Source organism: Stenotrophomonas sp. YJH_SMC_119 (assembly GCF_059368315.1).
In genome coordinates, this window is record NZ_JCAFRP010000003.1 from 223,666 (window position 1) to 338,758 (window position 115,093).

At 64.9% G+C, this 115,093-nt stretch carries 103 protein-coding genes (1 of these 103 cut by a window edge); 66 read left to right on the top strand and 37 right to left on the bottom strand.

The window, feature by feature from the left end; all coding sequences use genetic code 11:
* Positions 1-13, top strand: the 3' end of a protein-coding gene (locus AC5P6S_RS07040; protein ID WP_065183591.1) for a nucleotidyltransferase family protein. 614 nt of this gene lie to the left of the window's left edge; the window shows 13 of its 627 coding nt (coding positions 615-627); its start codon lies beyond the left edge, outside the window; its stop codon occupies positions 11-13.
* Positions 14-117: 104 nt separating this feature from the next.
* On the opposite strand, the gene AC5P6S_RS07045 is transcribed toward AC5P6S_RS07040, so the two are convergent.
* From AC5P6S_RS07045 to AC5P6S_RS07055, 3 genes are all read right to left on the bottom strand, one after another.
* Positions 118-588 carry a hypothetical protein gene (locus tag AC5P6S_RS07045; RefSeq protein WP_065183592.1) on the bottom strand — a complete coding sequence of 157 codons (471 nt, stop codon included), beginning with the start codon at positions 586-588 and terminating at the stop codon, positions 118-120.
* Positions 589-945 (bottom strand): hypothetical protein, encoded by a 357-nt coding sequence (locus AC5P6S_RS07050; RefSeq protein ID WP_065183593.1) that lies wholly within the window; start codon positions 943-945, stop codon positions 589-591.
* 455 nt (positions 946-1,400) lie between these two features.
* Positions 1,401-2,156: a tetratricopeptide repeat protein gene (locus tag AC5P6S_RS07055; RefSeq protein ID WP_060380238.1), complete on the bottom strand. Its 756-nt coding sequence runs from the start codon at positions 2,154-2,156 to the stop codon at positions 1,401-1,403.
* 168 nt (positions 2,157-2,324) lie between these two features.
* Between AC5P6S_RS07055 and AC5P6S_RS07060 the strand changes: the two genes are divergently transcribed.
* From AC5P6S_RS07060 to AC5P6S_RS07085, 6 genes are all read left to right on the top strand, one after another.
* The gene (locus AC5P6S_RS07060; protein ID WP_060380239.1) at positions 2,325-3,038 is read left to right on the top strand and encodes a hypothetical protein; all 714 of its coding nucleotides are present in this window, start codon (positions 2,325-2,327) and stop codon (positions 3,036-3,038) included.
* Positions 3,039-3,694: 656 nt separating this feature from the next.
* A complete protein-coding gene (locus AC5P6S_RS07065) occupies positions 3,695-9,988 on the top strand; it encodes a calcium-binding protein (RefSeq protein ID WP_065183803.1) in 6,294 nt (2,097 codons plus the stop codon).
* A 212-nt stretch (positions 9,989-10,200) separates the two neighbouring features.
* Positions 10,201-12,363, top strand: coding sequence for a type I secretion system permease/ATPase (locus AC5P6S_RS07070; protein WP_060380243.1), 2,163 nt, complete (start codon positions 10,201-10,203; stop codon positions 12,361-12,363).
* Entirely contained in the window at positions 12,360-13,781 is a 1,422-nt protein-coding gene (locus tag AC5P6S_RS07075) for an HlyD family type I secretion periplasmic adaptor subunit (RefSeq protein ID WP_065183802.1), read from the top strand. Before AC5P6S_RS07070 ends, AC5P6S_RS07075 begins: the two co-directional genes overlap by 4 nt.
* A gap of 64 nt (positions 13,782-13,845) precedes the next feature.
* Positions 13,846-14,397, top strand: coding sequence for a transporter (locus tag AC5P6S_RS07080; RefSeq protein ID WP_231110316.1), 552 nt, complete (start codon positions 13,846-13,848; stop codon positions 14,395-14,397).
* A 152-nt stretch (positions 14,398-14,549) separates the two neighbouring features.
* Positions 14,550-21,815 carry an SPM autocatalytic domain-containing protein gene (locus tag AC5P6S_RS07085; protein ID WP_495204541.1) on the top strand — a complete coding sequence of 2,422 codons (7,266 nt, stop codon included), beginning with the start codon at positions 14,550-14,552 and terminating at the stop codon, positions 21,813-21,815.
* A gap of 287 nt (positions 21,816-22,102) precedes the next feature.
* On the opposite strand, the gene AC5P6S_RS07090 is transcribed toward AC5P6S_RS07085, so the two are convergent.
* The 4 genes from AC5P6S_RS07090 to AC5P6S_RS07105 all read right to left on the bottom strand — a co-directional run bounded on the left by AC5P6S_RS07090 (position 22,103) and on the right by AC5P6S_RS07105 (position 27,257).
* The gene (locus tag AC5P6S_RS07090) at positions 22,103-23,002 is read right to left on the bottom strand and encodes a hypothetical protein (RefSeq protein WP_065183800.1); all 900 of its coding nucleotides are present in this window, start codon (positions 23,000-23,002) and stop codon (positions 22,103-22,105) included.
* Positions 23,003-23,004: 2 nt separating this feature from the next.
* Positions 23,005-24,255, bottom strand: coding sequence for a zinc ribbon domain-containing protein (locus AC5P6S_RS07095; RefSeq protein ID WP_155761086.1), 1,251 nt, complete (start codon positions 24,253-24,255; stop codon positions 23,005-23,007).
* Between the two features lie 480 nt (positions 24,256-24,735).
* On the bottom strand, positions 24,736-25,863 hold the full coding sequence (locus tag AC5P6S_RS07100) for an N-6 DNA methylase (RefSeq protein WP_157806734.1): 1,128 nt from the start codon (positions 25,861-25,863) through the stop codon (positions 24,736-24,738).
* A 314-nt stretch (positions 25,864-26,177) separates the two neighbouring features.
* Positions 26,178-27,257 (bottom strand): site-specific integrase, encoded by a 1,080-nt coding sequence (locus AC5P6S_RS07105; protein WP_065183798.1) that lies wholly within the window; start codon positions 27,255-27,257, stop codon positions 26,178-26,180.
* Positions 27,258-27,360: 103 nt separating this feature from the next.
* Here AC5P6S_RS07105 and AC5P6S_RS07110 point away from each other — a divergent pair, with 103 nt between their 5' ends.
* Complete coding sequence (locus tag AC5P6S_RS07110; RefSeq protein WP_060381149.1) at positions 27,361-28,293, top strand: DNA-binding protein; 933 nt, start codon at positions 27,361-27,363, stop codon at positions 28,291-28,293.
* 476 nt (positions 28,294-28,769) lie between these two features.
* On the opposite strand, the gene AC5P6S_RS07115 is transcribed toward AC5P6S_RS07110, so the two are convergent.
* On the bottom strand, positions 28,770-29,141 hold the full coding sequence (locus AC5P6S_RS07115) for a DUF3693 domain-containing protein (RefSeq protein ID WP_088470527.1): 372 nt from the start codon (positions 29,139-29,141) through the stop codon (positions 28,770-28,772).
* Between the two features lie 133 nt (positions 29,142-29,274).
* Here AC5P6S_RS07115 and AC5P6S_RS07120 point away from each other — a divergent pair, with 133 nt between their 5' ends.
* From AC5P6S_RS07120 to AC5P6S_RS07175, 12 genes are all read left to right on the top strand, one after another.
* Positions 29,275-29,502: a hypothetical protein gene (locus AC5P6S_RS07120; RefSeq protein WP_088470526.1), complete on the top strand. Its 228-nt coding sequence runs from the start codon at positions 29,275-29,277 to the stop codon at positions 29,500-29,502.
* Positions 29,499-29,675: a hypothetical protein gene (locus AC5P6S_RS07125; RefSeq protein ID WP_158230267.1), complete on the top strand. Its 177-nt coding sequence runs from the start codon at positions 29,499-29,501 to the stop codon at positions 29,673-29,675. Before AC5P6S_RS07120 ends, AC5P6S_RS07125 begins: the two co-directional genes overlap by 4 nt.
* Positions 29,665-29,796 carry a hypothetical protein gene (locus tag AC5P6S_RS07130; RefSeq protein ID WP_265329154.1) on the top strand — a complete coding sequence of 44 codons (132 nt, stop codon included), beginning with the start codon at positions 29,665-29,667 and terminating at the stop codon, positions 29,794-29,796. The genes AC5P6S_RS07125 and AC5P6S_RS07130 overlap by 11 nt, the downstream gene beginning before the upstream one ends.
* Positions 29,786-30,892, top strand: a complete 1,107-nt coding sequence (locus tag AC5P6S_RS07135) for a replication initiation factor domain-containing protein (RefSeq protein ID WP_180874482.1) — start codon at positions 29,786-29,788, stop codon at positions 30,890-30,892. The genes AC5P6S_RS07130 and AC5P6S_RS07135 overlap by 11 nt, the downstream gene beginning before the upstream one ends.
* Before the next feature lie 6 nt (positions 30,893-30,898).
* Positions 30,899-31,201, top strand: coding sequence for a single-stranded DNA-binding protein (locus AC5P6S_RS07140; protein WP_180874481.1), 303 nt, complete (start codon positions 30,899-30,901; stop codon positions 31,199-31,201).
* 307 nt (positions 31,202-31,508) lie between these two features.
* Positions 31,509-31,643, top strand: a complete 135-nt coding sequence (locus AC5P6S_RS07145) for a hypothetical protein (protein ID WP_049396927.1) — start codon at positions 31,509-31,511, stop codon at positions 31,641-31,643.
* 50 nt (positions 31,644-31,693) lie between these two features.
* Positions 31,694-31,831, top strand: coding sequence for a hypothetical protein (locus AC5P6S_RS07150; RefSeq protein WP_161802001.1), 138 nt, complete (start codon positions 31,694-31,696; stop codon positions 31,829-31,831).
* A 9-nt stretch (positions 31,832-31,840) separates the two neighbouring features.
* Positions 31,841-32,110 (top strand): hypothetical protein, encoded by a 270-nt coding sequence (locus AC5P6S_RS07155; RefSeq protein WP_180874480.1) that lies wholly within the window; start codon positions 31,841-31,843, stop codon positions 32,108-32,110.
* 85 nt (positions 32,111-32,195) lie between these two features.
* A complete protein-coding gene (locus AC5P6S_RS07160) occupies positions 32,196-33,164 on the top strand; it encodes an attachment protein (protein ID WP_495204542.1) in 969 nt (322 codons plus the stop codon).
* The gene (locus AC5P6S_RS07165) at positions 33,161-33,559 is read left to right on the top strand and encodes a hypothetical protein (RefSeq protein WP_180874478.1); all 399 of its coding nucleotides are present in this window, start codon (positions 33,161-33,163) and stop codon (positions 33,557-33,559) included. The genes AC5P6S_RS07160 and AC5P6S_RS07165 overlap by 4 nt, the downstream gene beginning before the upstream one ends.
* Positions 33,560-33,563: 4 nt before the next feature.
* Positions 33,564-34,856: a zonular occludens toxin domain-containing protein gene (locus AC5P6S_RS07170; protein WP_235643837.1), complete on the top strand. Its 1,293-nt coding sequence runs from the start codon at positions 33,564-33,566 to the stop codon at positions 34,854-34,856.
* A 135-nt stretch (positions 34,857-34,991) separates the two neighbouring features.
* On the top strand, positions 34,992-35,306 hold the full coding sequence (locus AC5P6S_RS07175; protein WP_235643839.1) for a hypothetical protein: 315 nt from the start codon (positions 34,992-34,994) through the stop codon (positions 35,304-35,306).
* A 36-nt stretch (positions 35,307-35,342) separates the two neighbouring features.
* Here the strand turns inward: AC5P6S_RS07175 and AC5P6S_RS07180 are convergent, their stop codons facing one another.
* The 3 genes from AC5P6S_RS07180 to nudI all read right to left on the bottom strand — a co-directional run bounded on the left by AC5P6S_RS07180 (position 35,343) and on the right by nudI (position 36,688).
* On the bottom strand, positions 35,343-35,723 hold the full coding sequence (locus tag AC5P6S_RS07180) for a DUF3653 domain-containing protein (RefSeq protein ID WP_235643841.1): 381 nt from the start codon (positions 35,721-35,723) through the stop codon (positions 35,343-35,345).
* Positions 35,724-35,946: 223 nt separating this feature from the next.
* Complete coding sequence (locus tag AC5P6S_RS07185) at positions 35,947-36,114, bottom strand: hypothetical protein (RefSeq protein WP_157803269.1); 168 nt, start codon at positions 36,112-36,114, stop codon at positions 35,947-35,949.
* Positions 36,115-36,256: 142 nt separating this feature from the next.
* Positions 36,257-36,688 (bottom strand): nucleoside triphosphatase NudI, encoded by a 432-nt coding sequence (gene nudI, locus AC5P6S_RS07190; protein WP_043033528.1) that lies wholly within the window; start codon positions 36,686-36,688, stop codon positions 36,257-36,259.
* A 180-nt stretch (positions 36,689-36,868) separates the two neighbouring features.
* On the opposite strand from nudI, the gene AC5P6S_RS07195 reads away from it, so the two are divergent.
* Together AC5P6S_RS07195 and AC5P6S_RS07200 are read left to right on the top strand one after the other, a co-directional pair.
* Positions 36,869-39,064 (top strand): AsmA family protein, encoded by a 2,196-nt coding sequence (locus AC5P6S_RS07195; RefSeq protein WP_043033620.1) that lies wholly within the window; start codon positions 36,869-36,871, stop codon positions 39,062-39,064.
* Between the two features lie 87 nt (positions 39,065-39,151).
* Positions 39,152-39,637, top strand: coding sequence for a TspO/MBR family protein (locus AC5P6S_RS07200; RefSeq protein WP_043033530.1), 486 nt, complete (start codon positions 39,152-39,154; stop codon positions 39,635-39,637).
* A gap of 10 nt (positions 39,638-39,647) precedes the next feature.
* Here AC5P6S_RS07200 and AC5P6S_RS07205 read toward each other — a convergent pair whose 3' ends face one another.
* Positions 39,648-39,941, bottom strand: coding sequence for a hypothetical protein (locus AC5P6S_RS07205; protein ID WP_033835164.1), 294 nt, complete (start codon positions 39,939-39,941; stop codon positions 39,648-39,650).
* 250 nt (positions 39,942-40,191) lie between these two features.
* On the opposite strand from AC5P6S_RS07205, the gene AC5P6S_RS07210 reads away from it, so the two are divergent.
* Genes AC5P6S_RS07210 through AC5P6S_RS07220 form a run of 3 tightly spaced genes read left to right on the top strand, consistent with a single transcriptional unit; the run spans position 40,192 to position 45,288 of the window.
* Positions 40,192-42,429 (top strand): ATP-binding protein, encoded by a 2,238-nt coding sequence (locus AC5P6S_RS07210; RefSeq protein ID WP_495204543.1) that lies wholly within the window; start codon positions 40,192-40,194, stop codon positions 42,427-42,429.
* A complete protein-coding gene (locus AC5P6S_RS07215; RefSeq protein WP_005409633.1) occupies positions 42,426-42,896 on the top strand; it encodes a response regulator in 471 nt (156 codons plus the stop codon). The genes AC5P6S_RS07210 and AC5P6S_RS07215 overlap by 4 nt, the downstream gene beginning before the upstream one ends.
* A complete protein-coding gene (locus tag AC5P6S_RS07220; RefSeq protein WP_049397284.1) occupies positions 42,889-45,288 on the top strand; it encodes a hybrid sensor histidine kinase/response regulator in 2,400 nt (799 codons plus the stop codon). The genes AC5P6S_RS07215 and AC5P6S_RS07220 overlap by 8 nt, the downstream gene beginning before the upstream one ends.
* Before the next feature lie 2 nt (positions 45,289-45,290).
* Here AC5P6S_RS07220 and AC5P6S_RS07225 read toward each other — a convergent pair whose 3' ends face one another.
* Genes AC5P6S_RS07225 through AC5P6S_RS07235 form a run of 3 tightly spaced genes read right to left on the bottom strand, consistent with a single transcriptional unit; the run spans position 45,291 to position 47,289 of the window.
* Complete coding sequence (locus tag AC5P6S_RS07225) at positions 45,291-45,983, bottom strand: Rossmann-fold NAD(P)-binding domain-containing protein (RefSeq protein WP_032963797.1); 693 nt, start codon at positions 45,981-45,983, stop codon at positions 45,291-45,293.
* A gap of 11 nt (positions 45,984-45,994) precedes the next feature.
* Entirely contained in the window at positions 45,995-46,669 is a 675-nt protein-coding gene (locus AC5P6S_RS07230) for a ChrR family anti-sigma-E factor (protein WP_049397282.1), read from the bottom strand.
* A complete protein-coding gene (locus AC5P6S_RS07235) occupies positions 46,666-47,289 on the bottom strand; it encodes a sigma-70 family RNA polymerase sigma factor (RefSeq protein ID WP_005409629.1) in 624 nt (207 codons plus the stop codon). Before AC5P6S_RS07235 ends, AC5P6S_RS07230 begins: the two co-directional genes overlap by 4 nt.
* A gap of 134 nt (positions 47,290-47,423) precedes the next feature.
* Here AC5P6S_RS07235 and AC5P6S_RS07240 point away from each other — a divergent pair, with 134 nt between their 5' ends.
* The 11 genes from AC5P6S_RS07240 to AC5P6S_RS07290 all read left to right on the top strand — a co-directional run bounded on the left by AC5P6S_RS07240 (position 47,424) and on the right by AC5P6S_RS07290 (position 58,551).
* Entirely contained in the window at positions 47,424-48,191 is a 768-nt protein-coding gene (locus tag AC5P6S_RS07240; protein ID WP_099527369.1) for a hypothetical protein, read from the top strand.
* 80 nt (positions 48,192-48,271) lie between these two features.
* On the top strand, positions 48,272-49,222 hold the full coding sequence (locus tag AC5P6S_RS07245) for an acyl-CoA desaturase (RefSeq protein ID WP_005409627.1): 951 nt from the start codon (positions 48,272-48,274) through the stop codon (positions 49,220-49,222).
* Between the two features lies 1 nt (position 49,223).
* A complete protein-coding gene (locus AC5P6S_RS07250) occupies positions 49,224-50,501 on the top strand; it encodes an NAD(P)/FAD-dependent oxidoreductase (protein ID WP_062607023.1) in 1,278 nt (425 codons plus the stop codon).
* Positions 50,498-51,265 (top strand): DUF1365 domain-containing protein, encoded by a 768-nt coding sequence (locus AC5P6S_RS07255; RefSeq protein WP_495204544.1) that lies wholly within the window; start codon positions 50,498-50,500, stop codon positions 51,263-51,265. Before AC5P6S_RS07250 ends, AC5P6S_RS07255 begins: the two co-directional genes overlap by 4 nt.
* Positions 51,262-52,521 (top strand): SAM-dependent methyltransferase, encoded by a 1,260-nt coding sequence (locus AC5P6S_RS07260; RefSeq protein WP_012480156.1) that lies wholly within the window; start codon positions 51,262-51,264, stop codon positions 52,519-52,521. The genes AC5P6S_RS07255 and AC5P6S_RS07260 overlap by 4 nt, the downstream gene beginning before the upstream one ends.
* Before the next feature lies 1 nt (position 52,522).
* A complete protein-coding gene (locus tag AC5P6S_RS07265; protein WP_012480155.1) occupies positions 52,523-53,068 on the top strand; it encodes a DUF2878 domain-containing protein in 546 nt (181 codons plus the stop codon).
* Complete coding sequence (locus AC5P6S_RS07270) at positions 53,065-53,850, top strand: DUF1295 domain-containing protein (protein ID WP_012480154.1); 786 nt, start codon at positions 53,065-53,067, stop codon at positions 53,848-53,850. The genes AC5P6S_RS07265 and AC5P6S_RS07270 overlap by 4 nt, the downstream gene beginning before the upstream one ends.
* Positions 53,847-54,920: an SAM-dependent methyltransferase gene (locus AC5P6S_RS07275; RefSeq protein WP_099473145.1), complete on the top strand. Its 1,074-nt coding sequence runs from the start codon at positions 53,847-53,849 to the stop codon at positions 54,918-54,920. The genes AC5P6S_RS07270 and AC5P6S_RS07275 overlap by 4 nt, the downstream gene beginning before the upstream one ends.
* Positions 54,921-54,928: 8 nt before the next feature.
* A complete protein-coding gene (locus AC5P6S_RS07280) occupies positions 54,929-55,462 on the top strand; it encodes a lipocalin family protein (protein ID WP_005413302.1) in 534 nt (177 codons plus the stop codon).
* A 33-nt stretch (positions 55,463-55,495) separates the two neighbouring features.
* Positions 55,496-56,242 carry a LuxR C-terminal-related transcriptional regulator gene (locus AC5P6S_RS07285; protein ID WP_241895586.1) on the top strand — a complete coding sequence of 249 codons (747 nt, stop codon included), beginning with the start codon at positions 55,496-55,498 and terminating at the stop codon, positions 56,240-56,242.
* Between the two features lie 2 nt (positions 56,243-56,244).
* Positions 56,245-58,551, top strand: a complete 2,307-nt coding sequence (locus tag AC5P6S_RS07290) for an ATP-binding protein (RefSeq protein WP_171956705.1) — start codon at positions 56,245-56,247, stop codon at positions 58,549-58,551.
* On the opposite strand, the gene AC5P6S_RS07295 is transcribed toward AC5P6S_RS07290, so the two are convergent.
* The 9 genes from AC5P6S_RS07295 to AC5P6S_RS07335 form a co-directional block, all read right to left on the bottom strand.
* Positions 58,552-59,307, bottom strand: coding sequence for a SapC family protein (locus AC5P6S_RS07295; protein WP_005409617.1), 756 nt, complete (start codon positions 59,305-59,307; stop codon positions 58,552-58,554). It lies immediately after the preceding gene.
* Between the two features lie 110 nt (positions 59,308-59,417).
* Complete coding sequence (locus AC5P6S_RS07300; RefSeq protein ID WP_005409616.1) at positions 59,418-59,690, bottom strand: hypothetical protein; 273 nt, start codon at positions 59,688-59,690, stop codon at positions 59,418-59,420.
* A gap of 252 nt (positions 59,691-59,942) precedes the next feature.
* Complete coding sequence (fusA, locus tag AC5P6S_RS07305) at positions 59,943-61,979, bottom strand: elongation factor G (RefSeq protein WP_065183791.1); 2,037 nt, start codon at positions 61,977-61,979, stop codon at positions 59,943-59,945.
* A gap of 469 nt (positions 61,980-62,448) precedes the next feature.
* The gene (locus AC5P6S_RS07310; protein ID WP_043033550.1) at positions 62,449-63,198 is read right to left on the bottom strand and encodes a hypothetical protein; all 750 of its coding nucleotides are present in this window, start codon (positions 63,196-63,198) and stop codon (positions 62,449-62,451) included.
* A gap of 64 nt (positions 63,199-63,262) precedes the next feature.
* Positions 63,263-64,024 (bottom strand): heme ABC transporter ATP-binding protein, encoded by a 762-nt coding sequence (locus AC5P6S_RS07315; protein WP_024957366.1) that lies wholly within the window; start codon positions 64,022-64,024, stop codon positions 63,263-63,265.
* Positions 64,021-65,064, bottom strand: a complete 1,044-nt coding sequence (locus AC5P6S_RS07320; RefSeq protein WP_012480148.1) for a FecCD family ABC transporter permease — start codon at positions 65,062-65,064, stop codon at positions 64,021-64,023. Before AC5P6S_RS07320 ends, AC5P6S_RS07315 begins: the two co-directional genes overlap by 4 nt.
* Positions 65,061-66,110 (bottom strand): heme/hemin ABC transporter substrate-binding protein, encoded by a 1,050-nt coding sequence (locus tag AC5P6S_RS07325; RefSeq protein ID WP_065183790.1) that lies wholly within the window; start codon positions 66,108-66,110, stop codon positions 65,061-65,063. The genes AC5P6S_RS07320 and AC5P6S_RS07325 overlap by 4 nt, the downstream gene beginning before the upstream one ends.
* A 51-nt stretch (positions 66,111-66,161) precedes the next feature.
* Positions 66,162-67,538 carry a YncE family protein gene (locus tag AC5P6S_RS07330; protein WP_065183789.1) on the bottom strand — a complete coding sequence of 459 codons (1,377 nt, stop codon included), beginning with the start codon at positions 67,536-67,538 and terminating at the stop codon, positions 66,162-66,164.
* A 122-nt stretch (positions 67,539-67,660) separates the two neighbouring features.
* Positions 67,661-68,689, bottom strand: coding sequence for an alpha/beta hydrolase (locus AC5P6S_RS07335; protein ID WP_065183788.1), 1,029 nt, complete (start codon positions 68,687-68,689; stop codon positions 67,661-67,663).
* 321 nt (positions 68,690-69,010) lie between these two features.
* Here AC5P6S_RS07335 and AC5P6S_RS07340 point away from each other — a divergent pair, with 321 nt between their 5' ends.
* Entirely contained in the window at positions 69,011-69,385 is a 375-nt protein-coding gene (locus AC5P6S_RS07340; RefSeq protein WP_005413292.1) for a hypothetical protein, read from the top strand.
* A 73-nt stretch (positions 69,386-69,458) separates the two neighbouring features.
* On the opposite strand, the gene AC5P6S_RS07345 is transcribed toward AC5P6S_RS07340, so the two are convergent.
* The 5 genes from AC5P6S_RS07345 to AC5P6S_RS07365 form a co-directional block, all read right to left on the bottom strand.
* Entirely contained in the window at positions 69,459-69,848 is a 390-nt protein-coding gene (locus AC5P6S_RS07345; protein ID WP_005413291.1) for a DUF805 domain-containing protein, read from the bottom strand.
* 161 nt (positions 69,849-70,009) lie between these two features.
* A complete protein-coding gene (locus tag AC5P6S_RS07350) occupies positions 70,010-71,308 on the bottom strand; it encodes a replication-associated recombination protein A (protein ID WP_231110314.1) in 1,299 nt (432 codons plus the stop codon).
* Between the two features lie 251 nt (positions 71,309-71,559).
* Positions 71,560-72,198, bottom strand: coding sequence for an outer membrane lipoprotein periplasmic chaperone LolA (gene lolA, locus AC5P6S_RS07355; RefSeq protein ID WP_024958744.1), 639 nt, complete (start codon positions 72,196-72,198; stop codon positions 71,560-71,562).
* 111 nt (positions 72,199-72,309) lie between these two features.
* Positions 72,310-74,253, bottom strand: a complete 1,944-nt coding sequence (locus tag AC5P6S_RS07360) for a DUF3857 domain-containing protein (protein WP_005409602.1) — start codon at positions 74,251-74,253, stop codon at positions 72,310-72,312.
* 39 nt (positions 74,254-74,292) lie between these two features.
* The gene (locus AC5P6S_RS07365) at positions 74,293-76,653 is read right to left on the bottom strand and encodes a DNA translocase FtsK (RefSeq protein WP_495204545.1); all 2,361 of its coding nucleotides are present in this window, start codon (positions 76,651-76,653) and stop codon (positions 74,293-74,295) included.
* 233 nt (positions 76,654-76,886) lie between these two features.
* On the opposite strand from AC5P6S_RS07365, the gene trxB reads away from it, so the two are divergent.
* Positions 76,887-77,858 carry a thioredoxin-disulfide reductase gene (trxB, locus tag AC5P6S_RS07370; RefSeq protein WP_005409600.1) on the top strand — a complete coding sequence of 324 codons (972 nt, stop codon included), beginning with the start codon at positions 76,887-76,889 and terminating at the stop codon, positions 77,856-77,858.
* Positions 77,859-77,960: 102 nt separating this feature from the next.
* Positions 77,961-79,085: a GNAT family N-acetyltransferase gene (locus AC5P6S_RS07375; protein ID WP_235643763.1), complete on the top strand. Its 1,125-nt coding sequence runs from the start codon at positions 77,961-77,963 to the stop codon at positions 79,083-79,085.
* Positions 79,086-79,208: 123 nt separating this feature from the next.
* On the opposite strand, the gene AC5P6S_RS07380 is transcribed toward AC5P6S_RS07375, so the two are convergent.
* Positions 79,209-80,477, bottom strand: coding sequence for a hypothetical protein (locus AC5P6S_RS07380; RefSeq protein WP_235643765.1), 1,269 nt, complete (start codon positions 80,475-80,477; stop codon positions 79,209-79,211).
* A 72-nt stretch (positions 80,478-80,549) separates the two neighbouring features.
* On the opposite strand from AC5P6S_RS07380, the gene aat reads away from it, so the two are divergent.
* From aat to AC5P6S_RS07395, 3 genes are all read left to right on the top strand, one after another.
* Positions 80,550-81,290 (top strand): leucyl/phenylalanyl-tRNA--protein transferase, encoded by a 741-nt coding sequence (gene aat, locus AC5P6S_RS07385; RefSeq protein ID WP_099527800.1) that lies wholly within the window; start codon positions 80,550-80,552, stop codon positions 81,288-81,290.
* An 86-nt stretch (positions 81,291-81,376) separates the two neighbouring features.
* Positions 81,377-81,595: a translation initiation factor IF-1 gene (gene infA / locus AC5P6S_RS07390; protein WP_005409596.1), complete on the top strand. Its 219-nt coding sequence runs from the start codon at positions 81,377-81,379 to the stop codon at positions 81,593-81,595.
* 200 nt (positions 81,596-81,795) lie between these two features.
* Positions 81,796-82,179, top strand: a complete 384-nt coding sequence (locus AC5P6S_RS07395) for a hypothetical protein (protein WP_032966709.1) — start codon at positions 81,796-81,798, stop codon at positions 82,177-82,179.
* 78 nt (positions 82,180-82,257) lie between these two features.
* On the opposite strand, the gene clpA is transcribed toward AC5P6S_RS07395, so the two are convergent.
* Positions 82,258-84,543 (bottom strand): ATP-dependent Clp protease ATP-binding subunit ClpA, encoded by a 2,286-nt coding sequence (clpA, locus tag AC5P6S_RS07400; protein ID WP_235650208.1) that lies wholly within the window; start codon positions 84,541-84,543, stop codon positions 82,258-82,260.
* A 138-nt stretch (positions 84,544-84,681) separates the two neighbouring features.
* Between clpA and AC5P6S_RS07405 the strand changes: the two genes are divergently transcribed.
* Entirely contained in the window at positions 84,682-85,494 is an 813-nt protein-coding gene (locus tag AC5P6S_RS07405) for an APH(6) family putative aminoglycoside O-phosphotransferase (RefSeq protein ID WP_012480135.1), read from the top strand.
* A gap of 192 nt (positions 85,495-85,686) precedes the next feature.
* On the opposite strand, the gene clpS is transcribed toward AC5P6S_RS07405, so the two are convergent.
* Positions 85,687-86,013: an ATP-dependent Clp protease adapter ClpS gene (gene clpS / locus AC5P6S_RS07410; protein WP_005409592.1), complete on the bottom strand. Its 327-nt coding sequence runs from the start codon at positions 86,011-86,013 to the stop codon at positions 85,687-85,689.
* A gap of 112 nt (positions 86,014-86,125) precedes the next feature.
* Between clpS and AC5P6S_RS07415 the strand changes: the two genes are divergently transcribed.
* The 7 genes from AC5P6S_RS07415 to AC5P6S_RS07445 all read left to right on the top strand — a co-directional run bounded on the left by AC5P6S_RS07415 (position 86,126) and on the right by AC5P6S_RS07445 (position 91,121).
* A complete protein-coding gene (locus tag AC5P6S_RS07415; RefSeq protein WP_005409591.1) occupies positions 86,126-86,596 on the top strand; it encodes a hypothetical protein in 471 nt (156 codons plus the stop codon).
* Between the two features lies 1 nt (position 86,597).
* Complete coding sequence (locus tag AC5P6S_RS07420; RefSeq protein WP_111197462.1) at positions 86,598-87,059, top strand: NUDIX hydrolase; 462 nt, start codon at positions 86,598-86,600, stop codon at positions 87,057-87,059.
* Entirely contained in the window at positions 87,056-88,198 is a 1,143-nt protein-coding gene (mnmA, locus tag AC5P6S_RS07425) for a tRNA 2-thiouridine(34) synthase MnmA (RefSeq protein ID WP_005413280.1), read from the top strand. The genes AC5P6S_RS07420 and mnmA overlap by 4 nt, the downstream gene beginning before the upstream one ends.
* Complete coding sequence (hflD, locus tag AC5P6S_RS07430) at positions 88,195-88,809, top strand: high frequency lysogenization protein HflD (RefSeq protein ID WP_495204546.1); 615 nt, start codon at positions 88,195-88,197, stop codon at positions 88,807-88,809. Before mnmA ends, hflD begins: the two co-directional genes overlap by 4 nt.
* A 163-nt stretch (positions 88,810-88,972) precedes the next feature.
* The gene (locus AC5P6S_RS07435) at positions 88,973-90,163 is read left to right on the top strand and encodes a methyl-accepting chemotaxis protein (protein WP_010485867.1); all 1,191 of its coding nucleotides are present in this window, start codon (positions 88,973-88,975) and stop codon (positions 90,161-90,163) included.
* 98 nt (positions 90,164-90,261) lie between these two features.
* Positions 90,262-90,477 carry a hypothetical protein gene (locus tag AC5P6S_RS07440; protein WP_005409586.1) on the top strand — a complete coding sequence of 72 codons (216 nt, stop codon included), beginning with the start codon at positions 90,262-90,264 and terminating at the stop codon, positions 90,475-90,477.
* A gap of 137 nt (positions 90,478-90,614) precedes the next feature.
* Entirely contained in the window at positions 90,615-91,121 is a 507-nt protein-coding gene (locus AC5P6S_RS07445) for a hypothetical protein (protein ID WP_111118453.1), read from the top strand.
* A 142-nt stretch (positions 91,122-91,263) separates the two neighbouring features.
* On the opposite strand, the gene AC5P6S_RS07450 is transcribed toward AC5P6S_RS07445, so the two are convergent.
* Positions 91,264-94,023, bottom strand: a complete 2,760-nt coding sequence (locus tag AC5P6S_RS07450; RefSeq protein WP_099479177.1) for a bifunctional diguanylate cyclase/phosphodiesterase — start codon at positions 94,021-94,023, stop codon at positions 91,264-91,266.
* A gap of 131 nt (positions 94,024-94,154) precedes the next feature.
* Here AC5P6S_RS07450 and AC5P6S_RS07455 point away from each other — a divergent pair, with 131 nt between their 5' ends.
* Together AC5P6S_RS07455 and AC5P6S_RS07460 are read left to right on the top strand one after the other, a co-directional pair.
* Positions 94,155-96,257 carry a sensor histidine kinase gene (locus AC5P6S_RS07455; RefSeq protein ID WP_062606983.1) on the top strand — a complete coding sequence of 701 codons (2,103 nt, stop codon included), beginning with the start codon at positions 94,155-94,157 and terminating at the stop codon, positions 96,255-96,257.
* Between the two features lie 4 nt (positions 96,258-96,261).
* Positions 96,262-98,034 (top strand): EAL domain-containing protein, encoded by a 1,773-nt coding sequence (locus AC5P6S_RS07460; protein ID WP_005409582.1) that lies wholly within the window; start codon positions 96,262-96,264, stop codon positions 98,032-98,034.
* Positions 98,035-98,442: 408 nt separating this feature from the next.
* On the opposite strand, the gene AC5P6S_RS07465 is transcribed toward AC5P6S_RS07460, so the two are convergent.
* The 4 genes from AC5P6S_RS07465 to flgA all read right to left on the bottom strand — a co-directional run bounded on the left by AC5P6S_RS07465 (position 98,443) and on the right by flgA (position 101,124).
* The gene (locus AC5P6S_RS07465; RefSeq protein ID WP_005409581.1) at positions 98,443-99,660 is read right to left on the bottom strand and encodes an ATP-binding protein; all 1,218 of its coding nucleotides are present in this window, start codon (positions 99,658-99,660) and stop codon (positions 98,443-98,445) included.
* A 91-nt stretch (positions 99,661-99,751) separates the two neighbouring features.
* A complete protein-coding gene (locus AC5P6S_RS07470; RefSeq protein WP_005409580.1) occupies positions 99,752-100,090 on the bottom strand; it encodes a flagellar protein FlgN in 339 nt (112 codons plus the stop codon).
* Complete coding sequence (flgM, locus tag AC5P6S_RS07475) at positions 100,087-100,392, bottom strand: flagellar biosynthesis anti-sigma factor FlgM (RefSeq protein WP_005409579.1); 306 nt, start codon at positions 100,390-100,392, stop codon at positions 100,087-100,089. Before flgM ends, AC5P6S_RS07470 begins: the two co-directional genes overlap by 4 nt.
* Before the next feature lie 75 nt (positions 100,393-100,467).
* Positions 100,468-101,124, bottom strand: a complete 657-nt coding sequence (flgA, locus tag AC5P6S_RS07480) for a flagellar basal body P-ring formation chaperone FlgA (protein ID WP_099473118.1) — start codon at positions 101,122-101,124, stop codon at positions 100,468-100,470.
* A 267-nt stretch (positions 101,125-101,391) separates the two neighbouring features.
* Between flgA and AC5P6S_RS07485 the strand changes: the two genes are divergently transcribed.
* The 14 genes from AC5P6S_RS07485 to AC5P6S_RS07550 form a co-directional block, all read left to right on the top strand.
* Positions 101,392-102,336, top strand: a complete 945-nt coding sequence (locus tag AC5P6S_RS07485) for a chemotaxis protein (RefSeq protein WP_005409577.1) — start codon at positions 101,392-101,394, stop codon at positions 102,334-102,336.
* A 137-nt stretch (positions 102,337-102,473) separates the two neighbouring features.
* Positions 102,474-102,869 carry a flagellar basal body rod protein FlgB gene (gene flgB / locus AC5P6S_RS07490; protein ID WP_005409576.1) on the top strand — a complete coding sequence of 132 codons (396 nt, stop codon included), beginning with the start codon at positions 102,474-102,476 and terminating at the stop codon, positions 102,867-102,869.
* A 3-nt stretch (positions 102,870-102,872) separates the two neighbouring features.
* Positions 102,873-103,280, top strand: coding sequence for a flagellar basal body rod protein FlgC (gene flgC / locus AC5P6S_RS07495; protein ID WP_005409575.1), 408 nt, complete (start codon positions 102,873-102,875; stop codon positions 103,278-103,280).
* A gap of 23 nt (positions 103,281-103,303) precedes the next feature.
* Entirely contained in the window at positions 103,304-103,987 is a 684-nt protein-coding gene (locus AC5P6S_RS07500) for a flagellar hook assembly protein FlgD (protein ID WP_495204547.1), read from the top strand.
* Positions 103,988-104,019: 32 nt separating this feature from the next.
* A complete protein-coding gene (gene flgE / locus AC5P6S_RS07505) occupies positions 104,020-105,243 on the top strand; it encodes a flagellar hook protein FlgE (RefSeq protein ID WP_005409573.1) in 1,224 nt (407 codons plus the stop codon).
* Positions 105,244-105,275: 32 nt separating this feature from the next.
* The gene (locus AC5P6S_RS07510; protein ID WP_005409572.1) at positions 105,276-106,025 is read left to right on the top strand and encodes a flagellar basal body rod protein FlgF; all 750 of its coding nucleotides are present in this window, start codon (positions 105,276-105,278) and stop codon (positions 106,023-106,025) included.
* 102 nt (positions 106,026-106,127) lie between these two features.
* Complete coding sequence (gene flgG / locus AC5P6S_RS07515) at positions 106,128-106,913, top strand: flagellar basal-body rod protein FlgG (RefSeq protein ID WP_495204548.1); 786 nt, start codon at positions 106,128-106,130, stop codon at positions 106,911-106,913.
* A gap of 22 nt (positions 106,914-106,935) precedes the next feature.
* On the top strand, positions 106,936-107,628 hold the full coding sequence (flgH, locus tag AC5P6S_RS07520) for a flagellar basal body L-ring protein FlgH (protein WP_043033568.1): 693 nt from the start codon (positions 106,936-106,938) through the stop codon (positions 107,626-107,628).
* 2 nt (positions 107,629-107,630) lie between these two features.
* Positions 107,631-108,773, top strand: a complete 1,143-nt coding sequence (locus AC5P6S_RS07525; protein ID WP_099561887.1) for a flagellar basal body P-ring protein FlgI — start codon at positions 107,631-107,633, stop codon at positions 108,771-108,773.
* A 1-nt stretch (position 108,774) separates the two neighbouring features.
* Complete coding sequence (flgJ, locus tag AC5P6S_RS07530) at positions 108,775-109,974, top strand: flagellar assembly peptidoglycan hydrolase FlgJ (RefSeq protein ID WP_111197466.1); 1,200 nt, start codon at positions 108,775-108,777, stop codon at positions 109,972-109,974.
* An 8-nt stretch (positions 109,975-109,982) separates the two neighbouring features.
* Positions 109,983-111,863 (top strand): flagellar hook-associated protein FlgK, encoded by a 1,881-nt coding sequence (gene flgK, locus AC5P6S_RS07535; RefSeq protein ID WP_005413269.1) that lies wholly within the window; start codon positions 109,983-109,985, stop codon positions 111,861-111,863.
* The gene (gene flgL, locus AC5P6S_RS07540; RefSeq protein ID WP_012480120.1) at positions 111,860-113,062 is read left to right on the top strand and encodes a flagellar hook-associated protein FlgL; all 1,203 of its coding nucleotides are present in this window, start codon (positions 111,860-111,862) and stop codon (positions 113,060-113,062) included. The genes flgK and flgL overlap by 4 nt, the downstream gene beginning before the upstream one ends.
* Before the next feature lie 417 nt (positions 113,063-113,479).
* Positions 113,480-114,700 carry a flagellin gene (locus AC5P6S_RS07545; RefSeq protein ID WP_012480119.1) on the top strand — a complete coding sequence of 407 codons (1,221 nt, stop codon included), beginning with the start codon at positions 113,480-113,482 and terminating at the stop codon, positions 114,698-114,700.
* Positions 114,701-114,772: 72 nt separating this feature from the next.
* Positions 114,773-115,093: flagellin N-terminal helical domain-containing protein (locus AC5P6S_RS07550; protein WP_495204549.1), on the top strand; the 321-nt coding region annotated here is incomplete at its 3' end.

The following is a 115,093-nucleotide window of genomic DNA, read 5'->3' on the forward strand; positions in this document are numbered from 1 at the left end:
TGCAGGGAGGTGACCCGCATGATCACTGGGCCAATGCCTGTCGCGCAGGTGACGAGCGGCAGGGCTGGAGCCCGAACCCTCGCTGCCCGCAGCCCTGTAGAGTCGGGCCATGCTCGACTACGGCATGCCACATCGCGCCCCATCAGGCACATCACTGGCAAGACTCTGCAGCACCCGATCCAACAGAACAGGTTCCGGCACGCCAGCCAGTACCTGCTCCAGGTAATCCAACGGCTCCACCTGCCATTGGAGGAGCGCCCGCAACCGCACAACGGCGGGCGCCCGCTGCCTCGCGTCCAGCGAGGTCCACAACAGCAGATGTTGCGGGCGCCTCTCCAGCAAGAGCACCGGAACGCCGTTGCAGCGAATCTGGAAAGCGACATCCCGTTGCCGTTCAACGAACTGGAAGCCCTGTCGTGGCCGAGCCTCCACGAACTGCACGGCTTGGCGGCGCAGTTGTGAGAATCGATCATCGTTGATGCTTTGGAACGCGACAGGCGAGGGCACCGGCGGCGCCGGCCACAGCGCCTGTGCCGCAACCACCACCACAAGACAGAGCGCGTTGGCCGCCCAGCGGCACCACCCCACTCAGCCCTCCGGATGCAGTCGGGTACTGGCGTGTGCGGTAAGGCCGATTCCGGCCATGATCAGCCCCTCCATCACGCGCGGGCCGACATACTGCTCCAGCTCGCCATTTTCGCGGGCGCGCTGCGCGGCGAGCAGAATCTCCAGGACCACGCGAAGCCCGGCCAGCGAGCAATCGGTATCCGCCAAGGCGATGCGCCGGCCCGGCATCTGATGGCGCTCTGGCCACGGTTGACCATCGGAGGCGGCGCCGGAGCCGATGCTGTGCAGCAGGGCGATGAGGGTGTTCGGGTCCAGCGCAGGGCTATTGGCAGGCGCGTCGTGGATGGGGTGCGGGGCAGGGGAGTGGGGCTGGGTCATGGCTGGGCTCCTTGCGTGCATGCAGAAGCCGCCACCGATAAAGGTGGCGGACGATGCGTGGTTCGAAACCCGGTGTTCGCTGAACCGGCAGGCACAAGGCCTCCACGCACCGCCCGCCATAGCCGGCCGACGGATTGCCAGCCGGCACCACACAGGGTGATGCCGGCTGGCAAGCGTTTACTTCAGCGAACTACCGGGGTTTCGAATCCCGGCCACCTGTTTTCGGTGGCATGCAAAGGAATACGCCCGGCTGTGCGCGATGCCAATGCAGTAAGGCCGATGCCGTCACCACATTCAACATTTTCAGAATCGTTGTATACGGCTCAATGGGGCCGGAGCCTTGCACTGCAAGGCTATCGGCGATGTCGGTGGTGCAAGCCTAGCGAGTGTCGGCATGCGCCCGGCGAGGCCGCGAGCGAGGCGAATGCGACAGGATTGCCAAAGGCTGCCAGGCGTCAGTAGGCCTTCAACGCAACCTTGGTCCGCTCCAGCCAGGTCGCATTGTGGCTCCGTGCGTGGCGCGACCAATGCTGGGCATCGTCGATGATGCTGGCGAACAGGCTGCGGGCTTGCTCGCGATCGTCGGGTTGCGGCTGCGCCATCAGCCATTCGGCGTAGAGGCAGCGAGCGGCCGCATCGTTCCCGCATTCCACGGCGCGCTCGAATGCGGCGCGGGCGCCGGGTGCTTGGGCGGCCGCCAGTGCCTGCGCGTAAAGCAGCGTCTGTTCCGGCTTGCGGCGCACGTCCGGGTGGCGTGCGAACAGGCCGTCCAGCGTCTCCACCGCAAGCGCAGCGTGCCCGGACTCGAGGCGGGCACGGGCAAGGCCGGTCAGGATGTAGGGATCGTCGCCCAGCGGCGAGCTGGCTGCCTGCTCAAGCAGGGTTCTGGCCTCCTCGGCCTGGCCGGCATCCAGCAGCGTCATGCCCAGGCGAACCCGATTCTGCACGGTCGGCGTGCGCGCCAGTTCGGTACGGGCGTTGCGAAGGTCCTGGCCCGGGTCCATGAGCTGCTTGGCGGAACGGACGACCTGCCGGGCGCCGCGCGAGTGGCGGACTTCCGGAAAATAGATCGCCAGGAAGTAGACGACGCTGCCGAGCAGCGGGAACGAGAAGAGCAGGATGAGCCAGTAGAGGCTCTGGCCCGAGCGGATGGCGTGCACCGCGAAGTAGATGGCCGCCAGTACGTGGAGTCCGATTCCGATATAGGGCATGTGTGCCGCCTCGTCCTTGTGAGGGGTGGAACTATAGTGGGGGAGGGGTGGGGCGCCAATGGGGCGGGGCGGCCGGGGCGTGACGCGTCACGTTAATGGGATTGGATTCTGCGAGATGGAGCGCAGCATGCCACTATGTGGCGGGGCTGCATTGATGGAAGGGGATACATGGAAAGTACGCAGAAGCTAACGATGGCTGATGTTGCTGGATGGGGTTCGGCGCTCGTCACGTTCGGATTGATTCAAGGGGCCTTCTATCTGAAGGCGTATTGGGGGCACTTCGGCCTGGATCCCTTTCAGTTTGTTGCGGTGAGTGAGCTTGCGCTGGCAGGGCTTGCTGGGATCGGCATGGTGTTGTTCTTCATACTGATTGCGCTGCTGCTTGGAGGGTGGGTCGAGGGGAAGGTGACAGCGACGCCGTCCCAAGCCAATCTGCTGATGTGGCTGATCCTGGCTCTTTGTCTTGTTGGAATGGGTGCGTTGCTTTGGTGGTCCAATGCCTGGCCCGTTTTGATAGGTGTAGCGCTGACGGGCATATGTGCAATGGCAGTACGCCTGTCCCCAGTGTTGCCGGCCGCCGTGAAGGACTCGCGGTGGCTGCTCTATGCGCTCGTGGTGATTGTCTATGTCCCGATCTCGTCAAACTGGCTTGGCTTCGAACGCGCCAAGGCGATTACTTCTGGCAGCAGCAAGTACACGGTCAATGTGACCATTGATGAGAAGGTGCAAGGCCGCCTGGGCCTAGTGGGTCGTTTGGGTGATAGCTATGTGCTTTGGGACCCGGTACAGAAAGCTGCAGTTCTTGTGCCAGTGGACAATGTGAGTAGGCTGGAGATTGCGCAAAAACCCGTTTTGCCTGCCAAGTCAGTCCAATCGCGATAAGGGATGTTTATCGGGGGTAGAGGGGCGCTCATCTTCTGGCCCGTATTGGACAGCTGCTGTGAGGCCGATGCCGCGCTCTACATTGCCCGGCAAATCACACATCCACCTCCGAAGACGCGACCAGCTTGGTGACTGGGGCTACGGCGGCTTGTGCGGTCGAGGCGATGCTGGATCTGCATGCAGCGGTGTCAGAGAGTGTCAGCGGGCTTCCTGGGCTCGGGATGCGTGTGGAGGTGGTCACGCAGGGTGCGGTGTTTACCTCGTCGAACTTGTGCAGTCGAGGCCCTGCAACATTAGCTCAGTAGCTGGCGGACTGATCACGACCAACGCCTGCAAAATCTCCCCATTGCCGAGTACGCAGCCCGCATGCAAATATGCGCCGGGGAGACAGGGGCTGCCACGATGAAAAAAAGGGGAAGGCATTGATTCTGTTCAATATAACCGGCATGCAATGTGCTGGTTTTGCCCCCGCTACGGCTCTGGTTCGAGTCACATGCCAGGCCTGAAAGTCCGTCGCGCCGCCGCGCGCACACGCACCGGCCTCGCGCCATTCTCACAAGAGCCCGTATCTATGATCATCACTTCATAGCCGGCAATGGCTGCATTCCGTTTCAATCGGTCCGATCGCATTTCCATCTCGACTCCAAGGAAAGAAAATGACGTACACGGCAGTGCAGATGCAGTCACTCTTGGTTGGCCTGTCCCGTCAGTTGGCGGCATTGTACGGACGGGAGTTGAAACAGGCCGGGATAGAGATTTCGGCTCTCGGCAACAGTTCGCCCGATGAAGAGGTCGCTCTGCGCATCAATGAAGCCTATGCACGGGCAAGTGCACAGGCGATCGAGCTGGTCCGCATGTTCGGGCAGATCCCCGATCTCGCCGGCGATCCGGCATGGCAATCGCTGCAAGCGACCTATCTTGATAGCTTCGAGAACATCGTGGAGCGCATCCACGATGATGGACGCCTGCACGTCGACAAGCTTAGTGATGTGCTTGGCATTCTTGAGCAGGCGACGGCAATCAAACTCCCTGGAACAGCCGGCACCATTGGCGAGATGGTCGGTATTACAGGAGGGGCAATCCAGACGGCGCTGGACGTCGGGGACCTCATCATTGCTGCGCGCGATGGCGACTACAGCACGATGGCGACCGTGCTCACTATGGGAGTCGTCGGTACCTTAATCGACGCGACCCTAGGCCGCTTCCCGTATCTCGGCCCACTTTTGACAGCGACAGGGATAGTCGGGCTGGTAGAAGACGCATTCGAGGATTCTGCATCGGCCGGCTTCCAACGGATATTCGGTGACAGTGAGATGCGCTATATGGTCGAGCGCTGCTATCAGCTCTATGGGCAGGGCTTCCAGCAATTCGATGGTACCGAGCTTGCGGCACTGTTCGGCACTCCTGGAAACGACCAAGTGTTTGGAATTACCGGGAAATCAAACGTCATCGGTGGCGGCGGTGGCAACGACGGCCTGTACGGCGATGCGCTCGCAGACGTTCTGGGTGGCGGCTCCGGCAATGACATACTGGATGGCCACGGCGGCGACGATGTACTGGAGGGCGGGGAGGACAACGATCAACTGTGGGGGGGCACCGGCAGTGACCGACTGTATGGCGGCAACGGGGTGGACACCTATGAGTTCAAGGACGAGGATTTCGCCGAAGGCGCGACCCGCGACATTATCGTGGATAGCGATGGGCAGGGCGTCATCCTGTTCAATGGCGCGGCGTTCGGTACCGATCTCGGCAGTGGCGCGGTGCACAGATATGGTGTCCAGGGCTTCTACTGGAGAACCGCAGATGACAAGTTCAACGTGCTGCTCGGTGCGCTCAATCAAGATGGAACGCGATCGCTGATTATCGTGCACCGTGCAACCAACAGCCGCATCGTGGTGGAAAGGTGGGCCGACGGACATTTAGGAATCACTCTGCCCACCTACAACCAGCCTGGAACTCCGGAAAACCCGATCGCGGAAACCAGTGGCGATGATCTTGTGGGCCGCGACGGAGATCCGTATGGCGTTCCCAGCGGCAACGACAACATCCGCGGGATGGAGGGAAACGACGGCATCGATGGTGGCTACGGGGATGACTACATCGACGGGGGCGATGGCGACGATTTGCTGCTAGGCGGGCCGGGCGAGAATCACATTGTCGCAGGCAGCGGAAACGATATCATCCTGAACGGTTCGTTCGTAATGAACTGGCGCAGTGCCGAAGAGATGGGGATGTCATTGGAGTATTTCCAAAGCCGGTATGCTGGGAAACTCCTCCACGCCTACGGCGATGGATGGTTTGCTCGATACAAGGATAACCAAGCCTTCGACCCAAGCGACAGGCTTGGCCGGCTTGGGGGGCTGGAGGTCTATGCATGGGGGTACCGCGGCGAGGAAATCTGGCGCCAGCTTGACGCGAACCAATATCGCAATGGCAGCGATGTCATTGATGCTGGCGCGGGTGCTGACACCGTCGCTTCAGGCGAAGGAGACGACGTAATCAATGGCGGATCGGGGAACGATGTGCTGATCGGCGGGCATGATGCGGATCTCATCAATGGTGGCAATGATGACGACCTCATCCTTGGCGACTCGCTAGCCGCATTGAACCCCGAGTTGATGCAGGTGATGAGTGATGTCTCGGGCCTCGCCAACATTGCGGGGGCCGACATCATCGATGGTGGCGAGGGCAACGACCTCATCTATGGACAGGGTGGTGCCGACATCTTGAGCGGCGGCAATGGCAATGACCAGTTGTGGGGAGATCGGCTCAATGACAGTCTTGATGCAGTATATTCGCCTGGAGCTACCGGAAACGACGAGTTGGATGGCGGCGCGGGCCAGGACCTCCTGATAGGCAACGAGGGGAACGACACACTGTCTGGTGGGGCCGGAAACGACGATCTATTCGGAGATGATTGGTTCACGCCTGAAGCCCTCCATGGAAACGACTTTCTGGATGGCGGGGAGGGTGATGATCGCCTCCAGGGCAACGGCGGCAATGACCAGCTCTACGGCGGCGAGGGTAACGACGCCCTGTTCGGTGGAAGCGGCAATGACAGCCTCAACGGCGGAGGGGGCATCGACCAACTGCGTGGCGATGCCGGTGACGACCGCCTATCTGGCGGCGACGATGATGACCGGCTGTTCGGCGATGACGGAAACGACACCTTGTCGGGCGACGCGGGCTACGACGAACTGTCTGGCGGCACGGGCAATGATGTGCTCAACGGTGGCGACGGCGGCGACGCGTTAAACGGTGACGTAGGTGATGACGTGCTCAACGGCGGACGTGGAGATGATCGCCTCGAGGGCGGCGAAGGCAATGATCGACTCTACGGAGACGAAGGCTGGGACTACCTTGGCGGGGGCAGTGGCAATGACGTTCTGGATGGGGGCGCTGGCGGGGATACGCTGCAGGGAGGCGAGGGCAATGACGCGCTGATGGGCGGAGACGGTGACGATGGCTTGATCGGCGATGATGGCGCGGACATCCTGCTGGGCGGCTACGGATGGGACTATCTGGACGGCGGCACGGGCGATGATGTTCTTCGCGGTGGTGCGGGGAGCGACCAGCTGATGGGCGGAGACGGGAACGACACTCTCGAGGGTGGTGCAGGCAACGATACTCTTCAGGGTGGCGCGGGACTGGACGCCTACCGTTTCGAAGTTGACGCGGGACATGATGTCATCGACGACCGTGATTCGGACAGCATCATCCGCCTCGCTTCGGATATCGACTTCGATCATGTGGCTGTGAAGCGCAGTGGTGATGACCTGATCATCAGCATGCCTGGCAATAGCGAGTGGTCCCTGACGTTGCGTAGTTACATGCAGGCGGAAGAGGGCAGTGCGCCCTCCATCTACTTCCATGACGGCCGCGTGTTGACTCAGCAATGGATCCGCGAAGCCCTGATCCAACCCACTTCTGGTGATGACGTCCTGGTTGGGTACGAAACCCCGGATTCCCTAGCGGGGGGGGAAGGTGATGATTCCCTGTCAGGCCAGGCGGGCGCTGACGTTCTCGATGGTGGGGCCGGTAACGACTGGCTCAGTGGGGGGAGGGATGACGACATCCTACGCGGCGGAGACGGCGATGACTTCCTCTTCGGTGATGAAGGTAGCAACACGCTGTACGGTGGCGACGGTAATGACACGCTAGACGCACGTAACGGCGCTGCGCTGATGGATGGCGGTGCCGGCGAAGACAACTTGAGTGGTAGCGATGGGGACGACACCTACCTGTTCCAACGTGGCAACCAGGTGGATTGGGTGCGCTACGGGACCCATGATGGTACCGACACCCTGCGGCTTGGCCCCGGTATAGCGCTGTCTGATCTGGAGTTTGTCCTTGGTACCAACATGTTTACCGGGCTATCCCTCAGCATCCGCATAAAGGGCACGGACGATGTCTTCAATATCTATACCGCGCTCGGCAATACCGAGGCGTCTGTCACCAGCTCGGGCGAGATAGATCGCGTCGAATTTGCCGATGGTAGCGTCATGGTTGCCGACGACTTCTACGCCCACGTGGTTGCAAACGCCATCCAGACCGGCGAACCCGAACAGTCGCGCGTGGGAACTGCTGCCTCCGAGGTGATGATCGGTGGCGACAACGGTGAGTTCATCTATGGAATGGGTGGGGATGACACCATCACTGGCGGTTCGGCCGGAGATAACATTCGTGCGGGCCTGGGGGACGACGTCGTACATGGCGGGGCAGGTGACGACATGCTCCGCGGTGGGGAAGGCGCTGACCAACTGCATGGCGGAATTGGTGACGACACGCTCATAGGTGGCTTCGGTGACGATAGCTTCCACTTCAATGCAGGCGATGGTCACGATACGATCATGGATGCATGGCCCTATGGCTCGCCCTATGACGATCTGGACGGAAGCGGATTCGATCGCCTGTATCTGGGCGAAGGCCTGACACCGGCTGATGTAGTCGTCACCCGCAATGGCGAAATTGGACTGACCTTGCATTTCGCAGGCCGCTCTGATGACCTCGTCACCTTGGATAATCAGCTCTCTTTCGGAGAGCTCAGTGGCGGCGCAGTCGAAGAAATTGTTTTCGCCGATGGGACCACTTGGACGACGCAGGATCTGCTTGCAAGATTGGACACAGCACCTACCGTCAATCGCACGCTTGCGCCGGCCCCGGCAGTGGCGGGCCGCATCTTCAGCTACACACTCCCCGCCGATCTGTTCAGTGATAATGGGTCGCTAACCTGGGAGGCCCGTAATCAGCCGGAATGGATGCAGTTCGACGCGACGACGCGCACGTTGAGCGGCCAAGCGCCAAGCGACTGGAGTTCTACTTACGGGGTCCACATCGTCGCCACGGACGCATTCGGGCAGCAGGCCGTCGCGAGCATCACGATTGTGGGGGCTGCATCGCTGATCAATGGCACATCCTCCAGCGAAGATCTCACCGGAACCTGGAAATCCGATGTGATCTACGGCTACGAAGGAAATGATCGGATCGATGCCGGTGGCGGGGCCGATTTTATGTATGGCGGCAAGGGGAACGACAGCTACAGTGTGGACCACGCCAGCGATCAGGTCATCGAGCTTGCCGGGGAGGGCGTCGACAGCGTGTTCTCTACTGTGACCTTCACGCTGAGTGAGAATGTTGAAAATCTGACACTGAGCGGCACCAATGCGATCGACGCGACCGGCAATTCGACCGCAAACACTATTCGCGGCAACGAGAAGGCCAATCGTATTTGGGGGCTGGCCGGTGCGGATGTGCTTGAGGGTGGCTCGGGGGACGATTACCTATATGGTGGCGAAGGCAACGATGAGCTCACTGGAGGTGCTGGTCGCGATCACCTCGAAGGCGGCTCAGGCAATGATGTGTACAACCTCGGCGCAGACGATGATGTCATCGTTGAGCTGGCCGGAGAGGGTATTGACCTGGTGCGAACCTCTGTCTCCGGGTACACCTTGGGCGCACACCTGGAGAATCTGCAGGTGAGCGGCTGGGGCGACGGAAGCGGTAATGCGCTGGACAACGTGATAACCGGAGATTACGGCAACAACCGTCTGTGGGGCATGGATGGTGATGACGTGCTGGATGGCCAGGGAGGCCGGGACGGCCTAACAGGGGGGCGAGGCAACGACACGTACGTGGTGGACGATCCCGGCGATTGGATCGTTGAGCTGGCCGGCGAGGGTATCGACACGGTAAAGGCTTCTACGGACTATACGTTGAGCGAGGACCTGGAGAACCTCAGCTTCCTCTACTCCCATGGATTCACCGGCAACGGCAATGCGGCAGACAACGTAATGACCGGTAACTCTGGCGGGAATACGCTCAATGGCCTCGGGGGCAACGACACCCTGGACGGTGGCGAGGGCTGGGACCGGCTGGTCGGTGGCGATGGCAGCGACACCTATCTCATGGGATCGGGCTATGGCACCGACACCATCGTGGAAACTCAAAGTCAGGCTGGCGACCATGACGTCGCGCGCTTCAGCGGGGTATCGCACGACCGCTTGTGGCTGATGCGTGCGACCGGATCCAACGATCTGTCGATCAAGGTGTTGGGCGGACAGGAGACCCTCATCATCGAGAACTGGTTCCTTGGCGACCAGCACCGAGTCGAAACGATCGAAGCTGATGGCATGCTCCTACAGGCCAGCGAAGTGCAGGCGCTGTTCTCGGCCATGCAGCAGCTGGGCAAGTCCAACGGAGATATGCTCACCACCGCCGAGCGTCAGGCACTGCAGCCAGCGCTCGAGGCGGCCTGGCGGCCCAGCACCGGCAAGACAACGGTACCTGGGACGGAACATGGGGAGCTGAACAGCCTGGTCGCCGCAATGAGCAGCTTCGGCATGGAGGCCTCTCCCCTTCCTCTCCTCGATGGAGTCTCCAATGTGCCCTTGCTGATACAGGGCGGCGCTATCGGTCGGTCATCCGCATATGCCATGGAGGCGGCGGTGTAGTCGCACAACGCACAGCTCCATCGCACCTGCCTGAGGGGGGCGCACGCAGAAACATGAGCTCGGGCGCTGCGCCCGTGCTGAGTGCGCCCCCCAACGCAGCAGCTTCCAGCTACGCCTCAGGCCTCAAGGGTTGCCGCCACTTGACAGGGAACTTTGGTGACCCCAATCTCCGCGTCGGGGTTGCGCACAATGGAAGCTGCGCAGGGGATTTTATGTCAGAGGGAGACGCGGCACTTTCGGTGCCGGGGGTAGCGCGTGCGCAGGATCAACAGGATCTGGCGTTGCGTGGTCTGGTACTGCTTGCTCAATTTCATGGCATTGCGGCCGACGCCAGTCAGCTGGCACACGACGCTGGACTGGGCAATGCCCCCATGGACGAAACGACCCTGGTCCTGGCGGCCCGCAAGCTGGGCTTCAAGGCGCGGATGGTGTCGACGCCCTGCGCGCGCCTGGCGTTGGCCAACCTGCCTGCGCTTGCACTTGGTGAGGACGGTGATGCGTTCATCATCGCCCGCATCAATGGCGATCAGGTGCTGATCCACGATCTGGCCCAGAAGCGCCCGTTGAGCATTGACATGGCCGCGCTTCGGCAGCGCTACCGGGGGCGCCTGCTGCAGGTCGCATCGCGGGCGTCGGTTCTCGGCGAGCTGGCCCGGTTCGATTTCAGCTGGTTCATTCCAGCGGTGATCAAGTATCGGAAGATGCTGCTGGAGGTCTTCATCGTCTCGTTCTTCATCCAGTTGTTTGCACTGGTCACGCCTCTGTTCTACCAAGTGGTGATGGACAAGGTCCTGGTGCATCGCGGCCTGACAACACTGGATGTGATCGCGATTGGGCTGGTGTCCATCGCCATTTTCGACGTCGTGCTGAGCGGGCTGCGTACCTATGTGTTCGCCCATACGACCAGCAAGATTGACGTCGAGCTCGGTGCCCGCCTGTTCCGGCATGTACTGGCGTTGCCGCTGGCGTACTTCGAATCCCGACGTGTGGGCGACACCATTGCCCGCGTGCGCGAACTGGAGAACATCCGTAACTTCCTGACCGGGCAGGCGTTGACCTCGGTCCTCGACCTGCTGTTCACCGTGGTGTTCCTGGCCGTGATGTTCTACTACAGCGGCTGGCTGACTCTTATCGTCGTGATCTCGCTTCCGCTCTATGCGCTTGTTTCGGCAGGCATCACTCCCGTGCTGCGCAAGCGCTTGGATGAGAAGTTCGCACGCGGCGCGGACAACCAGTCCTTCCTGGTCGAAACCATCAGTGGTATCGGTACGGTCAAGGCCAGTGCGGTCGATCCACGGGTGACACGCACCTGGGACAGCCAGCTGGCAGGATATGTGAATGCCGGATTTGGCGTCACCAAGATCGCGACCGTCGGCCAGCAGAGCGTGCAGCTCGTGCAGAAGCTGGTCAGTGTTGCCATCCTGTTCTGGGGGGCAAAGCTGGTCATTGATGGCAAGCTGTCACTGGGCCAGCTGATCGCCTTCAACATGTTGTCTGGACAGGTCGCCGCGCCGATCATCCGCCTGGCCCAGCTGTGGCAGGACTTCCAGCAAGTGGGCATTTCTGTCCAGCGTCTCGGCGATATCCTCAACACCCGCACGGAACTGCCTGGCAGCCGGATGGCACTACCGTCCATCCGTGGCGACATCACCTTCGAGCAGGTCGGATTCCGCTATCGCCCGGATACCCCGGAGATTCTTGCCGGTATCGATTTGCACGTGCCGGCCGGGCAGGTCATTGGCATCGTCGGGCGTTCGGGCTCCGGGAAGAGCACGCTGACCAAGCTGGTGCAGCGCCTGTACACGCCCGAGCGCGGACGAGTGCTGGTGGATGGGCATGATTTGGCCCTGGCCGATCCTGCCTGGCTGCGGAGGCAGCTGGGCGTGGTACTGCAGGAGAACTTCCTGTTCAACCGCAGCGTGCGTGAGAACATCGCACTCAGTGATCCGGGCATGCCGCTTGAACAGGTGATCAAGGCGGCGACCCTTGCCGGCGCCCACGAGTTCATCTCGGCGCTGCCTGAGGGTTATGACACCAAAGTGGGGGAGCATGGCGCGGGCCTTTCGGGTGGCCAGCGGCAGCGCGTGGCGATCGCCCGTGCGCTGATCACCGATCCCCGCATCCTGATCCTGGATGAGGCTACCAGTGCCCTGGACTACGAGTCCGAGCATGCGGTGATGTCCAACATGCGCGAGATCTGCAGGGGCCGCACCGTCATCATCATTGCGCACCGCCTCTCCACCGTGCGCAGGGCCAACCGCATCGTCGTCGTAGACCGAGGTCGCATCGTCGAGAGTGGAACACATGATGAGTTGCTGGCTCAGCCACTCGGGCACTACGCGCAGTTGCATCGCCTTCAGCAGGGGGCGGCATGAAGCACATCCATGATGCGGTGCGCATCTTCACCGCGCGCTACCTTGCCGTGTTCCGTAGCGCTTGGCAGGCCCGCCACGAGATGGACCCGCCTGCGCGCGAGGCCGACGAGCGCGCCTTCCTGCCCGCCCACCTGGAACTGATTGAAACCCCTGCGTCGCCCACCGCACGGTGGACGCTGCGCATCATCACCGCGTTGTTCTGTGTGGCGGTGCTGTGGGCCAGTCTCGGCAAGCTCGATATCGTTGCTGTGGCTCCCGGGAAAACCGTCGTGGACTCAAGGACCAAGGTGGTGCAACCGGCGGAAACCAGCGTGGTGCGCCGGATTCTGGTGCGTGACGGGCAGGCGGTCAAAGCAGGGCAGGTGCTGATCGAACTTGATGCCACCTCCACGTCCGCCGACGTGGCCAAGGCGGACGATGCATTGTTGAACGCGCGCATGGCCGCCCTGCGCCTGCGTGCCCTCGCCGAGGCCCTGGAAGATGGTACAGCGCCGGTATTCCATGTTGATCCAGACCTGCCGGCAGACCGGGTACAGGCCGAGCAGGCGCTGGCCCGAAGCCAGTTCGAGGCGCTGCAGGCCAAGCGCCACAATCTGCAGGCCTTGATCGCACAGCGCCGTGCGGAACTGGAAACCACCCAGGCCTCGGTGAAGCCGCTGGAGGAGTCGGCGCGCATCTCCCGCCTTCGCGCCGATGACTACCGCAGCCTGCTGGAGGGCAACTACGTGGGGCGTCACGACTATCTGCTGCGAGAGCAGGAGCGTATCGCGGGTGAGCGCGATCTTGCCGCGCAGCGCAATCGCGTGCAGGAGATCCGGTCGGCCCAGCGGGCTGCCGAAGAAGAACTGAGGGTGCTGGTGGCCGACTTCCGCCAACAGACCCTGGACGGATTGCGTGAGGCGCAGGAGCAGATCGGACAGATGACGCCTGAAGTATCGCGAACAGGGCAGCGCGACCACCAGATGACCCTGCGGGCGCCTGTCGATGGAACTGTGCAGCAGCTGGTCGTACATACAGTGGGTGGTGTGGTTACTCCGGCGCAGCCCCTCTTGGCCGTCGTCCCCAGCGAGGAATCACTGGAGGTCGAAGCTACCATCCTCAACAAAGACATCGGCTTTGTGCGCACCGGCCAGGCGGTAACCGTGAAGGTGGAGAGCTTTCCGTATACCCGCTACGGCTACCTGACAGGGAGAGTAGTGAGCGTCTCCCATGACGCCATGCAGGACGAGAATCTCGGCCTGGTCTTCCCGGTACGGGTCAAGCTCGACAAGGCCACCCTGCAGATCGACGGGGTGCGCGTGCGCATGACCGCGGGCATGAGCCTGAGCGCCGAGATCAAGACCGGGAAGCGGCGGGTCATCGACTACCTGCTGAGTCCATTGCGCCAACATGCAGGCGAGGCGCTGCGAGAGCGCTAGCAACAGCCGCTCCTGCCATTCCCTGGCCCAATCTGCGACAGCCCGGGAATGCTCCCGGATATCCATGACACAACCTCTCAAGAAGGCTTTCATGTCTGGCATGAATGATGGGCAGCAGCGACGCAACACACAATGGGGCAGCGTCTCGCGGCTGTTCTGGCCCGCAATGGCAATGAGCGCATTGTTGGCGGCAGGTGCTCACGTGCTGCACCGCACAGGGGCCTACCCCCACGCGTTGCTTGATAGTGCTGGCACCGATGTCCGGAGTTGGCTGTACGTGGCACTAATGTATCTGGTCACCATTCCAGTGCTGTTTTTCCAGATGAGACGACGGCTCGCGGGCTATCCCGTGCCCTGGAACCCTGTGCTCAAGCGTTGGCTGCTGGGCGCCTTTTCGCTGGTCCTCTGCAGCGGGCTGATGCTGCTGCCGGTGATCGTGCTCATCGTTGGCAGCAGCGCTGCTGGACGCGGCAAGGGGCTGTATCACTTATTCACTGGCAGCCTGTTCGGCACGTTCCTGGTAGGAACTGTTCTTGCCTACGGGGCGGCAATGGCTGCCTGGTTATTGCTGGTCGGAACTCCCAGGCTGCTCTTTCCCAAATCTACCGCGCGCTAGGCGCGGCGCAGTGGCCGTTCCGACGCGTAGCCGAGTCCGGACGTGCCACCTGCTCTGAGCAGTTCTGCAGGATCGCCCCACTTGGAGCGCTCTCCCTGCACGCATGTGTGTCATCCCTTCTCTCTGGCCTGATTCAACAAGGAGTGTGAACCGTGGCAACTTCCGTCATTACGCTTGAAGAAATTCAACAGAATGCGGGTGATCTCGCAGGACATCTGAATAATTTCATCGGTGGATTCTACGACGCATACAACAATGGCTATGACCTAGCCGTTGCGCAGGGCCGGTCGTCGTTCGACGCCCAGATCGCAGGGTTGGAGAGCGGAATCCGGGCCAACGCGCACTATGCAGATCTCAACGCGCAGCGCTACGCCAACAATCCAGACCTCAGCTTCTCCCAGACCTACCAGAATCTGGCCAATCACTACAACGCAATGGCTGACAGCCTGGTAACCCAGAGCATCCACACCCAGGATCAGCTCAACGGCTTCCTGGGGAACATGAAGACCCAGGCATTGAGTGACCTTGGCACCTTCGGCAACAGTGCTGCCGGCAGAGCCCTCGGAGAGTATCTGGGGCCGGCGTTCGACGCGTACCAGATCGGCCAAGCAGCGCTGAACCAGGACTGGAACGGCCTGGGCAAGGCCGGTACCAGCCTGTTGCTGGCAGAGGCCTTCGGCTATGGCGCGATGGCGTTGCTGGGCGCCTTCGGCCTCACCGTCGGCCTTCCGGTGACCATTGCCATCGGCCTGGCCGCCGTCCTTGGCGGCTATCTGGGTGGCATGCTGTGGGACGAAGTAAACGGACCGCTGCAGGACAAGCTCGGTGAACTGGGCGATTCGATCCGGGGCGACGACTACCGTATTGAGCGCTACGATCCCATCGCCCTGGACCTGGACGGAGACGGTGTTGTATCGACCATCGTTGATGGCGATCTGTCCGGCCCACTTTTCGACTATGACGGCGACGGCATTCGCACGGCAACCGGTTGGGTCGGAGCGCGCGACGGGCTGCTGGTGCGCGATATCGACGGCTCTGGTGCGATTGAGAATGGTAGCGAACTTTTCGGCGACCGTACCCGCCTGCGCAATGGTCGCCTCGCTCTCAACGGAATGGAGGCGCTAGCCGATCTCGATTCCAATGGCGATGGGTCCATCGACGCAGCCGACGCGGCTTTCAGCTCGCTGAAGATCTGGCAGGACGGCAATGGCAATGGCATCAGTGAATCAAGTGAACTGAAGACGTTGGCGGAACTGGGGATCACCCGCCTTTCCACGAACTTTGTCGGCAATGGACCCGCCAGTGACGACGTGCCGGGCGGCAACCTGATGGGCACCAGCAGCTACACCCGCGTGGATGCAAACGGGGTGGAATCTACCCGGTTGATGCAGGATTTCAACTTTGACGCCGACACCATCCACAGCCGCTATGTGGACCGTATCGTGATTCCGGAGGCGCTGGCGGGACTCGCGAATCTTCAGGGTATGGGCATGCTGCGGGACCTGCGTGAGGCGGCCTCGCTGTCGCCCGCGCTGCTCCAGGCAATCCAGGCATTCTCCGCAGCGACCACGCGCAGCGCCCAGCGTGAACTGCTGGGGGAGGTGCTCTACCAGTGGGCACGGACGAACCCCAGATTCAGCGATGAGAGCATCGCCCTCTACATGAGCGGCGGACGCTATGACGAAAACTCGGAGAATGTGATCCGCCTGCGTCCCGGCGAGCAGGTATTTGTCGGTGAACCCGGCAGCATGGATGAGGCGTATACGCGCAAGGTGCGTGTCGTCGAAGCCATCCTTGGCATGGAACCCATCAGCGCCGTCTTCTGGGGTACCGAGAACCTCAACAACTATGGCCGGGTCTACGATGCCTTCTTTGAAGGCAGCTACGCGCAGCTTGCACTTCAGACGCGCCTGCAGGCTTACATCAACAAGGTGACGTTGACTATCGATACCGTCACCGGAAAGACGGACGTGGACTTTGCGACCGTCGACACGGTGCTGCTGTCCCGCTATGCCGCCGATCGCACCAACGCTGCAATCGATCTGGTGGAGCTGGCCAGGGCATTGCCGCGACAGGTATCAGGTGCGGTTACCTGGACTCAGGGCGAAACGCTGCTGCGTGCGTGGATGGCCGAGAATGCTCAGGACGCAACCTTCATCCAGTCGCTGGAACAGGTCGGACTGCGTCGTGGCATTGGTGGGACCGGAGATGACACGATTCTCGGCGAGGACACGCCGGATGTATCCGAATTCATCTCTGCAGGCGCTGGCGACGACGTGGTGTTCGGGGGCCAGGGCCGCAACATCGTGCGCGGCGAGGCCGGTGATGACGTCCTGTATGGCGGCGCGCAGCAGGATCAGCTCGACGGTGGCGCGGGCGCCGATACCCTGCACGGCGGCGCTGGCGACGACTCGCTTGACGGCGGTGACGGCCGCGACAGGCTCTTCGGTGGCGCGGGCGCTGACTCACTGAACGGTGGTGCCGGTGACGACCGCATCGATGGCGGCGCAGGCGATGATTATCTGGATGGCGGCACGGGCAATGATCTCTACGTGTTCGGCCGCGGGTCCGGCCATGACCGCATCTACAACCATGATGCGTCGCAGGGGCGCATCGACGTGCTCGAAATGGGCAGCGGTGTTCTCGCTTCAGACCTGAAGGTCTGGCGCAGCGGCGACTACCTGTGCATCCAGATCAGCGGCACGGATGACCGGATCGACATCCAGAACTACTTCCGTGACGACGGCAACAGCGCCTATCGCGTGGACCTCATCCGCTTTGCCGATGGCACGCAGTGGACGATTGCCGATGTAAAGCAGATCGTGCTGGTTCCTACCCCCGGGGTGGATGACCGGTACGGGTACGAAAGTGACGATGTGATCCAGGGCGGCGATGGCAACGAGTGGCTCAGTGGCCGAGGCGGCAATGACAGCCTGGCCGGCAGAGGCGGCGCCGATCGACTCAATGGGGATGATGGCGACGACGCGCTCGACGGCGGCACGGGCAATGACCATCTGTCCGGCGGGGACGGCGCCGATCTGCTCCTGGGCGGCGAGGGCGACGACTATCTCGACGGTGGTAATGGCAACGATCGGCTGGAGGGCGGTGCCGGCAATGACACTCTCCAGGGGGGGAGCGGCAACGACAGGTACATCTTCGCCAATGGTTTCGGGCGGGATGTAATCAACAACTATGATGCAGCGGCCGATCGCCTGGATACCGTCGAGTTCCTGCCTGGCATCGATCCTGCTGACGTGCGTGCCACTCGGGTGGGCAATGACCTGCTCCTTCAGCTTGCCAACGGCACGGACATGCTGACGGTGCAAAACTATTTCGGAGAAGACGCTGCGGGTCCCTCCCGGATCGATGAGATCCGCTTCGCCAACGGTGCCTCGTGGTCGGTGGCCATGATCAAGTCGATGGTCCAGGCTGCCACGGTCGGCGATGACGTTCTGCGCGGCTACGAGGGCGACGATGTTCTGCTTGGCTTGCAGGGAAATGACGATATCTCCGGCGGCGCGGGCGCTGATCAGCTCTCCGGTGGCGAAGGGGATGACCTGTTGCAAGGTGAGGCAGGCGACGATCTGATCCGAGGCGAAGACGGAAACGATACGATTACTGGTGGTGAAGGAGCCGACCAGATCTTCGGCGGTAATGGTATGGACGCGTTGTACGGCGGAAGCGGCGCGGACATTCTGGAAGGCGGTGACGACCGTGATTGGATGGCAGGGGATCAGGGAGACGATCTGCTGCTCGGCGGCGGTGGCGACGATGAATTGCTGGGTGGTTCTGGCAACGATGTACTGGCCGGTGGTATCGGAAACGACGTGCTGGAAGGCGGTGAGGGCGACGACGAGTACCGGTTCTCAACCGGCGATGGTCGCGACCGGATCGTAGACGACGCCGGCGCATCGACACTGCGACTCCTGGGTGTCGTCGAGAGCAGTGTGTTCATGCGCCGGGAGGGTTCGACCCTGGTTCTCCGGATCGATCAGAACGGCGTGGATGAGATTCGTGTCGACGGCATCTTCGATGCGGTCAGTGGACTCGCAACGCGTGGCCTGCGCTTGATCATCGGCAACGCAGCTCCCCGCTGGATGGATGCCTCCGCTCTTGATCAGCAGGTACTGGTGGCTACCAGCCATAGCGACGTAATCGTCGGCAGTGCATTGGGGAACGTCATTCACGGCGCCGATGGCGATGACCAGCTCCTCGGCGAGGGCGGGGACGATCTGCTGGAGGGCGACAATGGTGACGACCGGCTGTTCGGCGGAGAAGGTAATGACACATTGCGGGGCGGCGCTGGTGCCGACGTCCTCGACGGCGGGGCGGGTGCCGACCGATCGGAGGGTGGACAGGGCGATGACGTCTACATCGTGGATGATGCCGGTGACGTGGTGATCGAAGCCGCCGCGGAAGGAAGGGACACCGTGCACAGCTCGGTGAACCACGGGTTGGCAGCCAATGTGGAAGATCTCCTGCTTACCGGAAACGGGAGCATCGATGGAGCCGGCAACGAACTCGCCAACGTCCTGAACGGCAACGAGGGTGCCAACCGGCTGGACGGTGGTGCCGGTGATGACCAATTGTTCGGCGGCCAAGGTAATGACCGCCTGCTGGGGGGCAGTGGCAACGATGTGCTGGATGGCCAGTCCGGGGACGACCACATGGAGGGTGGTGCCGGTGATGACGTCTACCATGTGGACAGCCAGCTGGACAGCATCGTCGAGCTCGCGGGCGAGGGAGTCGATGTCGTGCATGCCACCAGCGACTACGCTCTGTCGAGCAACATCGAGCGGTTGGTGCTGGTGGAGGCGAGCGGTGCCATCACCGGCACCGGCAGCGCTGACAACAACGAACTGACAGGCAACAGCAACAGCAATCGCCTGGACGGCGGGGCAGGGGCCGACCGCATGCTGGGTGGCCTGGGCGATGACACCTACGTGGTCGACCAGACGGGCGATGCCGTGGTTGAACTCGCCGGTGAAGGCCACGACACGGTCGAATCCAGCATCGATTATGTACTCGGCGATACTCTGGAAGACCTGGTGCTGACCGGCGCCGGCAACATCAATGGTACCGGCAACGGCGGCAACAACCAGCTGACCGGCAATGCAGGCAACAACCGCCTCGACGGTGGCGCCGGCGGCGACCGCATGCAGGGCGGCGAGGGCGACGACTACTACATCAACGACAGCAGCGGTGACTGGATCGTCGAGCATGCCGGGGAGGGCGTCGATACCATCGAGCGACGCTATGAAACGAACCTGGTGCTTGCCGATGAGGTCGAGAATCTGATCCTGGCCGCCGGCGTCCAGACCGGCAACGGCAATGGGCTGGACAACGTGATCACTGGCAATGCCGGCGCCAACACCCTGGGGGGCTGGGATGGCGAAGATCTGCTGTACGGTCTGGATGGCAATGATTCGCTGTTTGGTGGCAGTGGCAGCGACACGCTGTACGGTGGCAACGGCAACGACTATCACGATGGCGGCGAAGGTATCGACCGCATGGAGGGCGGTGCCGGCGACGATATCTATATTGTCGATGACAGTGGCGACGTGGTGGTCGAGGCCGTCGGCGCTGGCAAGGACCAGGTCCAGTCGGGCGCCTCGTACGTGCTGTCGGACAACATCGAGAACCTGTTCCTGACCGGTGCCGATGCCATCAATGGCGGTGGCAACGCACTGGACAACTACCTTGCCGGCAATGCGGAAGCCAACATCATCCACGGGATGGGTGGCAACGATACGATTGTCGGAGGAGGTGGCAACGACACGCTGGTCGGCGGCAGCGGCGATGACAAGTACGTCTTCGATACCAGCAGCGGCACCGATACGGTGGACAACACCGGCGGAGGCTTCGACGGCGTGTTCTTCACCGGTGGCATCAGCCGTGAGCGGATCTCGTTCAGCCGCGACGGCAACGATCTGCTGATCACGCTGGACAACGCCGCCACGCCGGCCGTACGTGTCACCAACCACTTCCTAGGTGGTGACGCCGCGATCGACTATGTGCAGCCGGATGGCGGTTCGTACCTCACCACCGTGCAGATCAATCAGATCGTCGCCGGTGGCAGTACCGGCGGGCAGTTCGACCAGGTCATCCAGGGAACCGCGGCCGGCGAACAGCTGGCAGGCAGCGCTGGCAAGGATCTCATTGAAGGCCTGGGCGGCGCCGACACACTGTTTGGTATGGGCGGCAATGACACCCTGCGCGGTGGAGACGGGAATGACTACCTGTCCGGCGGCAATGGAAGCGGCAGCGGCTCGGGCGATGATCGCCTCGAGGGTGGGCTGGGCAATGACACCTTGCGTGGCGAAGATGGGAGCAACGTGCTCATTGGCGGCACAGGTGATGATCAGTACGTCTACGGCGGCGGCATCGATGTCATCGACAATACGGGTGGCGGTACGGACTGGCTGATCTTCCAGAACGACATCACCCTGTCCAAGCTTGCCTTCGCCCGTGATGGCGACAACCTGGTGATCACCATCAACGGCAATGCCAATCAGAAGGTCACCGTCACCAATCACTTCATGGGCGGGGACATGGCACTGGACTACCTGCAACCCGCAGGAGGCTCGGCGCTGAACACGGCGGCCATCAATGCCTTGGTGCCGGGTACCGGTAGCGGGAATCCGGGAGGTGGCAACGACGGCGACTATCCCTCACAGATCTCCGGCACGGGGGCCGGCGAGCAGCTGGTGGGTACCAGTGGCCGTGATCGCATCCAGGGTCTCGGCGGCGACGACACACTGTTCGGCATGGGCGGGGATGACAAGCTCGACGGCGGCGACGGCAACGACTATCTGTCCGGTGGCAATGGCAGCTTCAGCGGTTCGGGCAACGACATCCTGATTGGCGGCGCAGGCGACGATCAACTGGTGGGCGAAGACGGTAACGATATGCTGTTCGGTGGCGTCGGCAACGACACCTACTTCTACCGCGCTGGCGGTGGCGTGGATACCGTGGACAACACCGGCGGTGGTACCGACTGGCTGTACTTCGACGGAATCGCTCGCAGCCGCCTGAGCTACTACCGTGATGGTGATGATCTGCTCGTACGGGTTGACGGTGACGCTGCTCAGCAGATGCGGGTGCTCAAGCACTTCCAAGGAGGGCAGTACGCTATCGCGTTCGTACAGCCAGGAGACGGAGGCAATGCCATCTCGGCGTCTGCGATCGCCGGCCAACTCAAGCCACTGCCGGCCGCAGCCTCGATTGCTTCTGTCCGCACGATGGACACGTCGGCCAGTGCTGAAGTGCGGCAGCTGATCGACGCCATCAGTGGCTTCACCGGGGACGGCAGCACAGGCTGGAGTGAAACGCAGGGTCTCGTGCCCGAGCCGCTAATGGGCCATGCCGGCTACGAACAGGGACGTGCCTTTAGTGCCTCCATGCACTACAGCCCGTGACGAATCGGATGCCGAGGCGCGTTGAGGGCGCCTCGGCATCTGGCTAACGGCGGATAGCTTTAGGTCCCTGGCTAGGCGACGATAGATGTCTGCCTCTGGCAGCAAAGCAGACATTGCTGGGGTGGGCGATTAGGGAGATTTATCGGGGGTAGGGAAGGTCTGTTTCAAGCCCATATCTCCATCCACGCGGGCCACCTAGCGACAGGAGTTGGACGTGGGCTTGATGACCTTCGGAAATCACGGCGTGGCGCGCCGCCAGGCTGTAGGGCTCCCTTAGCAATCACATTCTATCTGTCGCCTTTTTGCCGTCCAACGTTCTTGAACGTTGCCCTGTAACGCTCATACATCTCCTCCATAGGCGGAGAGGGCGTGGCGTCCCGCTGACTCGCAAATATTGCGTAATAGGCTGAATAAAGCTTCTTATCCCTTGCCTTGTTCCAAGTCCAACCTAACCCCACTGCCTCCGCGCCTTTGAGCTTGGAAGTTGCTGCACGGTTTAGAACAAAACGAAACGCCTCATTGTTAAGAGACTTAACTAGAACGAAGAGCAAGTCGACGATGGATTCCATGTTCGCACGGGTAAGCAACAATGGCTTCTCAAGGTACTTCTTATGGCTCTCAAGCCCAAGCTCAACCGCATTCTTCGTGCCAAGTTTACCAAAGCGATGCACACAACAGTGCCGCAGTTCACATACCGCGTTGTAGCGTGTGAGAAGTTCCTCGAACGGCTTGTTCCCAGCCAAGCCCCAGTTCAAGAACTTTTGGATATTTGTAATTACCTGTTTTTTTCCAGAGAACACTACTTCCTCGAGCAGAGCCTCTGGAAGAAGGCTCTGCCGCTGATGACGCGCTGCTGCGTATGTCAGCGTGTAGGTTTCGCAGTGCAACTGTGAGTAGGGGTCGACCATAAGGATGCGCCTTATCAACGCTCGAAAGAAACCTTCGACGGCTGAAACATAGCCCAGGATTAGCAGCATCCCCAGTTCCCGCGGCAAAAAAGCGTCGCCGCCCGTGCCTACCCACATCTTGTTAAGGCTTACCGCGTTGTCAATGAACTGATCGATCGGCGATACATCGGAATCATCGTGGTCAGCGTGAAACCACTGTCTTGTATCAATCTCGCCCGTGAGCTGGCGAACCGTCAGAATCGCAGAAAAATCGGCGGCAGTGGTAGCTTTCGGAGGCATAATTAAGACAAATACTCGTCGACGAAACCGTTAAGCACATCCACAATTCTCGCGGTTCTGCGGCGCCCAAACCCTCGTACTGTGAGCAGGTCGGCCGCCGGATCTTGCTTAGCCAAAAAGTCTCGCAACGTCTTCAAGTTTGGCAAATGCTCGTCGATCTGGGTGCGCTGCCAAACTGTGAGTCCCGGAACCTGGGCTATCGGTGTTTCTAGGCACTGCGAAAACGTCGACGCATCAACGAGCTGCTGTCCACAGTTGTGACAGAAGCGTTGACTATCTGTCATTCGAGGGGCGTGGCATGAAGCACATTTCGGAAGCGATAAGCTCAAGCTCCCAAAATCCACCTCAGGAACAATTCGCTGAAGGCTTTTTCTCACCGGATGCTTTGCGGACTTGAACCCTATCGCCTCAACAGTTTGGCGAATGCTGCCGCCGCTTTCACCACCGCCGATTGCTCTAATGGAGAGCAGGTTCGCTGCATGGGGTATGTATCGTCGGTATATTCGTGAAGGAGTGCCATGCTTAACTGTAGAATTGTCGTAAGTGAGCCCCGCTTCAACCAACAAATTAAACATCCGCTCTACAACCGGCGTCAGTTCACTTTCTACAACTCCGACTGTGAGCTGGCGATGCCCTTTCCCCCCGACTCCTTCATTGAACGACTTAATTTCGCGGGCGATTCCATCGAGCACTTTCTCTCCGGCCTCAACCAGGGACGCAAGCTTGGGAACCTTCTTTCCTAGGGAGCGGAACTCCGCCAATCTTGCATCAAGATGCTCCTGAATCGTTCGCGTCACGCCTTGCTGGGTCGTGCGGTGATCGCCGCGGAGAAACTCGTCCAACATAGTTAAGTAAGCCCGCGGAATGCCAAATGCAGCGAATCGCAACATAACTCGGACGTCCACAGGAGTGGACTGAAAACCCTTGACGCGAGTATGGGCAATGCCATCCATCACGCCGTCATATCCAGGATCTTCAATACAAACCCATGCGGGTATTGCCACCGAGTCTTGGCCTTGGTGAAACTTCGGGCTTACCTCGGTTGTGCCAGGATACACCGACGCCTTTGGCGCCAAGTCTATTGACTTCAGCGACCGCACAATGTCAAGAAACTCAATAAGATAATCAGGGGTAAGCGTCAGCGCTGCATCGTCCATTAGCAATACACTGAACTTCCGCCCGGCCTGCGCACGAGCGGACGCAATTAAGGCCTGCACGCGCTCAATTGAAAGCCCGTCAGCAATAACCTTCATGTCGTCGTCAAGTGGCAGGTTGCGCTCTGTCCTGGACACGAAACTCTGAAGCCCCACCTCCGTCAACGGCGGAGGAAGTTCGACCGACACTTCGGGCTGCCAGGATTGGGCGCTATCGACTACAGCCAAAATGATCCTCGCTAGGACCCAAGAGTGAAACTGCCCAAGCGCACTCGCGTGGCTAGAAAGTAAGGGCTCAAGTCGGAAGTAGCGATTGAAACTAACGTACACAGCGAAAGGCATAGAGCTGTCATCACGACACTTCAGCCAAGCGAAACGCATCATGTGCGTCTTTCCGCACCCGCGCGGTCCCACGATGGTCCGCAATCCGCGGTTTGTCAGCTCCTGAGCGACTCTACTGAACAGATCACCTTGCTGCGAGGTTTCGTTTAACAGATCCTCGATTGGAATGTAGTCTGCCCGCTGCTGGAGGGCAGATTCGAGCTCAACACCGTCAATTCTATCTGCCATATCGAGGACTCAGAAGCATATTGTCATTAAAGCATTTGCTGTGATGAACCTGGCCCCGACACCGTGCGCAATCGCATCGATGGCCACACGGCCGCGAGGACTATTCAGAACCTTAAACAGATTGTCTTCCTCGCCCACATTCGGTCGAAGCACGAGAAAGCAGTCCGATACAACAATCACACCACGGTCAACCCGACAGATTTTATCGGACAGGTTTCTGCCGACTCGAGCCACCAGAACGTCACCCGCGCGCGCCGTCACACCAGCCACCACTTTCTGGAATTCCTCACTGAGTGCGAATTCACTAGGCACTTCAGTCATTCCGGCTGTAAGGTCAGTTGTGTGGAAGACCGGATATCCGACATTCTTGCGAGTTCGCGATGAGAGCGTGCCGCGCGAGATAGATGCTATTAATTTTGACAGCCGGACGACCCGAGAAGTGCGCGAGGGCCTCACTGATGAATGGTATCCGTAATCCAGGCGAAGAAGTCCCCGCTCTGGCGATATCGTCAGAGCATCTGATAACTCACCGGCCGACGAAAGCTGCCGAACGGGAATGTGCGAGACCTGTGTTGCGGCTTTCGTTAGAATGACTATGTGAGCCTTGGCTTCGGTTCGGCGGAAGATATTGCGAGGCAACTCGATGACTTGGTCAATCGAATGGCTTTCGATCAATGACTGGCGAAAACGCATAAAACGCTCGCCGGAAATAAGCCCGTCTGGAATGATCATTCCAAGCCGCCCGCCATCCTTCAGAAAACGAAGGTTCTGAGCGATGAAAAGGATATCCGCAGGAATGTCCTCCGCATGTGGCAGGACGTGGCTAAGGCCTACTTCCTCCATGATTTCGCCGAAGTGGCGACGCCAGCGAGGCTTGATATAGGGTGGATTGCACAAGCCAACACAGGCTTTTCCCCAATGAAGGCCGAGCCGATGATCTAGGCCAACATCCAAGGCATCGCCCGTGAAGTGGCGGAATGCACCTCCCCTCGTTACAGGAAGGCGACTGCTCTCTGCCTTGTCGTCGATATCCACGGTAACAAACCGAGCCCTGCTCCAGAGCTTCGCACCTGCATCGACAAGCGTCCCGTCGCCGGCACCGAGGTCAATGACAGTCTTGGGAGCGGCTACATTCATTGATGCGACCAACAACGCCGCGACCTTCCCATGGGTGTAGTACCGCCCCAGGTGGTCCGATTGCCTACTCCCAAGCACCATTTCTGAACGCACTCCTCTCGATTCGCGCTAATTTACAACAATTGACAGGGGCGGTGACCTACCGCCACTCCGCACGCCGGTACCGTGTGCAAAAAAGCATCATCGGGTCCCAAACGAGGGGATCCGCTGGGCTCCTGACCGGTAAGCTGCCGGACCACCTGCCACCAGTGTCAGCGTTCGGACCCGGCCTCCCTAGGCGGGAACAGGCGCGCCGAGTCAGCCTTGAGTACTTCTCATTTCAGTAAGCGACCTGCCGGATTGTCTTCTGCAGCTCCAGCCTGGAAGTACCCCATCACACTCGCCACCGAGCGATGTTCCGTCATGGCCATCACCGCCGGCAGCGGCACACCTTGCTTACCGGCCTCGGTCACGAACCCAGATCGCAGACTGTGTGCCCCGAAGTCCCCCTCAAGTCCAGCCCGTGCGGCCCGCCGTTTCACGATGGCTGCCACGGATCCCGGGAGCAGGGGAGGGCCGATCCGCCCCTTCCAGATCCGCCGAAATATCGCCCCCTCAAAGATCCCGGCCGCCTCGAGCCAAGTCCTCAACGCCTCGGCGCTGCGGCCTAGGATTGGCTTGTCCGGGGTCGAATCGGCCTTCACACCGGCCTGCTGGGTTTTCGAGTACTCCAGTCGGTAGATATAGCCATCGTCAGCAATCTTGCGCAGGTCGCGCATGTCGGCTGCGGCGATCTCGCTGCGCCGGCGTCCGCCGCTAGCGAAGCCAAAGCAGAGCAGGGCGCGGTCGCGCAGCCCTTCAAGGCTGTCGTCACAGGTCGCGAGCATGACCTCGAGCTCGGCCCGGGTGATGGCTGTCTTCTTGGTCGGCCGCTCCCCGCGCTTGACCGCGGCGCGCCGCGCGCGGCTCAGTAGGGTGCGCACGCTGGGCAGTTCGCAAGGATTGACGAGGCGCTTGAGCTTGTGGGCTGTCGAGAGCACGGCCACGCGCTGGACCACTGTCGAGAGCTTGAGCGGCCCGACATTGGCCTTGAGCCCGGCAGTCACCAAGGCTCGGTCCAGCGCCGGCGGCAGTTCGCTGACCAAGCCGGTCTTGCCTTTGCGCTGAACATGGTCGACCAGGAACTGAATGACCACCGCCTCGCTGACCGGTAGCGCCAGCTCGAATCCGTAACGGCCCTGATGCCAACCGGCCCAGTAGCGCAGGGCGGTGGCGTAGCTGCGGGTGGTGTTGGCCGCGGCCGCTTCGGCGAGCAGTTCGCGGACCGCATCGGCGGCCCGTTGGGCCAGCTGTTCGGGCAGGACCAAGGCGGTGGCCGCCGCCGCAGTAGAAAGCAATGTGTTATTTCGATTCATACTATGTAATGTATGTTACGAAGTAGGGCATCAACTAGTGATAATCATCACTTATCGCGAGTACGTTATCAGCAGAGTAGGGTGCCAGTACAGGAGACTTCGCATGGCCCGCGGCATCACCGAAACTGACGTCCATACCGCCGCTGACGAGTTGGTCGCCAAGTGCGAACGCCCAACCGTAGAGCGGATCCGGGCTCACCTGGGGACAGGCTCGCCGAACACGGTGACCCGCTGGCTGGAAACATGGTGGAACCGACTTGGCACGCGCCTGCAGCCAGCGCGTCCGAACCTGGAAGATGCGCCAGCGGTGTTGGTAGAACTCGCCGGGCAATGGTGGGGGTTGGCGCTGAAGCATGCCCAGGAGGCCGCCCGTCGAGAGCTTGCATCGTCCGAGCGGGCCCTAGCTTCCGAGCGTGATGCGCTGGAGGCCAGCTCCCGACTTGTGGCTGAAGAGCTGGCGCAAATGCGTGCAGAGCGCGACGTTGCAATCACCGGGGAGAGAATTGCAACGACCCAAGCTTCAGAGCTACAGCACCTGGTCGACCAGCTTCAGCTACAGATCTCTGAACTTGCAGAGCAGCGCGACCTCGAGCGTCGAAGAGCCGACCGAACCGAAACAGCGAGACAGCAACTCGACGTCCGGCTTCACGAGGCCCTACAGACGGCGAAATCTGAGCGCGAGGACTGGACCGAGTACGTCAGATCTGTCGAGAATCGAGCGCTGAGCGATGTCGATCGAGCGCGCCAGGAGGTCAAAGAGCTCCATGCGCAGCTAAGCAAGACCTCCGAACACCATAGGCTCCTTGAGAACCAGCTGCGCCAGGATATCCAGGTCGCCCAATCGGCGGCAGCAACGGCCACCCAGTCTGCGGATATCCTGCGTGGCAGATGTGAAGCTCTCGAAGGGCAGCTTTCAGGGCTTCGCAATATGCCAACTCCGCAGGAAGTGGCACCCAAGCGGCCCAAGAAAGTTCGTTCAACCGCTGCGCCGGGAGCGTGTGCGGTGACTCTGCGCAAGACGCGTTCTACGGGCTAGCCAAGCAGCCCAGCAGGTGAATGAGACCGCAAATCCGGCGATTGCGGCGGCAATCAGCATGATTTCTCGATCAGTATCGTTCATGGAGGAAGTCCGAAGTTGAGCCTTGGCGTCTACGCCATGGTATCTGACGCTACATAGCGTAAGTGCGGGCGCAATGGCTGCATTCAAACTTTATCGAAAAACCTCAGCTCGATGACAGAAGTGCGGGCAGCATGGCTGCATCCTGCGGCAAAGCACCAGGGCAGAAGACGCGAATCGGGGCGTCTTTTTCGTAGCTCGAGCAAATCTGGGGAGGCCTATCCGTGGATCCTACGAATTGCGGGCGGGTTTCCGAACCAGATAGGGCGAGTTTCCTCTGTTTCCCGGGCAACTTCTCAACGTCAATCAGGGGGAGCCAGCAGGGAGGCAAGAGCCAAGCCAGAGCCTCAGCCATTGCCATGCAGAGCCAACGAAGGCTGCGGCCGCCCGATACATTATTTCGCATAATGTATATCGTGCAAGGCGTTGCCAGCCTGCGGCATGGCCTGCACGTCGCGGGGGAGGGTGAAGCCAACGGCAAGCAGTACCACCATTGCAGCTGTCGCCAGCCTCTTGGCGAGCGCAGCCCACGCCTTGCCAGCCTTACCTTCCGCACGGATTGCTTTGATGGCTACAAGCCATTGCACAGGATCATCTCCGGCCATGACGGCCATCTCTGCGATGTGCTCTTCATCGGGGTAGGCATCGCCATTTCGCCACTTCGACACCGCCTGCCGGTGCACACCAAATTGCGCCGCCAAGGCGCTATCTGACGCGATTCCTGCCCTCTGCCGAGCCTTGTCGATCAGGGTGCTAACGATGCTCATGTCCCGTACCTAGTTGACAGCGTGTCCCGTAATCAGGTTACATGCTCTCCGTCCCGTACACACGGGACACCCGCCAACGGCACCCCAAGGCTGCTGGCGGGTTCCCTTGGGGGGCTTGGGGCAGGGGACAGGGATGATCGATCCGCTCATTACCTTCGTGCTGCTGGCGGCCATCGTGGCCGTGTCCATCGGCTGCGCAAAGCTCGTTTCATGGCTGCTCGACCGGCGTGACTACACCGCCTCGCAACAGTCCCGTGAAGCCCAGGTCATCGCGCTGGCAAAGGCCGAGATCGCCGCCACCAAGCGCGGTGATCTTCTGGCCGCCGCTCGCTACGCCGAAGAACAGGAGCGCGCCGCATGAGTAGGTATCCCTCATTCGCCGAGCTCGCCGAGTTCGACATGGGCCTCACGGCGTGCGCTGTCTTTCTCGCGCTCGTTCTCGGCGGGGCCATCGTCTCCATCGTCATCGAGCAGGCATGGCTGGCGCTTCGTCGCCTGTGGAAGCTGCGGAAGGATCGCTCCAATGGCCGCTGATATTGCTGAGTTCTTCCGCGATCCGCTCGTTGTCGCGACTGTCGGCGGCGTGCTGGTGACGGTCGTGTATTGGACTGTTGTGTTCGTGCTGCGCAAGAAGGGGCCGGGCAATGGTCGGTGATCGCGCGGTGCTGGCCGGCTCGGGACTCCCCTCGTCTAACAGGGGAGTCAGTGAATTCAGGAACCCCGAGGGAACCCTAACGGTCGGCATTGACTGGTTCTCCGCCTCCATCGATCTGCGCGCAGCGCTGGACGAGCTCGCGTTCCGCGATGGCGACAGCTTCGAAGAGGTCCGCCAGTGGATCGAGTTCTCCCCGGACAACGCCCGCATCGCGGCCCTGCAGGTGTTCTGCTGGTTCTTCGCCGGGCTCGGCCTTGAACTTGATGAAACCGTGGGCGGCGGTCGCTTCTACACGTGGCGAATCAAGATCATCGACGCAGCCAAGAAGTTCGTTGGCATGATCGAATTGGGCGGCGAAGATTGCCGCCGCGCCGATGGCACGTATACCGCCCGTATCGAGCTAACGGGTGATGGATGCAAGGCCATAGGCGCAGCGCGCTGCGGCCATGCGCAGCGGTGGCTGGAGCTTCGAGCGAAGCTCGAAAGCTGCGCCGGAAGGATCACCCGTGTCGACGTGTGCGCTGATGACCTGGTGGGCGACTACCCATTGCGTATGGCGCAGAAGTGGTACGCCAATGGCGACTTCGACAACCGTGGTCAGCGCCCCAAGGCGCAGCTGGTGGACGACTACGACAGCGGTGACGGCAAGACGTTCTACGTCGGCGGTAAGAAGTCGGAAAAGCAGCTGCGCGTCTACGAGAAGGGCAGGGAGCAGGGCGACAAGAGTTCGCCGTGGGTGCGCTATGAGGCGCAATTCCGCAACTCCAACCGTAAGGAACTGCCGCTCGACATTCTGCGTGACCCGGCCTCCTACCTGCTGGGTGCCTATCCGGTCCTGTCCTTTCTGCGCTGCGTTGCCACGCGCATCGAAATCACGAAAGCCGCCGTTGAAGCGACGTGGAAGAGTGTTCGGCGCCACATCCGCCGCCAGTACGGCGCAGCCCTCAATTTCATCGCCAAGAACTGCCCTGACGATCAGGCATTGCGGGCGGTAATCGAATCCTGCACTTCGCCATCGCTGCCGAAGTGGGTCACAGGTGACACAGCAGCGCACTGGCCCGAAATCGCGGCCGTACAGCCAACCTCAAAGGGGTAACAGCACATGAGCATCAAGGTCACCGTCCTCAAGAACGAAATTGACGAACGCGGCGGCAGCTTCAAGAACGACGCTGGCGAGAACGTGGAATACACCACCCGCAAGCAGAAGGCCAAGCTGGAAACCGGTGGCTTTGCCTACCCGTTCGACGTGCGCCTGGACAAGGGCCAGCCGGGCTACCCCGAGGGCGAGTACGAGCTCGATGTTGAGTCCATGTTGCAGGTCAACAAGGGCGTCGCCTCGCTGAGCAAGTTCACCGTCCTGCGCATGGTGCCCAAGGCTGCACCGCGCTCAACCGCGCAGGCCTAAGTCATGGCCGTGTGCGTGTCTCTGACGGCTGAGGGGACGCTCGTACCCACCGGGGAGCCTGCATCGCAGTGTGGTGGGTATGTGCTTGTGTCAGCAGCAGAGCACGCACAGGCCTCAATTCTCATCGATCTATTCCAGTGGCCGGAACCTGAGGTGGCGACTGGTTGGTTCTCGGGGGTGTTCACGCTGGTTCTTGCACTGAACGTGCTTGGCTACATCGTGGGCGCCGTCGTGAAGTCGGTCAGTACAGAGCGGGATTGACCACCCCATTCAACGCGCACAACGCGCATAACCAAGGAGCAGTGCAATGGACTTCGGCGACATTCTGACCGGCCTCGCAGCCGCCAGCGCAGTCAGCGCAATCATCAGCGCAGGTGCCATCAAGGCGTCCCCGGGCTTCGCCCGCTGGGCGACCAACAAGGTCGCGACCTTCTTCCGCTGATCGCGGTCGAATCGTGACGGGGAGGGGCTGGGAAACCGGCCCCGATTCCTATGCAGACACAGCCCGATGACCTCAACACCGATGAATGCCAGGACGACTGGTGCCCTGAGTGTGGCGGTGATGACGTGATCGTGTTGGACGACGGCAGCCTGTGGTGTACGGAGTGCCGCACCGTCATCGACTACTAGGGGTAGGTGATGGATTTCAGTGGGGTGTTTCTCGGGCTGTCTGTCGCTCAGGCCGTCGCTGCAATCGTGGCGGCTGGGACACTGATGGCACTGCCGTGGTTTGGCCGGTGGTGTGTCGACAAGGTCGCCGGGTTCTTTGAGGACCGCGAGGATCAGGACGCCGATGAGCATGCCGATGATGAGGCAGGCGAGGTGGAGGAGGCGGTGTGTGGTGACACCGGTCACGACTATGACGGCGGCGAATGCGTCTATTGCGGCGCGCCAGAAAGGGGAGATTGACGATGCTCGTATGCATGGTATTCGCATTCATCGGGGGATTGGCCGGGCACGCCGTCGCCCTCGCATTCAATGAGGCAAGCCAGTGATGCGCGCTCTTGTCGCAGTCCTGCTGGCCCTCTGCTTCTATCTCCCCAGCTTTCGGGCTGCTGCATACGACATTGGGCTAGCCATGCGGGACTGCCGCAACAGTTCGTCATTCAACTCGACGCAATCGACAAAGCAGTGCGTTGATATTGGCCCGCAGCCCGGTTCAAAGACGCAATGTCTGGTAGGACTTACCTCTAAAACTGGGACGGGGTACTTGGGCCTATGGTCCTACACCTGCAACGAGACGTGCGACAAACGCCCGGAAGAAACGGGGTGGAAAGGCGGAGGTACAGATGGTTTCGGTGCTGTCTGCCACAACGGTTGCGCCTACGAAGGTTCGCTTTACGCGGGCTCTCCCGTTGGTCGTCTTTTCCAGCCGACAGGGCAAACGTGCAGTACTGACGATCATCCCGCCCCTACTACGCCCGACCCGGGCGAGGGCGGGGGCGACGGAGGTGGCACCGGCCCCGGCGATGGCGGCGGCGATGGCGGCGGCGACGGCGGTGGTGGCGATGGTGGTGGCGACGGCGGTGGCGGCAATGGTGGTGGCGGCGGTGGAACCGGCCCAGGTGATGGCGACGGTGACGGCGACTGCAAAGACCCTGCGGGCTGCGAAGGCCCGGGCCCCGGTCCCGGTGATGGTGGCGAAGGAGGCGAGGGCGGCGGGGCGGGGCCGACGACAGGGCGCCTCTACAAGAAGTCCGGCAAGACGGTGCAGAAGGTGTTGGCTGAGTTCAAGACCGCCATTGAGGGCGCGCCGATCCTGTCCAAGGTCAAGGGGTTCTTCGGCAATTGCACCGGCGCAGGCGGCTCCTGTCCCACCGCAACATGGGACGGCGGTCAGTACGTCGGCAAGTTCGATCTGAGCAGCTTGTGCAGCGGGCCATTGCTGCAGCTTTTCCAGTACGCCGGATTTGTCTTCCTTGCGGGCATGGGCGTTGTTGCCCTGAGGTGGGCACTGCTATGAATCGGAAACATCTGATCGTGTTGGGTGCAGCGCTTCTTGTGTTGGCGCTGTCGGCATCATGGGCGTATGCCGAAGGCGTGAGCCCGATTGCTGCGATCACCGCATGGGCCAAAGAGCAGATCACGTCGCTGTGGGCGGACTTCTCCGATTTCATGACGGACCTGCAAACGGACTTCATCGAGCTCGTGTTGTCGTTCGTGAAGGCGATTGTGTACCTGATCCCGGCACCGGACTTCCTTACGCAAATCAGCTTCTGCGCGATGCTCAATGCGGCCGGCCCATGGACCGCCTTCATAGTCGGGCAGCTGCGTGTCGGAGAGGCAATCGCGCTGCTGACCGCAGCCCTTATTTTTCGCCTTGTGCGGGTGTTCCTGACCGTATTCCAGTGGACGTAACGAAATGATCTTCGGCCATGAAGGGTTGCCGCGCAGCGGCAAGAGCTACGAGGCAGTGCTCCACCACATCCTGCCCGCGCTGCGCGCTAAGCGGCACGTGTACGTGCGCCTCAACGGCGTAGGTGGGAGCCTGGGCAAGATTGCGGCTCACCTCGGGATGCCTGAGGAAGAAGTGCGTGATCTTGTCCACGTGATGGGCGACAAGGAGGTGGTTGACTGGTGTGTATGCGACACGGACAACGACGGCGCTATATCGTTCCCGCACATCGAGAAGCATGCTCTAGTCGTGATCGATGAGGCGCATGAGTACTGGCCCACGAACCGGGCCAATTTGCCGGAGCGCACGGCCAACTTCTTCGCGAAGCACGGCCACATTAGCCTGGACATGGTGATCATTTCGCAGGACTGCAAAGACCTGCACCGGCTGATCATTCGCCGCATGGCGAAGAAGAACACGTATACCAAGCTCGATGCGCTGGGCTCCGATCAGCGCTATTCGGTGAGGTTCTACGCCGCCACCGGCACCGGCAAGTACGAGACGGTAGGCACCGAGGTTCGCAAGTACGATCCGGCCATCTGGGAGCTTTACCACGGCGTGCAGCCGGGCATTGAGTCAAACGAGGTCTACAAGGGCAACACCCGCACCTTGTGGAAGACACTGCGGGGGCCCTCAATCGTGATGGGGCTTGCACTCGTTATCGGCGTTTTCATGTTCCTGCGATTCTTCTTCGCTGGTGGCTCAACCGGCGAGGAAAGCAAGCTGAAAGAGGTTGTGAAGTCGCAGAAAGCCGCGATTCCGGCAATCGCGCAAGCGCCCGGCGCACAGCCGGCCACCGTGGTCACGAAGGTGGTGGACACCCCGAAGTCCAAGGAGAAAATGCCCGCAGGCGTGCAGTACATCCTCGACATGGCGGCCAATGCCAGGGCGCGGCACGCAGGTTGGTACGGGCACCGGGATATCGTGGAGTTCCGAGCATCGGGGGGAGGGCAGGTGCTCGACAGATTCACTACGGAGCAGCTGTGGGCGCTGGGCTGGTCCGTAAAACGGACAGAGTTTGGTGTGCTGCTGTCAGCGAAAGGCCATGAGATCATCGCGACCACTTGGCCCGTGGATCCGTTCGGCGAACAGTCCGATTCAACTACCGAGCGCATAAGGGCTGCGGCGGGGTCGCCTGTGACGAGCGCGAGCGAGACACAGCCGACCACCGCCGCGGCGAACGGGAGCACCCTGATTGCAGTTGGCAAGCGCCCGCTGGGCACGTTCCCTGAGACGCCGCCGTATCAGGCCAGCTTCTGATTTTCGCGATGGGATACCATGCCCCCGAACCTTGGGGGCGAAATGGACATTCGATCAGGCCTAGTTCTGGCTCTACTACTGTTGTCAGCATCCGTGCATGCACAGCAGCTACGCTCGACCACTGGTCCGCAGCCAATGCCCAGCTACACGCCGTCAACGCCGAAGGCGAGCAACCTTGGCGCTGAACCGCTGAAATGCCACCAGCACGTCGATCCGCGCATTCGGCTCTATTGCACCGACATTGAACGATCCTTGATCCAGAGCGAGGCGCGTCGCCAAGGCATACCAACGCCGTCGAGCGAGATTGTTCGCATGCCAGCCTACGGGAGTGCTGAGGCGAAGCAGTTGGGCGCTGCCTGCATGGGTGGAACTGCAATGCGTCGCTTAAGCAACGGCTGGGAACAGTTGCGAAACGCCAAGGGCGAATGGCTGCGTTGCCGCGAGCAATGAATCGGGGTGTAGGGGCAGCGCCCCTACGGAAGCGCCTTACACGCGCTGGCGAGGCCTCGGCCCCGGCACTGGCAGGACACCCGCCACAGGATCGGCGTCAGGGCCAGCCATCGCCACTGCCGAACGCTGTTTGCGCTGGCTCACAACATCCCGCAGATTGACGACATTGGCAGGATGATGGCGGATGCCGGCGTCACGATTGCGCCCATTTCTGGAACTGTCGATCGACGGCGTCGCGCGTGCAGCTTCCATCATCCGGCGCCATTCTTGTGCTTGGCAGGCGGTGAGCGACAGCCACGCCAGGTCTTCAGGCAGCAACTCGCGGCCCTCAGGGGTGATCAGACGGTCACCGAGGAAAGAAAAACCGGCCCAAGGGCCGGTCAGGTCAATACGGTGGTGCGGGTCGAACTCAATCATGCCGCGATCTCATCCTTGGCCGGGGTCTGAGGGCGCAGGCAAGAGCCGAGCCAGAGGCCCAGCCATTGCCATGCGGAGCCAACAAAGGCCCAGATTCGCCGGATACGGCATTTCGCATAATGTATATTATGTTCAAAGCATCCCCGGGGACGCTGGCGTACCGTTCGCCTCAATCCCCTCGCGGCCTGGCAGCTACGGCTTCCTCCATCGTCCGATCAGGGTCTTATGCATGCCCCAGGCGATCCAGCCGCAGACCAAGCCGCCCCCCCGCGACAATGATCTCTTCCTCTTCAAAGGCGGCTCCATTCAGTCCTTGATAGGTCACGAAAGCCAACGCTCTCAATGACAGCAAGGCAAACAAAGCTGTAGGCGCCCAAAGCAGGACCTTCATCGTTCTCCCGCCTCCAATTGCATCGGCCGGTCACTTGCCCTGACAGGAACGTGATTTCCGCCCGGCGTGACGCGTCACGTTAATGGTCTATGGCAGTCCGCTGCCGCAGGCCCTCTATCTCAACCTGGCGCCCCTTTCTGCACTAGCTCGAAAGCAGCCCCTTCGCCAGAAGCGTGATTCGGGTCGCCGCATTGAGGTCGTACGCACCCAGATCCTTCGGTTCCACCCAGGCATGGGCATCAAACTCTTCGTTGATCGTAACGTCACGGTTCAGTGCTTCGCAGTCGAAGATCAGGTAGATCATGTGGATCTGCTCGCTGGAACCGTCCGGATAGAGCTTGGTGCGGATGTCGTCGCGGAAGGTCCATGGTTGAACGGCATCGATCTGCAGCGCGTGCCCCAGCTCTTCGCGGATCTCCCGGCGCAGGCCTTCCTCGATGCGTTCGGCGGGCTCCAGCCCGCCGCCGGACAGTCCCCATTGGCCTGGGAATGCACCACGGTCCAACGGCATGCGGCACAGCAGATAGGCGCCCTGGTTCTGGATCAGCGGGCATACGATGACGCGTTGTCTCACAGGGTCTTCCTTGGATGTTGGGCAGATGACGGAAGGATTGTATGAAACCCCGCGGCATCCCGATGGGTTGCAATTGATTTAGCGTGGCAGGTCACAACGAATCTGCGCGACGCGCCGGCTTCACACCCTGCCGCCGGTCACTTCGCAATAGTGCGGGGGTCCTCGTTGTTCGAGTGGTTCATGTCCCCTCCTCCTGCGCCCGTACATCACCTGCCCTGGCGACGGCGCATTGCCATCTACATCCTGCTGGGCTTGTATGTTGCCTACCTCCTGGCCGGCAACATCTTCCTCAACACCCCGCTGTTCGACCAGGTCACCAACCGCAAGCCGCACAAGTTCGTGATGACTACCGGCCCAGCCGTCACCTTGCTGCCCGGCCACGTGATCGCCTGGAACGTGCACATGCGCGGCCACGTCAACCACACCGTCTACGTGCTGCATGCCGACCGGGCAAGCGCCAGGCTGGCAGTCCTGCCGCTGTTCCAGCGCGAAGTTCGGGTTCCGCGCCTGCAGGCCACGGGCGTATCGGCCGAGATCAGCCGTGTTGAAGAGGCCATCCCGCCGCCCCCGCGCAGCGACCAGGGCTGGACGCTGCGTTTCGATGCCATCCACAGCGACAGCATCCGCAGCGCCCGTTTCGGCAAGCTGCTGATCATCGGCAAGGGTCAGGGCACGGTCGGCTTCGTCAAGCAGCTACGCGGCGGTCCTTCGGAACTGCTGGATTCAACCGTCACGTTCAAGGGGGCGGACACCAGCTTCGATGGCGTGCAGCTGCTGGGTGACATGAACCTGGCTGCACGCTTCAGCTACCCGCGCCATTACCGGGACCAGGCACCTGGGCTCGCCAAACTGAAGATACTGCATGCCCAGCTGGATGTTGATGCACGCAGCCAGGGCCTGCGCATGGATACGGATGCCACCACCCCGAAGATCTCCAGCGCACCGGTGCCGGGCCACCTGCAGCTCTCGGCACACCTGATCGCCGGCCAGCTGCAGCCCGGCGACCACGCTCTATGGCAGGTGCCGCTCTATCTTGGGGACGGCGCTCCCGATCGCGGCGTGCTGGCCCTTCAGCTCAATGTGGCCAATGACCTGCGCCTGCAGGCACGCCTGCCAGCCCGACCCGGCTCGGGCAGCGAAGTGGATGCGGACCTGCACGTCACCGGTCGTGACATTCCCTTCCAGGATCCGGCGCAGTTGCTGGAGCGAAGTTCCGGCACGGTGCGCGGCGAATGGACGTTCACCTCGCTCAACTGGATCCCTGCCCTGTTCGTCCGCAAGCCGTGGCTGCAACTGGACGGTGGCGGCACGCTGAAGGCCGACCTGCGGCTGCGCAATGGCGAGCTGAGCGAAGGCAGCACGGTGGACATTCCCTCTGCCGAAGCAGTCGCCGAGGTCGCCGGCGTCCGGCTTGCCGGTACCGCCAGCGCGCATGGGGAACTGAAGGCGGGCTCTCCCAACCAGGCCCTGCTTGCCGTCCGCCTCCCCCGCTTCACCGCGCGTCCCACCGATGCCAAGGACGTTCGGCTGTTCGATGGTCGTGATCTGGCGCTGGATCTGACCGGCGACGGTCGCCTGCAGGAGCTGCGCAAGGGCGTGCGCGCGCACCTGAGCTTCAGCGAAGCCACCATTCCAGATCTGTCGGCCTACAACCGTTATCTCGGTTCAAAACAGGTGCGCCTGCTGCGCGGCACCGGCTCACTCAGCGGTGATGCCACCCTCGATACCGATGGCCGCGTTGGCCATGGCACGGCCCGGCTGTTGGGGCGCAACGCCAGTGCCAAGGTGGCGGGGCTGGACATGGGCGGCGACGTCGACGTGAACGCTACGCTGCGCCGTGGCGACTTCAACCAGCGCCACTTTGATCTGTCCGGCACCACGGTCGAGCTACGCAACGTGCAGGTGGCGGGTACGGAGCGCGCAACCGCCTGGAAAGGCCGCGCGGCCTTCAAACGTGGCCGTATCGATGCGCAGTCGCCATTCCAGGTGGATGCCACCACGGATCTGGATCTCAGCGATGCCCGTCCGTTGCTCGCGCTGTTCGCAGAGCGCACCGACTACCCACGCTGGACGCTGTCCCTCCTCGATTCCGGTCAGGTGCAGGCACAGGCGACGCTGCGCTGGCGCCCTGGCCATCTGGTCATCGATGGACTGCAGGCCGAGAATGATCGCCTGTCGGTACGCGCGCGGCTGGATCTTCTGGAACAGCGCAAACGCGGCGATCTCTACCTGCGCTGGGGACTGCTGGGTGCGGGCATCGAGCTGGACGGTGACCGGCGCCAATGGCATCTGTCCAAGGCACGTGAGTGGTTTGATCAACAGCCTTCCCTGCTGCCGGCAAGCCAGGGCACGAGCGCCGCCGGCTCTTCAGACTGAGAAGGCCCGCAGCCTGCATCCATTCGCGGCCTCTGCGCGTACACGGGATCATGCGCATCAGGGATGCTGGACGGTATGAAGCGGAGTATGAAGCGGAGTTCGCAGGTTTTCGGGCTGCTGGGATGGGTGGCGATCACCTTCGTCGCGGCCGCCCTGGGCGCGTGGGCGTCCACATCCGCAGCCAGCTTCTACGCCACCCTCGATCTTCCCCCGTGGGCACCACAGGCCAGTGTCTTTGGTCCGGTGTGGACCCTGCTCTACGCCATGATGGCGATTGCCGCGTGGCTGGTGTGGCGCGAACGCGGCTGGCGCGGGGCACGACCGGCGCTGATGCTCTACCTGGTGCAGCTTGCCGTCAATGCGCTGTGGAGCTGGCTGTTCTTCGGCTGGAAGCTGGGCGCCCTGGCCTTCGTTGACATTCTTGTATTGATTGCGCTGGTTTGCGCAGCGATCGTCGCGTTTGCGCGCATCCGTCCGACTGCGGCGGCGCTGCTGCTTCCCTATCTGGCCTGGATCTCGTTCGCCTCGGCGCTCAACTTCGCGGTATGGCGAGCCAATCCCGGGCTGCTGTGATCTCCGCCGCTTACGCCTGGGCAACGGCCTGCGGGCGCCAGGTCCGCAGCAGGGCCGGCTTGAACGCCTGCTGCCCGCAGCCGGTAGGGCATCGCACCACCCGCGCCGCAGTATGGCTGACCAGGCCCTGCCCTTCTTCGGCCTTGAAGATCGTCTCGCAGGACAGGCAGCGGGCAACCAGCGAATACAGGTGCAGCAGCCGGCCACTGGCCGGGTCCTGCAGCGCATCCACATCCAGCAGTTCAAACTGGCAGCTGTCAGCCAGCATGCGGTACGGGGACAGGGGCGCGGGCTGCAGGTTCACGGGGCGGTCGCTCAGGGAAGTGGATCCACTCTAGGCAATGATCTGTCGAGCTGATGTGCAGCGTAGATGTATTCTTCGCGAAAACCTCAAGTGCTCGACCTCGTCCCTACATGAAGAATTCAGCTTGGACAGAAGCACGCTTCATACGCATACACTGGTAGGCGAATGCACGATTTTGCTTCACCATTGATGGGTACCGGATGTACCACTGGGCCTTCCAGCCATCCACGAATGATGAGTCCCGCCCTTGATGCCTTCTGCTGAGTCCGCGCACGACACTGCCTTGTCCAGTTGCGCGCGCGAACCGATCCACACCCCCGGCGCGATCCAGCCCTACGGTGTGCTTCTGGTCGTTGAACCGCAGTCCCTGCAGGTGCGCGAGCGCGCCATCAGCCAGCCCGGGCTGCTGCTGCAGTTCGGCGAACCGTTGATGCGGCACGTCAGTGAGGTGTTCGGCGGCGTGCTGGCGCCGTTCCAAGGCTTGTTCCAGCAGGCCGTGATCGGCAGCAGTGCCCATGTCGGTGCCGTGCATCTGGATGGCCACGGCCGGCATCAGCTGCTGGTGCACCGTTCCGCCACCGATCTGCTGGTCGAGCTGGAAGCACCGGTTCCGGGCCAGCCCGGCTCGCTGGAAGAGCTGTATCCGGCCATCCGCGAGCTGATGGCCGGCATCGAGTCGGCCAGCACCGTGGAAGATCTCTGCCAGCTGGCTGCCGCGCACATGCGCCGGCTCACCGGCTTCGACCGCACCCTGGTCTACCAGTTCGATGCTGGCTGGAACGGTGTCGTGGTGGCCGAGGATGGCAACGGCCTGTTGCCGTCCTACCTGGACCTGCGCTTCCCCGAATCGGATATTCCAGCACAGGCGCGCGAACTCTACCGCCGCAACCGGGTGCGCCTGATCGCGGACAACAGCTACACCCCGGCCCCGCTGATGCGGACCGAGGATCAACGCGACGCGCCGCCCACCGACCTGAGCATGGCGGTGCTGCGCAGCGTCTCGCCGGTGCACCTGCGCTACATGCGCAACATGGGGACCGGCGCGTCGATGTCGGTATCTCTGGTGCATGAAGGCCGCTTGTGGGGCCTGGTGTCCTGCCACACCGTGCAGCCACGCCGCCTGCCCTACCACGTGCGCACTGCCTGCGAGTTCATGGGCCAGATCCTGTCGCTGCAGATTGCGTTGAAGGAGCGAGCGCGTGCGATCGAAGAGCGCGTTGCCCGTCGTTCCATACTGGTCAAGCTACTGGGTCGCATGGCCGGCGACGAGGACTTCATGGCGGCCCTGCGCCAGGACGAGGCCAGCCTGCTGTCGCTGACCGGCGCGGCCGGCGCGGCGATCGTGCACAAGGGCGATTGCCTGCGTGTTGGCCAGTGCCCTTCCTCCAGCGACGTGCTGGCCCTGGCGAACTGGCTGGCCACGCAGCAGGCCGGCCAGGAAACCTACTGCACCGATCACCTGGCAGCCGACTGGTCGCCTGCCGCGCACCTCGCCGACGTCGCCAGTGGCCTGCTGGCGGTGTCCATTTCGCAGTTGCATGACAGTTACCTGATGTGGTTCCGCCCGGAAGTGGTGCGCACCGTGCGCTGGGGTGGCGATCCCCGCAAGGAAGCAGCACCGGGCGTGGCGCTGTCCCCGCGCAACTCGTTCGAGGCCTGGAAGGAGACCGTGCAGCAGCGCAGCCTGCCGTGGAGCGACGCTGACTGCGACGCGGCACACGAGATGCGCACGGCCATCGTCGATATCGTGTTGCGCAAGGCCGAGGAAATGGCCGAACTGAACGAGCAGCTGCTCCGCAGCAACAAGGAACTGGAAGCCTTCTCCTATTCGGTCAGCCACGACCTGCGCGCTCCGTTCCGTCACATTGTCGGCTATTCCGAGCTGCTGGGCAGCTCGGCGGGCGAGCGCCTGAACGATACCGAGCGCCGATTCCTGGACACGATCGTGGAATCGGCCAAGTCCGCCGGAACACTGGTGGATGACCTGCTCAGCTTCTCGCAGATGGGGCGCTCCACGCTGGGGCGTGTGCGGCTGGACATGAGCGCGCTGGCCGAGGATGTGCGCCGGAGCCTGGCCCTGGACTACGCCGGCCGCGACGTGCAGTGGACGCTCGCACCGCTGCCGGAGGTCGAGGCCGATCCCACAATGCTGCGCCTGGTATGGCAGAACCTGCTGGCCAACGCGATCAAGTTCACCCGCGAGCGCGAACACGCGGTGATCGAGGTTGGTCACGAGCGAAACGACGACGAAGACCACTTCTTCGTGCGCGACAACGGCTGCGGCTTCGACATGCGCTACGTGGACAAGCTGTTCGGCGTGTTCCAGCGCCTGCACCACGTCGAAGAGTTCGAAGGCACCGGCATCGGCCTGGCCAATGTCCGCCGCATCATCGGCCGCCATGGCGGCCGTACCTGGGCCGAGGGCGAGCCCGGCAAGGGCGCCACGATCCATTTCACCCTACCCCGCTTCACAGGAGAACACCCATGAGGGACCTGCGGCCGATCCTCCTGGTAGAGGACAGCCCCAAGGATGCAGAGCTGACGATGGCCGCGCTTGCGCGCTGCCAGCTGTTGAACGATGTCATCCATGTACGTGACGGCGCCGAAGCGCTGGATTACCTGCGCTGCGAAGGCAAGTTCGCCGGCGCCATGCACGGCGGCCCGGTGGTGGTGCTGCTGGACCTGAAGCTGCCCAAGGTCAATGGCCTGGAGGTGCTGGAACAGGTGCGTGGCGACCCGCAGCTGAGCAGCACGCCGGTGGTGATGTTGACCTCCTCGCGCGAAGAACAGGATCTCGTGCGCAGTTACGAACTGGGCGTGAATGCCTTCGTGGTCAAGCCGGTCGACTTCAAGGAATTCTTCGACGCCATCCAGGGGCTGGGCATGTTCTGGGGCATCACCAACCAGCCACCACCGCATCGGCCCAATGGCTCGGGGCAGCACAACAATGCGTGATGGATCGCGCCGCAGCGAGCGCCTGCGCATCCTCATGCTGGAGGACAGCGCGCTTGATGCGGAGCTGATCACCGCACAGCTGCGGCGTGCCGGCCTGGAATTCGAGGCCGAGCGCCTGTGGACCCGCAACGCGTTCATCGAGGCCATCGACAGCCGTGCGTTCGACGTGATCCTCGCCGACCACGTGCTGCCCGGATTCGATGGCGATGCGGCCCTCGCACTGGCACGCGAGCGGACTCCGCAGACCCCTTTCATCTTCGTCTCCGGCACGCTGACCGAAGAGCTGGCGGTGCAGGCGCTGACCCGTGGCGCGCGCGACTATGTAGTCAAGCAGCGCCTGCAGCGCCTGCCGGATGCGATTCGCCGCGCCCGCCAGGAAGCCCATGAGCGCAACCAGCTGCTTCATGCGCAGGCTGCGCTGAATGAGAGCCAGGCGCAGCTGCAGCAGGTGACGGATGCCGTACCCGCGCTGATCGCCCAGCTCGACAACGCGCATCGCTACCGGTTCGCCAACAAGGCGTTCCTGGACTGGCATGGATTCAGCCTGGCCGAGCTGCTGGGCCGGACAGCGCGCGAGGTCAGCGGCATTTCCGCCTTCGAACACGCCCTGCCGAGCCTGGAACGGGTACTGCAGGGCGAGCGCACCAGCTTCCAGGTCGAACTGGTGCACCGCAGCGGGCAATCACGATTCGTGCAGATGGACTGCGTGCCTGAGCATGCGGCCGACGGCAGCGTGGCCGGCTACATCTGCCTGGGTAGCGACGTCTCGCAGCTGAAACAGGCCGAGCTGGCCCTGCGCGAGGACAACCAGCTGCTCGAGCAGCAGGTGCAGGCGCGCACGGCCGAGTTGCGCGCCAGCAAACGGCGCCTGCAGGCGATCTTCGAATCCAGCTTCCAGCATCAGATGCTGCTGGATCTGTCCGGGCGCGTGGTGGATGCCAATGACGCGTCACTGGCCGCAGTGCTGGCGGAAAAGAAGGACGTGCTTGGCCAACGCTTCGGTGAATCGCTCTGGTTCGCCACAACCGATGGCATCGGCGCGCTGATCGATCGGGCCGTCGCTGCAGCCGTGCAGGGCCGGAGTTCGCTGCATTCATTGGAGCTGGAACTCCCGACCGGGCCGCGCAGCTTCGATTTTTCGTTCCGCCCGCTGCTCGATGCCGAAGGCGTGGTCACCGCCGTGGTCTCCGAGGCCGTGGAAACCACGGCGCGCCTCCAGGCCGAACATGCACTGCGCCAATCACAGAAGATCGAGGCGGTCGGCCAGCTCACCGGCGGCATCGCGCATGATTTCAACAACATCCTGACGGTCATCTCCGGCAACGTCGAGCACGCCATGCTGCTGAATGAGCGCGCGGGGGAAGCCGGGGCGATGGTCAGCCGGGCGCTGGACAACGCGCTGAAGGGTGTCGGGCGTGCCGCCAGCCTGACCCAGCGCCTGCTGGCGTTTGCCCGACGCCAGCCGCTGCACAGCCAGGCCGCCAACCTCCACGAGCGCCTGCTGGACATGCACGACATGCTGCAGCGTGCACTGGGTGAGCTGGTGCAGCTGGAGATCCGCAGCGCCGAGGACATCTGGTGCGTGGAGATCGACATCAGCCAGCTGGAGGCCTCCGTACTGAACCTGGCGGTGAATGCCCGCGATGCGATGCCGCACGGCGGGCGGTTGGTGATCGAGGTCGACAACAGCCACCTCGACCACGACTACGCTGCCCTGTTCCCGGATGCAGCACCAGGCCAGTACGTGATGTTGCGGGTGCGCGACAACGGCCATGGCATGGACGCGGCCACCCTGGCCCGGGTGTTCGAACCGTTCTTCACCACCAAGCAGGTCGGCCGCGGCACCGGGCTGGGACTGTCGATGGTGCATGGGTTCGTCAAGCAGTCCGGCGGCCACGTGCTGATCGATTCGGTGGAAGGCGGCGGCACGAGCATTACCATGATGTTTCCGCGCTCGCCGCTGACCCTGCCCCGCGAAACACGCACCCCGCAGACCGGCCTGGCCGACTACTCGCCGCGCGAGGAAACCATTCTGGTGGCCGAGGACAACGACGATGTCCGCGCCTACACGGTGGATTCGCTGCGGCTGCTCGGCTACCGCGTGCTGGAAGCCCACGATGGCCCCTCCGCGCTACGGTTGCTGGAGCGCCCCGACACCAGGGTGGACCTGCTGTTCTCGGACGTGGTGATGCCCGGCATGTTGGGCTGGGAGCTGGTCCGTCAAGTCCGCGAACGCTGGCCGGAAGTCGCCGTCCTGTTCACGTCGGGCTATCCACGTGACCACGATCAGGCGGGCAGCCAGGGACGCGCGGTTGCCCTGCTGCCGAAGCCGTTTACGCGAAGTGACCTGGCGCTGGCGGTACGCACTGCGCTGGAGGCCGCGCCGCACTGAGCTCAGGAGGCCGGGTCGACTACGCCAGCGGCGATCCGGTTGATGTCCGCGCACTCCACCGTGGCCGGCGGATGCTCCCTGCCGGCCAGTGCAATCATCGCCTGACCGAGAGCCAGATTGCTGGTCATCAGCGATGGCGCAATCGCGCTGGCCAGCTTCATCAACGGCGCGCCGCCCCAGTACAGGGGCTTCAACAGGGCATGACGGGTGCCGGTGCCCGGGACCGGCCTGACACCGCCCGGGCGCAGCATCACGGTGCGCACCGGCAGGCCCTGCAATGCGACCTCGGTCTCGCCCTTGATCCTCAACGGCATCAGCCGGCTCCGAGGGTCCGCGCCGGCACCGGATACATACAGAAAGCACCCTTCGGGATTCGCAACCGCCCAGGCACGGGCCACCGCCAGGGTGGTGTCCAGGGTCACGCGTCGGTACTCGGCCTCTGCCGTGCCAACAGGTGGCGCCCCGGCACAGTAGAAGCAGGCATCGAACCCGGCCAGTTCATCCGACCGGTCCTGGATGCGCAGGAAGTCCGGAACGATCAGTTCGCTGCCGGCGCCGCTCAGACTTCCCGGATGGCGGACCAGCGCTGTCAGGCGGGACACCTGTGGTGAGCGTTGGCAGGCCAACGCCACACCCTGCCCGACCAGGCCTGCGGCACCGGTCAACAGAATCCGTAATGCGCCCGTCCCGGCCATCGTCGTCCCCGCTAGAGTTTCACGAAACGCTGGATCTTCCGCGCCAGCCAGCCACTGAACACCAGCGGCGCATCCAGCGCTGACACGCAGATGCAGGGGACACCGGGCGCGGTCACCGGTTGATGCTCCACGTCTTCGTCCAGATCTGCCACGTCGCCCGGCGCGAACAGCCCCAGCGCATCGTTGTACGAACCCCGCAGGATCTGGGTCAGTTCGCTGCGGCCATGGCTGTGCATGGGCAGGCATTTGCCCGGGGCGATCTTCAGCATGATCAGCGAAGGCATCTGCTCTGCACGGATGCAGTGCACGCCCGGCGCCATCCAGCGCCAGCGCAGGTCGCTGAGCGAGGCGCCGAAGTACGGATGCAGCGATGCAGGCAGACGGTCCGGATTGGCCTCGGGGCGCTCCTTCGGCACGGGGCGTGCGACCCCAGCCATGGGCACCGGCGCCTCCGTGGCCAGCTGCATCAGCATTGCCTCGCGCAGTTGTTCGCGTCGCGTCTCCGCTGCAGGTGGTTGGGTCTGCTCCAGCAGCACCGAGCCGATCGCTTCGGCGTCACGCAGGCGCTGACGGCAATGCGGGCACTGCTCCAGATGGGCACCGGCGACGATGCTCAACGGCGCCGGCAGCGCGCCGGCGGCATAGCTCATCAGGGTCGATTCGTGCAGATGGTGGTGCGGATTCACAGCGCACCTCCCACTTTGGCCTGAAGCTGCAGAAAGGCGCGGCGCAGGTGCGATTTGACCGTTCCCAGCGGCATGCCCAGCGCCTCTGCGATCTCGCTGTGGCTCTTGGCCTCGAAATAGGACATCCGCACCAGCCGCGCCTGTACGGCGGGCAGTTCGTTGATGCGCTGGCGCAGACGTGCCTGGTCGGCGAACTGCTCGGCACTGCTGCGCTCGATCACATCCAGTGTGGCAGCGTCCTCCACCGCTGCCTGCACCTGCATCCAGCTGCGCTCGCGACGGATGCGATCGATATGCAGGTTTCGCGCAATCCGGTACAGCCACGTACTGAGGGCGCCTTGGGCTGCATCGTAGTCGGCTGCCCGCAGCCACAGGCGCAGCAGGCATTCCTGGGCCAGTTCCTCGGCGACGCCGTCGGGTGCACCCAGGCCACGCAGGTACACGCACAGCCGCGGCATGAAGTAGTCATAGATCCGCATGAAACAGTCGCGGTCGCGCAGGCGCGCCACGCCGTCCATGTCACCGGCCCAGTTCGTCGGCTCGCTGCTCGGCTGCTGGGAACTGGACACGGTGCGTGCGCTATCGAAGTTGAGGAGTGTGCTGGCGGCGTCAGGGTACATCTGGGTTCGCGGCGGGCGGGTGAAGGTCTGTCCTCTGTACGCGCAGGGGCAGCAATTGGATGCAGACGGCACGACGCATCCAACCGGCCGCCCCCGCCGTATGACCTGGGCCCTCCTCTTCCGGATGAAGACCCATGCGCACTGCCTGGCTGCTGATGTGCCTGCCCCAAGCCGTGCTGGCGGCACCCTGGTTGCGAAGCGAGGGCGTGGCCACCTCCGCGCAGGGCGACCTCCTCTACCGTGAAGTGCACTGGCGACGCGAGGCAACGGAGGGCGCCGAGCGCTGGGTGCTGTACCAGTGCCCGGATGGCCAACCCTTCGCCCGCAAGCATCTGCCCGCCAGCGCCCGCCCACAGGCACGGGGATATTCGCTGGAGGACCGCCGCAGCGGCCAGACCGCCGAGGTCGACGCCGCTGGCGACTCGGTGTCGATTGCATGGAAGGAGGATGCCGCCAGTGAGCTGCGCAGGCGCCGGCTTGAACAGCCGGCGGACGCGGTGATCGATGCGGGGTTTGATGCCGCAGTACGCCTGCACTGGCCGGCGCTGCTGCGCGGCGAGCGCATCACACTGCCGTTCCTGGTGCCTGCACGCCAGCGCTACTTCCCGGTGCAGGTGCGGCGCATCGGCCCGGTACGCTGGCAGGGCATCGACGCCCAGGCCATCGAGGTCAGCCTGGACACCTGGTACGGCGGCATCGCGCCGCGCCTGGCCCTGGTCTACGCCACGGCCGACCGTCGTCTGCTGGAGTTCCGCGGCACCAGCAACCTGCGCGATGCGCGCGGCACTTATCCGCAGGTGACGGTGCGCTTCCGCTCGCCAGCTGCCGAGCGACCGGCAGGTGACTGGCAACAGGCGTGGGCGCAGCCCCTGGCCGAGCGTTGCGCCGTGACGCCCAGGTGAAGCGAAATTCAGTTCGAAGTGGCGCATCCATTGCGCACCCTGCTGCGTAAAGGAAGACACGACACCCGCCGAGATCCGCCATGGCCTCTGTAGCGCCCCTCCCCCGTCGACGCTGGCGCCTGCTGCGTACGTTGCAGCGGTGGGTGGATACCAGCAACGCCACAGAGACCACCGGCGAACAGCCAGGACGCATCGACTGGGTGCGCGCGGTACCCTTTGCACTGATGCACCTGGCCTGCATCGCGGTGATCTGGGTGGGCGTGTCATGGACGGCGGTCGTCGTGGCCACGGCACTCTACGCCGTGCGCATGTTCGCCATCACGGCGTTCTATCACCGCTACTTCTCGCACCGCACCTTCCAGGCATCGCGTCCGGTGCAGTTCGTGTTCGCGGTCATCGGCGCGTCCAGCGTGCAGCGCGGTCCGCTGTGGTGGGCCGCCCATCATCGCCACCACCATCGGCATGCCGACCAGCCGCTGGACCCGCATTCGCCGCGCGAAGGCGGCTTCTGGCGCAGCCACATGGGCTGGTTCCTCACCCGCGAGGCATTCGCGACCGATCTGTCGCGGGTACCTGACCTGGCGCGCTTCCCCGAACTGCGCTGGCTTGACCGTTTCGATACCGCCATTCCCGTGCTGCTGGCCATCGGACTGTATGCATTGGGTGCAGCACTGGAACGCTGGGCGCCCGGCCTGCACACCACGGGCCCGCAGTTGCTGGTGTGGGGCTTCTTCATCTCCACCATCGTGCTGTTCCACGCCACCGTCACCATCAATTCGCTGGCCCACCGTTTCGGCCGCCGCCGCTTCGAGACCCGCGACGACAGCCGCAACAACCTGTGGCTGGCGCTGCTCACCTTCGGTGAGGGCTGGCACAACAACCATCACTTTTTCCCCGGCACCGTGCGCCAGGGCTTCCGCTGGTGGGAAGTGGATCTGACCTGGTACGGGCTGCGCGCGATGGCGGCGCTGGGCCTGGTCAAAGGGCTCAAGCCCATCCCCGAGTGGGTTCTGGCCAAGGCGAGGTACTGAGATGCGCATCGCGGTCATCGGCTCGGGTATCGCGGGGCTGGCCAGTGCCTGGTGGCTGGATGGCCAGCACGACGTCACGCTGTTCGAGGCCAACGATTACCTCGGCGGCCACACCCATACCCACGACGTGCAGGTGGCGGGCCGAGGCATGGCGGTGGATACCGGTTTCATCGTCTTCAACCCCCAGCACTATCCCTTGCTGTCGGCGCTGTTCGACGAGTTGGGCGTGGCCTCGCAACCGACCACGATGAGTTTCTCCATGCACAGTGAGCGCAGCGGCGTGGAGTACAACGCCACCTCGCTGGATGGGCTGTTCTGCCAGCGCCGCAACCTGATATCGCCGCGCTTCTGGGGCATGCTGGCCGACCTGCGCCGGTTCTATCGCGACGCGCCGTTGCTGCTGGCCGAAGAAGACGGGCCCACGCTCGGTGATTACCTGCGCAGCCAGCGCTATGGCGAGGCGTTCATCGACGAGCACCTGCTGCCGATGGCCTCGGCGCTGTGGTCCTCGCCGACGGCCACCGTGCAGGCGTTCCCGGCGCGCTACCTGGCCCAGTTCATGGCCAACCACCAGATGCTGCAGATGACCGGGCGGCCAAGCTGGCGGGTGGTCAGCGGGGGATCGACGCGCTACGTGGATGCGCTGCGTCGCCGCTGGCGCGTGCATGAGCGGCTCCAATGTCCGGTCAGCAGGGTCGAGCGCATGCCCTGGGGTGCACGCGTGCACAGCAGCGCCGGCGTGGAGGCCTTCGACGAAGTGATCCTGGCCTGCCACAGCGACCAGGCACTGGCGTTGCTTGCCGACGCAGATGCCGTCGAGCGTGAGGTCCTCGGCGCCATCCGCTATCAGTCCAACGAAGCGGTGCTGCATACCGATGCGTCGTTGCTGCCGCGCAACCGCAAGGCGTGGGCGGCCTGGAACGCGCACGTACCACGGGATCGCGCGGCGCCCTGCACGGTCAGCTACTGCATGAACCTGCTGCAGGGCCTGCCGGGCGACATCCCCCTGGTAGTGACCCTCAACCGCAGCGAGGCAATCGATCCGGCCAAGGTGCTGCGGACCCTGCATTACGCGCACCCGGTACACGACCACGCTGCAGTGCGCGCACAGCAGCGCTGGGCGGAACTGCAGGGCCGCCGCCACACATGGTTTGCAGGCGCCTATTGGGGCTGGGGATTCCACGAGGATGGCATCCGCAGTGCCCGCCACGTGGTCGATGCCCTGCAGGCCTGCGCTCCACATCGGAACGTATCCGCCTCGGATGAGGTGGCGGCATGAGTGCCAGCGCGCTCTACATCGGGCAGGTGATGCATCGCCGGCATCATCCGCATCCGCATGCATTCCGTTACCTCATCGCGCAGCTGCTGCTCGACCTGGATGAACTCGACACGGTGTTCGCCGGGCGCTGGTTGTGGTCGGTCAATCGCCGCAACCTGGCCGAGTTCCGCCGCAGCGACTACTTCGGTGATCCCGCGCGGCCGCTGGCCGATGCGGTGCGCGACCACGCTGCAGGCACGCTTGGCTACCGGCCAGCCGGTCCGGTGCGCCTGCTCACCCACCTCCGCTTCGCCGGGCATGTCTTCAACCCGGTCAGCTTCTACTACTGCTACCAGGCCGACGGCAGCACGCTGGACTGCATCGTGGCCGAGATCACCAATACCCCCTGGAAGGAACGGCACGCCTATGTGCTGCCGGTCGCCACGGCCCTCCACGAAGGGGCGTCATTGCGCTGGCAGTTCGACAAGCGCTTCCATGTCTCGCCGTTCATGCCGATGGATTGCCGCTACGACTGGCGCTTCAACCGACCGGACCAGGACCTGCGCGTGCACATGCAGGTCTGGCGCGACGGGGTGCGCCAGTTTGATGCGACCCAGGCCATGCAGCGACATGCCTTGAACGGCCGCGGGCTGGCCCGGGTGCTGGCCTGCTATCCGCTGATGACCACCCAGGTGGTGGCCGCCATCCACTGGCATGCACTTCGGCTGTGGATGAAACGCAACCCCGTGCACGACCACCCTGCTCTTGCCGAGAAACCACGATGAACTCGATGACCCCTCTGGTCGCCCTGCCGCGCCCCGGCGCCCTGGATGCGTTCCTGCGCCGCCGCCTGCTGGCCCAGCTTGCCCCCATGCGCGACGGTCGCCTGTGCGTACGTGACGCATTGGGCGAGGTCTGGCTGGGCGATGCCTGTGGCGAACTGCATGTCACCGTCACCATCGATGACCCGGGGTTCTATCGCAAGGTTGCAGCGCAAGGCAGTGTGGGCGCAGGTGAAAGCTACATCCAGGGCGAATGGCACTGTGATGATCTGGTGGCACTGATCCGGCTGTTGGTACGCAATCGCGACCTGCTGGACGGCATGGAGCGTGGCCCGGCCCGCGTGGGTGGCTGGCTGCTGCGGGGCTGGAACCGCCTGCGCCGGAACAGCCGTGAGGGCAGCCGCCGCAACATCGCCGCGCACTATGACCTGGGCAACGATTTCTTTGCCCTGTTCCTGTCGCCGGACCTGATGTACTCGTCGGCGTTGTTCGCCAGTGAGTCCGAACCACTCGAATCGGCCTCGCGGCGCAAGCTGGACCGCATCTGCCAGCAGCTGCAGCTCAAACCCGGCGACCGCGTGGTGGAAATCGGCACCGGCTGGGGTGGTTTCGCGGTCCATGCCGCCCGGCACTATGGCTGCCATGTCACGACCACCACCATCTCTGCAGAACAGCATGCGCTGGCCGCCCGGCGCGTACGGGAGGCGGGCCTGCAGGACCAGGTCACGCTGCTGATGCAGGACTACCGCGACCTGCAGGGCCAGTTCGACAAGCTGGTGTCGATCGAGATGATCGAAGCGATCGGCGCCGAATACCTGGACACCTACATGGCCACGCTGCAGCGCCTGCTCAAGCCTGATGGCGTTGCCCTGCTGCAGGCCATCACCATCGAGGACCACCGCTACGAACAGGCCCGGCGCAGCGTCGATTACATCAAGCGCTATGTGTTCCCGGGCAGCTTCATCCCATCGATCAACGCGATCATGGCCGCCAAGAGCCGATCCAGCGACCTGCAGCTGATCGCCCAGCAGGATTTCGGCCACTCCTACGCATTGACCCTTCGCGCCTGGCGCCAACGTTTCCTGGCCCAGCTGCCGGCAGTGCAGGCGCAGGGTTTTGACGCGCGCTTCTGCCGGCTGTGGGAATTCTACCTGGCCTATTGCGAGGGTGGCTTCCTGGAACGTTCGATCGGCGTCTCGCATCTGCTGCTGGCCCGTCCGGACCACCGGCCCATTTTCGCTGCGACCGACAGCCACTGACATGCATCGCTTCTGGGCCAATCTGCTCGGCAACCAGCTGGTCTGGCTGTGTGCCGTGGCCGGCGCGAGCCGCGGCTGGCAGTGGCCCGCGCTACTGGCCGCTTCGCTCTACATCGGCAGCCAGCTGTTGACCTCACCGCGCCCCCGGCTGGATCTGCGGCTGTTGATGTTGGCACTGGCCTGCGCATGGCTGGTCGACGCCAGTGCCGCCGCCAGCGGCACGGTGCGCTACGCGGCGGCCCCACTGGGTTGGGCGCCACCGCCGTGGATCATGGCGTTGTGGGCGGCGTTCGCGATGACGCTGACCACGTCGATGCGCTTCCTGCAGCACCACCCGGCCCTACCGGCCCTGTTCGGCCTGCTGCTGGCACCGCTGGCCTATCTGTCTGCCGCACGCGGTTTCGACGCAGTGCGGTTCGCAGATCCCGTATGGCCAGGACTGCTGGTGCTGGGCGCGGGCTGGAGCATTGCGCTTTCCCTGCTGTGCCGGACCGCCCGTCGCGGCATGCACATCCCGCAGCCGCCCTTCGCAGGAGCGTCGTCATGATCAATCTGATGTGGGTCCTGCTGTACGCCGTACTGGTGATGAGCTGGGGCTGGGCCTGGCAGCGCCGCCACCACAACATCGGCGTGGTCGATGTGCTCTGGGCAAAGGGCGTGGGCGCCTCGGCGCTGTTGCTGGCGCTGCTGGGCGACGGTGCGGTGATGCCGCGGATCGCGCTGGGCGTGCTCGGCGGCTTGTGGGGCAGTCGACTCGCCCTGCATCTGTGGCACCGGGTCCGTCACGAAGAAGAGGACGGACGCTACCGCTACCTGCGCCAATACTGGCACGGCCACCAGGGCAAGATCTTCGGCTTCTTCATGGCGCAGGCGCTGCTGATCCTCCTGTTCGCCCTGCCCTTCGTGGCGGTGGCTGCCAACCCTCGGGCCGACCTGACCCTGTGGGTGGTGGCCGCAGCGCTGGCCTGGCTGCTGAGCGTCGGCGGCGAAAGCCTGGCCGACCGCCAGTTGGCCCGCTTCCGCGCCGACCCGGCGAACAGGGGCCGCACCTGCCGCGCCGGGCTCTGGCGCTATTCCCGCCACCCCAACTACTTCTTCGAGTGGCTGCACTGGTTCACTTATGTCCTGCTCGCGGTCGGCTCGCCACTGTGGTGGCTGGCCTGGGCCGGCCCGCTGCTGATGTACGTGTTCCTGCGCTATCTGAGCGGCGTTCCATTCACCGAGAAACAGGCGCTGCGCAGCCGCGGCGACGACTATCGCGCCTACCAGCGCAGTACACCGATGTTCTTTCCCTGGTTTCCCCGTTCTTCCAAGGAGCATTCCGCATGAGCGCGATCCCGTCACTGAACCCAGCCGAAGATGCGGAAACCGGGTTGATCGCCTGGGCCGAACGCGGGCTGATCCCCGATGCGGCGCTGCGTGCGGGCATCCGCCGCTTGTGCGCGCAGCGCCTGCATGAAGAAAGCGAGGGTGGCATCGAAGGCCAATCGGCACGCTTCAGCCGGCGCATCGTCGAGCTGGCCGACAGCCCGCTCGCGTTGCATACCGACGCAGCCAACCGCCAACACTATGAAGTGCCGGCAGCCTTCTTCCAGGCCTGCCTGGGCAAGCGACTGAAGTACAGCAGCTGCTACTACCCCACCGGGCGCGAAACGTTGGACCAGGCGGAGGACGCCATGCTGGAACTGTACGGCCAGCGCGCCGGACTGGCCGATGGCCAGCAGATTCTTGAGCTGGGCTGCGGCTGGGGCTCACTGACCCTGTGGATGGCCGAACGCTACCCGCAGGCGCATATCACCGCCGTCTCCAACTCGCACAGCCAACGCCAGCACATCATGGCGCAGTGCCAGGCGCGCGGCCTGGACAACGTCGAGGTGCTGACCTGTGACGTCAACCAACTTGATCTGCCGACAGCCCGGTTCGACCGCTGTGTCTCGGTGGAGATGTTCGAGCACGTACGCAACTACGAGCGCCTGCTGGCAGGCATCGCACGGTGGCTGAAACCGGATGGCGCGTTGTTCGTGCACATCTTCGCCCATCGCACACTGATGTACCCGTTCGAGACAGACGGCGGCGACAACTGGATGGGCCGCCACTTCTTCACCGGCGGCCTGATGCCGGCCGCCGACACGCTGCTGCATTTCCAGCGCGACCTGCGCCTGGACCAACGCTGGTTGCTGGACGGCACCCACTACCAGCGCACGGCCGACCACTGGCTGGCCAACCAGGATGCCGCCCGCGAGCAGGTGATGCCGGTGCTGATCGCCACCTACGGCCAGGCTGCAGCGAAGGTCTGGTGGCAGCGCTGGCGGATGTTCTGGATGGCATGTGCCGAACTGTTCGGCTACGACGACGGCCAGCAGTGGCTGGTCGCCCACTATCTGTTCCGACCCCGCTGAGGTGCCCCATGCGCATGTTCTCGCTGCTTCCGCTGATCGCAGTCGGCCTGTTCGGCTCGGGCTGCTCCTCCAGCGACACCCGGCCGCTTCCGCGTGCGCCGTCGGTGGATGTGCCACGCTTCATGGGCGACTGGTACGTGATCGCCCATATTCCGTCCTGGCCCGAACGCGATGCCTACGATGCGGTGGAAAGTTATGCCTTGAAGCCCGACGGGCGCATCCAGACCACCTTCACCTATCGCAAGGGCAGCTTCGATGCACCGCAGAAGTCGATGCACCCCATTGGCCGTGTCGAGAAGGAAGGCAATGGCGCGATCTGGGGCATGCAGTTCATCTGGCCGATCCAGGCCGAGTACGTGATCGCCTGGCGGGATGACGACTACCGCCAGACCATCGTGGCGCGCAGCAAGCGCGACTATGTCTGGTACATGGCGCGTACGCCGCAGGTGTCCGACGGCGACTACCAGAAGGCCGTGCAGCGCATCGCCGAGATGGGCTACGACATCCGCCGACTGCGGCGTGTGCCGCAATCCGTCCGGTAGCATTCGATCCCATCAATTGACAGCTCCGAATCGATGGATGCAGCGAATCACTTCTTAGGAATATTCGCAAAAATCAAGCATTTTCGATGTTCGCCGCGACAGCAGCGCCAGAATGGTCATCACGCCCCATGGGCGCCGATCACCTCCCTGCGCATGAATGGACCTCCTGCCCCGCGCCCGCTGCGACTGGCACTACTGGACGACCACGAAGTCGTCCGTCGCGGCACTGCCCTGCACCTCTCCCGCGACGCCCGCTTCCGTATCGTCGCCAGCCACGCCCGCAGCGACGAACTCATCGACAGCCTCCAGCAGATGCGGGTGGATGTCGCGATCATCGATCTGACCCTGGCCCGCGACGATCGCAGCGCGTCCGAGCTGACCCCGCTGCTGCGCGAGCACTTTCCTCGCGTCACCCTGCTCGCTTTTGCGACCCTTTCACCCTCGATCCACATCAACCAGCTCATCGCCACGGGTGTCAGCGGCGTGGTCAGCAAGGCCGAACCACTGCCGATGCTCGCGGACGCGATCGTGCGGGTATCGCAGGGCCTTCCGCGACTGCCACCCGACTGCACGCTGCCGGGAGACTGCGAAGAGCTCAGCCGCAACGAGCGCGAAGTACTGGAGCTCCTGCTGGCGGGCCTGACCGTTTCGGAAATCGCGCTCCGCCGCCATCGCAGCATCAAGACCGTCAGCACACAGAAGGTTGCGGCCCTGCGCAAGCTCAGGCTGCGCAACGATGCCGAGATCTACGCCATGCGGCAGCAGCTGGAATCACCGTGAAGATGCGCGATCGAATGCGTACATCCACCCTCCTGCTGTTGGCGCTCATCCTGCTTCCCGCCGCGTCGGCCGAGGATGCGTCATCACTTGAATGGGGGCCGGGGCGCGAAGTCCGGGTGGCGACCACGCCGTCGCTGCACCCGGTACCCGCTGCACTCGCTGGCGGCACGACGTTGCCAAGCCTGGCCCATGGCTACGCCAATCTGGTTGCACGGCGTTCGCAGCTGCAGTTCCAGGAGCACCAGCATCCCAGCACCGGCGCATCGGTGGCTGCCGTCTGCAGACGCGAAGCGGATCTGGTACTGGTGATTGGCAACCACCTGCAGCCACCCTGCCCCGGCCTGGTGGCATCCAGCACGTTCCGCGGTGGCAAGACGATGCTCGCCGGCCGCAGCGGCGAACGCCTGCCACGCGATATCACGGAACTGGACCACCAGGTCCTGGCCGTGCTCGAAGGGGGGCCGTATGCGGGATGGCTGGCCGCGCGCCATCCGCACGTCCGCCTGCTACACCTGGCCGATCGGCACGCCACGCTGGCAGCTGTTGAAAACGGCACCGCCGATCTGGCAATCGGCCTGGAAACGACCCTGCGGCCCCTGATCCGTCGGCATTTCGCCGGGCACTTGCACCTGCAGCCTTTCGACAGCGATTTCTCCACCGACCTGCACCTGCTTGCGCGCCACGAAGATCGCCAGCTGCTGGAGCGCATCGAGCGGGCATTGCACGACATTACGCTGGAGGAACATGCCGGCCTGTTGCAGCTATGGGCCCAACAGGCGGCCCCCGCCTCGCTGGAGCACGTCCTGGACTGGATGCGTCAGCTGCCCCCGCAGTGGCTGCCGGCCCTGGCTGCCGCATTGGCAGTCGCCCCGTTCCTGTGGCATGCCTGGCACAGGCGCCTGCGTGCTGAAGGCCGTGCCCGCGCCCGCGCGATTGGCATGTTGAGCCACGAGGTGCGCAATTCGGCCCAGGCAGTCCTTGCCTCGATCGACCTGCTCAGCCAGCCGTCGGCGCCCATGGGGCAGCGAGAAGCGCTGGCGGCTGCACATGCCGCGGGCTCCTCGCTGCGCAACCTGCTCAACCGCTCGCTGGAGTTCTCACGCCTGGCCAGCGGCACCTTCAAGCCGCACGTAGAACCTTGCGACATTGCACGACTCTGCCGCCAATCGCTGGATGCAATTCGTCCCCAGGCTCGGCAGCGCGGGCTGGCGCTTCGCTTCGACTGCCTCCCCGAGCCCTGCCCCATTGTCGCCATCGATCCGGAAGGACTGCGCCAGATCATCGACAACCTGCTGGGAAACGCACTCAAGTTCACCGACGTCGGCGGCATCGAGCTGCGCCTTCAACTGACGCCAGGCAACCACCCTCGTGAGCTCATGCTGGATGTGATCGACAGCGGAATCGGCATCACTGCAGAGCAACTCACCGTGCTGTTCCAGCCATTCCAGCAGGGCGGAGACGGCAAGGAGCGCGGAGGCAGCGGATTGGGACTGATGATCGCGCATGCGCTTGCCCGCGCAATGGGCGGCAACCTGTCAGTACACAGCGTCCCCGGGCGCGGCAGTCGCTTCACCCTGCGCCTGCCGGTACGCCCCGCCAAGGCCAAGGTCACGTCAACCGCCAGCGCCGGCGCGGGAACGCCGCTGGGCGGGGTTGAGCTGCTGCTGGTGGAGGACCACGCCCTCAATCGCCGGGTCATCAGCGAGCAGCTGCGCCGCCTGGGTGCCGATGTACACGCGTCTGGCGACGCCGCCAGCGCGCTTGCCGAGCAGGCCGTGAGACCGCGCAGCGTGATCCTGCTCGACATCGGGCTCGGGGACATGGATGGCTATGCGCTGGCCATGCAGTTGCGCAGGCAGGCGCGTGCCCCACTGCGACTGATCGCGCTGTCGGCACGCCGTGATCGTCGGCATGTGGCGCGCTGCCGGAAAGCAGGGTTCGACGCCACCCTGACCAAGCCACTACAGCTTGAGTCACTGCTGCGGGCGCTGGAGCTGCCGGCGACCGGACAGGCCATCGCAACGGGCACAGCCGCAGGTGACCCCGCCTACATCACGGACATCGGCCGCGAGCTGCTGCGGATCGAACAGGCCATCAATGACGCCAGTGCCACTGACCTATGCCATCACGCGCATCGGCTTCAGGGGGCCCTGCAGATATACGGGGCTGCCGCAGAGGCGGACACGGCGGGCGACCTGTGGGAGCTGGGTCGCGACGCCACACCCGACTGGGCCGATGCGCGACGCCTGTTGCGCGTCCTTCAGCAATGGCATGGCTCCCGCGCTGCGGAAGCCATGCCCGGGGCCTGATCAGGCCGCCAGACGCTCGACCTGGCGACGGGTCAGGTCGTTGAAGCGACCCAGCGACATCAGGTGCTGGTGGATCAGCGCCAGCCAACCACTGCGATGCCACTCGATCACAGTGGCTTCCGGCAGCGCGACGAACTTCTCGACGTCGACGACCTGGAAACCATTGAGGTTGAATTCACGGCCATCCGGGGTACGCACGGTGGCGTTGCGCTCGACCAGCAGGCCGTTGTCGATCAGGGCCTTGGAGAAGGCCTGGGTCTGTTCGTGCTCACGGGTGAACTGGCCACAGAACTCCAGCGCCTGCTGCACCATGTCGGTGGCCTTGCCATCGACGAACAGCGGCTGGCCTTCGTCACCGCCCTTGACCACGCGCGAGCTCTCTTCGTCGATGCCCAGCAGGAAATCATTGTCCGAGCCGGTGTCGATGAAGATGAAGGGGTGGCGACGCAGGTAGGCCGGGATATAGGCCTCGTCTTCCCACAGGCCATCCTTGATGAACAGGTTCTGGTCGGATACACCAACGGCAGCCATCGGCACTGCGGTCGGGCCAGCGAAGAGGATCGGGAAGTGGTGCAGCGCCAGCGAGAACTCGCCGAGCACCAGCGGAATGGCGTTGTTGCCCGCGGCAAACTCGAGCCTGCCCGGCAGGATGCGCAGGTCGGCGTGCACATCGGCCTGCAGCGGCACCGGACGGGTGTAGAACAGGGGGGCGTTGCTCGGCGCCGCTTCGGTGGTGGTGTCGCTGGTGGTGGTCATCTTGGGAACCGTTCGATCATGCGCGCCTGCCATCCCGGGCGCGCCAGCGGGAACAACCTGAATCCCGCATTATCAACAAGCTCGATGACAACGGCCACCCCATCGTCGGCCTATTTCAGCTGCAGGGGGTACCGCTGCCAGAGCACATGGACCAGGAAACCGGCCAGTTCGGTGTCACGCGCGCTGACCGCTGCGCGGATCTTGTCCAGCAGCACCATGTCCGAACAGGAGCGCACATCCGCGTGGTTGGCCTGCCCTGCCCGGCGCGCGCGGTAGCGCGCGGCCCGTTGCGCGTCACTCATGGCGTACCCGAACTTGGGCGGACGGCCGCGCTTTCGCGGCAGGGTCAGCTCCAGGGTTCCGGGGTCTTTGTCATCACGCATGAGAAGGGTGCGGGCGGCGGCGAGCAACGGGGGGTGCGCAATTTATCGTGAGGCATCACTTTAATCCAGCCTTTTCTGCAGTTTTGTTGCGATGCAATGCAAAAAAATCGCATCCCGAGGGCCCCATCCACGCATGGCGTGGATCTACTGCAGAGCTCGCGACCCGATCACCCTGTAGATCACGCCATGCGTGGATGCGCGCCCCGAACACAAAAAAGGGGAGCCCGCGAACGGGCTCCCCCCCACGTTTCCTCATGCAGCGCGTACCGGCTCGTAGCCGTGCAGGTGCGCCTCGCTACTCGCCCGCCCCTGGCTGAGCGAACGCAGCGACGTGGTGTAACCCACCAGCTGCGCCAATGGCGCAAAACCACTGACCTCAGCGCGACCGTCCTGGTCCTCGATGCGGGCAATGCGACCGTGGCGCCGGTTGAGGTCGCCGACCACATCGCCCACCGACGCCGACGGCGAATGCACCGTCACCGCCATCACCGGTTCCAGCAGCTGCGTACCACCTTCGGCCAGCGCGGCCTTGATCGCCTCGGCACCCGCGCGATGGAACGCCATCTCCGAAGAGTCCTTGGCATGGGTCTGGCCATCGACAAGACTGACCTCGATGCCGACCACCGGATGACCCTGCGGCCCTTCCGACAGCGCAGCACGTACGCCCTTCTCCACCGCGGCGATGAAGCTGCGCGGCACCACGCCACCGACGATGCGGTCGTTGAACACCACCTGGCCGTCCTCACGCGGCGACACATCCAGCACCACGTGCGCGAACTGGCCCTGGCCACCGGTCTGCTTGACCAGCCGCCCGACGACGCCGGTCATCGCACGCAGCGGCGTCTCCTGGTAGGCCACGCGTGGCGCACCTACGCCCACGCCCACCTTCCATTCGCTGCGCAGGCGCTCGACCATCACCTCCAGGTGCAGCTCGCCCATGCCCCAGACCAGGGTTTCCGCCGTGTCGCGATCGGTTTCGACGCGGAACGACGGGTCTTCCTGGGCCAGGCTGGCCAGGCCCTGCGCCATCCTGATCAGGTCGGCCGCACGCGCCGGCTCCAGGCGCCACGCCAGCACCGGCGCCTGGGCCTGGATGTTCTCCAGGCGCAGCGGCTGCGCACGGCCGCTCAGCGTTTCGCCACTGACCGCATCCTTCCAGCCCAGCACCGCGACAATGTCACCGGCCACGGCCTGCTCGATGTCGTGGGTCTGGTCGGCCTGCACCCGCACCAGCCGGCTGACACGCCGTCCCTGTGGGTGCTGCGAGCTGGCCACCGCGTCGCCCACCTTCAAGGTCCCCGAGTACAGCCGCACGAAGCTCAGCGCGCCGTGTTGCTGGTGGGTGATCTTGAACAGCAGGCCCGCCAGCGGACCGTCCGGATCCGGCGGCAGCACCACCTCGCCGCTCTCGCTTTCGGCGGTCACGGCAGGGCGATCCAGCGGCGACGGCAGGTAATCGACCACCGCATCCAGCAGTGTCTCGATACCCTTGTCCTTGAACGCAGCACCGGCCAGCACGGGCACACCCGCACCCGCCAGCGTCGCCCGGCGGATCGCCGCGCGCAGCTGTTCGGCATCGATCGCGCGACCTTCCAGCCAGGCATCGGCCAGTTGTTCATCGTGATCGGCCACGGCTTCGACCAGCGCATCGCGCTGAGCCTGCCACTGCGCGCGTGCCGCGTCGTCCCACGGGGTCACCGTGGTTACGGCGCCATCCTGCCAGTGCAGTACGCGTTCATCGACCAGGTCGACCCAGCCGTTGAAGCCGCTTTCGCTGCCCAACGGCACGCCCAGTGCCCACGGTCGCGCCTGCAGTTTGTCCTGCAGCTGCTCCAGCACGCGCTCGAACGAAGCACCGACGCGGTCCATCTTGTTGACGAAGGCGATCAGCGGCACGCGATGGCGACGCGCCTGGCGCCACACCGTCTCGGACTGCGGCTGCACGCCGTCCACGGCCGAGAACACGGCCACGGCACCGTCGAGCACGCGCAGTGAACGTTCGACTTCGATGGCGAAGTCGATATGGCCGGGGGTGTCGATCAGGGTCAGCCGATGCGGCGGCAGATCACGTGGCGCCCACTGCGCCTGCACGGCGGCAGCGCCGATGGTGATGCCGCGTTCGCGCTCGATCGCCGAGAAATCGGTGGTTGCATTGCCGTCGTGCACTTCGCCGACGCGGTGGATCTCGCCGCTTTTCCACAGCAGGCGTTCGGTCAGCGTGGTCTTGCCGGCGTCGATGTGGGCAATGATGCCGAGGTTGCGACGGCGGGAAAGGACGTGGGTGTTCATAAAGAGGTTCCTGCAAAGCCAACTTCAGGGGCCGCACACCCCGGTTGGCGACAGGGTGCGCGGCTAGCGTTCGGTCTCGGCGATCTGGTGCATGGCACGTTCTCCTTCGCAGTACTGGGTAGAGTCGAGCAGGTAGCGTCGACTGGGTAGCGTCGACTGGGTAGAGTCGACTGTTAGTCGACTAACAAAAAACAAAAACGAAAAGAGCGCCCCGGAGGGCGCTCTGTCGAAGGTCCAGCGATGGCCGCTTCAACGGCCTCGTGGGGCTCCAGGCAGACACGCCCGTTCCGCGCTTGCGCGGGTCAGGGTGAAAAACTTCAGGAGCGGCATCCGGTTCATGGGGCGCATTCTAGACCTGCCAATCTGGCGCGCAAGTGAATATTGCACACATTAATAGAACGATGAAGCCGACCGACATCGGGGTCGGGTCCCTTTGCCCAAAGCAAAGGGCTCTGACCCCTGCCATGCCCTACTTGCAGTCGTGCAGCTTGCGCGCCTCACCCACGGTCGCCGCCTGGTCGTCGCCCATCGAGATCCACCCCTTCAGCGACGTCGCCGGGTCCATGTGTGGCAGCCGTGCGCCACCGTGGACAACCACTTCGGTCCAGCTGCCCACCGGCGCCAGTTCCGACAGGCGTGCCGCCTGATCGTCCTCGGTACTGAACATGTCGTCCGGGCCCGCCGGAGGCGTGGTATTCACGGTTTCCGTCTTGCGGGTCCGGACCCGAAGTGCACCGTCCGGCAGCCGCTGGGTGATCACCTCGTATCGCTCAACACCATACGCCCAGCTGCTTTCGCCAACGCTGCGGGTCTCGCTGCCGTCATCGGCCACGGTCACCACCTCGCCTGCCGGCCCGATGACGCCCGCGACAGCCCCCAGGCCTGACATCAGCGCCTGGTAGACGATCATCTGCCGCTGTTCGGAGGTCAACGCACCGGCCTTGAGCTTGGTCGCAGGAATCTTCAGGTACGCCGTCTCCCTGCACAGCACCAGCACCTGCTGGTCGTCCCAGCTCACCGACATTTCCTCGTTGGCGAAGTACTGCGTCTTCATCGACGTCACAGCGGCACCGTCGCTACTGGAATGCCGGGTCTCGATCAGCGAGGCGTTCTCGGCCGCGTCGGTCAGCGAAACCTGAGCGGTCGACGCCGCATTGGCAGCGCAAGCGGAAGCAATCATTGCGGCGAGCAGCACGCTGCAGGTAACGGTGCGGAACATGGCATCAGTCCATTGAAGAAAACGAAACGATCATGATACCCGGAGCAACCTGGCGGGCCCTCGCTCAGGTCACCACCACCAGCGGCACCCCGCGCCGCGGGTGCTCCAGCACCACCACATCCTGCTGGTAGACCCGCTGCAGGTTGTCTTCGGTCAGCACCTGCAACGGCGTGCCGTCGGCCGCCACCCTGCCCTGTTCCAGCAGCACGATGCGGTCGGCATAGCCGGCGGCAAGATTGAGGTCGTGCAGCACCACGATCACGCACGCACCGGCTTCGGCACAGGCGCGCACACTGCGCAGCGTGCGCTCCTGATGGCGCAGGTCCAGCGCGGCGGTCGGCTCATCCAGCAGCAGCAACGGCGTATCCTGCGCCAGCACACGCGCGAACGTGGTGCGGGCGGACTCGCCACCGGACAGCTGCTGCACCTCGCGCAGGCGCAGCGCCTGCAGTTCGGCGGCATCGATGGCCGCTTCCACCCGGGCATCGTCCGTGACCGGGTCCGGCGGGTGTGGCAACCGGCCCATCGCCACCACCTCCTCTACGCTGAAGGCGAAACGAACGCCGTGCTCCTGCGGCATTACCGCGCGCTCGCGCGCCAGCGGCCCGGCCTTGTAGCTGGCCAGCGGTTTGCCCAACAGGCTCACCTCGCCCGCATCGGCGCGCAGGTCGCCGGCCGCTACCGCCAGCAACGTGGACTTGCCTGCGCCGTTCGGGCCAACCAGCGCAGTCACGGTACCCGGCTCGAACGCCAGCGAGATGCCATGCAGGATCTCGCGCTGCTGGCGGCGCACCACCACCTCGTGCAGCTTCAGCAGTACGCTCATGGCGCCGCCTTGCGGCGCTGCTGCAGCACCAGCCAGAGGAAGAACGGCGCGCCCAGCGCGGCGGAGAACAGGCCCAGCGGAATCTCCGCCGGCGGATCGAGCGTGCGGGCCGCGGTGTCGGCCACCACGATCAGCAGCGCGCCCAGCAGGCCGGACAACGGCAGCAGCCAGCGATGCCCGGGGCCGACCAGCAGGCGCGCCACGTGCGGCACTACCAGGCCCACGAAACTGATCGAACCGGCAAAGGCCACCGCCGCGCCCACCAGCAGCGCACTGAACGCCACCAGGCGACGCCGCGTGCGGGTCACGTCCAGCCCGAGGTGCTGCGCCTGGCGTTCGCCCAGCGCCAGCATGTCCAGCGGCGTGGCCAACCGCTGCAACGCGAACACGCCGATGGCAAACAGGGGCACCACCGCCGCCACATCGGCCCAGTTGGCACGCGCCAGCGAGCCCATCTGCCAGAACACCAGCGACTGCAGTTCGCTTTCGCTGGCGATGTAGGTGAGGAAACCGATCAGCGCCGAGCAGAACGCGGCCATCGCGATGCCGACCAGCAGCAGCGTGGCATTGCCACTGCCTTTCCCGGGCCGCGCCAGCGCATAGGTCAGGCCGATCGCCAGCGCACCGCCAACGAACGCGGCCACTGGCACCAGCCAGCCTGCCGCACCGGCGGCCCCCAGCACGATGGCAGCCACCGCACCCAGCGCAGCGCCCTGGCTGACACCGACGATCCCGGGGTCGGCCAGCGGATTGCCGAACAGGCCCTGCAGGCTGGCACCGGCCATCGCCAGCGACGCACCGACCATCGCGCCCAGCAAGGCACGCGGAATGCGCAGCTGCCAGACCACGGCGAGGTCGCGACTGCTGACCGCCTGCGGATCGAGCAGCCCCAGCTTCACCGCCAACGCCTGCATCACCTCCAGCGGCGGCAGCCGCAGCGGGCCCACGGCGAACGAGGCCAGCACCGCACCCAGCAGTGCCAGCAACGCCACCAGCAACATCGTCCGCCCGCGACGGCGGCGCCGATCCGCCGGACTCATGCCTTCGGCAACGCCGCCAGGGCCTTGGCCAGCGCCAGCGCGCCCGCACCGGAACCAACACTGGTGTACTTCAGCTGCACGTCCGGCATCACCCAGACCCGATTGGCCTGCCCGGCCGGGGTCTGCTTCAGCGTCGGGTACGCCTTCCACAGGCCCTCGGCACCGCCGAACAGCTGCAGGTCATGCTCGGTCACCAGGATCACCTCCGGCGCTGCGGCGACCACGCCTTCATTGCTCAGCTGCGAGTAGTTCTTCACCCCCGCCTCGGTGCCGATGTTGACGCCGCCAGCCAGCGCAATCAGCTGCGCCGAGGCGCTGTCGGCACCGGCAACAGTCGGTGAGCCGCCAGCGCCGGTGGCCGATACGTGGATCAGTCGTGGCGCATGGCCCAGGCCCTTGCCAATCGCTGCAGCCTCGTCGAGCTGACGCTGCACCTGCGTGGCCAGTGCTTGCCCTGCCTCGGCCAGCCCTAGTGCCGCGGCGACCTTGCGCACCTTGTCCGGCGCCGGCTGCAGGTCATCGATGACCACCGCCGGCTCGCCCACCTCGCGCAGCTTCCTGGCCAGTTCGGTGTGGCGGCGCAGGCTGTTGCCGAGGAACAGCGAGCCCTGCAGGCTCAGCACGCCCTCCACGCCAGTGGTGCGGTTGAACAGGAACTGGTGCGGCGCGGCCAGGCCGGCCTGGGTGGTGGTGTTGGTCGGCGCGGCAAATACCTGCTTGCCCAGCCCCAGTGCTTCGATCACCGCGATGACGTCGTCGCCACCGGCGATGATGCGACTGGTATCGGCCACTTCGATATCGGCGCCATCATCGGAATGCACCTTGGCCGGCAGCACCGCCTTCTGGCCGTGCACGGCCGGCATTTCGGCTCCTGCCACGCGCTGCCAGCCTGCCGGCAGCGCGGTTTCCGCAGCGGCCGCCGTTGCTGGGGGCGACTCGGCAGGCGTATTGGCATCAGAGGGAGCCGACGAGCCGCCACAGGCAGCCAGCGCCAGCGAAACAGCGAACGGAAGCGCACACAGGCGCAGACGGGACGCGATGTTCATGCACTTTCTCCTTGCTGGCAGGGCGACGCGCACGCCGCCCCACCGTGTGACTTACTGCTTCGGGGTGATGCGGGTGATGCGGTCACCCTTCGGGTCTTCAGCGCCGCGCGACTTGTTCACCGCGAACACGTTGCCCTTGCCATCGGCGCGGACGTGGTTCGGCAGCGTGCCGCCATCAAGATTGGCGACCACCTTGCCGTCACCGTTCACCACGGTGACCGTGCCAGCGCCACGGTTGCTGACGTAGGCCAGGCCGGAGGCATCATCGAAGGCGACGTTCAGCGCGCCGGCGCCGACCGGCACATCGTGCAGCACCTTGCCGGCGGCCACGTCGACGATCAGCAGGTTGTCGGTGCCCTGCGAGGCCACGTACAGGCGGTTGCGCGCCGCGTCGAAGGCCACGCCCGAGGCACTGATCGAATTGCCCAGATCGATGACCTTCTCGACCTTGCCGCTGGCCACATCGATCACTGCCGCCTCCGGGGTGCCGATGCTGACGGTGAACAGCTTGCCGCCCTTCTCGTCCAGCACCAGGCTCATCGGGGTGAACTTGCCGTCGTCCACGCCGGATTCCAGCGTCACCTGCGGCAGTTCCTTGAAGGTCTTCGCATCGAACACCGACAGGTGGTCCTCGCCGGTGGCAGAGGCGAACACCTTGCCGCGCGTGCCGTCGACCACCACGTCGCGCGCGTGCGGCACGGCATCGACCGGGAACTGGTGGACCAGCGACAGGTCCTTCTGGCCATAGACCGCGATGGAATTCTGGCGGGTGTTGGTGACCCAGACAGTGCCGTTGGTGTCATCCACGCCCACGCCGTAGACCGCATAGACCGCACCGTTGGTGCTGCCCGGCACCTGCGCCGGGGTGATCGCCTTGGTCACCTTCAGCGACTTCGGGTCCAGCTTCAGCAGCTGCGACTGGGTCACCGGCGGGCGACCCACCGCCGAGGTCACGAACACTGCGTTGCTGGCGGCGCTGTAGGCGGACTGGTACAGGCCCGGCACCAGCTTGTTGGACTGGGTGGCGAACTGCGCCTGGCCGGACAGCGGCAGCTGCGGCGAGACGCGCAGCTTCAGCACGGTGGCCGCAGCCGGTTGGCTGGCGCGCACCACCACCGGATGGGTGCCTGGTACCGCGTCGGCCGGAATGCTCAACTGGGCCTTGAAGTTGCCATCCGCGTCGACCACCAGCGGCTGCGCGTTGAGCACGCTGTCGCCACGCAGCAGGCTGACCTTCTGGCCCGGCACGAACCCACGGCCGACCACGTCGGCAGTGCTGCCGGGAACCACGTTCTCACCGCGTGAGACGACTTCACCCTTGAAGGTGGCGTTGGCCGGCTGGTCGAACACCGGCTGCGCGGTGGCGGTCACCGCCAGCAACAGGCCGGCGGCGAGAGAGGTGAGACGGAAAGACGGACGGAACGACATGGAAGGCTCCTTGCACACGTAGGCCGCGCCACGTGACGCGGGATTCATCGGTTGCCTGGGCCGCTGCACGCCGGCAGCCTCGCCTGGGTAGTGGGGTCGCACGGCATCGCGTGCGAAGGGATTCACTCGGCGGCGTTGTCACCACCCGTGGGGGCACCGTCACCGGCGCTGCGGTCGGTCACGCCGTACAGTTCATGCAGCGCGGCATGGAACGCGGCCGGCAGCATCGGGCCGTGTCCCAGCCCCGGGAACTCGCGGTACTGCACGCTCATGCCCGGCACCTTGGCCAACCGTTCTGACAACTGCATCGCCGCATCCGGCGTGGCGCCACCGATGCGGCGCAGATGCGCGACCACCCGTGGGTTGCTCATGTCACGCTTGCCACGATCGCCAACACGCTCGGCACCGCCCAGCATCAACCAGAGCTTTGCCGGCTGGCCATGCACGTTCTGCACGAACTGCTGTTCCGGATCACCCAGCGCCGCGCCCTGGCTCCACCACAGCGAGGGACTGGCCGCCAGATAGGACTGGAAGGCGGCGGGACGGGTGTACAGCGCATTGAGCACGAACAACCCACCCAGCGAGTGGCCCCACAGCGCTTGCTGCTGCGTATCGATGCGTGCGCGACGCTCGACTTCCGGCTTGATGCGGCGTTCGATCACATCCAGGAAGGCCGCAGCACCACCGCCGACCGCCTGGGTCGTACCGCTCTCATCGTCGGCGCGGTCGATCCACGCGGTGTAGTCGCGGGTGCGCGCCTTGGAATCGATGCGCAGGTCATTGTCGTAGCCGATCAGCACCAGCACCGGCGGCGCCTCGCGCGCGGCCAGTTCGGCCAGCAGCGGCTGGTCCAGCACCATGGCGACGGCATTGCCGTCCAGCGCGTAGAGCACCGGGGATGGCGTCTTGCCGGCCTTGGCCGGAATCGCGAGGTTCACCCGCCAGCGGCGTTGCTGGTCGGGACTGTCCACCACGAAATGCTCGAAGCGATAGCTGGCCGCCGGCTCGTCGAGTACGGTATGGCCGATCTTCTGCAGCGGATTGCGCTGCTGCGCATGGGCGTACGGGGTGGCCAGGAGCAGACCCATCATCAAGGCGGCCAGGCCGCGGGCCAGCGGACCACGGCGCGAAGGCGGGACGAAATGCATCATCGGCGGCGGCAGGAGCGGCCAATGGCCGCCCGTTCATAGGGGACCGCAGTCTACCTTAAACGCGAATGATTATCACATCGATCAAACGTCACACTGTGTATCACGCGCGCGATACGTTCATTTTCCCGGTTGCACCGGAAACACTGAATCCACTATTTTGCCCGGCAGCGGGGCGCAGGAGCGCCCTACCCTCGCAGGGCTGCGGATGGATGGGTGATCGAGCCATCGGCCGCGCCCTGTCTATTGCCAAACCTATCCACGCATGTCGTGGATCTACTGACCACCACCCACGGGAATGGATCCCGTGACTGCGAGAACACCTTGAAGCGCACCACCCTGATCGCCCTTTCCCTTGGCCTGCTCGCACCGCTGGCCGCCCATGCCGCACAGGACCTGCCAACGCTCTACCAGGCCTTTGAAGAGGCCGGCAATTCGTCACTGGGCATGGACCAACTCAACCAGACGGTGACATTCACTGCCGTCGCACTGAGCGTTTCCAGCAACCTGGCGGGCGAGCCACTGATCGAGGCCGGCGATGACCAGGGCAATGTCCTGGCCCGGCTGACCAGCGACGACGAACAGCAGGCGGCCAAGCTGGGCGCACTGGAAGAAGGCGCGACCTTCACCGCCAGCTGCACGCTGCAGTTCAGCTCGGGCACCGATTACCTGTCCTTCGGCGATTGCACCATCAAGTAAAGATGAAGCCGGCAAAATGCCGGCTTCATTTCTTTGCCTCTGTAGCGTCGAGCCATGCTCGACTCATGCATCATCACGGCCCCGTAGGCACCGGACCATAAACGTTCTCCTGCGGCGTGCCCGGCAGCAGCGAGAAGATCATGATCACGATCCCGCCCCCCGGCACCAGCGCCAGCAGGAACAGCCAGCCCGACTGGTTGCAGTCATGCAGGCGGCGTACGGTCACTGCGATCAGCGGCACGATCGTGGCCAGCCACATCACACACAGCAGCACCACCATGCCGATCAGGATGCCGGCCAGCGCTTCGGCACTGTTGCGCAGGAGGATCGCCAGCACGCCGGCCAGCAGCATCACTGCCGTTGCGACCAGGAACAGGAACAGCTGGTACATCCAGTACTCGCGGCGGTTCGCGCGGCCCTCGAACTGGGCGTAGCGCTTCAACGGCAGAATCATTTCCTGCACGGCATCGATCCTTGAAAAAGTAGCCGCGCAGTGTGCCAAATGAACGTGCCGGGAACAATGTTGCCACTGCAGGGTCGAGCCGTGCTCGACTGCCTTACCGAATATGCCAACACGCCTGCCAAGAGCGAAGTCGAGCATGGCTCGACGCCACATGAACCGGGTCAGCGGCCCTTCGCGGCGCGCGCAGCCTCGCGCTCGGCGCGCAAACGATCCAGCTTTTCCTTCAACTTGATTTCCAGCCCGCGCGGCACCGGGTTGTAGTACAACCGTTCGCCCATCGCATCCGGGAAACCGGTCTGGTCGAGCGCGATGCCACCCTCCGCATCGTGGTCATACTGGTACTCGGCGCCGTAGCCCAGTTCCTTCATCAGCTTGGTCGGCGCATTGCGCAGGTGCAGCGGCACTTCTTCTGTGCCGCTCTCGCGCACATCGGACTTGGCCTGGTTGAAGGCCGCATAGCCGGCATTCGACTTCGCCGTGCTGGCCAGATAAAGCACCAGCTGGGCGAACGCGAGCTCTCCCTCCGGACTGCCCAGCCGCTCATAGATGTCCCACGCTTCCAGCGCCATGCTCTGCGCACGCGGGTCGGCCAGGCCGATATCCTCGATGGCCATGCGGGTCAGCCGGCGCGCCAGGTAAGACGGATCGCAGCCGCCATCGAGCATGCGGGTCAGCCAGTACAGCGCGGCGTCCGGGTTGGAGCTGCGCACGGATTTGTGCAGCGCCGAGATCTGGTCGTAGAACTGCTCGCCGCCCTTGTCGAAGCGGCGGGTACGATCGGCCAGCACCTGGGTCAGGGTCTGCGGCGTGATGCGCCCACCCTCCCCGCCCGCCAGCTCAGCGGCGATCTCCAGCAGGGTCAGCGCACGGCGCACGTCGCCGTCGGCGGCGGTCGCAATTTCCAGCAGCAGCTCGGGAGCGACCTCGATGTGCTCTTCACCCAGGCCGCGTTCGCGGTCACCCAGCGCACGCTCCAGCGCCTCAACGATGTCTGTGGGCGAAACGCCTTCCAGCACATGCACGCGGCAACGCGACAGCAGCGCCGAATTCAGCTCGAAGGATGGATTCTCGGTGGTGGCACCGACGAACAGGATGGTGCCGCGCTCGATATGCGGCAGGAACGCATCCTGCTGCGCCTTGTTGAAGCGGTGCACCTCATCCACGAACAACACGGTGCGGCGGCCTTCGGCGAAGCGTTGCGCGGCCTCGGCCAGCACCTGGCGCACCTCCGGCAGGCCGGACAGCACGGCAGAGATGGCGCGGAATTCCGCATCGGCGTACTCGGCCAGCAGCAGCGCCAGCGTGGTCTTGCCGCAGCCCGGCGGCCCCCACAGGATCATCGAATGCACGCGACCGGATTCGACCGCGCGGCGCAGCGCACTGTCCGGCGCCAGCAGGCGCTTCTGCCCGACCATTTCGTCCAGGGTGCGGGGGCGCATGCGCTCGGCCAGCGGGCGCATGTGTTCCCGATCGACGCTCAGCAGATCGGGTCCGGGGAATGAAGTGGAGCGATGTCTTGGCACCCGGTCATTGTACCGCGCCGCCCAACGGTAGCGCCGGACCGTGCCCGGCGGGCGGGACGCGATGTCTGGTAGTGCCGGCCGCTGGCCGGCAGATCAACAGCGTGTCAACCAAGGTTGACACCCACCAAGGCGGTGCCGGTTGGCACCCACCAGAGCAGGTAGGGCCAGGCCATGCCCGGCGACCACCATTAATTACCGATGACGTCGGTGCCCTTCGGCGGGGTGAAGCTGAAGGTGCCGGCCGCGAAGCCCGGGTTGCGCTTCCAGCCACTGAAGCTGATCACGGTACGCTGGCCAACCGCATCGGTGATTTCCATCTTGGCCAGGCCTTGGGCGTTGAAGCCCAGCGCGGCGTACTGGAAACTGGCTTCGGTCTCGCGCTTCGGCGACAGCGACAGCCACTGCAGGCCGTCGCGCTGCGCGGCCTCTTCGCTGACGTCGTACTGCTGCTCCAGCAGCGCCGGGTTGATCAGCGCGGTCAGCGGACTGTTCTGCTCTTCCTTGCCCTGCTCGCGCACGGTGGCCTGCTCCAGGTCCGGCTCGTACATCCAGACCTTCCTGCCGTCGGCCACGATCAGCTGTTCGTGCGGGCGCACGTATTCCCAACGGAACAGGCGCGGCGCCGACAGGGCCACGCGACCACTGGTTGATTCCTTCACCTTGCCGCGACTGTCGAACACCTGCTGGCTGAACTGGCCATCCAGGCCCTTCAGGCCGCTGGTGAAGGTCTTCAGGTCATCGCGGGCGCCAGCCCAGGCGCTGCCGGCGGCGGCGCAGGCCACGGCCAGGGTGGTGGTGGCAAGGAAACGGCGGAAGCGGAAGTTCATGCGGGAATCCTGTGGGCGCGGGCGCCAGGAAAGGTGGTTGCCAGTGTGCCCGGGGAAAGATGAATGGGCGATCAGGGCGACATTATGCCGCCCTGAACGTCCATCGGCGATTCAGCCACCGGATCCCGGCAGCTTGCCGTACAGCACCTGGCCGCGGAAGCCACGCCGCACTTCGCGATACAGCGCGCGGAACGCCGGATAGTCCTGCGGCTGGCACAACGCCTCTGGCCCACGCACTGCATTCTGCTGCAAGCGGTGGTGCACGATCACCTCCTGGCCCTCGCGACTCCAGTCCACCCGGTACTCGCCGGCGGCATTGGCGAAACGCTGGCTGGCCGGGATGGCGATGATCGGCGCATTGGCCGGGAACTGCAGGCGATAGGTTTCCTCGCGCAGGCTGGCATTGCAGTAGAACGGTGTCTCGTTGGCCGGCGCTGAGGCGGTGGCGTACAAGCCACGCACCGACTCGCCACCCGGCGGGTCCGGCACGGCCATGCCGCCGGCCACGCTGAAGTCGGCGTAGTCCTCGGCCTGGAACGCCATGCGATAGCCAAACGGCCGGGTCAGATCGACCGGCACGCCCTGGATCTGCAGCTGCCCTCGCCCATCGAAACCTGAGGCGGCCATGATCTGCTCTTCAGCGCGCGCACGGTTCTGCGCGTTGAGCTGGGAGAACTGGGCGCGCATGCCGATCTCGGCGTTCTCGCCCAGTTTCGGAATCGTCTCGCCGCGCAGGTTGCCGTTGGCGTCGAAGGTGAAACGCACCTCCATCGAGGTGGCATTGCGCTCCGGCGTATTGGCCGGGGTGCGTGCCAGCGTGGCGTCGCGGGTACGCATCACCGGCGCACCCAGATCACCTTCCGGCAGCTGACCGAAGCGCGCCCACGCGGTGGTCGAATCCAGGTAGAGATCAAACTCGGGAATGTAGGTGATGGCGTGGTTGAAGCGGCCCAGCACCGGAATCTTCGGCAACGTCGGGCCGCCACCTGCACCGATCAGCACCGGCGAGCTGGCGATGCCCTTGGCTGCCAGCAGCGCCTCCAGGATCGTCACGTGGTCCTTGCAGTCACCGTAGTGGTTGTCGAGGATGCTCTGCGCGCTGTTCGGCTCCAGCCCGCCATTGCCCAGGTACACCGCGACGTAGCGGATGTTCTGCGCAACCCAGCGATACAGCGCATCAGCCTGCTCGCGGCGGTCGCTGATACCCGCGGTGATCTCATCAGCCAGCGCCTGCAGCGCCGGGGTCACCTCGGCCGCCGGGCCCGCCTTGAGCTGGTAGGCGCGACCCATCTGCGACCAGTCACGATAGGTACTGGCCATGATGTTCGGGCCGAACTCCCAGCCCGCCGCCGACCAGTTCTGCGCCGGCATCGCCTCGCGACGCTGGTAGCGCCAGCGCCACTGCGCCTGGCCGTTCTTCACCGTCGGCCGATCGCTGCCCTGCACGCCGCGGCTGTCGATGAACATCGGCAGGTTGGCCGGCGCACTCAGGGTGACTTCGGCGTCCTCGTACTCGGTGAACACATTGAAGGTCTCCCACAGGCCGAAATAGCCCGGGAAGTACGGCGTGGCCTGGGTGCGGCGCACCTGGTAGTACAGACGGGTGCCCGGGGCCAGGTTCGGGAACACGATCACCCGCACCTTGCGGTCGGCATACATCGCCGCCGAGGCGCTGGAGTAGCTTTCCTGGGTGTAGATGCGGTCGGCCGGCACGTCACGGCGCTGGCCGTCGGCGGTGATGGTGTAGGCGCCAAGCACCTCCAGGGTTTCCATCTTCTCGCTGTAGCTCAGCCGCACCTGGCTGAACTGCTCGACCGAGGCCTTGGTCTTGAGCAGCACTTCGTAGGTTTCGGTCTGCACATTGCCGGCATCCGGCCGCACCTGGTAGTCGGCGCGGTAACGGACAATGCTGAAGTTATTGCTGGCTTCGGTATCGCCGCTGGTGGAAGGCGGCGCCGTGGCGGGCGCGGAGGTGGCGGTGTCTGCCAGTGCCGGGCCGGCAGCCAGGAAGGCTGCCAGCGCCAGTGCCAGCGCGCTTGGTACGGGGTGAAGCATGCGTCGGTTCCTTGGACGTCGTGGGGGATACGTCGGGTGCTACTTCGGCGGCGGCGGTGCCAGCACCGTGCGGTCGCCGTTGTGCTCGGGCGGGCTGACCACGCCGGCCGCTTCCATGGCCTCGATCAGTCGCGCTGCACGGTTGTAGCCGATCTTCAGCCGGCGCTGCACGCCGGAAATCGATGCACGGCGGGTCTCGGTGACCACCCGCAGCGCTTCGTCATACAACGGGTCGGACTCGTCGCCGGACGAACTGTTCTCGGGCAGGCCGGTGGCGCCGACGACCACGCCGTCGCCCATCGTCTGCACTTCGTCCAGCACGCCGTCGACATAGTCGGCAGGGCCCATCGCCTTGAGGTGCTCGACCACGCGATGCACTTCATCGTCGGACACGAACGCACCATGCACGCGCTCGGGTAGCGCGGTGCCCGGCGGCAGGTACAGCATGTCGCCGTGGCCCAGCAGTGTTTCCGCGCCGGACTGGTCGAGGATGGTGCGCGAGTCGATCTTGGAGCTGACCTGGAAGGCGATTCGGGTCGGGATGTTGGCCTTGATCAGGCCGGTGATCACGTCCACCGACGGGCGCTGCGTGGCCAGGATCAGGTGGATGCCGGCCGCACGTGCCTTCTGTGCCAGGCGCGCGATCAGCTCTTCCACCTTCTTGCCGACGATCATCATCATGTCGGCGAATTCGTCGATGAAGATGACGATGAACGGCAGCGTTTCCAGCGGGCGCGGCGCCTCGCCCAGTTCCGGGTTCGGCTTGAACAGCGGGTCCATCAGCGGCTGTCCTGCGTCCTGGGCTTCCTTCACCTTCTTGTTGAAGCCGGCCAGGTTGCGCACGCCCACTGCGCTCATCAGCTTGTAGCGGCGCTCCATCTCGGCCACGCACCAGCGCAGGCCGTTCGCGGCCTCCTTCATGTCGGTGACCACAGGTGCCAGCAGGTGCGGGATGCCCTGGTAGACGCTCAGTTCGAGCATCTTCGGGTCGATCATCAGCATCCGCAGGTCTTTCGGCGAGGCCTTGAACAACAGGCTCAGCACCATCGCGTTGACCGCCACCGACTTGCCCGAACCGGTGGTACCGGCCACCAGCAGATGCGGCATGCGTGCCAGGTCGGCCACGGTCGGGCGACCGGCGATGTCCTTGCCCAGCGCCAGGGTCAGCACACTGGCCGACTTGTCATATTCCTTCGAGCGCAGCAGCTCGGACAGGAAGATCATCTCGCGGGTGACGTTGGGGATTTCCAGGCCGATCACCGACTTGCCCGGAATGACGTCGACCACGCGCACCGACTTCACCGACAAGCCGCGCGCGATGTCCTTGTCCAGCGAACTGATCTGGCTGACCTTGATGCCCGGTGCCGGCTCGATCTCGAAGCGGGTGATGACCGGGCCGGGATTGGCGCCGACCACCTGCGCATCGATGCGGAAGTCCTTCAGCTTGAACTCGATCTGCCGCGACAGGGTCTCCAGCGTCTCTTCGTCGTAGCCCTTGGGCTGCGGCTTGGGATCATCCAGCAGCGCCAGCGGCGGCAGGTCCGAGCCATCACCGTTGACGCCGCGGAACATCGGAATCTGGGTATCGCGCTTGGCCCGATCGCTCTTCTCGATCACCGGCTCCGGACGCGGCTCGATCTTCACCGGCTCGCGCTTGGCGCGCACCTCGGCGTCGGCCTTGCGCACTTCCTGGCGCTCCTCGCGCATCCCCCGGGTCTGCTTCCACTCGGTGACTTCTTCCTTCTTGCGTTCCAGCAACGGCGCCAGCGACATCACGCCGCGGCCGATCTTCTCCATCACCGTGAACCAGGACAGCCCGGTCGCGAGCGTGATCGAGGCCAGCAGCAGCACCAGCACGAACAGGTTGGCGCCCAGCGCGCCGAAGCCCACCGTGAGCGAATTGCCCACCAGCTTGCCGAGGATGCCGCCGGCGCTGGAGACGTCGCCACTGAACAGGCGCACGTGCAGGAAGCCGGTGCCGGCGATGAGGAAACCGACCAGGCCGACCAGGTGCAGCGCAGGATCCAGGTCGTTCTCGCCCTTGCTCTCGCGCTTGAGCCCGAACATGGCGATCCACGCCAGCGCGCCGAGCACCACCGGCAGCAGGAAGGCGATGTAGCCGAACAGCTGCAGCAGCACGTCGGCGATCCAGGCCCCGGCGCGGCCACCCAGGTTGTGCACCGGCGCGACCACGCTGCCGGTATGCGACCAGCCCGGATCAGTCGCTGAATAGGTGAAAAGACTGGCCGCCAGGTACAGCAGGGCCGGCGCGATGGCGATCAGGCCCAGATCGCGCCAGAGACGCTGGCGGCGTGGATTGTCGGTCGTCGCCGCCGCGGCCGTGCGACGTGACGCCTTGCTGTCGTCGGACTTGGAGCGTTCGGGGACCTGCTTCGCCACCTTAGACCATACCTTTGGAATGCGCTGTTAGTGATTGATAATAAATGAGACGGCGTCAGTTTTCAGTTATGCGACGTCCGGCAGGCCAATCCGGGGGCCGAAACCACTGCTGGATGACGGCGTTCCGTTCATCGGCTTGAATCGCCCTGCCCCAGCCGCCACTCTATGACCAGCCAAGGATGCTGCGCAAACATCGCCAGCGCCTTGTCCCATCTACCTTTTCGCGAGTTTACATGAGCACCAGCCTGCCCTCCCGCCACCAGCGCCTCGTCATCCTCGGTTCCGGCCCGGCCGGTTGGACCGCCGCCGTCTACGCCGCCCGCGCCAACCTGAAGCCGGTCGTCATCACCGGCCTGCAGCAGGGCGGCCAGCTGATGACCACCACCGAGGTGGACAACTGGCCGGGTGACGCCCACGGCCTGATGGGCCCGGACCTGATGGCGCGCATGCAGGCCCATGCCGAACGCTTCGAGACCGAGGTCATTTTCGACCACATCCACACCGCCGACCTGTCGCAGCGCCCGTTCAAGCTGATCGGCGACAGCCACGAGTACACCTGCGATGCGCTGATCATCGCCACCGGCGCCACCGCCAAGTACCTTGGCATCCCGACCGAAGACGAGTTCAAGGGCCGCGGTGTGTCCGCCTGCGCCACCTGTGACGGCTTCTTCTACCGCGACCAGGACGTGGTCGTGGTCGGTGGCGGCAACACCGCCGTGGAAGAGGCCCTGTACCTGTCCAACATCGCCCGCAAGGTCTACCTGGTCCACCGCCGCGACACACTGAAGGCGGAAAAGATCATGCAGGACAAGCTGTTCAAGAAGGTGGCCGAAGGCAAGATCGAGACCGTCTGGCACCACCAGGTGGAAGAAGTGCTGGGCAATGATGCCGGCGTGACCGGCGTGCGCGTGAAGTCCACCCTGGACGGCAGCACTCGCGACATCGACGCCCACGGCTTCTTCGTGGCCATCGGCCACCACCCGAACACCACCCTGTTCGACGGCCAGCTGGCAATGAACAACGGCTACCTGGAAATCCGTTCGGGCCTGGGCGGCAATGCCACCCAGACCTCGGTGGAAGGCGTGTTCGCCGCCGGCGACGTGGCCGACCAGCACTACCGCCAGGCGATCACCTCGGCCGGCTTCGGCTGCATGGCCGCGCTGGATGCCGAGCGCTACCTGGACGCGCAGGGCAAGGCCAGCTGAGAGGCTGACCCGCTCCTGTAGGGCCGAGCCACGCCCGACTCCGGATGAAAGGCCGACGCCAGTGCGTCGGCCTTTCTGTTTCATCTGCCCTATCCTTCCCTCATGCCTTCCCCCCGCTTCCTCGACTCCCTGCAGTCCATCCCCGCCACCGACTGGGATGCCCTGCACGACGGTCAGAACCCCTTCGTCAGCCACGCCTTCCTCTCAGGCCTTGAACAGCACGGCTGCCTGCGCGAGGACTGGGGCTGGCAGCCCCGGCACTTCACGCTCTGGGAAGGCGACAGCTTGGTCGGCGCCATTCCGGGCTACCTGAAGACCAATTCGCACGGCGAGTTCGTGTTCGACCATGCGTGGGCCAACGCGTATGCCCGTCATGGCCGCGACTACTATCCGAAGTGGCTGGGCGCGGTGCCGTACTCGCCGGTCACCGGCCCGCGGTTGCTGACCCGTCACGATTCAGGTCGCGCCACCTTGCTGTCGGCATTGCGCGAGGCGCTGCCTGCACTGGACGTGTCCTCGGCCCATATCAACTTCCACACCGCAGTGGACGAGGCGCTGTTCGGCGATGACTGGCTGCTGCGCGAAGACGTGCAGTTCCAGTGGCAGAACCCGGGCGATTGGGCCACATTCGAGCAGTTCCTTGGCGCGATGAACCACAAGCATCGCAAGAACATCCGCCAGGAACGGGCCAAGGTCACCCGCCAGGGCATCACCTTCCGCGTGGTGCACGGCGATGAAGCCAGCCGTGCCGACCTGCAGGCGATGTATCGCTTCTACCTGCAGACGTTCCTCGAGTACGGCAACGCCCCGGCGCTGACCGAGGCCTTCCTGCGCCATCTGGCCGTTTCATTGGGCCGCGGGCTGGTGCTGTTCCTGGCCGAACAGGACGGCGAGCCGATTGCCGGCGCGCTGTGCCTGCGCGGTGGCGACACGCTGTACGGCCGCTACTGGGGCGGCGCCACCCTGCCCGGCCTGCACTTCGAGGCCTGCTACTACCAGGGTATCGAATACTGCCTGCGCGAACGGCTGACCCGATTCGAACCGGGTGCACAGGGCGAGCACAAGCTGGCGCGCGGTTTCCTGCCGACGCTGGTGCGCAGCCGGCACTGGGTGGCTGATGCGGATTTCGCAGAAGCACTGCAGGACTGGTGCCGGCAGGAACGGCGCGATGTGCGGCGCTACCAGCAGGAGCTGCAGGGGCATGGACCGTTCCGCGTAGAGCCGTAGAGTCGGGCTTGCTCGACTGGCGCGGCGCCGAGAAGCGTGCCAACCAAGGTTGGCACCTACCAGGGCAGTGGGGCGCGCCAACCAACGTTGGCACCTATCAGGACAATGGCGAGCGCGCTGCGCTCAGGTGCACTGCCAGAAGTGCCCACTCACCCGACACGTCGCGCACCAGAACGTATAGAGCATGCCGCCGCTGCCCCACAGCAGCGTGCCCTCACTCGTGGTCGGCAGCGTCGAATCCAGCTGCATCACGAAGGGCATCTCCTCGCCGCAATCGATGCACGCCGGGTACCAGGCACTCTGCACCCAGCTGGGCGCGCCGCCCACGCGCGACAGGTTCTGCCGATGGTTGGACTGGCCCCAGTCCTGCTGCTGCCACCGCATGGTATCCATGGCGACCAGGCCGATCTCGGCACGCATCAGGTCACCGCTGTCGGTCGGCGTGGCCTGCACCTCCAGACGCTGGCTGGGGTGGCAGCTGGGCAGGCCGACGGCATCGTGGCGATAGAAGCGCACGGGCGGGTCTCCCCAGCCGGAGCAGTCCAAGCACAGGCCCAGCGTGATCTCACCCGCCGCGCCCGGCTGCAGCGCGGCAGCGTCGGTTCGCAGCAGGCGCTGCAGCGGTGCATGGCAGCTGCCACACAACGCTTCCAGCGGCCCTCCCATCTGCCCGGCATGGTGCACCTGCCCACCATTCCAGGTCGGGTGCAGGCGCCAGATACGCTTGCGCCAGCTCGGTTCGTCCGCCTGCTGCGCGCGATGCTGCTCGCGGCCAAAGCGGATGTGCAGCGGCCGCTCCCCATGCAGGCGGCGCGGCAGCGGCCCATCAGCCACGCCGGCCCAATGCGCCCAGACCTCAGCATCCAGCGCGCCCCAGTCAGCGAGGTAGCCGCGGGCAACGGCATAGCTCTCGGGCTGCGCCGCGAGCAGCAGCGCCCTGGCCCGCGCCATTTCGCGATCGTCATCGGCTTCGGCCAGAATCTGCGCCCACTGCACGGCAGTGGCAGACGGCAGGCCCCGCCACACCTGCGAAGCCAGCTGCAGCTCATTCTCACTGGCAATCGCCAGCAAGGCCTCCCAGTCGTCCTGCAGCACCTGCGGCGCCTGGTAGCTGGCGAATTCGATCACGCTGGCCAGCAGCTCACCGCGCTCGCCATCACGATAGCGACGCCGGGCCTCGGCACAGACCGGCGCAACCGCTTCGTCGGGCAGCAAATCCAGCGTCATGTCGAGAAAGGCCGAGCTGGGTGAACGCCGGGCAAGGGCCAGCCGCATCAGCGCACCGAGCTGGCCCGGCTGCTCAGTCGCCAGCGCCAGCAGCATGCTCTGGCTGTCGTTGCACGTGCGCGGGTTGTCGTGCACATCGAGGATGGCGGTAATCGCGTCACTCATGCGTGGGCTCCTTGCCGTTGGACGCTGATGGTGCCAGACATCAGCGGTCACCACGGCGAATACAATGGCGGCATGACCCGCCAGCTGCCCTGGCGCCTGGCTGATGCGCCGGACGCCCCCTTTCCTCCAGCCGAGACCGCGCTGCGCCAGCCCGATGGCCTGCTCGCCGTCGGCGGTGACCTGAACCCGGTGCGCCTGCTCAATGCCTACGCTGGCGGCATCTTTCCGTGGTTCAGCGAGGGCGAGCCGATCCTGTGGTGGTCGCCGGACCCGCGCATGGTGTTCCGCACCGAGGGCGTGCATCTGTCCAGCCGGTTCCGCCGCCAGCTGCGCAGCAGTACGTGGGAGGTCACCGCCGACACCGCCTTCAGCCGCGTGATGCGCGCCTGTGCGGCAGCACCGCGGCCCGGCCAGGACGGCACCTGGATCAGCCCGGCGATGGTCGAGGCCTACGGCCAGCTGCACGACCTGGGCTTCGCCCATTCGTTTGAAGTCTGGGACCGGCAGACCCTGGTCGGTGGCATCTACGGGGTGGCAATCGGGTCGATGTTCTTCGGCGAAAGCATGTTCAGTGGTGCCAGCGGCGGCTCCAAGATCGCCCTGGCCGCCCTGGCATCCACCCTGCATGGTTGGGGCTGGGAACTGATCGATGCCCAGGTGGAGAATCCGCACCTGCTGCGGATGGGCGCCGAGCACCTGCCGCGCGCGGAATTCCTGCAGCACGTGCGCCGGGCCGTGCGCGGTGACGGCCGGGAAGGCCCGTGGACCCAAGCGGTTGGACGCCTGCCAGCACGGCGTTTGGCCGGGGGTTAACACAAACTTTGCAAGCTGGCGCCGTCACGCGTAAAATACCGCGCCTTAGGCCCAGCGTGGCCGTTTTCTGAACCGCACAGGACTACATGTCGAAAGACGATTCCATCGAGTTCGAGGGCACCGTCAGCGAGACGCTGCCGAACACCACTTTCCGCGTTCGCCTGGAAAATGGGCACGAAATCATTGCCCATATCTCCGGCCGCATGCGCAAGAACTACATCCGCATCCTCACCGGTGACCGGGTCAAGGTTGAAATGACCCCGTATGACCTGACCAAGGGTCGTATCACCTACCGCATGAAGTAAGCGGTCGGCGCCTGGCGCCACTCGAAAAGGCCAGCCCTGGTTGCTGGCCTTTTGTCATGCCCGGAATCCGGCCCTGCCGGAGGTCACCGTGACCGAGCTCACCGTGGCGTCGGTCAGCCCCGCTTGCGGCAGATTCGCGCCTGCAGCCGCCGCGGCATCGTGGGATCCGATCCAGTCCGGATCGCCACCCCCTCCCGATCATGAACGCCCTGCTCCCGCACGTCCTGCTGCCGGCAGTTCTGCTGGTCAGCCTCCCCCTGGCGGCATTCGCCGCTGAACCCAGCAAGCCCTCCAACGCGTCCGAGTGCATTGCCCTCGGCGCCAATCGCGATATCCGCCCCTCCAGCACGGAACGCGAGGTGCTGCTGCGCGACGGTGACAACCACTATCGGGTGCACCTGCAGAAGCGCTGCCTGGGCGCCGCCGCCTCGGCCAGCTATGTCTTCTTCACGCCCAGCACCCCTGAACGGATCTGCGGCGATGCCCGCAGCACACTGAAAACCGACAGCAACCACTGCACCGTGACCCGGATCGAACCGATCGATGCGGCGACCTTCAGGCGGCTGGCGCAGCAGGGGCGTTGAGTTGCAGTGCATGCGACAAGGGCGGCCGAAGCCGCCCTTGTCATTTTCAGTCTTTCGCGCCAAGCCTGTGGCGTCAGCTCATTCCACCGTGACCGGCAGCAGCCGCTCCGGCTCGGCCTGGGTCTCGACCACCAGCTCGTCGTCGCGCACGTCGATGCTGACCTTGCCGCCGTTGACCAGCTTGCCGAACAGCAGCTCGTCGGCCAGCGGACGCTTGATCCTGTCCTGGATCACGCGGGCCATCGGACGGGCACCCATCAGCGGGTCGAAACCATGGTGGGCCAGCCAGTCGCGCGCGGTCGGGGTGGCCGACAGGCTGACGTGCTTGTCCTGCAGCAGCATCTCCAGCTCGATCAGGAACTTGTCGACCACGCGCAGGATGTGCTCGAAGCCCAGCGCCTGGAACTGCACCACCGCGTCAAGACGGTTGCGGAATTCCGGGGTGAAGCTGCGGCGGATGGTCTCCATCGCGTCGGTGGCATGGTCCTGCTTGGTGAAGCCGATCGACCGCCGCGAGGCCTGCGCGGCGCCGGCATTGGTGGTCATCACCAGCACCACGTTCTTGAAGTTCGCTTCGCGACCGTTGGTATCGGTCAGCACACCGCGGTCCATCACCTGCAACAGGATGTTGAAGATGTCCGGATGCGCCTTCTCGATCTCATCCAGCAGCAGCACGCAATGCGGCGTCTTGACGATCTTCTCGGTCAGCAGGCCGCCCTGGTCGAAACCGACGTAGCCCGGAGGCGCGCCGATCAGGCGGCTGATCGAATGCGGCTCCATGTACTCGGACATGTCGAAGCGGACCAGCTCGATGCCCAGCTGCAACGCCAGCTGCTTGGTCACTTCGGTCTTGCCGACGCCGGTCGGGCCGGCGAACAGGAAATTGCCGATCGGCTTTTCCGGGTTGCCCAGGCCCGAACGGGCCAGCTTGATCGCCGAGGACAGCGTCTCGATGGCCGGGTCCTGGCCGAAGATCACCATCTTCAGGTTGCGCTCCAGGTGCTGCAGCACATCCTTGTCGGTGGCACTGACCTGCTTGGCCGGGATCCGCGCCATCTTGGCCACGATCGCTTCGACCTCCTCGACGTCGATCAGCTCCTTGCGCTGCTCCTCGGGAAGCAGGCGCTGGCGGGCACCGGCCTCGTCGATCACGTCGATGGCCTTGTCCGGCAGCAGGCGGTCGCCGATGTGCTTCACCGACAGGTCCACTGCGGCCTGCAGGGCCTCGTCGGAGTAGGTCACACCGTGATGCAGCTCGTACTTGGACTTCAGGCCCTGCAGGATCTCGTAGGTCTCGCCCACCGTCGGCTCGACGATGTCGATCTTCTGGAAGCGGCGCGCCAGCGCGCGGTCCTTCTCGAAGATGCCGCGGTATTCCTGGAACGTGGTCGAGCCGATGCAGCGCAGCTCGCCCGACGCCAGCGCCGGCTTGATCAGGTTGGACGCATCCATGGTGCCGCCCGACGCCGAACCGGCACCGATGATGGTGTGGATCTCGTCGATGAACAACACCGCGTTGGGCACCTTCTTCAGCGCGGTCAGCACGCTCTTCAGGCGCTTCTCGAAGTCGCCACGGTACTTGGTACCAGCCACCAGTGCGCCCAGGTCGAGCGAGTAGATCACCGCGTCGGCCAGCACGTCGGGCACCGAGCCTTCGATGATGCGGCGGGCCAGGCCCTCGGCGATGGCCGTCTTGCCTACGCCCGCCTCACCGACGTACAGCGGATTGTTCTTGCGGCGGCGGCAGAGGACCTGGATGGTGCGCTCGATCTCGTCGGCACGGCCGACCAGCGGGTCGATGCGACCGGCCCGGGCCTGGTCGTTGAGGTTGCTGGCGAATTCGGTCAGGGCATCTCCCTTGGGCTCGCCCTCCCCGCCTTCCATGCGGCTCTCGCCCTCCGGGGACGAAGACGACTGCTCGCCTTCATCGCCCAGCTTGGCGATGCCATGGGACAGGTAATTGACCACATCCAGCCGGGTCACATCCTGCTGGTTGAGGTAATAGACGGCGTGGGAGTCCTTTTCGCCGAAGATGGCGACCAGCACATTGGCGCCGGTGACCTCTTTCTTGCCCGAGGACTGCACGTGGTACACGGCCCGCTGCAGCACACGCTGGAAGCCCAGGGTCGGCTGGGTGTCGCGGCCATCGTCTTCCGCCAGGCGGGACACGGAGGCCTCGATGGCCTGCTCCAGCTCCTGGCGCAGGCGGTCGGCATCGGCACCACAGGCCTTCAGTACGGCCTGGGCTGACGGGTTGTCGAGCAGTGCCAGCAGCAGGTGTTCGACCGTCATGAACTCATGCCGGGCCTCACGGGCGCGCTTGTAGCACTGGCCGATGGTGTGTTCGAGGTCTTTGCTGAACATGGATTACTCCGGCGGCAGATGGGGACAATATGCGGCCTGACTACGCGATTTCCATCACCCTAGCGGATTGCTGCGTTCAGATGGCGTTAGCAGTACAGATCGCTTGATCTTCATTCACTCCAGGACAGCCCACCCAGCATGAGCGAACCCTACCTGAGCCGCTGGCGATTGCGGCGTGATGGCCCGGCCCTCCGTACGCCCCACGCCCGGCTCTGGCCGGTGCTGACCGCTGCGGGCGAGCCAGCGATGCTGAAGATCAGCAGCGAGACCGAGGAGCAGAACAGTCATCGCCTGCTACGCTGGTGGAACGGCGATGGCGCCGCCCGCCTGCTGGCCCACGAGGGGCCTGCGATCCTGATCGAGCGTGCCCGCGGTGACTCGCTGCGGCAACGCTCGATCGAGGGCGACGATGACGCCTGCACCGCGATCCTGTGCCAGGTCCTGCAGCGGCTGCACCGGCCACGGAGCGCGCCGCCAGCGGAACTGGTCTGCCTGCGAACATGGTTCGCCGACCTGCTGCAGCCAAGGGCTGTCCTGCCGCCACTGCTGGAACAGTGCAGATCACTGGCGGAGGGGCTGCTGCATGACGAACAGGAGATCCGCCCGCTGCACGGCGACCTGCATCATGACAATGTGCTGGATTTCGGCCCGCGCGGCTGGTTGGCGATCGACCCGAAGCGACTGCTGGGGGACCGTGCGTTCGATTACACGACGATGTTCAGCAACCCGGACCTCTGTGGTCCGGGCATCCACGTTGCGACGCGGCCCGAGCGGTTTGCGATCCGCCTTGAGCAGGTCTGTGCGCTGTCCGAACTGGAACGCACACGCCTGCTGCGCTGGATCGCGGCCAGCACTGCGCTGTCGGCAGTGTGGTTCAGGGATGACGGCGACCCGGCCGATATCGACGAGACAGTCGCCCGCATGGCCCTGGAGGCGCTGGCGGAGAAGTGAGACCCGCGCTTGGCAGGTGCGCACCCTGGCGGGCACGCCCCATCCACGGTCGATACAGGCTTCTGCCTTGGTAGGTGCCCACCTTGGTGGGCACCCATCCACGGTCGATACGGGCTTCTGCCTTGGTAGGTGCCCACCTTGGTGGGCACACCCATCCGGGATCGATGTGCCCGGACGAGAACCGGCAGCCGGTCAGGCCTTTTCCATCGTGCACAGCAGCGGGTGCTGGTTCATCCGCGAGTACTCGTTGACCTGGGCGACCTTGGTCTCGGCCACTTCGCGGGTGAACACCCCGCACACGCCGCGGCCGCGGGTATGGACGTGCAGCATCACCTGCGTGGCCTTGTCCAGGTCCATGCTGAAGAACTGCTGCAGCACATCCACCACGAAATCCATCGGGGTGTAGTCGTCATTGAGCAGCATCACCTGGTAGAACGGCGGCGGCGCCACTTCCGGGCGCGCGGCCTCTACGGCGACGCCGTGCTCGTGCTGGGAATCGGGGGAAGACTCATGGGGCATCGGGCCATTATAGAGGCTCGGGCGCGCCTGCGTCGGCCTGCCGCAGATTGGACGGCACGCACGCCCACCGTCACAATTGCACCCTCTCTCAACACTGTTTCACAGGATCTTCATGAAAAGGACCCTTCTCCCCGCCCTCCTGATCGCTCTGGCTGCCACCGGCTCCGCTGCCGCCGCAGACGCCGACAAGGCCGTGGCCCGCCATCTGGACAAGCTGGGCTACACCTACGAAGTCGATGAGGACGGCGACTACCGCATGGTCTTCGACGTCGAGGGTGACCGCACCCAGATGGTCTACGTGCGTTCGTCGGTGGAAGATTTCGGTACCCACAACATCCGCGAGATCTGGTCGCCGGCCTACAACGCGAAGACCAAGCAGTTCCCGGTGGCCGTGGCCAACCGCCTGCTGGAAGATTCGCAGGATGCCAAGATGGGCGGCTGGGTAAAGCAGGACACCACCGCCATGTTCGTGGTCAAGATCGACGCCGATGCCACTGCCGACCAGCTCAGCGACGCCATCGATGCGGCCATCCGCACCGCCGACGCCATGGAGCTGGAACTGACCAAGAAGGACGAGTTCTGAGTTGAACGCCACGCCGGACCCGCGCTGGGCACCGCACGCCACCGTTGCCACGGTGGTGGTCGACGGCGGCCGTGTGTTGCTGGTTGAAGAGACCATCGATGGCCGGCAGGTGCTGAACCAGCCGGCCGGCCACCTCGAGCCGGGCGAAAGCCTGGCCGAGGCAGCCCTGCGCGAGACCCGCGAGGAAACCGGCTGGACGGTGCAGCTGACCCATTTCATCGGCTGCTACCAGTGGACTGCCGGCGACGGCACCGCCTTCCTGCGCTTCTGCTACGCGGCGCGCCCGGTCTCGCACGACCCGGCGCAGCCACTGGACACCGGCATCGACCGCGCGCTGTGGCTGACCCCGGCCGAACTGCAGGCCGCCGGCGGGCGCCAGCGCAGCCCGCTGGTCTGGCAGGTGGTGGCTGATTACCTGGGTGGCCAGCGCCATCCGCTTTCGCTGGTCCGGGAGGTCGCATGAGCACTCCGCGCGTGATGGTGGGCGTCTCCGGAGGTGTCGACTCTTCGGTCGCCGCCTGGCGCCTGGTACAGCAGGGCGAAGCCGTGGCCGGCCTGTTCATGCAGAACTGGGCCGACGATGGCAGCGGCGACTGCCGCGCCGAGGACGACCGCCGCGATGCGGTGGCCGTCTGCGGCCTGCTCGGCATCCCATTCCACTTCCGCGATTTCTCCAGCGAGTATTGGCAGGGCGTGTTCGAGCACTTCCTGGCCGAGTACGCCGCCGGGCGCACCCCGAATCCGGACGTGCTGTGCAACCGCGAAGTGAAGTTCAAGCACTTCCTGGATGCCGCCCGCGAGCTGGGCGCCGAGCGCATCGCCACCGGCCACTATGCACGGGTGACCCAGCGCGGCCACCAGTGGCTGCTGCTGCGCGGCGCCGACCGCTCCAAGGACCAGAGCTACTTCCTGCACCAGCTGGGCCAGGAGCAGCTGGCGGCCACCCTGTTCCCGATCGGCGACCTGGAAAAGACCGACCTGCGCCGGATCGCGCGTGACGTCAGCCTGCCGACCCACGCCAAGAAGGACTCCACCGGCATCTGCTTCATCGGCGAGCGTGACTTCCGCGAGTTCCTCGGCCGCTACCTGCCGGCCAGGCCCGGCCAGATCCTCGACCCGGCCGACGGCAGCGTGATCGCCGAACATCCGGGCGTGTTCTATTTCACCCTGGGCCAACGCGAGGGCCTGAACATCGGCGGCGTGCGTGGACGCCCGGCCGCGCCGTGGTACGTGGTCGGCAAGGATGTGGCCAGCAATGTGCTGTACGTGGACCAGGACCGCGACAGCAAGTGGATGCTGTCCGAGCGCCTGCGTTCGGAAACCGCGCACTGGATCGCCGGTTCGCCGCCGGCACGGCGCTTCGAATGCACCGCCCAGACCCGCTACCGCCAGCCCGATGAGCCGTGTACGGTCCAGGTGCTGGACGATGGCAGCGTGCTGGTCACCTTCGCGCGCCCGCAGCGCGCCGTTACCCCCGGTCAATCGCTGGTGCTGTATGACGGTGACGTGTGCCTGGGTGGCGCGGTGATCGCCGCCACCGATGCGCCGCTGGAACAGCGCCTGCGCACCACCCCTTCCCCTTTTGAGGTAATCGCTGCATGAGTTTCACTGTCGACGACCGCGTCCTGGCCCTGGCCGGCATTGCCCAGGCCCTGCAGCAGGTACGCCGCATCGCCGATACCGGCCATTCCGACGCCGCCGCCGTGCGCACCGCCGTGGACAGCGTGTTCCGTGTCGATGCGTCCTCGCCGCAGGAGGTGTTCGGTGACCGCCATGCACTGAAGTCCGGCCTGCGCCTGCTGCACAACTACTTCCGCAGCCAGGGCCAGGACCCGATCCTGCCCAAGCTGGGCCTGTCGGTGCTGCAGCTGGAGCGCCGCTTCGTTCAGGATGGCGCCACCGTGAACAAGGTCGCCTCGGGCATCGAGCGGGCCCAGCGCCAGGCCACCGAACTGGGCGACAGCGGCCACCCGGACGTGCTGGCCAACCTGGGAGGCCTTTACGCCGACACCATCAGCCACCTCAAGCCGCGGGTCATGGTGCAGGGCAACCCGCACTACCTGGGCCAGGCTGGCGTGGTGGCCGAGATCCGCGCCCTGCTGCTGGCCGCGGTGCGCGCTGCGGTGCTGTGGCGGCAGCTGGGCGGCAGCTACTGGGACTTCCTGTTCAGCCGCAAGGCGATGATCGAGGCCGTGGACCGGCAGCTGGCCTGAGGGTGTGGGGTCGGATCCCTTTCCGGCACGGAAAGGGCTCTGACCCCGAAGCCGCCAAGGCGCCGGAAAACCGGCGCATTCAGAATGCACTTCGAGGCATATCGACGTTAAAGAGAAAGGGGGTACGGCCGATACATCCTCCGTGCACCTCCCGAGAACGTCCATGTACTCACGCATTTTCATCCGTCTGGCCGCCCCCCTGGCTCTGACCCTGCTGCTCCCCTTCGCCATCGGTTTCGAATGGCCGGCCGCCCTGCGCTGGGCGATCCTGACCACGATGACGCTGAGCTGGCTTGGCTTTGCGTGGTGGACCACCCGCGCCCAGGCGCACCGCTCTCCCGAACACGCCCGTGTCCTGCGTGAGCAGGATCAGCTGCTGACCGAACTGCGCAACTTCGTCGGCAACGAAATCGACGGTTCGCGTGGCGAAGTGGAACGCGCCCGTGACCTGATCCGCCAGGCCGTCTCCAGCCTCGGCGGCAGCTTCGATGCAATGAACCGCAAGTCGCGCCAGCAGAGCCAGGCCCTGTCGCGCATCGTCGATCGCGCCGGTGATGAAGGCAATGCCGGCCTCGACGTTGCCCGTTTCGCCCAGCACGCCAGCCACCGCATGGAACAGCTGGTCGAAGCGCTGGAACAGGTGAGCGGCCAGAGCAGCACCACCGTGCAGCACATCGACCAGATGGCGCAGCACCTGGATGGCATCTTCGCGCTGCTGGAAGACGTCAAGTCGATCGCCGACCAGACCAACCTGCTGGCCCTGAACGCTGCCATTGAAGCGGCACGTGCCGGTGAAGCCGGTCGTGGCTTCGCGGTGGTCGCCGACGAAGTGCGCAACCTGTCCGAGCGCTCGACCACCTTCAACGAGCAGATCCGCAAGCTGGCACACAGCTCCAAGGACGCCATCGCCAAGGTGCGCGAGACGGTCTCGCACATGGCCTCGCGCGATATGGACCGCTCCCGCGAAGCCCGTCAGGAAGCGGCGGCGATGCTCGACAACGTCGCGCAGATCAACGCCTCGCTGGGCGACGGCATGCGCGAAGTGTCCGAGTGCGCCCGTTCGATCGATGGCAGCGTGGCCGAAGCGGTGCGCGCCCTGCAGTTCGAGGACATTGCCACCCAGGCGCTGGGCGGCGTGCACACCCACCTGGACCGCCTGACCGCGATCAACCGCGAAGCGGTGGCTCTGCAGGAACTGCTGCATCGCAACGGCGGCGTGTTCGACGAAGAGATCGCCACCGCCCTGCAGCGCACCGGCAGCCGCCTGCGCGAACTACGCAGCGAATGGGAACGCCCGCCGCACAAGCCGGTTGCCCAGCAGAGCATGGGCGCTGGTACCGTCGAGCTGTTCTGATCCTGATGTCCGCTGCCCTCGCCGGCAGCCCGCAAGGCCCCGGTTCGTCCGGGGCCTTTGCCTGTGACCCGCCGTTGGATGCATCCTGTACCCCCACCATGACCCTGATCCGCGCCCTGCCCTCCCTCACCGATACCGAGCGCCCGCGCAACGCGAGCGTGCGTGAGCAGCTGCAGCAGCTGGAAGAGGTCGCCCGCGAAGAGATCCGCGAACTGCAGCAGCTGGCGGACGCGCGCCCCGCCCCGTCGCGGGCGGACGAGGCACTGCTGGGACTGGCCTGGGACCTGGGGTTGGACGGGGAAGCGCTGAAGTAGATCCACGCCATGGGTGGACGGCTTTCATCCGCCGGTGTGACGCCTGGCCCTCGCCGCAACATCCACGCATGGCGTGGATCTACCGGGGTGGCGAAATCGTTGTGGCATGATCCACCGATCCCGTTCATGGAAGACCGATGGCCATCACCCTGATCGCACTCCTGCTGATCGAGACCGTCCTTCTGATGGCCTGGGTGGCCGGTTATTTCAGTTGGGGCATCACCCTGTTCAACGAACGCATCGCGGCGTCACCGGCCATGCAGGCCCGGCTCTCGCTGGGCAGCCTGGAACGTGACCTGCCGCAGGACAAGTGGCTGCAACTGGCCTTCCATGCGCTGCCCGATGGCAGCATGGCGTTCCGCGAGAGCTTCGCGCCGAGCTTCGGCCTGCGCTACTTCCCGGTGATGCGCGGTCGCATCGTACTCAACGCGCGACGGCACGAGGTGCGGGTGATCGGACTGTGCAGCTGGTTCGTGGCCATCCTGTCGCTGTTGCTGTTGCCGCTGGTGGCGATGCGCCCGATGGTGGCGCCGATGCTGCTGGTGCTTCCGCTGTTCCTGGCCAGCTATCTGGTCCAGAAGCGGCGCTATGCGGCCATCGTCGAAGCGCTGCGCATGCAGTTGAAGGCGGAGTTCCCAAGGTAGATCCACCCCATGCGTGGATGATCGACAGGCACAGGCATCCGTGCCGACCAACGGTCGGCACCCACCAAAGCGGGTTGCGGTAGATCCACGCCATGCGTGGATAGGCACAGCAGCCAGGGTCAGTTCCAACCAGTGCAGCTGATCACCGCATCAGCATCACTTCCCCACTGGCATCGGTGCGCAGCGAAACCGGCTGTGGCTGGCGCAGCCACTGCGCCAGGTCACGCGGGCTGAGCGGGCGCGAGTACAGGTAGCCCTGGATCTCGTCGCAGCCCTGGCGGCGCAGCATGTCCTCTTCCTGGTGCGTTTCCACGCCCTCGGCCACCACCTTCATGCCCAGCGCATGCCCCAGGTGCACGATGGCCTGGGTCACTTCGGCCGTACCCGAATCGTGCAGCATGCCCTGCACGAAACTGCGGTCGATCTTCAGGCGCCCCACCGGGAAGCGGTTGAGGTAGTTGAGATTGGAGAAGCCGGTACCGAAGTCATCCACCGCCAGCGGCACGCCGTGCCGTTCCAGCACGTCGAAGCAATGGCGCAGGATGTCGGTGTCACGGATCAACGCCGACTCGGTCAGTTCCAGCTCCAGCCGCTGCGGTGGCCAGCCATGGGCGTGGCAGATTTCGATCACGCGCTCGGCAAAGCCGCGGTCTCGCAGCTGTACCGCAGAAACATTCACCGCAATGCGGTCGAAACGCAGTCCGGCACGGTCCCAGGCGGTTGCCTGGCGGCAGGCCTCATTCAGCACCCAGTCGCCGATCCGCACGATCTCGCCGCATTTTTCGGCAATGGGGATGAACTCGGCCGGGCTGCAGTAGCCGATCCCGGGGCGGTGCCAGCGCAACAGTGCCTCGATCGCCGGCGGCTCGCCGTGGTGGGCGTGCAGCAGCGGCTGGTAGGCCAGGCTGAACTCTTCGCGTTCGATGGCGCCGTGCAGGGCGTGCTCCAGCTCCAGCTTGCGCTGGATGCGGGCCAATGCGTCCTGGCTGTAGTACTGGTAGGTGTTGCGCCCCGCTTCCTTGGCCGCGTACATCGCGGCATCGGCGGCACGCAGCAATGAATCGAAATCGGTCTGTGCATCGCCCAGCATCGCGATGCCGACGCTGGCGCCGACCTTCAACGTGGTCTCGCCACGCCGCAGCGGTTCGGCCAGCGAAGCGATCAGCTTGCGCGCGACGTGGCCGGCGTCTTCCGGCTCGGCCAGGTCGCGCAGTACCACGATGAATTCATCACCACTGAAGCGGCCAAACAGATCGTTGTTGCGCAGGTTCTGGTGCAGGCGCGTCGCGGCGGCCTTCAGCAGTGCATCACCGGTGGCGTGGCCGAAGCTGTCGTTGATGGTCTTGAAGCCATCCAGGTCGATGAACAGCATCGCCAGCGATGTGCCACGGTCACGTGCTTCCTCGATGGCCTCTGCCGTCTGCTCGCCGAGCAGCACGCGATTGGGCAGGCCGGTCAGCAGATCGTAGTGGGCCAGCAGTTCGATGCGCTCGTTGGCCTCGCGCTCGCGGGTGATGTCACGGAACAGCACCACGAAGCGCGGCGGCAGGCCGTCACGGCGGTCCAGCTCGATCAGCACCTGCACCCAGACGCGCAGGCCGGACTGGCGGTAGAAGCACAGGTCCAGCTGCTCGGGCAGCCCGCCGTTGGCGATGCGCGCCAACGCCGCTTCGAAGGCGTTGCGTGAGTCCTCGGTGTACAACGCCAGCGCCTGGTCGAGGGTGATCGGTTCCTTGCGCAGGCCGTGAATGCGATAGCATTCCTCGGTCCACTGCATGTGCCGGGTCTTCACCTCGATCTCGCAGCCGCCGATGCGGCCCAGCGCGGAGACGCGGTTGAGCAACTCGGTGCGCCAGCGGATCAACGCGTCGGTCTGGTGCTGCTCGGTGATGTTCTGCACCTGTCCAAGCAGTCGCTTGGGCTGTCCGTCCATGTCCAGCAACGGCTGCATCCACAGCCGCAGATGCTGCGACGGCTCGTTGCCCCGGGTCAGTTCCAGTTCGAGATTGGCGGCACGGCCATCGCGCCACAACCGCCGCCACGCCGCACGCAATGCGCCACGTGAACGTGGGTGCAGCTGCTTCAGCCAGCGCCGCTGGCCGGGCACGGCGCCCTGCTCCAGCGCAAGCATCGAACGCAGCTCCGGCGACCACCAGAAATGACCACTGTTGGGGTCGAACGACCAGCTGCCCATGCTGGCGATGCGCTGGGCCTCACTCAGGTGCAGCTGCTGTTCCTGCAGCAGCCCTTCCAGCTGCTTCTGCTGTTCGATATCGGTATGGGTACCGACCATGCGCAGCGGCTGGCCATCGGCGGTGCGCGCGACCACGCGGCCCCGGTCCAGTACCCAGCGCCACTGGCCATCGGCCTGGCGGAAACGGAACTGCGCGCTGTACTGCTCGCTCAAGCCACGCAGATGCTCTTCCAGTGCGGCCCGCACCTGGGCGATGTCCTCGCCGTGCACGCGGGCCAGCATCTCGGTGGCGGTTTCATCGCCCACTGCCGGGGTGCGCACCACACGGTCACTGGGAATGTCCCAGTCCCACAGGCTGTGGCCGGCACTGTCCAGCGCCAGCTCCCAGCGCCCACCGCCGCCGAGCGGCACCGGTTCGGGAATGCTCAACGTGAAGGCCAGCAGGTTGCCGGCGCCATCGTGCACGGCGCGCAGGTGGCCATCGTAGTGCCCGTGCGGGCCACCCGGCAGCGTGCAGGCCACGATGCCGCCATCGGCAGCCATCAGGCGCAGATCTTCCAGCATCGGCGCATACGCAGCCACGGTGGCCGGCAGGCCATGCTCGCGCGCAGCCGGATTGGCCGCCAGCGGGCGACCCGTGCGGTCGACGATGACCAGCGCCGACGCAAGCGGGTGCTGCAGCAGGCTGGCGATGATCCCTTGGTCCACGCGATCTTGCTCCGGATGACACGCCCGTCAGCGGGGCACGCAGTGGTTAACGGCGCCTGCGGCGGATAATTGAGTGGTCTGGGCGCACCTGCGCGGTAAGATGGCCGGCGCCCCTTTCAACCAGCCCGTCCATGCCTGCAGAACCGACCGGCACCGCCCTTGTACCCGATCCGCGGATGGCGCAGGCGCTGAGCCGCGACCGGCGACGGGTGGTCCTGAGCTACCTGGTGATGGCATTGGCCTGGATGATCGCTTCCGACAGTGCCGTGCAGGCGCTGGTGCCGGATCCGCAGCAGGCGGCGATGTGGCAGAGCGTGAAGGGCTCGTTCTTCGCACTGGCCAGTGCCGGCCTGCTGTATCTGCTGTTGCGGCCGCTGGCCGAGCATGTGCTGCACACCCATGCGCGCCAGCAGGCCTCGGAGCTGCGCCTGCGGCAGATGTTCGAGGGCAACCCCGGCCCGATCCTGGTCTACGACCTGGACACGCTGGCGATCCTCGATGCGAATCCGGCTGCCTGTATCGCCTTCGGCTGGGAGCGTGACGAACTGCTGGAGCAGACCATCGACGCGTTGTGGCCGCCAGGCCAGGACCAGGCGCTGCAGACCAAGCTGGAGGCGATCCGCGAGGCGCCGGAGGAACTGTGCATCCTGCGTGCCCAGCTGCAGCTGCGTGACGGCTCGCTGCGGCAGATGGAACTGCGCTCCAACGCCATCAGCTATGACGGCCACAACGCCCGCTTGTTGATTGCCATCGACCGCACTGCCGAAGACCTGGCCCAGCTGCGCCGTGACCAGGCGCTTGCGCGGGTGGAAGAAGCCCACGAACTGGCGCGCATCGGCGCCTGGGAACTGGACCCGTCCACCGGCATGGGCCGCTATTCCAACCAGGTCTACCGCCTGCTTGGCCGCCGGCCGCCGGAAGCCCGCCGCTGGCACCGCTTCGACGAGCTGCTGGTTCCCGCCGACCCTGCCACCGCCACCCAGACCGAACAGCTGCTGGCCGACCTCTGCTCGGGTGATCCGGTGCAGGTGGACGTACTGCTGCCCCTGCTGTCGATGGACGGACGCGCCCTGATGGTGCACCTGCGTGCCGCCAGTGGTGTCGATGAGTCCGGCCGCAGCCGCGTGCTGGGCACCCTGCAGGACGTGACCGAGCGGGAGCAATCGCGGCGCCTGCTACGCGAGCGCGAGGAGCAGTTCCGCGAACTGGTGCGGGTGCTGCCCGATGGCGTGGTGATCCTCTCCGACGAGCACGTGCTGTACACCAACGCCTGGGCGGCCAGCCTGTTCGGCTATGGCAGCCATACCCTGCTGGGTGAGCCGCTGTCGGCGCTGGTCGCTGCCGGTGATCTGGCCCGCGTCCGCGGCCAGCTGCGTGCAGGGCAGCCACACCTGGGCCCCGGCCACAGCAGCGTGGTGGCCATGCAGCGCGCCGACGGCCGCAGCTTCCATGCCGGCCTGGCGGTGGGCGAGGTTCGCTATGGTGGCCGCGACTGCAAGCTGCTGATCGTGCGCGACCTCAGTGATTCCGAACGGACGCGCAGTGCACTGGAAACCAGCAACCGCGAACTGCAGGCGATGGCCGGCCGCCTGTTCTCCCTGCAGGAAGACGAGCGCCGCGCGATCTCGCGCGATCTGCACGACGACATCGGCCAGGCGATCACGGCGATCAAATTGTCCGCCCATGCCGCGCAGGACGAGCACGATCCGCAACGCCGCGCCGAGGACCTGGCACAGATCGTCAGCCTGGCCGACACCACGGTAGCCAAGCTGCGCGACATCTCCACCCTGCTGCGCCCTCCGCAGCTGGACGCGCTGGGCCTGGAAGCGGCCCTCAGCTGGCAGGCACGGGTGCTGTTCCGTTCTTCGCAGGTGGAGCTGCTGGCCGAGATCGAGCCCCTGCCGCATCGCCCCGACAACAGCATCGAACAGGCCTGCTTCCGCATCGCACAGGAGAGCCTGACCAACGTGCTGCGGCACGCGCGCGCGAGCCAGGTACACCTGCAACTGCGCGACATCGGCAAGCGCAGCCTGCACCTGCAGATCCGCGACGACGGCGAAGGTTTCGACCCGGACGGCCCGCGCGGCCTGGGCCTGATCGTGATGCGCGAGCGCGCGCAGAGTGTCGGCGGCCATGTGCGTATCGAGTCCGCACATGGCGAAGGCACCCTGATCGACGTTCACCTCCCCTACCAGGCGGCCAGCATGGCCGCCGTTGAGTCACCGGAATACTGAGCCTATGTGGAATCCCAACCAGCCGCCGGTCAGCATCGATGATGCACCCGATCGCCTCGGTGCCGGCAACCCCGAGCTGCAGGCGATGGTCGCCGAAGCGGCCTCCGGCGGCACCGCGCTGATGCTGATGCACGTGGACATCGACCACTTCGCTTCAGTCAACGAGAACATGAGCGCCGAGGTGGGTGACCAGGCGCTGGTGCTGGTGGCGCAGCGGCTGCAGTCCTACCTGCGCGGTCGCGGCAAACTGTGGCGGCATGGCAGCGACGAGTTCCTGATCGCGGTCCCGCGCAACGCCGACGTGCCGCTGCCGGAGGACTTCGCCGAGGAGATCCGGCAACAGATGGAGTTGCCCCTGTCGGTGCTGCCGTACACGCTGTTCATGACCGGCAAGCTGGGGGTGAGCCTGTGCCCGGAACACGCCAGTAACGCCTCGCGACTGCTCGACCACGCCGAGGATGCGCTGTACCAGGCAGCCCGCGAAGGTGGAAACGCGGTGCGCATCCATGCAGTGGATACCCCGCCGAGCGCGCACAGCGAGAGCATCATCGCGCGCCAGATCGTCGACGCGATCCCCAACGGTGAGCTGAAGCTTCGCTACCAGCCGCTGGTCAGTGCCCGCGACGGCCATGTGGTGGGCATGGAGGCGCTGCTGCGCTGGCAGTCCCCCACGCTGGGCATGCTGGTGCCGGAGCGCTTCATGCGCACCGCCGAGCGACTGGGCATCATCGTGCAGATCGGCACCTGGGTGCTGGAGGGCGCGCTCAAGCAGGCCCGCCTGTGGCGCGACCAGGGCTTCGACGACTTCACCATTGCCGTGAACGTCTCCACCCTGCAGCTGCTGCGGCCGAACTTCTTCGCTGAAGTGATGGGCCTGATCCAGGCCGCGGGCGTGCCGGCACAGATGCTGACGCTGGAGATCAACGAAAGCGCGCTGACCAACAATGTCAATTTCGTGCACGAGACACTGGCCAACCTGCGCAACGAAGGCATCAGCCTGAGCCTGGACAACTTCGGCACCGGCGATTCCAGCCTCAGTGCGCTGGTGCGTTACCCGGTGGACAAGCTGAAGATCGACCGCAGTTTCATCAAGAGTGCACCAGCCGGCAACCGCGAAGCGGCCATCGCACGCGCGATCATCGCCATGGGCCACCAGCTGGGCATGACGGTCATTGCCAACGGCGTGGAATCGCAGGCGCAGCTGGGCTTCCTGCGCCGCAACGACTGCGACGTGTTCCAGGGCTACCTGTTCGGCGAACCGATGTCGGCCGATGCCGCCGGCATGACCCTGCGCCGCCGCTACCTGCGCCCGGAAGCCTTCGCCGAGACCCGCCCGGACCGCACGCTGCTGCTGCTGGACGACGAGGAGAACGTGCTGCGCTCGCTGGTGCGCCTGTTCCGCCGCGATGGCTACCGCATCCTGGCCGCCGGCAACGTGCGCGATGCATTCGACCTGCTGGCGATCAACGACGTGCAGGTGATCCTGTCCGACCAGCGCATGAGCGACATGAGCGGCACCGAGTTCCTGGGCCGGGTGAAGATGCTGTACCCGGATACGATCCGCCTGGTGCTGTCCGGTTACACCGATCTGAACACGGTGACCGACGCGATCAACCGCGGCGCGATCTATCGCTTCCTGACCAAACCGTGGAACGACGATGAGCTGCGCAAGCACATCCACCAGGCATTCCGCACCTATGAGGAGCAGCGTCGCAGCAACGCCGGTCCGGCGCCTGCGGAGAGCGGCGATGGCGGCGAGGATCGCCCGCTGCGGTAACGATCCCGTCTGGTAGAGCCGGCCGCTGGCCGGCTGCTCTCGATGCCTGGCTCAAAGGGGTTGCCGGCCAGCGGCCGGCACTACCCGAAGCGCGAATCCGGTCGGGGACAAGCCCTGGCAGAGCCGGCCGCTGGCCGGCTGCTCTCGATGCCCGGTTCAATGGGTTGCCGGCCAGCGGCCGGCACTACCCGAAGCGCGAATCCAGGTCGGGAACAAGCCCTGGTAGAGCCGGCCGCTGGCCGGCTGCTCTCGATGCCCGGTTCAAAGAGGTTGCCGGCCAGCGGCCGGCACTACCCGAAGCGCGAACCCGGTCGGGGACAAGCCCTGGTAGAGCCGGCCGCTGGCCGGCTGCTCTCGATGCCTGGTTCAAAGAGGTTGCCGGCCAGCGGCCGGCACTACCCGAAGCGGTCAGCGCGGCTGCTTGACCGGCAGCACCACGCGGAAGCGCGAGCCCACGCCCGGGGTGCTGTCCAGGTCGATGCGGCCATGGTGCTTGTTGATGATGCTGTAGGAGATCGACAGGCCCAGGCCGGTACCGCTGCCCACCGGCTTGGTGGTGAAGAACGGATCGAAGATGCGCTGGCGCAGTTCCGGCGAGATGCCGCCGCCAGTGTCTTCAAATTCGACCCATACCTGGTCACCGTCGACACCGGTACGCACGGTGATCGTGCCGCGCTCGGCAATGGCGTGGCCGGCGTTGAGCAGCAGGTTCATGTAGACCTGGTTCAACTCGGACGGAAGGCATTCCACCAGCGGCAGCTGGCCGAACTCACGCACCAGGGTGACCTTGTACTTGAGCTCGTTCCAGATGATGTTGATGGTCGATTCCAGCCCTGCGTGCAGGTCGACCAGCTTCCACGATTCGTCGCGGCCGGAATACGAGAAGTCCTTCAGGTCACGCACGATGCGGGTCACCCGTTCGATGCCTTCGCGCGACTCGGCCATCAGCTGCGGCAGGTCGCGGCTGATGAAATCGATGTCCAGGCGGTCACGGATATCGTCGATTTCCGGAATCAATGCCTTCGGGTCGGGCGCACGAAGGGCGCGTTCGTAGGCTTCGATCACCGTGAACAGGCTGCGCAGGTACTCCTGCAGGCTGCCCAGGTTCGAGTGCACGTAGCCGATCGGGTTGTTGATCTCGTGCGCCACGCCGGCAGCGAGCTGGCCGATGGACGCCATCTTTTCCGACTGCAGCAGCTTTTCCTGGGTACCGTTGAGGCGCAGGTAGGCCTGGCGCAGCTCGGCATGGCGCTGCTGCAGCTCGCGCTCGTAGTCTTCCTGCCCTTCGATATGGCGGAACAACGCCAGGAAGTGCCCCTGGCCGACCGGGCCGTGGTGGTAGAGGTGGGCGATGACCACGCCCTCCCCCAGCGGCAGGCTGCCGTTCCAGTGACCATGCTGCCGCGCCTGTTCCAGCGCATCGGGTGGCAGCAGCTCACGCAGCCGCTGCGGCGGCAATGCACCGTCCTCCCCACCGGCCAACAGGTTCTGCGCAGCCGGATTGGCCAGCGCCACCTGCCCGTCTTCAGTGAACAGCAGCAGCCCTTCGCGCAGGCGCTCAAGCAGGGCCTGCAGCACCGGCTGCGGAGGAAGGGGGGCGGTAACCAGGGCGTTGGCAGCGGACACGGCGACTCGAGACGTTCGAACAGGCGCCCAATATACGCGGTCACGCAGCGGGCTTCAGCCCGCGGGGGTGGGTAGTGCGACCGCCGTCGCGTCAGGCGACGGCGAGTGGGCGGCGGGCAGTAACGGTGTGTGACTGGCCCTTGGCGTCATAGGCCGAGGCGTCTTCGGTACGGCCCAACTGGCGCAATGCCCAGTTGACTTCGCGTCGGCGCCGCGAAAGCAGCACGCCATTGGCGCGGTTGCGCTCGGCCAGTTCCTGCAGCTGCTCGCCCTGCCCCACCGGCGGCGCACCTTCCAGCGCACGCAGCGCTTCCAGCTTGGCGCCGGTGGCCCGGATCAAGGCGTGCACGTCGTGCTCGACCAGGGCCTGGCGTTCAACGTCCAGGGCCTGGGCGAGGCGCTGCAGCGGCTCGCTCATCGCCGCGGTCATCCGTGCAGCTGCTGGTCCAGATCGAGCATGCGCGATGCGATCGCGTCCGGATTGATCTTGTAGGTGCCGTTCTGCAGCGACTCGCGCACGGCGGCCACGCGCTGGGCGTCGATCGCCGGGGCGGTGGTCAGCTCACGCTCGATGGCCTGCAGATTGGTGGCCTCGCCGGTCAGGCGCAGGCTGTCGGCCGCCTCGACCGGGCGCGCCGCCGCATCGGTGCTGACGCCGGGCTTGTTGGCCGGGGTCGTCACGCTGCGCAGTGCCTGGGGGACCTGCAGGTTGCCGTCGATTTTCTGGCTCATGGGGTGTCCTGGAGTTGCCGTTCACAAGGGATAACGGCCGCAGGGCCGTGATCTTTAGGGATATTTTGCGGTAATTCAACGCGCCACGATTACGTCACCTGCGGCATCGACCGTGCCCTGCACGATCCGCCGCGAGGACAGGTTCTCGACCGAGACCCGCTCGTTCTCACCGGCATCACCCATCGCACGGCCGGCAATGCGGACCTCGACCGAACCGCGACGCGACACTAGGGCTACATTGTCTCCTCGCTTGATGAGACGCTGAACCACCAGGTCGTTGTTCGACAGCAGGGCTCCGGCCTGCAACGGACGGCGGGCGATGCGGCCGATCGCTGCATTGGGATCGGCCAGCACCGCACCGGCAATCCGGGCAGCGTCACGCTGGGCAGTGGTGATATCGGCGGCGGTGAGGGTTTCTCCAGTGCCGATTCCACGATTGAGCACCAGCACGGTCTGGTTGCGCCGCACCTTCACCGGCACGAACAGGCGCCAGCCCCCCGCATCAGGGCAACTGACCTCCACCGTGGTGTTGGCGGTAGGCTGCACCTGCAGCGCGCCGCCACACTTGGGCAGGCGCAGCGCATCGGCCACCTGGGCCTCACCCTCGCTGCCGGCCGGCAGCGTCGACAACGCTGCGGTGCGGATGCTGGCTACGGGTTGCCAGTCGGCGGCCGCCGCCCACGGCGAGGCCAGGGCAAGCGCGATGGCCAATAGAGATGTGACCCGGCGCATGGCGCCTCCTGTCGATGGGACCTGGCCCAGCTGCGTGCAAGGTGTGTGCCAGAGACGAGGTCTCGGGATGGGGATGTGTAGAGTCGACTGTTAGTCGACTTTCGCGCGAAGCGCGGGATTTCCCGCGATCGGATAAGAGCAGTCGACCGCGAAGAGCAGTCTGCTAGAAGAGCAGTCGACTCACAGTCGACTCTACAGAAGCGGTGTGGAGCGCGTGGGCGGCAGAGCGCCCTCAAGTTCGGCGCCTACCCCGCCGATACAGCAGCCATGTCCCATGACCTGCTCAACCGGATCGACCAGCGGACCCGACTGGCCGGCCACAATCGCCTGGCGCTGCTGCTGTTCCGTCTCGGCGGACGTCAGCTTTTTGGCGTCAATGTCTTCAAGGTGCAGGAAGTCCTGCGGCGCCCGGAACTGTTCCAGGTGCCCGGACTGCCCAGCCAGTTCTCCGGCGTGGCCGACGTGCGCGGCCGCTCGGTGCCGGTGCTGGACCTCGGCCTGGCGATCGGCCATCCCGAGCGCGAGCCGGAGGCGGACACCTCGCCCGGCTACCTGGTCGTCACCGAGTTCAACCGCTCGATCCAGGGCTTCCTGGTCAGCGGCGTGGAGCGCATCGTCAACATCGCGGTGGAAGACATCCATCCGCCGCCGGAACTGGGCGCCGAATCGAGCTACCTGACCGCAGTGACCCGCTTCCAGGGTGAACTGATTCAGGTGATCGACGTGGAAAGCGTCCTGGCCGACATCGCCCAGGTGCGCGGCGAAGCGGTGCTCGATCCGGCGATGGCGATGCCCTCCGACGGCCCGCAGCTGCAGGTGCTGGTGGTGGATGACTCGCGCGTGGCCCGCCAGCAGATCCGCAGCGTGCTGGACCAGCTGGGGGTGGGCGCCACCCTGCTTTCCGATGGCAAGCAGGCGCTGGACCACCTGCTGCAGATCCACGCGTCAGGCGAGAACCCGGCCGAGCGCTACGCCATGGTCATCTCGGACATCGAAATGCCGGCGATGGACGGCTATACGCTGACGACGGAAATCCGGCGCCATCCAGGCCTTGCCGGCCTCTACGTGCTGCTGCATACCTCGCTGTCGGGCGTCTTCAACAACGCCATGGTCGAGCGCGTCGGCGCCAACGCCTTCGTCGCCAAGTACTCGCCGCACGAGCTGGCCGATTTCGTGCTGGACCGCCTGCGCAAGGTGGCGCTGGCGGCCTGAGGCCACTGATCCGGTAGTGCCGGCCGCTGGCCGGCAACCGCAGATCCATCGGGGAGCCGGCCAGCGGCCGGCACTACCCTCTCGAATTTGGCACACCCCTTGCAGCTTCCCGGGCAACGTTCCCGTGGGAGTGCACCGTGCGCAACCTGATTACCGACTACCTGGGCGTCCATGCCCAGGCCATGCCGTTGCGCGAACAGCGGATGAAGCTGATCGCCAGCAACCTCGGCAATGCCGACACTCCCGGCTACAAGGCCCAGGACCTGGACTTCGATGCCGCCCTGCGCCATGCCCAGGGGCAGGATGCCAATGGCCTGATGGCCACCACCCATGAGCAGCACTACGAAATCAGTAGTGGCCTGAACCCGTTCCAGATCGCGCGCGAGGGCGTGCAACCCAGCCTGGACGGCAACACCGTCGATCCCGATGCCGAGCGTGCGGCCTATGGCCGCGCCGCGCTCGAGTACCGCGCTTCGCTCAGCTTCGTCGAGAGCAAGGTGCGTTCCATGTTGACCGCGATCACGGGGCAATAAGCCATGAGCAACCTGCCGATCTTCGATATCGCCGGCTCCGCGCTGCAGGCGCAGTCGGTGCGCATGAGCACCATCGCCTCCAACCTCTCCAACGCCGATACCGTCGCCGGTTCCGCCGACGCGGTGTACAAGCCGCTGGAGCCGATCTTCCAGGCCGTCACCAGCAAGAACGATCCGAACATCACCTCGGTGAAGGTGAAGGAGATCACCCAGAGCGATGCGGCGCCGATCAAGCGCTATGAGCCGGGCCACCCGCTGGCCGATGGCGATGGCTACATCTACCAGCCCGACGTCGACCCGGTGGCGCAGATGGTCAACCTGATCTCGACCTCGCGCAACTACCAGGCCGGCGTGGAGATGTTGACCACCGCCAAGGAACTGGCCCTGGCCACCCTGACCATGGGCCGCTGAGGCCCGCAGTACCGGATACCGCCATGACCACCGCCGTCAACAACCAGACCAACCAGGACGTCTACACCGCACTCGGTCTGAACGCCCCGAACAGCAACGCCACCAAGAAGAAGAACACGCTGGACCAGGCCGATTTCCTGCGCCTGATGACCGAACAGCTTCAGCACCAGGATCCGCTGAAGCCGATGGACAACACGCAGATGGTCGCGCAGATGGCGCAGATGTCCACCGTGCAGGGCATCACCGAACTGAACAAGACGGTGAAGGGCTTCCAGGAATCGATGGCCAGCGACCAGGTGCTGCGTGGTGCGGCGCTGGTCGGCCACCAGGTGCTGGTGCCGTCGGAAAAGCTGGTGCTGGAAAAGGAAGGCAACGTTGAAGGCACGGTGGCCGCGCCTTCGGCCGGCATCATCACCGTCGACATCACCGATGCCACCGGCGCCAAGGTCACCTCGCTGAGCGTGGAAGCCAAGGCCGCCGGCGAGACTGCGTTCCAGTGGGACGGCAAGGATGCCAACGGCAAGCGCATGGAGCCGGGCAAGTACTCCATCGTTGCCAACCACGTCGATACCGCCGGCAAGAGCACCAAGCTGTCCACCTACGTGCAGGCGCCGGTGGAAAGCGTGACCGTCGGTTCCGACGGCCTGTACCTGAACCTCAAGGGCCTGGGCACGGCCCCGATCGACTACGTGCTCCGCGTCAGCTGAGCCGCACACCCCGCACTTACCAGGAGCATCCCATGGGCTTCAATGTCTCGCTGTCCGGCATCAATGCCGCCAATTCCGACCTGAGCGTCACTGCCAACAACGTCGCCAACGTCAACACCACCGGCTTCAAGGAATCGCGCGCCGAATTCGCCGACCTCTTCTCGGCCACCGGCTATGGCCTGTCGAAGAACGCGGTCGGCTCTGGCGTGCGCGTTTCCAATGTCGCCCAGCAGTTCAAGCAGGGCCACAACGAACAGACCGGCCGCAGCCTGGACATGGCCATTTCCGGTGAAGGCTTCTTCACCATGAACATGAACGGCACCCGCGTGTACTCGCGCGCCGGCAATTTCCAGACCGATCCGTCCGGCTACGTGATCAACCCGCAGGGCGCACGCCTGCAGGTGTTCGCACCGAATGCCGATGGCACCAACTTCGATGCCGGCCGCATGGTCGACCTGCAGCTGCTCACCACCGACAGCCCGCCGAAGCAGACCAGCGAAGTGAAGGTCGGCTTTACCCTGCCGGCCAACGCCAAGCAGCCGACGGTCACCACCTTCGATCCGACCGACTCCAACAGCTACAACCACTCCAGCGGCGGCATCACCGTGTACGACTCGCTGGGCGTCAGCCACATCCAGGTCTCGTACTTCGTGAAGGGTGCCAACCCGAACGAGTGGACCGTGCGCAACTACGTGGACGGCCAGCCGGCCGGCGCGCCAACCCCGGTCACCTTCGACAACAGCGGCAAGCTGACCGCACCGGCGGACGGCAAGGTCAGCCTCGGCACCTTCACCCCGACCACCGGTGCCGGCGTGCTGAACATGACGCTGGACGTGAGCGGCTCGACCCAGTACGGCGAGAAGTTCGCGCTGCGCAACACCCAGCAGGATGGCTACGCCGCCGGCAAGCTCAATGAGATCACCGTGTCGGAAACCGGCGTGGTCTACGCGCGTTACTCCAATGGCGCCGACAAGCCGCTGGGCCAGGTCGCGCTGACCACCTTCAACAATCCGCAGGGCCTGGAATCGAAGGGCAACAACCTGTGGGTGGACACCTTCAGCTCGGGCACCCCGCGCACCGGCATGCCGGACACCTCCAATCTCGGCAAGATCCAGGCCGGCTCGCTGGAAGCATCCACCGTCGATCTCACCGAGCAGCTGGTCAACATGATCACCGCGCAGCGCAACTTCCAGGCCAACGCGCAGATGATCACCACCCAGGACCAGATCACCCAGACCGTCATCAACATCCGTTGATGAGCTGCTGACCCTGTCACGGAACTCCCCGCATGGATAAAGCCCTTTACGTGGCGATGACCGGTGCCCGCGCCTCCCTGCAGGCGCAGGGAACGCTCAGCCACAACCTCGCCAACTCGGACACCCCTGGCTTCAAGGAAGCGCTGGCCAATACCGAAGCCTTCCCGATCAAGGGCCCGGGCTTTGCCTCGCGGGTGGATGCGCTGCACGTCGACGCCGGCTTCAACCGTACGCCCGGCTCGCAGCACATCACCGGCAAGCCGCTGGATCTGTCCCTGCAGACCGGCACCTGGCTGGCCGTGCAGTCCAGCGACGGCAGCGAGGCGTACACGCGCGGCGCGGCGTTGTCGGTGACGCCGAACGGCCAGCTGGTGACCTCCAGCGGCCGTCCGGTACTGGATGACAACAACAACCCGATCGCCATTCCGCCTTACCAGGCGATGGAAATCGGTGCCGACGGCACGCTCTCGATCATCCCGCAGGGCGAAGGCCCGCAGACGATGGCGCAGATCGGCCGCATCAAAGTGGTGCAGGCGCCGGACGAGCGCCTTGAGCGTGGCCTGGATGGCCTGTTCCGCAACACCGACCCGCGCCAGCCGTTCGCCCCGGCACAGGGCACGGCCGTGCACAGCGGCCAGCTGGAAGGCAGCAACGTGGACGCCGCTGGCGCGCTGGTGCAGATGATCCAGCTGCAGCGCCAGTACGAAATGCAGGTGCAGGTGATCAAGCACGGCGACGAAAACGCGCGCAGCGCCAACAGCATGCTGCGCCTGGGCAGCTGACGGAATTCCGGCGCCGGCTGATGCCGGCGCTGGCACACCGCTTGCACACCCGCATACAAGGGCCGCACCACGCGGCCGGCTTCACCAGACAGGACATCGAAGATGAACCAGGCATTGTGGATCGCGAAAACCGGACTGGATGCGCAGCAGATGCGCATGTCGGTGGTTTCCAACAACCTCGCCAACACCAACACCACCGGCTTCAAGCAGGACCGTGCCAGTTTTGAAGACCTGCTGTACCAGCAGGTGCGCCAGCCCGGCGGCTCCTCCTCGGCACAGACGCAGCTGCCAACCGGCCTGCAACTGGGTACCGGCGTGCGCGTGGTCGCCACCGCCAAGAATTTTGAACAGGGTGGCCAGCAGCAGACCGGCCGCGCCCTCGACGTGATGGTCAATGGCCGCGGCTTCTTCGAGGTTCAGATGCCTGATGGCAGCTCGGCCTACACCCGTGATGGCTCGTTCAAGATCAACCAGGACAGCGAGCTGGTCACCAACAGCGGCTACCCGGTGCAGCCAGGCATCCAGATTCCCGAAGGCGCGCAGTCGGTAACCATCGGTACCGACGGCACCATCAGCGTGAAGATGGCCGACGGCGCCGCCTCGGTGGAAGTCGGCGCGCTGACCCTGACCGACTTCGTCAATCCGGCCGGCCTGCAGGCCCGTGGCGAGAATCTGTTCCTCGAGACCACGGCCTCCGGCTCGGCACAGAACGGCAACCCCGGCCTCAACGGCCTCGGCACCGTCGTGCAGGGCGCGCTGGAAGGCAGCAACGTCAACGTGGTGGAAGAGCTGGTGTCGATGATCGAAACCCAGCGCGCCTACGAAATGAACGCCAAGGCGATTTCCACCACCGATTCGATGCTCGGCTACCTCAACAACAAGCTCTGACCGGCCAACCCGGGAAACCGCCATGTCGCACATTTCCAACTTCGCCCGCACTGCCCTCGCCTGCACCGTGGCTGCCCTGCTCGGTGGCTGCGTGATTGCCGGCGATGTGCGCCCCTATCCGGCAATGGCACCGATCCAGCCGATCATGCCACCGCAGGCCGAACCGACCGCCGGCGCGATCTACGCGGCCGGCCCGACCCTGCAGTTGTATTCGGACCGTCGCGCGCGCGATGTCGGCGACCTGCTGACCATCACCCTGCTGGAAAACACCACCGCGCAGACCAGTGCCAATACCGCCACCAACAAGGAATCGAACCTGAGCCTGGGCACGCCGTCCATCCTCGGTGCGCCGGTCACCCTGGGCGGCAAGGACATCCTCAGTGCGACGGCCAAGGGCGCGCGTGACTTCACCGGCAAGGGCAACAGCGCGCAGAGCAACCGCCTGCAGGGCAGCGTCACGGTCACGGTGATCCAGCGCCTGCCCAACGGCAACCTGGTGGTACAGGGGCAGAAGAACCTGCGCCTGAACCAGGGTGATGAACTGGTGCAGGTGCAGGGCATCGTGCGCCCGGGCGACATCAGCCAGGACAACACCATTCCGTCCAGCCGCGTGGCCGAAGCCCGCATCGTCTACGGCGGCCGCGGCCCGGTCGCGCAGTCCAACGCGATGGGCTGGCTGAGCCGCTTCTTCAACTCCGGCCTGACGCCGTTCTGAGTATGGCCATGAAACTCTTCTCCTCTTCTTCCTGGCAGCGACGCATGACGTCGCTCTACTGCGGCGTGTTCCTGGTCTTCGCGGTGGTGGCCCCGGCCAGCGCCGAGCGCATCAAGGACCTCGCCCAGATCGGTGGCGTGCGTGGCAATGCGCTGGTGGGTTATGGCCTGGTGGTCGGCCTGGACGGCAGCGGCGACCGCACCAGCCAGGCACCCTTCACCGTGCAGAGCCTGAAGAACCTGCTCGGCGAGCTGGGCGTGAACGTACCGCCGAACGTCAACCCGCAGCTGAAGAACGTGGCCGCCGTGGCGATCCACGCCGAACTGCCGCCGTTCGCCAAGCCGGGCCAGCCGATCGATATCACCGTGTCCTCGATCGGCAACGCGGTCTCGCTGCGTGGCGGTTCGCTGTTGATGGCCCCGCTGCGGGGCGCCGATGGCCAGATCTATGCCATCGCCCAGGGCAACCTGATCGTGGGTGGCTTCGGTGCGCAGGGCAAGGATGGCTCGCGGGTTTCGGTGAACGTGCCCAGCGTCGGCCGCATTCCCAATGGCGCCACCGTGGAGCGTGCCCTGCCCGACCCGCTGGCCAATGGCGGCGAGATCACCCTGAACCTGCACAACAACGACTTCACCACCGTCTCGCGCATGGTCGCTGCGCTCAACAATGCGTTCGGCGAAGGTGCGGCACGTGCGGTCGATGGCGTGACCGTGGCGGTCACCGCACCGACCGATCCGGGCGCACGCATCGGCCTGCTGGCGCGCATCGAGAACCTGGAACTGACCCCGGGCAGCGCCCCGGCCAAGGTGGTGGTCAATTCGCGTACCGGCACCGTGGTCATCGGCCAGCAGGTGCGCGTGGGACCTGCCGCGATCTCGCACGGTTCGCTGACCGTGACCATCCAGGAAAACACCAACGTCAGCCAGCCCAATGCGCTGTCCGGCGGCCGTACCGTAGCCAGCCCGCAGTCGACCATCACCGCCACCAACGACGGCAGCCGCATGTTCAAGTTCAGCGGCGGCACCACCCTGGACGAGATCGTGCACGCGGTGAACGCCGTGGGCGCAGCACCAGGCGATCTCATCGCGATCCTGGAAGCCCTGAAGCAGGCCGGCGCATTGAGTGCCGAGCTCGAGGTGATCTGACATGCGCATCAATCCCGCATTCGATCTGCACCCGGCACAACAGAACGATCCGGCCAGGATCGACAAGGTCGCGCGCCAGCTGGAAGGCCAGTTCGCGCAGATGCTGGTCAAGAGCATGCGTGACGCCAGCTTCGGCGACTCGCTGTTCCCCGGCGAAAACAAGATGTTCCGCGAGATGTACGACCAGAAGATTGCCGAGGCGATGACCCGCGGCAAGGGCCTTGGCCTGTCCGGCATGATCAGCCGGCAGCTGTCCGGCCAGGCCGCCGATGGCCCGGCGCTGGATACCCGCGTGGACCCGGCCAAGGCCAGCCGTGCCTATCAGCTCAATGCACCGGCCAAGCCGGCACCGTCGCTGCCGCTGGAAGACGGCAGCCAGGCCGTGCGCCTTCTGCAGCAGATGGCCGCCGGCGCGCAGTCCGGCGCACACGCGGCGGTTGCACCGATGGAACAGGCGCTGGACCTGATCGCCGGGCGCGAAAGCAGCAGCATGCACCGCTCGCTGGGTACCGAAGATCCGTACATCGGCGGCCTGCAAGGCGAGGACTGGGCTGCCAACAGCGACCAGTGGGCGGCCACCGCCAGCAACCGCGGTACGGCCATCAGCCCGGCCGATGCGATGGCGACCCGTACCGCCGTCGCCCAGCTGGGCGAACACACCCCGGAAGGCTTCGTCGCCAGCATCTGGCAGCACGCGCAGCGTGCGGCCAAGGAACTGGGCGTGGATGCCCGCGCCCTGGTTGCCCAGGCGGCGCTGGAAACCGGCTGGGGCAAGCGCCACATCAAGCATGCCGACGGCAGCACCTCGCACAACCTGTTCGGCATCAAGGCCAATGGCTGGAACGGCCAGCGCGCCGTGGCCGGCACCCACGAGTACGTCGATGGCGTGCGCCGCAACGAGACCGCCAGCTTCCGCGCCTACAGTTCGCCGGCCGAGAGCTTTGCCGACTACGTGCGCCTGCTGAAGACCAGCCCGCGCTACCAGCAGGCCCTGCAGGCCGGCACCGACGTGCAGGGCTTCGCCCGTGGCCTGCAGCGCGCCGGCTATGCCACCGACCCGCGCTACGCGGCCAAGATCGCCGCGATCGCCGGCGGACCGACCATCGAGCGCGCCGTCAGCGCCGTGGCCGATGCCGGCTCGCGCCTTGGCCAGACCTTCGCCAGCACCGCAACCGCGGCGCTGGGTATCACCCGTCGTTGAGGAACCCCATGTCCAGCGTACTTTCCACCGGTACCGGTGCCCTGCTCGCCTTCCAGCGTGCGTTGGCGACCACCAGCCACAACGTGGCCAACCTCAATACCCCGGGCTACAGCCGGCAGAAGGTCAACTTCGCCACCGCTGATCCCCAGAACTACGGCTACGGCACGGTCGGCAACGGCACCCGCATCACCGACATCCGCCGTACCGCCGACCAGCTGGCGATCTCGCGCCTGCTCGACAGCAGCGGCGAGCTGGCGCGCCTGAAGCAGCTCTCCGGCATGGCCGACCGGGTCAATTCGTTGTTCTCCGACGCGGCAACCAACGTGTCCGGCGTCTGGTCGAAGTTCTTCGATTCGGTCAGCGGCCTGTCCTCCAATGCCGCCGGCACCGCCGACCGCCAGAACATGCTGGATGGTGGCAAGGCGCTGGCCAACCGCTTCGTGCAGCTCAACACCCACCTGAACAACCTCAACAGCGAGGTCAACAACGGCCTGCTGGCCGGTGCCACCGAGGTCAACCGGCTGGCGCAGGAGATCGCGCAGATCAACGGTGCGATCGGCACCAACATCGCTACCGCCGCACCGGACCTGCTCGACCGCCGCGACCAGTTGATCACCCAGCTGATCGGCTACACCGGTGGCACGGCGGTGATCCAGGACGGCGGCATCATGAATGTCTACACCGCCGGCGGCAACGCACTGGTGGTGGGCACCACGGCGACCAAGGTCACCACCGTGGCCGACCCGTACCAGCCCGAGCGCCTGCAGCTGGCGCTGGAAACGCAGGGCAACACCATCCGCCTCGACCCGAAGGCGGTCGGTGGCCAGATCGGCGGCCTGCTGGAATTCCGCGACACCGTGCTGACACCTGCCCAGGCCGAACTGGGCAAGCTGGCGGTAGGCCTGGCCGAGAGCTTCAACCAGGTGCATCACCAGGGCGTGGACCTGTATGGCCAGCTGGGGGGTGACTTCTTCAACATCGGCAACCCGCGCGTCACCGCCAACAATGCCAACACCGGCACCGCCAGCCTCAGCGCCAGTTATGGCGACCTCGGCAAGCTGGACGCGCAGAACGTGGTGCTGCAGTTCGATGGCACCAACTGGAAGGCCAGCCGTGCCGACACCGGTGCCAACGTTCCGCTGACCGGCACCGGTACGGCCGCCGATCCACTGGTGATCAACGGCGTCAAGCTGGTGGTCGGCGGTACCCCGGCGGCCAACGACCGCTTCCTGCTGCAGCCGACCGCAGGCGTGGCGGGCAGCATGGAAGTGGCGATCACCGATCCGTCGCGCATCGCCGCTGCCGCGGCGGTGAAGGGCGCGGCGGCGACGTCCAACACGGGCACCGGCAAGCTGAGCGGTGTCACCGTCAGCGATTCGACCAACGCCAACCTGCGCAATCCGGCCGCGATCGTGTTCACCTCGGCCACCACCTATACCATCGATGGGGGCCCGCCGCAGACCTATACTCCCGGCCAGACCATCAGTGCCAATGGCTGGAGCTTCGTGCTGGACGGTGCGCCGAAGGTTGGCGACACCTTCAATATCACCCCGACTCCGGCGGGCTCGTCGGACAACAGCAACGCCTCCAGGCTGTCCAAGGTGGAGAGCGCCAAGGCATTCAACAGCGGCACGGTCACCCTCAACGGCGCCCTGGGGGGCCTGACCACCCAGGTCGGTGCAGCCGCCCGCTCGGCCGAGTATTCGCTGGAAGCGCAGCTGGTGATCAATGACAAGGCGCAGGAAGCGCGCGATGAGGTATCCGGCGTCAACCTGGACGAGGAGGCGGCCGACATGCTGCGCCTGCAACAGGCCTACCAGGCAGCCTCGCAGCTGATCTCCACCGCCGACAGCATGTTCCAGACCATCCTGGGAGCCGTCCGTCGATGAGCAGCCGTATCTCCACCAGCATGATGTTCAACCAGTCCGTGTCGCTGATGATGGCCAAGCAGGCCAAGCTCAGCCACCTGGAGCAGCAGATCGCCACCGGCAGCAAGATCGTCAGCGCCAAGGACGATCCGGTTGCCGCTGGTGCGGCGGTCGGGCTTGACCGCAGCCTGGCCGCACTGGACCGGATGAAACTCAATGCCGGCAACGTGCAGAACCGACTGGGCGTACAGGAAAACACCCTGGCCCAGGTCAACGACCTGATGGCGCGCGTCAACGACCTGACCATCCAGGCCAGCAATCCGGCACTGGGCGCCGCCGACAAGAAAACGCTGATCACCGAACTGAACCAGATCCGCGAGGGCCTGCTGTCGCTGGCCAACGCCGACGACGGCACCGGCCGCTACGTGTTCGGCGGCACCAACGATGGCGATCCGCCGTTCGCCAAGATCAATGGCAAGGTGGTCTACCGTGGCGACCAGACCCAGCGCCAGATTGAAGTCGGCCCCGATACCTATGTGCGGGATGCCCTGCCCGGCAGCGAAATCTTCATGCGCATTCCTACTGGCGACGGCTTCGTCGATGGTGTTGCCGCGGCCAGCAATACCGGCAATGGCGTGCTGACCAACATCACCCGCGATGGCAGCGACAGCTGGAACGGCCAGTCCTTCAGCATCCGCTTCACCGCCGCCGACCAGTACCAGGTACTGGACGGCGCTGGCAACGTGACCGGCACCGGCACGTTCAAGGCCGGTGACAACGTGGAAGTCAACGGTGTCCGCCTGCAGATCACCGGCGCACCCGCTGCCGGTGACAGTTTCAACGTGAAGCCGGCCACCAGCCGCGACATCTTCGACACCATGGACAAGCTGATTGCCGCGCTTGATGCCGACACCGGCACCACCGCCAAGATGAGCGCGCAGCAGAACGAACTGCAGAGCGCCCTGCGCGATGTGGCCCGTGCGTCGGAACGGATGATCGATTCGCGCGCGGCCGGCGGTGCGCAGCTGAAGGCACTGGACAATGCCGCCGACATGCGTGAAGCCAACAGCGTGACCCTGAAGACCACGCTGTCGCAGATGCGTGACCTGGACTATGCCGATGCACTGAGCCAGTACCAGCTGCAGAGCACCGCGCTGCAGGCGGCACAGACGATCTTCTCGCAGATGCAGTCGATGTCGTTGTTCAACAAGATCCGCTGACGCATCTCCTGCGTCACCCCTGAAAGGCCGCGATGCCCTGCATCGCGGCCTTTTTCGTTTCTGCGTGCCCGTTCCGTCGCGCTCGCCGGGCGTGGGCTGGCGCTACCGGAAACGTGCTGCACGCATTTTCCGTGATTGCCCATCAAGCCCGGCCCTGCCCCGCCGATACCTTCATCAGCGCTGGTTGGGCATGCCCAACCGCCCTTTCCGGGGTCGCCTTCACGCCCAGCCAGGGCTGGAAAACCCGGGAAAAACAGCCTCCGGCACCGAATTGCAGCATCGACGGAATTCACGGCTAAAGGTTGTTGACAAAGCGCCGTTATTCATTTGGCAACAGCGAAGCACACAGCCACACAAAAAAACAGGCGGCGCTTCGTTTCATTCACCAACGGGTTCCATATAAGAGGAGACGACCCCATGGCACAGGTAATCAACACCAATACGATGTCGCTCAACGCTCAGCGCAACCTGAGCACCAGCGGCAGCTCGCTCGCTACCACCATCCAGCGCCTCTCGTCCGGCCTGCGCATCAACAGCGCGAAGGACGACGCGGCCGGCCTGGCCATCAGCGAGCGCTTCACCACCCAGATCCGCGGTCTGGACGTGGCCATCCGCAACGCCAACGACGGTATCTCGCTGGCCCAGGTCGCCGAGGGTTCGCTGAGCGAAGTCGGCAACAACCTGCAGCGCATCCGTGAACTGGCCGTGCAGTCCTCCAACGCCACCAACTCGGCCAGCGACCGCAAGGCCCTGCAGGCTGAAGTGACCCAGCTGGTCTCGGAAGTCGACCGCGTGGCCAAGCAGGCTGACTTCAATGGCACCAAGCTGCTGGACGGCTCCTTCACCAGCCAGCTGTTCCAGGTCGGCGCCAACGCCGGCCAGGCCATCGCCATCAACAGCGTGGTCAACGCCAAGGCTGATTCGCTGGGCGCGGCAACCTTCGCCAACGGCTACACCGGCACCAGCCTGGCCGCCGCCGACAAGGCCACCGCCGACACCACCTACTCCGGCCTGCAGATCTCGGTGACCCCGCCGGGCGGCACCGCCACCACGGTCACCATCAACGACTTCACCGTGAAGGCGGGCGAATCGATCACCTCGGCCACCTCCGCCGCGATCAACAACAAGCTGGGCGAAACCGGCGTCATGGCCTCGGTCAATGCCGGCGTGATCAGCCTGGCCTCGGTCAAGGACGGCCAGACCTTCAGCCTGGGCGTCAGTGCCGCAACCCCGCCGGCCGGCGCCACCGCCGCGACCATCGCCGGCCTGGGCCTGACCGAAACCAGCACCAACGGCGGTCTGCTGACCGGCGCCACGGCCAACTTCGTCAAGGACCTGAACGTCACCACCGCCGAAGGTGCGCAGAAGGCGCTGTCGATCGTCGACAAGGCCCTCGAGTCGGTCAACAGCGTGCGCGCCGACCTCGGCGCGATCCAGAACCGTTTCACCTCGGTGGTGGCCAACCTGCAGACCTCCTCGGAGAACCTGTCGGCCTCGCGCAGCCGCATCCGCGATACCGACTTCGCCAAGGAAACCGCCGAACTGACCCGCACCCAGATCCTGCAGCAGGCCGGTACGGCCATGCTGGCCCAGGCCAACCAGGTACCGCAGAACGTGCTCAGCCTGTTGCAGCGCTGACATGAGCCGCCCCCGGGGCACGTCGGGGGCGTCTAACCCAACTCACGTGCAACCGCTCAAGGACCTCTCCTCATGGCACAAGTCATCAACACCAATACGATGTCGTTGAATGCTCAGCGTAACCTGAGCACCAGCGGCAGCTCGCTGGCCACCACCATCCAGCGCCTGTCCTCCGGTTCGCGCATCAACAGCGCCAAGGACGACGCCGCCGGCCTGGCGATCTCCGAGCGCTTCGGCACGCAGATCCGCGGCACCGACGTCGCCATCCGCAATGCCAACGACGGCATCTCGCTGGCCCAGGTCGCCGAAGGTTCGCTGACCGAAATCGGCAACAACCTGCAGCGCGTCCGCGAGCTGTCGGTGCAGGCGTCCAACGCCACCAACTCGGCCAGC

Bases quoted from the DNA above. Each gene is read 5' to 3' on its own strand.
- AC5P6S_RS07255 (WP_495204544.1), top strand. From the start codon at position 50,498: ATGAGTGCCAGCGCGCTCTACATCGGGCAGGTGATGCATCGCCGGCAT.
- AC5P6S_RS07135 (WP_180874482.1), top strand. From the start codon at position 29,786: ATGGTCGGTGATCGCGCGGTGCTGGCCGGCTCGGGACTCCCCTCGTCT.
- flgL (WP_012480120.1), top strand. From the start codon at position 111,860: ATGAGCAGCCGTATCTCCACCAGCATGATGTTCAACCAGTCCGTGTCG.
- AC5P6S_RS07335 (WP_065183788.1), bottom strand. From the start codon at position 68,689: ATGATGCATTTCGTCCCGCCTTCGCGCCGTGGTCCGCTGGCCCGCGGC.
- AC5P6S_RS07405 (WP_012480135.1), top strand. From the start codon at position 84,682: ATGAGCGAACCCTACCTGAGCCGCTGGCGATTGCGGCGTGATGGCCCG.
- AC5P6S_RS07170 (WP_235643837.1), top strand. From the start codon at position 33,564: ATGATCTTCGGCCATGAAGGGTTGCCGCGCAGCGGCAAGAGCTACGAG.
- AC5P6S_RS07095 (WP_155761086.1), bottom strand. From the start codon at position 24,255: ATGAAGGTTATTGCTGACGGGCTTTCAATTGAGCGCGTGCAGGCCTTA.
- AC5P6S_RS07295 (WP_005409617.1), bottom strand. From the start codon at position 59,307: ATGACCACCACCAGCGACACCACCACCGAAGCGGCGCCGAGCAACGCC.
- AC5P6S_RS07140 (WP_180874481.1), top strand. From the start codon at position 30,899: ATGAGCATCAAGGTCACCGTCCTCAAGAACGAAATTGACGAACGCGGC.
- AC5P6S_RS07080 (WP_231110316.1), top strand. From the start codon at position 13,846: ATGACACAACCTCTCAAGAAGGCTTTCATGTCTGGCATGAATGATGGG.
- AC5P6S_RS07105 (WP_065183798.1), bottom strand. From the start codon at position 27,257: ATGAATCGAAATAACACATTGCTTTCTACTGCGGCGGCGGCCACCGCC.
- AC5P6S_RS07375 (WP_235643763.1), top strand. From the start codon at position 77,961: ATGCCTTCCCCCCGCTTCCTCGACTCCCTGCAGTCCATCCCCGCCACC.
- AC5P6S_RS07225 (WP_032963797.1), bottom strand. From the start codon at position 45,983: ATGGCCGGGACGGGCGCATTACGGATTCTGTTGACCGGTGCCGCAGGC.
- AC5P6S_RS07260 (WP_012480156.1), top strand. From the start codon at position 51,262: ATGAACTCGATGACCCCTCTGGTCGCCCTGCCGCGCCCCGGCGCCCTG.
- AC5P6S_RS07150 (WP_161802001.1), top strand. From the start codon at position 31,694: ATGCAGACACAGCCCGATGACCTCAACACCGATGAATGCCAGGACGAC.
- AC5P6S_RS07330 (WP_065183789.1), bottom strand. From the start codon at position 67,538: ATGTCGTTCCGTCCGTCTTTCCGTCTCACCTCTCTCGCCGCCGGCCTG.
- fusA (WP_065183791.1), bottom strand. From the start codon at position 61,979: ATGAACACCCACGTCCTTTCCCGCCGTCGCAACCTCGGCATCATTGCC.
- AC5P6S_RS07165 (WP_180874478.1), top strand. From the start codon at position 33,161: ATGAATCGGAAACATCTGATCGTGTTGGGTGCAGCGCTTCTTGTGTTG.
- AC5P6S_RS07065 (WP_065183803.1), top strand. From the start codon at position 3,695: ATGACGTACACGGCAGTGCAGATGCAGTCACTCTTGGTTGGCCTGTCC.
- AC5P6S_RS07195 (WP_043033620.1), top strand. From the start codon at position 36,869: ATGTCCCCTCCTCCTGCGCCCGTACATCACCTGCCCTGGCGACGGCGC.
- AC5P6S_RS07060 (WP_060380239.1), top strand. From the start codon at position 2,325: ATGGAAAGTACGCAGAAGCTAACGATGGCTGATGTTGCTGGATGGGGT.
- AC5P6S_RS07270 (WP_012480154.1), top strand. From the start codon at position 53,065: ATGATCAATCTGATGTGGGTCCTGCTGTACGCCGTACTGGTGATGAGC.
- trxB (WP_005409600.1), top strand. From the start codon at position 76,887: ATGAGCACCAGCCTGCCCTCCCGCCACCAGCGCCTCGTCATCCTCGGT.
- lolA (WP_024958744.1), bottom strand. From the start codon at position 72,198: ATGAACTTCCGCTTCCGCCGTTTCCTTGCCACCACCACCCTGGCCGTG.
- flgM (WP_005409579.1), bottom strand. From the start codon at position 100,392: ATGAGCCAGAAAATCGACGGCAACCTGCAGGTCCCCCAGGCACTGCGC.
- AC5P6S_RS07050 (WP_065183593.1), bottom strand. From the start codon at position 945: ATGACCCAGCCCCACTCCCCTGCCCCGCACCCCATCCACGACGCGCCT.
- AC5P6S_RS07215 (WP_005409633.1), top strand. From the start codon at position 42,426: ATGAGGGACCTGCGGCCGATCCTCCTGGTAGAGGACAGCCCCAAGGAT.
- AC5P6S_RS07100 (WP_157806734.1), bottom strand. From the start codon at position 25,863: ATGAATGTAGCCGCTCCCAAGACTGTCATTGACCTCGGTGCCGGCGAC.
- flgC (WP_005409575.1), top strand. From the start codon at position 102,873: ATGAGCAACCTGCCGATCTTCGATATCGCCGGCTCCGCGCTGCAGGCG.
- AC5P6S_RS07200 (WP_043033530.1), top strand. From the start codon at position 39,152: ATGAAGCGGAGTTCGCAGGTTTTCGGGCTGCTGGGATGGGTGGCGATC.
- AC5P6S_RS07440 (WP_005409586.1), top strand. From the start codon at position 90,262: ATGACCCTGATCCGCGCCCTGCCCTCCCTCACCGATACCGAGCGCCCG.
- AC5P6S_RS07455 (WP_062606983.1), top strand. From the start codon at position 94,155: ATGCCTGCAGAACCGACCGGCACCGCCCTTGTACCCGATCCGCGGATG.
- AC5P6S_RS07500 (WP_495204547.1), top strand. From the start codon at position 103,304: ATGACCACCGCCGTCAACAACCAGACCAACCAGGACGTCTACACCGCA.
- AC5P6S_RS07115 (WP_088470527.1), bottom strand. From the start codon at position 29,141: ATGAGCATCGTTAGCACCCTGATCGACAAGGCTCGGCAGAGGGCAGGA.
- AC5P6S_RS07110 (WP_060381149.1), top strand. From the start codon at position 27,361: ATGGCCCGCGGCATCACCGAAACTGACGTCCATACCGCCGCTGACGAG.
- AC5P6S_RS07485 (WP_005409577.1), top strand. From the start codon at position 101,392: ATGTCCCATGACCTGCTCAACCGGATCGACCAGCGGACCCGACTGGCC.
- flgJ (WP_111197466.1), top strand. From the start codon at position 108,775: ATGCGCATCAATCCCGCATTCGATCTGCACCCGGCACAACAGAACGAT.
- AC5P6S_RS07160 (WP_495204542.1), top strand. From the start codon at position 32,196: ATGCGCGCTCTTGTCGCAGTCCTGCTGGCCCTCTGCTTCTATCTCCCC.
- AC5P6S_RS07325 (WP_065183790.1), bottom strand. From the start codon at position 66,110: ATGAACATCGCGTCCCGTCTGCGCCTGTGTGCGCTTCCGTTCGCTGTT.
- AC5P6S_RS07280 (WP_005413302.1), top strand. From the start codon at position 54,929: ATGCGCATGTTCTCGCTGCTTCCGCTGATCGCAGTCGGCCTGTTCGGC.
- AC5P6S_RS07235 (WP_005409629.1), bottom strand. From the start codon at position 47,289: ATGTACCCTGACGCCGCCAGCACACTCCTCAACTTCGATAGCGCACGC.
- flgA (WP_099473118.1), bottom strand. From the start codon at position 101,124: ATGCGCCGGGTCACATCTCTATTGGCCATCGCGCTTGCCCTGGCCTCG.
- AC5P6S_RS07090 (WP_065183800.1), bottom strand. From the start codon at position 23,002: ATGCCTCCGAAAGCTACCACTGCCGCCGATTTTTCTGCGATTCTGACG.
- AC5P6S_RS07220 (WP_049397284.1), top strand. From the start codon at position 42,889: ATGCGTGATGGATCGCGCCGCAGCGAGCGCCTGCGCATCCTCATGCTG.
- AC5P6S_RS07145 (WP_049396927.1), top strand. From the start codon at position 31,509: ATGGACTTCGGCGACATTCTGACCGGCCTCGCAGCCGCCAGCGCAGTC.
- AC5P6S_RS07395 (WP_032966709.1), top strand. From the start codon at position 81,796: ATGAACGCCCTGCTCCCGCACGTCCTGCTGCCGGCAGTTCTGCTGGTC.
- AC5P6S_RS07415 (WP_005409591.1), top strand. From the start codon at position 86,126: ATGAAAAGGACCCTTCTCCCCGCCCTCCTGATCGCTCTGGCTGCCACC.
- AC5P6S_RS07435 (WP_010485867.1), top strand. From the start codon at position 88,973: ATGTACTCACGCATTTTCATCCGTCTGGCCGCCCCCCTGGCTCTGACC.
- AC5P6S_RS07245 (WP_005409627.1), top strand. From the start codon at position 48,272: ATGGCCTCTGTAGCGCCCCTCCCCCGTCGACGCTGGCGCCTGCTGCGT.
- AC5P6S_RS07290 (WP_171956705.1), top strand. From the start codon at position 56,245: ATGCGCGATCGAATGCGTACATCCACCCTCCTGCTGTTGGCGCTCATC.
- AC5P6S_RS07180 (WP_235643841.1), bottom strand. From the start codon at position 35,723: ATGATTGAGTTCGACCCGCACCACCGTATTGACCTGACCGGCCCTTGG.
- AC5P6S_RS07525 (WP_099561887.1), top strand. From the start codon at position 107,631: ATGGCCATGAAACTCTTCTCCTCTTCTTCCTGGCAGCGACGCATGACG.
- AC5P6S_RS07055 (WP_060380238.1), bottom strand. From the start codon at position 2,156: ATGCCCTATATCGGAATCGGACTCCACGTACTGGCGGCCATCTACTTC.
- AC5P6S_RS07175 (WP_235643839.1), top strand. From the start codon at position 34,992: ATGCCCAGCTACACGCCGTCAACGCCGAAGGCGAGCAACCTTGGCGCT.
- AC5P6S_RS07285 (WP_241895586.1), top strand. From the start codon at position 55,496: ATGGATGCAGCGAATCACTTCTTAGGAATATTCGCAAAAATCAAGCAT.
- AC5P6S_RS07315 (WP_024957366.1), bottom strand. From the start codon at position 64,024: ATGAGCGTACTGCTGAAGCTGCACGAGGTGGTGGTGCGCCGCCAGCAG.
- AC5P6S_RS07265 (WP_012480155.1), top strand. From the start codon at position 52,523: ATGCATCGCTTCTGGGCCAATCTGCTCGGCAACCAGCTGGTCTGGCTG.
- AC5P6S_RS07185 (WP_157803269.1), bottom strand. From the start codon at position 36,114: ATGAAGGTCCTGCTTTGGGCGCCTACAGCTTTGTTTGCCTTGCTGTCA.
- AC5P6S_RS07120 (WP_088470526.1), top strand. From the start codon at position 29,275: ATGATCGATCCGCTCATTACCTTCGTGCTGCTGGCGGCCATCGTGGCC.
- hflD (WP_495204546.1), top strand. From the start codon at position 88,195: ATGAGTTTCACTGTCGACGACCGCGTCCTGGCCCTGGCCGGCATTGCC.
- AC5P6S_RS07155 (WP_180874480.1), top strand. From the start codon at position 31,841: ATGGATTTCAGTGGGGTGTTTCTCGGGCTGTCTGTCGCTCAGGCCGTC.
- AC5P6S_RS07130 (WP_265329154.1), top strand. From the start codon at position 29,665: ATGGCCGCTGATATTGCTGAGTTCTTCCGCGATCCGCTCGTTGTCGCG.
- AC5P6S_RS07510 (WP_005409572.1), top strand. From the start codon at position 105,276: ATGGATAAAGCCCTTTACGTGGCGATGACCGGTGCCCGCGCCTCCCTG.
- flgH (WP_043033568.1), top strand. From the start codon at position 106,936: ATGTCGCACATTTCCAACTTCGCCCGCACTGCCCTCGCCTGCACCGTG.
- AC5P6S_RS07470 (WP_005409580.1), bottom strand. From the start codon at position 100,090: ATGACCGCGGCGATGAGCGAGCCGCTGCAGCGCCTCGCCCAGGCCCTG.
- AC5P6S_RS07545 (WP_012480119.1), top strand. From the start codon at position 113,480: ATGGCACAGGTAATCAACACCAATACGATGTCGCTCAACGCTCAGCGC.
- infA (WP_005409596.1), top strand. From the start codon at position 81,377: ATGTCGAAAGACGATTCCATCGAGTTCGAGGGCACCGTCAGCGAGACG.
- clpS (WP_005409592.1), bottom strand. From the start codon at position 86,013: ATGCCCCATGAGTCTTCCCCCGATTCCCAGCACGAGCACGGCGTCGCC.
- AC5P6S_RS07240 (WP_099527369.1), top strand. From the start codon at position 47,424: ATGCGCACTGCCTGGCTGCTGATGTGCCTGCCCCAAGCCGTGCTGGCG.
- AC5P6S_RS07125 (WP_158230267.1), top strand. From the start codon at position 29,499: ATGAGTAGGTATCCCTCATTCGCCGAGCTCGCCGAGTTCGACATGGGC.
- AC5P6S_RS07445 (WP_111118453.1), top strand. From the start codon at position 90,615: ATGGCCATCACCCTGATCGCACTCCTGCTGATCGAGACCGTCCTTCTG.
- flgK (WP_005413269.1), top strand. From the start codon at position 109,983: ATGTCCAGCGTACTTTCCACCGGTACCGGTGCCCTGCTCGCCTTCCAG.
- flgG (WP_495204548.1), top strand. From the start codon at position 106,128: ATGAACCAGGCATTGTGGATCGCGAAAACCGGACTGGATGCGCAGCAG.
- aat (WP_099527800.1), top strand. From the start codon at position 80,550: ATGACCCGCCAGCTGCCCTGGCGCCTGGCTGATGCGCCGGACGCCCCC.
- AC5P6S_RS07310 (WP_043033550.1), bottom strand. From the start codon at position 63,198: ATGTTCCGCACCGTTACCTGCAGCGTGCTGCTCGCCGCAATGATTGCT.
- AC5P6S_RS07350 (WP_231110314.1), bottom strand. From the start codon at position 71,308: ATGCGCCCGCTGGCCGAGCGCATGCGCCCCCGCACCCTGGACGAAATG.
- clpA (WP_235650208.1), bottom strand. From the start codon at position 84,543: ATGTTCAGCAAAGACCTCGAACACACCATCGGCCAGTGCTACAAGCGC.
- AC5P6S_RS07250 (WP_062607023.1), top strand. From the start codon at position 49,224: ATGCGCATCGCGGTCATCGGCTCGGGTATCGCGGGGCTGGCCAGTGCC.
- AC5P6S_RS07380 (WP_235643765.1), bottom strand. From the start codon at position 80,477: ATGAGTGACGCGATTACCGCCATCCTCGATGTGCACGACAACCCGCGC.
- AC5P6S_RS07210 (WP_495204543.1), top strand. From the start codon at position 40,192: ATGCCTTCTGCTGAGTCCGCGCACGACACTGCCTTGTCCAGTTGCGCG.
- AC5P6S_RS07070 (WP_060380243.1), top strand. From the start codon at position 10,201: ATGTCAGAGGGAGACGCGGCACTTTCGGTGCCGGGGGTAGCGCGTGCG.
- AC5P6S_RS07320 (WP_012480148.1), bottom strand. From the start codon at position 65,064: ATGAGTCCGGCGGATCGGCGCCGCCGTCGCGGGCGGACGATGTTGCTG.
- AC5P6S_RS07300 (WP_005409616.1), bottom strand. From the start codon at position 59,690: ATGCGTGATGACAAAGACCCCGGAACCCTGGAGCTGACCCTGCCGCGA.
- AC5P6S_RS07460 (WP_005409582.1), top strand. From the start codon at position 96,262: ATGTGGAATCCCAACCAGCCGCCGGTCAGCATCGATGATGCACCCGAT.
- flgE (WP_005409573.1), top strand. From the start codon at position 104,020: ATGGGCTTCAATGTCTCGCTGTCCGGCATCAATGCCGCCAATTCCGAC.
- AC5P6S_RS07275 (WP_099473145.1), top strand. From the start codon at position 53,847: ATGAGCGCGATCCCGTCACTGAACCCAGCCGAAGATGCGGAAACCGGG.
- AC5P6S_RS07075 (WP_065183802.1), top strand. From the start codon at position 12,360: ATGAAGCACATCCATGATGCGGTGCGCATCTTCACCGCGCGCTACCTT.
- mnmA (WP_005413280.1), top strand. From the start codon at position 87,056: ATGAGCACTCCGCGCGTGATGGTGGGCGTCTCCGGAGGTGTCGACTCT.
- AC5P6S_RS07360 (WP_005409602.1), bottom strand. From the start codon at position 74,253: ATGCTTCACCCCGTACCAAGCGCGCTGGCACTGGCGCTGGCAGCCTTC.